A 115,343-nucleotide genomic window follows, 5' to 3' on the forward strand; every position below is an offset into this window, starting at 1 on the left:
AATTTGTATTTGGTGGAATGGTGAATAAAGGCAAATTTTCATTTTTCCTAGGTGTGTTAATGCCTCTTGTTTTTATGTCTGTGTTAATAGGAATCTTAAATTATATAAAAGTATTGCCATTCATTATCAAATATGTAGGTTTAATCTTAAGTAAGATTACAGGAATGGGTAAACTAGAAAGTTATTTTGCTGTTTCTACAGCTGCGCTTGGACAACCAGAAGTGTTCTTGACGATTATCAAACAAATTCCGCTTTTATCTCCTAATCGACTATATACCATATGTACTTCGGCAATGAGTGCCGTCAGTATGGCGATGGTTGGGTCTTATATGAAAATGTTAGAGCCCAAATTTGTTGTAACAGCTGTTGTATTAAATATTTTCAGTGCTCTTATCGTTGCTAATATTATTAATCCATATGATTTAGATGAAAATGAGGATTTAATACAAATTGAGAAGAATGAAAGAGTTCCTTTTTTCCAAATGGTTGGAGATAGCGTAATGGATGGTTTTAAAATTGCGATCATCGTTGCTGCTATGCTCGTGGGATTTATTTCCTTAATGGAATTGATTAATGTCATGTTTTTAGGTGTATTCCATGTTTCTTTCCAAACCGTTATTGGATATATTTTTGCACCAATCGCTTTCTTAATGGGTATTCCATGGGCAGAAACTGTAAAAGCTGGTGGAATTATGGCGACAAAACTGGTTACGAATGAATTTGTTGCCATGTTAAGCTTTAGTGATGTTGCAAAACATCTTTCCGATAAAACAATTGCCATTGTATCCGTTTATTTAGTTAGCTTTGCGAATTTTGGTACAGTTGGCATTGTTTCAGGTTCAATCAAATCAATCAGTGAAAAACAGGGTAGTTATGTTTCAAAAGTTGCTTTAAAACTCCTGTTAGGTGCAACACTTGCTTCTGTTATTTCAGGGACAATTATGGGAATTGTAATGTAGTAAGATATCGCAGGGAACCGTACCATAAGTGAATGATGTCTTTAAGTAAAAAAACTAGCATTAGGGTATTTCTCCCAATGCTAGTTTTTTCTTTTTAATAAAACAATTTAGCGCAAAATCATTAAAATAAAAGCATCCATTAACGCTACCCGTTAATATGCTTCCTAACTCTAAAAAGACTGCTGCCAAGTTCATTTAACACAATCGCTGCTAATATAATAGCCGTGCCTAACCATTGAAGCGGCGTTACCGCTTCTGACAAAATAAGACTGGCTGATAGGATGGCGATCGGTAATTCAATGGAGGTTAATATATTGGCGATGCCGCCTGAAACCAATGGTGCGCCCACAGCAAAAAACAGCGGGGGAAGGACTGCCCCAAATAGTGAAACACCGATGGAAGCCGTTATTAAGTTTGTCTCCAATGGCACAACAGATGGAATGTCACGCAAGAATAGGACCAGAACTAAAATAGTTGACCCAGTTGACATTAAAGAAGTTCGAGTCCATGGGTCTACATTTACAGCGACCTTCCCGCTGAAAAAAATAAATCCAGCATAAGTGAATGCAGATAGAATACCAAAAAGGAAACCTTTTAATGGTAGTCCCTGTATGTCGCCATTTACTATATTGGACGCAAAAAAAACACCAATCAAAATAAAAATGATGGACACAACGGTTATAGGTGCAGGTTTGATTTTGCTGAAAATCCATTCTAAAATAATCCCGATCCAAACGAATTGAAACATTAAAATGATGGCCAATGAGGCCGGAAGATATTGCATCGAACCATAATAAAAAATACTTGTTAAGCCGACAAAACAACCGGTTATCATAATGTGAGGAATATTCTTCTTATTAAGCCCTTTGAAGCTAGAGCGTTTAATTAGAGTGAACGACCATAATATAAATGAGGAAATCATCATTTGAACGATATTAATTTGGCCGAGTGAGTAGCCGTGGCTAAACCCCAATTTAGCAAATATCGGTGTAAAACCAAAGCATCCTGCTCCTAATAATACAAATAAAATCCCTTTATTTAATTGCATGATAAAACCTCCATGAAGCTAAAAACTACCAAACTATTATATCATAAGTAGGAAAATAAACTACCATAGGAGGAATACCTTGGGTTTTATTTACTTTATTTAGGCAAAAATATGATAGGAATGGAGTGGTTGTTTTGACTTGGGATGTACTTAACATAATTGGAACGATCGCTTTTGCGATAAGCGGTGCCATAATTGCAATGGAAGAAGATTATGATCTATTGGGGATTTGCGTCTTAGGATTGACTACCGCATTTGGCGGGGGAATGATCCGTAACTTAATGATTGGAATTCCCGTTGAAACCATTTGGACTCAAAATCATTTATTTGAAATTGCCTTATTTGCAATTATCGTTGTTTTTTTATTACCGAATATGATCATCAAATACTGGAACAAATGGGGGACTTTTTTTGATGCTATTGGATTAGCTGCCTTTTCCATTCAAGGTGCGAACTTTGCTGTTCAAAGTGGGGCTCCGTTAAGTGCCGTATTGATTGCATCGACGTTAACTGGAGTTGGCGGCGGGTTAGTAAGGGATATTTTAGCAGGAAGAAAACCAATGATTTTTCAATCCGACGTGTACGCTGCATGGGGAATATTAACAGGACTGGTATTAGGACTAGAATGGGTACATGGTACGTTTGAAATAATAGTACTTTTAATCATAATTGTCGCCTTAAGGATGTGTTCAGTCATTTTCAAATGGAGGCTGCCAAAGCATTTTAAAGGCCAAACAAAGCCTTAAGACATTATTATAATGGTGATTTTTAAGTTTTTTGCTACTTAGCCTTTATTATGAAAAGAGGTTTTCGCAAAATTTAGTGCTTTTCATTCGGTTTGAACACAAAAAACGGTAATCCACGATGTAAAATTACACTTTAAAAATGGATTTCGGAATTTATCGGCGAATTTTTGAAGGTTATCGGCGAATCTAAGATATTTATCGGCGAATTTCAAATGTTATCGGCGAATCGAGCCAATATAGACGGCGAATCAAAAAACTTCGCAAGTAGAAGGCATCTAGTTACCAGAACGGGATGAAAAATGGTGATTTCGCGTATTGTCGATAAGAATGTAAATGAGTGTACCTAAGCTAAGAAGTCTAGAAGGCTTTTATAAGGAGGTTGAAGAATATAAAATAGGAAGAAATATAAAAAGGGGAAGAAGAATGAAAAATAACTTATTTGCACTTTCTATTTTTAGTTTGGCAGTGTCTTTTGTTATTGGGTGTTGGTTAATTTCAAATAGTTTAAGTGGTATCAAAAACTATAATAAAAAAGAGACTCAACACCAGTTGTTAACAAAATCAGAAGTAGCCAATTATTTAGGTATAAGTTCAGAGGAAGTTCAAAAGTTGACAGAAATAACTAATGGTGAAAACAGTTTTACAAGTGAAATCCCGCATATAAAAATTGATAAAATTGATTATTACCCTAAAAAAGCAATAGACAAATGGCTTCTAAACACACAACTCATTGTTGTTCAATAATGGAATTAAACATACAAAAACAATGGATTTATTATTCCCTATTCAACGGGTCCGTAAGTTTAACGCGTGAAAGCAGATTACATCAATAGGGGGATACCTGCATTATATAGTCTGTATATTTATAATGAGATGATGAAATAAAAGATAATGGTCAGCATCCCTATTTAAGTAATCAGGGGGCCAGAATAGAAAATTCCCTTTTAAATATTAAAATAAATAACTATCTTCACCAATAGGAGCGTTTATTTAGGAACGTATTTAAAAGGACAGAATATTGTAAAAAACCGGAACATAGGAGGTATGATATGAAGATCCATAGAATAGATCATGTGGGTATAATCGTAAATGATCTTCCTGCCGCTAAAGCATTTTTTCTTGACCTTGGACTTAATGTACTAGGGGAAGCAGAAGTGAAAGGGGAGTGGGTAGAACGGATCATTGGGCTTAATGATGTTAGAGAGACGGTTGTAATGTTAGGGATGCCGGACGGCCAGGCAACTTTGGAGCTGGTCAAATTCCATACGCCGTCAGATGAAAAAGGTATTCAGCAATCTTTTGCAAATACCTTGGGTATCCAGCATATTGCATTTGCTGTTGAAGATATTGAATCCATTGTTGCCAAATTGAAAAAGAAAGGCACGGAACTTTTTGGTGAGATACAAAACTACGAAAACACTTATAAATTATGTTACGTTCGTGGGCCAGAAGGGGTTATTTTAGAGTTGGCGGAGAAAATCAAATAAATATTGGATTTAAAAGCCATTATAGAGTTTAGCAATCGGGCGCTATCCTTGAACAAGGATAAGCGCTCATTTCTGTTTAAGGGGAATATTCTCGAATAACCAATTGTGGGAATAATAGGAATTTGAGATAATTGTTATTGATTTAAGGCAAGGTATTTTAATATCAATAAAAAAATATTTGGCGAGAGAAACAATTCTAAATCACTAAAGGGAGGAAGAATTATGTCCAATAGCGTAAGACCCAGAAGAATAATTTTAGATTTAGCAGTTACTTTAGATGGTTTTATAGAAGGAAAAAATGGGGAAGTTGATTGGTGCATTATGGATTCTGAGATGGGGTTTAGTAATTTCTTAAATGAAATTGATACTATTTTGTATGGAAGAAAAAGCTACGATTTATGGGGACAATTCACTCCAGAAATTGAAGATACTGATATTGAAAAAGAATTATGGAAATCAGTTCATTGCAAAGAAAAGTATGTGTTTTCCAGAACGCAAAAAGGGACTGATAATAAAGCAATATTCATAAATGATCATATTCTTGAAGAAGTAAATAAATTGAAGAATAAGCCTGGTAAAGACATCTGGTTATATGGTGGAGCAAGTCTTATTACAACTTTTATCAATTTAGGGCTAGTTGATGAATTTAGATTATCTGTTCACCCTGTTATTTTAGGAGAAGGAAAACCATTGTTTATTGATATAAAACAGAGATTGAATTTAAAAATAGTTAATACAAGAACATTCTCCTCTGGCGTTGTGCAACTAATCTATCGTTTAAGTAGGAATTAATAATTTTGCACATTCAAAGATAAAATATCATTACAAAATACTCGATAGTAATTTTCGATTTTCAACAAAAGGGCGCTATCTAGAACAAGGATAAGCGCACATTTTTCATTTAAGGCCATTTTGTTCACAAAATTTTTAAGAAAAAAAGCAATCTTCTTCCTTTAGGAATTACAACATGGGTAAATCCAATAGGATCATGAAACTTACTAGGATTACTAATCACTCTGAATTTACTTTGAATAAAAAATCTCCTACAAATAAATTTACTAGCCCTTTAGAAACTAATAGTAAGAGATGAATTAAGGCGAGGTCTTTTTCCACGATTAAATGTCCAACTTTATAATTAAGTGTTATTTCGCAAAATGGCCTTAAATGAAAAGGATTATAAGTGTTAAAAAAGGGGAACTAAGCTAACAAGATGATTGTCAGGAGGTTCTTGTTATGTATGGAATGATCGCCCTAAAGCTTATAATCGGATTAATTACTCTTGTTGTGATTGTACGTTTAATTGGTAAAAAAGAATTGGCCCAGATAACACCGCTTGATTTTGTTTACGCCGTTATTCTCGGCGGTATTTTAGAAGAATCTATTTTTGATGATAAAGTAACAGTTGGTCATTTTATCTTTGCCCTTGCCATTTGGGCGCTGGCCATCTTTTTATTTGAAAGGATCATGCAAAGATTTGAGAAATTCCGTGTCTTAATTATGGGAGAACCCTGTCTAGTAATAAGAGATGGTGAGTTAGATGTAAAAGCATTTGAAAAGTCAAAGCTTGAGCCTGAACAGCTGCGCACCTTGCTTCGCCAGCAAGGAATCTTCTCACTAAAGGAAGTCAAATATGCCTACCTTGAAACAAGCGGAAATTTAAGCGTGATGAAATATCCTGAATTCGATCCAGTGACACCTGCACAGCTAAAAGTGGAGGCTGACAGTAACGAGCCTTCTATATTATTAGTGGATGAAGGAAGAATAGAGGAAAAAGGACTCCGAATGATTGATAAGGATGTGGATTGGCTAAGAGAAAGTTTAAAGAAAGAGGGATATGGATCCATCGAAGAGATTTACTGTGCCGAGTGGACAGAAAGAGAAGGATTCTTTATTCAAAAATACATTTAAAAATAGAAATAAAAAAAGCGAAACTGACTAGACAAGTCTCAGGCTCTTCCACACTCTGTTGTAAAAATGGGATTTCGACACATAAAGAGCAGCCTTTAATATACAAACTGTCACTAAAGGAAAATAAATGTGAAGGAGACATTTCATATCAATAAAATAAATTTATAACTAAAGGTATCTCAATATCTATCGTATTGATCGTATTACTCTTTATTGCTTTTTTTGAAGTGTTCTTTTCAAAATTTTATTCAACAATCGGGCGCTATTCTTGAAAAAGGATAAGCGCTCATTTTTCATTTTTAGGGCCGAATTATCGAAGAAGGAATAATTTAACCTTTATCGAATATGAACAAACAAGGAGTTCAAAAAAGGAAGGCTGTGAGGATTGAATGTTTGATGAAAAAAAAGAGAGTTCAATTTTAGGAACAGTCATAGCGGTTAGTTTAAGTAAGAAGCATACGTTTAGTAAAGAAAATCAAGAGATTATAAAATTAGTGAAGGGTTTTGGGGTCGAAGGCGATGCACACTTTGGTTCAACGGTTAAGCATCGATCGAGAGTGGCACAAAATCCAAACCAACCGAACCTTAGACAAGTGCATTTAATTCAAAATGAGTTATTCGAAGAGTTAGCAGACCACTTTAATATTACACCTGGACAAATGGGTGAAAATATAACAACTGTAGGAATAAATCTTCTTGAATTACCTACTGACACGATATTATTTATAGGTGAGTCCGCAATTATTAAAGTAACAGGCTTACGCAATCCTTGTGCTCAAATTGATAATTTTAAACAGGGGCTTTTAAAGGCTGTTTTGGATAAGGATTCAGACGGAAATCTAATAAGAAAAGCAGGAATAATGGGAGTTATATTGGAGAGTGGAGAAGCGAAACCAGGTGATACCATCCGTGTTGAATTACCTCCTAGACCATTTAAAAAGCTGGAACGTGTTTAACCAGCTTGGTGTACTTTTATGAATTAACTAAAGCCTAATTTCTCAGTTAAAAGCGTTGATCTGACCCAATAAAGTTAGACAAATATTTTAGGCTACTTTGAGGACCTGAGCTCGGTATTCTACCGGACTTAGGTCTTTTAATTTTGCCTTTATTCGTTTGTGATTGTAATAGTGAATATAGTCTTCTAATTCTTTTTCAAAATGCTCAATACTATCAAACTCCTGTAGATAAAGAAGTTCAGACTTTAATAAGCCAAAGAAATTTTCAATAACTGCATTGTCCAAACAATTACCCTTACGAGACATACTTTGTGTAATCTGGTACTGTTCTAATGTTTTTTGATACTGCTTCATTTGATAATGCCATCCTTGATCTGAATGGAGGATTACTTGGTCCCCAGGTTGAAGACGCTCAATCGCTTGATTTAACATATCGCCGACTAATTTATAAACTGGACGTTTCATCAAAGTATAAGCGATTATTTCTCCATTACATAAATCAAGTACTGGTGAGAGGTAACGTTTCTCACCGAATAAGTGGAATTCTGTAACATCAGTTACCCATTTTTCATTCAGCTTCTCGGCAGAAAAGTCGCGGTTTAGTAGGTTTGGAGCGGTTTTTCCTACATTTCCTTTATAAGAACGATACTTTTTCATTCGAACTAGGCATTTTAGGCCGATTTCATTCATTAAACGATTGATAGTTTTCGGATCGTGATGAAATCCTTTTTTCTCTAGTTCTTTCGCTATACGACGGTACCCATAACGACCTTTATGTTCATGAAAAATCTCTTTGATAGCTTCTTTTACTTCGGCATATTTATCAGCTTGATTTAATCGTTTTTCCCAATAATAATACGTACTACGTGGAATGTCAGCGACTTCAACTAAATCCACGACTTCATAATGATCCTTTAGTTCAAAAATTACTTGCGCTTTGATTTTGTTTGTAATTTTTCCTGCATTTGAACTAAAGCATTCAACTTTTTTAGGTAAGCATTTTCCATTTCTAATCTAGCGATTTTTTCTTGCAGTGCTTCGACTGACCCTTCTGCAGGTATTGATTTTTTTGAATCGATTTTCTTTGCTTTCTTTTTCATTGGTGGACGCCCCTTTTTCTTCTTTTCTAGGGCACCAATTCCACCTTGTTCAAATTTACTTCTCCAATTACGAATCAGTCTAGGAGATGAAATATTGAATATGGCCGCTGCATCGTAAGATGATGTACCCGTTTCGTTCATATAATTCAGTACATCCATTTTAAACTGTAGGGAGTAGCTTGTATATTTTTTTTGAAAAGCTTCTATACCTTGTTGTTCGTAAAGTCGTATCCATCCACTCACAATATTAAGGGATACCTTTGCCTCCTGCGCAATCGCCTTGATAGATTCACTCCCATATACATACCGTAAAACAATTTGTATTCTTTCTTCAGCTGTAAATTTGGCCATAAAAAAAACCCCCTAAACGATAGAATGGTGTCTAACATTTAGGGGGCATTTCAGTGAAATTAGGCTTTTTTATTTTCTTGGCAGGAAGTGTGAGAAATTTCCTTCTTAATAAATAATAACAGGATCGTATTTACTAAGATTATCATACACGATTTTCATTATACTAGGTGGAGTGTTGACACAGCCGGCGGAACCAGCCGTAAGATAGGCACTACTCGACCAGTTCCTCCGCCAACTGGCATCGTGGAATCCTTGGCCATCATTCGTAAAGGGAGCCCAATAAGATACTTTAACAGAATAATTAGGATTACCAGCTGCGCTGCCCCTAAGGGTATGTGGTGATTGTTTAAAAAGAATATACCAAACTCCGGGATGTGTACCTTCATTTGTACTATGTTTGCCTGTAACCACATTCGTTGTAACAGCTAATTTTCCATTTTTGTAAATCCAAATACGCTGCTGGGCAATTGACACTTCCGCATACGTATCACCAATGCCATTATTTGTTGTAGTTTCATAGCCAATGGGTTCATAGTCCCAGCCGTTGCCGTAAATATTAGAAGCTGGAATAGATTGTTCCCCTTTTTCAAAAGCCTCCTGAATTCTCGCCGTTTCTTTCTCAATATTTAATGCCCAGCCATAGCCTTGTCCTTTGACCGAAATGACCGAGCCTGAATGGGTTTTAAATGAAAAGTTTTTATTTAATGTAGACTGAGAACGATTAATTTCATCGATTTTGTTCTTTATGTCACTCGCAGAGATTGTAATCTTCTTATCTTTTGACAAAGAGGCATCTTTAATTAATTCACTGGCATTTAAAGTATACACTTGATCTTGTACCTTATAATCAACTGTTCTTTGAAGGAGATCCTGAAATAGATTCTCCTCTTCTTTTATAATCGGGCTGTCCGCTTTTATTGGCTGTAACAATACTGGGTTCAGATGGATATCACTGTTATATTTCTGTTTCTGGTAATCCTCTAATATTCTCGCGATATCATACTGTTCTCCATTAATACTTTTTGAGATGACAATTTTACCTTGTTCCAATTTCGCTTCAGCATCTTGAGGTGCTTTTAGTTCCTTATTCATGGATAAAAGTTTTTCTTCTACTTGCTTCTTTAACGTTTGGCCTCGGAACTGCTCCATCTTATCTGGTATCAACAAATAATTTTGTACCTTTGAGGAAGGAAAAAATGTCCACTGGCTTTTTAATATTTTCTTGATTTCAGGCAAATCTTGTTCCGTAAAACCCATCTCTGTTTCTTTTTCATCTAAAATTTTTTGTTGTCCAACATAGACTTTATTTGTTAATACAGATGTTTTTAATTTTTTTATTGCCTGATCTGCAGTCAGCCCACCGACTATTGTGTCATTAATCGTAATTTGCGAATTGAACCGGGTTGCTTGATAATAGCTCATTCCCGCAAATAGGAGTGTAATAATAGTGATAATGCCAATTACAATAAAATTCCTTTTTGCACGTGGTTTGAATCGATTAACCCGTTCTTGAACCACTTCTTCAATTGTTTCATTTAGTGTACTCATAAACATTCCCTCCGCATACCTGATACTCCTTATATCAAAGTCCCCTAATATTAACCTTGTGAAATTTGTATCCAAAAAATTCCGATTTAATTACAATACTATTAAATTATTACTACAATTATATTATAATAATCGCGATAAAATTGTCGTAATTTGTATAAAAGAGAAAATATTAGAGTGGTATCTAATACAGCATACGAAGAAGAACTATTTATAAAAAGGTCAATTATATTCTCTTGCTAATAAAGGTTCCGCCCGATTAATGTATTTCAGAAACAAATTTAGTAAAATTCTTTGTTCACTAAACCGGCGCAACGGTCTGGCCCTCGAGTTTTATCGAATAATTGCAATAAATTAGTTAATAAGTATTTTGGGCTATTTATATCTATGTCTAAATTCTCATGTAAAATACTGGAATAATTGTTACGATTCAAGTAATTACTAGAAAGGGGTTGAAATAATTGAATGGGAAAATGAGAAAAAACAAACGGAAATGGTTGGTGGGGATTGTCGGTGCAGCGCTGCTTGCGTCTCCTGTATTAGGTCAGTCGGCAAATGCCAATTCCTCAAGCAAATTGTATGGATTTACCGATACCAAGTCTAAATGGCAGACTCAGATTGAAAGCGCCCTCATGGGGAGTGTTAAGGAAAGTTCGCTTCAATACTATTCTGAAGGATTAGCGAAAAGACCAGCTTTAGCAGGTTCGGCAGGGAATGAAGAGGCATTAAAGTTCGCTGTAGATCAACTCCGTAAAGCTGGATTAAAACCTCAAGTAAAGACATATGATACGTATCTCTCCTCTCCTAAAAGCATCTCTGTCACTCAAACTGCTCCTATTAAAAAGGAATTGAAAGTAATAGAAGACTTAGATCCGCAGACGCCATATATAAACGACGTTATTCCTGGCTTTAATGCATATTCCCCATCAGGCACCGTTGAAGGCGAGGTCGTGTATGCCAACTATGGGACACCTGAGGATTTTGAAAAATTAAAGGAATTGGGCATCTCTTTAAAAGATAAGATTGTACTTACTCGATATGGTAAAAACTTCCGTGGTGTCAAACCTGACCTAGCCGCTCAGTATGGGGCAGCTGGTGTGCTCATTTATTCAGATCCCGCAGATTATGTAAGGGGTGATGTGTACCCTAAAGGTCCATGGCTTCCTAGTGACGGTATACAGAGAGGGAGTATTCTATCAATCTATAAATATCCTGGTGACCCGCTGACACCTGGTGAACCAGCGATAAAAGGTGTAAAGAGAATTGACCCTGCTAAAGCGGCTTCCCTGCCTAAAATTCCAACCACTCCGATTTCCTATGGGGAAGCAAAAGAGATCTTGAAAACCATGACCGGCCAGGAAGCCCCTGCAGCTTGGCAAGGAGGCCTGGATTTTACATATCACCTCGGTTCAGAGAATACAAAGGTCAAATTATCACTAGATATCGAATACGGCCAAAAACCTGTTAATGATGTGATTGTTACGATTCCGGGCTCCAAATATCCAAAAGAAAAAATTGTGATTGGCGCCCACAGAGATACATGGGCTTACGGTGCAAGTGATAATGTTTCTGGATGGGCTGCGACAATGGAAATTGCCAAGTCACTTGCAGAGCTGAGTAAAAAAGGGTGGCAGCCTGAGCGCACTATTGTTCTTGCTGGCTGGGATGGAGAAGAGCATGGACTAATCGGTTCAACAGAGTGGGTGGAAGAGGAACGCAAGGATTTAACGGAAAATGCCGTAGCCTATATCAATCTTGACGGAGTAGCCGGTCAAAACTTTTCGGCCTCTGCGGTTCCGTCATTAAATCAATTAATGTATGACATTACAAAAGCGGTCCCCAAACCAGGAACGGACGGTTCGGTCTTTGACCATTGGGTGAGCCGATCAGGCACTGATAAACCAAGATTAGGACAACTTGGCAGCGGCTCTGACTATACAGCGTTTATTCAGCATATAGGGGTTCCGTCGATTGGATTTGGTTTTAGTTCTCCAAATGGACTCAACCATAGTGCCTATGATAATTTGGATGCATTGCAGCGCTTTGATGATCCCGGTTATAAGCATCAAACCGCTGCAGCTGAAATGGCCGGCATCATGGCTTTACGATTAGCAAATGCAGAAGCACTTCCGTTTAAATACTCCGATTACGCAGACAATGTCCTGGCTCTCATTCAAGAAATTAAGAAAAATGACACATTCGGTGTAGACCTTCGCCGCTTTGAAGAAAATACACTAAAATGGAGAAACGCAGCTCTATCTCTTGAACAGGCTAGCGCCAAGATATTAGCAGATAACAAAGTCACAAAAACGGAGGAAAAACAATTAAAAGAAATCAACAGAGCCTTGCTTCAGCAGGAGCGTGATTTCATTAATAAAAAAGGTCTTGCAAGCCGAGAATGGTTTAAACACCAAATTTGGGCACCAGGCTTAACGACAGGCTATGCTGCCCTTCCATTACCAGCATTAGCAGAAGCTCAAATGGCAGGAGATAAAAATGCATTTAAGAAAGCAGTTAAAAATTTAGAAAAGGCCCTGCAAGAAGCAGCCAAGACGGCTGATAAAGCTATAAAGTAAATGCCTCTTGAACCAATAAAAGCATGGCGTCCCTGCCATGCTTTTTCAGCATCTCTTTATTAAATAAATTGTATCCTTTGTAAAACTAGGTTTTGGCCTCTCCTGAGTAAAGGCTTTTTTCAACATGACATAATTATAAAATATTAAATTAGTTCTTTACAAAAAAATGTTCTTTTAATAATGTCTTTCTATTTTTAAATAGAGGGCATTTTTCAGGCCGTTCAGACCGAGCAATTATGAGCGCTTCCTTGCCGGTACAGGCGGTCAATACCCGAAACCCTTTACGTTGCAAATAGGTCTGCATCTCCTCCAGCATGCCCGGTTCGTCCTCCACAAGCAACAATCTCGGTTCCATTCTCATCACATCTTCCTTTTAGAGAATGTTCAAAAAGGAGACTCCAGAGATCGGAGGCCATTTTGAACATTCACTTGTAGTCCGTTTTCATTCAGGAAGTTATCACTTACCAAAATTATAACGTGATTTAATAGGTTTCTGAGATAATCCATGCAAATAGTGGAAGATCTGCATAAGTTCTCGATATTTGTTTTGTAAAATAGCAGTGGAAGGAGGGAAATCGTCATGAATAGAAAACTCGTTTCATTCGTAATACTTTGTACACTTCTACTTGTACCAACGATTGTCTTTGCTGAAGGGACTGGTGTTGGTTATGGTAGTATCACCCCCGGGCGGCTCTTGACTTTCGCAGCTGGCGTGATTGGGCTAAGCAGCGCGGTTGTTGCTGGGATTGCTCTTGCCCGTCAAGCCAGTCGTTTTTCCACTGGTCAATGGCCTGTTTTGTCCATCGTGTTGAGTCTGTTTTGTGTGCTTCTCTCTGTTTTTCATCTATACGTTACCCCTAGTGGTTTTGGTACCGGAAAAGGGCGTGCTGGAGCGATCATAGCGATCGTGATTGGGCTGATCGGTTTGGTGCTTGGTGGCATGGCTTGGACCCGTTCTCTTCGTAACAAATAATTTGACTATTTTTTCTGTCCCTCTTGAGAACGTGCTTTAAAGGGCGCAGGATCTGATAATGGAAAGAGAAAATTTTGTAAACTGGCAGTGAAAGGAGAAAAATTGTCATGAATAAAAAACTTATTTCATTCGTAATCTTTTGTGCATTTTTACTTGTGCCAACGATTGCCTCAGCTGAACAGGTCTACGGTTTTACTCCCGCACGACTCAAGATCCTTGTGACCGTAGGGATGGGGTTGGGAAGTGTAGTCATCAGTTGGTTGTCTTTGACCCGTGCCTCTGGTAGTTTCGGCAAAGGCAATTGGAAAATTGGGACCATCGTGGCCGTCGTGTTGGCATTGATTGCCTATTTCATCGCTGCCCCGCATTTTGGTCACACTCCCGGCGATATTGGTTCTGGTAACGGGCGTGGTGGTGCCGCCTTTGCCATGATACTGTCGTTCATCACGATAATCCTCTCTGGAATGGCTTGGTTCGCCTCCCGATATCGCACCGGCTGACCCGACCATGGTGCTTTAAATAAGAACAGGAATGTATATAGCCCTGTTCTTATTACCAATGTTCAATAATTACAATCACATTTTAGGAGCTTCCATACCCATCTCTGCCCATTCCTCTTTTGATGGACCATAAAAAGACACGGAACCGATAAACCAGCTTGACGCATAAGAATAGTCATTTGTCCTCGATGATGAATTTGGTGTGGTATTAAAAAAATAATTTCTTAAAACGGTTCTTTGTTTTATTAATAATGTTCAACAATCGGGCGCGATTCTGGAACAAGGTTTGCGCTCATTTTTCATTTTAAGGCCATTTAACTGAGTAGGAAATATTAGATAATCTGTAAAAAAAGACATCTTTTAACGAATAGATGTCCTTTTTAACACGTGGCTAAGTTTTAACCCTAAGATCAAACTTAACTAGTTTTTTGTTTTGGATTTTTCGTGGAACTACTCTGGATTTTAGATAGGGAAGTAAATAAGTAAAATAATCCTGGAAGAATGATTCCCATTCCAACAATTAAATATATTTGACGTGTGGATAAATCTAATAAGCTAGTTGAAGCAAATAAAATACCTAAAGGCATAGTAATACGAAGAAATAATAATCGAACTGCACTTAATTGGGATAATCGATCTCTTGGAGCATCTCGTTGGAAAATTGCCGCACTTTGAGAATTAAAAAGAGGAAACAGAAATCCTCCAGTTAATTCACAAATCCATGCAATAGGAACCGCATGAACAAAAAACAGGAGTACGAACGAAAGACCTCCTCCAACCAAACCGAAGTACATTGTTTTATACGTTTTAGGCAACTTCGAAAGTAAGGCTGTTCCAATGGCATAACCGACTGGGAAAGCGCCTGAAAAAATTGCATATTCCCAATAATCCCCCCCTAAATCACCTCTTATAAAAGGAATATTAATTACCATCGTAGCTCCAACCGCAAATTGTACGATTGAAGAGAGAAACGTGAGACGTAAAAGATGTCGATACTTGAAAAATACCTTATAGCCCTCTTTTATTTCTGCCCACCAAAACTTCTTTGTCCAAGTTGCCACTTTTTCCTTACTTGACTGTGAAATACGTGAGAGAGCAATATAGCTAACAATGAACATAGCAGAAGAAAAACCATAGATAAAATGCATGGGACTGACTAACAAAAGTAAGGAAGTAGCTCCGGGCGCGATAAAACTCATAAGCCGAATGGTTCCATCCAATAAACCATTTGCTTCGACAAGCTCTTCCCTTTTACAGATTTCAGGTAGAAGTGAAAAAGATAGACTTGCGTAAATCGGCTGCATCAATCCTAGAAGGCATTGTAGAACGACTAATCCGAAAATAGTTCCCACGTCTGTACCAATTAAATAACCAGCTAGTGGAAGAATGTAGGCTCCCCCACGAATTAACTGTATGTTTCGAAGCACTTTTTCTTTTACAACATGGTTTAAGAAGGGAGCACTTATACCTTGCAAAATTAAAGAAGGAATAAAATAAATAAGCCAAAGTGCACCCATCCATTCCTTTGATCCTGTTAGTTCATACAGCAACAATCCATTAATGATCCCTCCGGCTGATCCACCAAATTCTGATACGATTTTACCTATCCAAAGTGCTTTAAATGACTTAGAGAACTTCTTCATATATGAACTCCAAGGTACTGAGTGAGCTGTCCAGAAAAAGCATTGATCTGCGTTAGATTTACCGAATAGATCCCCTTATCAACACGAATAAACTTTGCTGCTTTTAATATAGAAAGCTGGTGGTGTAGTGTTGTTTTAGAAGTATTAAACTGAACGCTCAATTCTTGAAGCGATAACGGTCCCTTAAGAAGCTGGTAAAGCAATTTCAATCGAAGTTCATCCCCTAATGCCTTGTGACCACGAATTAATTCATTCGATGGAACACCTGGTTCCATCAAATATTCTTCCTTCAAAGGATAAAAGAAGAGTTTAGTATCAGGTGTACGTTTTTCTAAGACCCACGGACGATAAGATACATGTGGAATTAGTTTAACAGTCCAGACAGAGGGTTCAGGATGATACTTGATTCCACCAGTAATTTGTTCGATTTGATCAATAGGATTCGTGATATCTAGTGACCTGTATTGTTTCTGCTCAAAAGCAAGTGCCTGGGTCCACTTCTCCCACTCTTCTTGTTGGCTTACCCACTTATACCACTCAACCAATGTATTGTTGAGTAGATCGTAAATTTCTTGATGCGAATAATGACCAAGAACACGAACATATTCAGCTAAGTAGTCATGAGTATCAAAATATGTAGCATACTTCTCAAATAATTCACTTCGATGATGTTCAATGGCTGTCGCTTTTCTAATTGGCTCAGTATTTCGATTCTTGTAAGGTAAAAGTGTTTCATAAAAACAATCAATTGGAATTTCTAAGAGACGATTCAAAAAATCTTGAACAGATGAAGAGGATAGTTTGTTTTGAAGCATGATCAACGCATACCAAAAGTTGGTTTCCTCAATCACTTTTAAATGCTTTATTAGTGATGTAGGCATTGAGTCTTGCTCAGATATCCACTTTTCATCTAAATCGAATGTATGTCGAAGTTTTGTATGTGTATAGCCTGCAATACCTAAAATAACTTCCCAAACTAATGACGATTCAACTTTAAGAGAGATTGTTTCAACAGGTTGAGGTAAATAATACTTCATACATTTTCCCCCCCTTATAGAATATTTAAATATATTCTAAGTTAATCGAATTCGAAATTCAATAATTTTTGAATCGTTTTGAGTTATTCCATAATAGGGCGTGTTTCTGTAACAAGAACAGGAAGAAGGAAATAGAACAATTATGAAAGAATATTAGATGTATATGCGGTGCTGAATATTGGTTTTATATAGAAGTATAGGGGGAGCAGAAATATGCAAAAAGTAGTTGAGGGAATTAATCATTGGATAAAAAGATTACCAGAAGAGTATAACTCTATGTCTAAAAAAGAAATTTCTAATCGACCATTACCAAATAAATGGTCTAAAAAAGAGATTCCTGGGACATCTATGTGACTCTGCGATAAATAATATTGAAAGGTTTATAAAAATTCAATATGAAGAACCCGTGTATGTTATTCAATCGTATAATCAAGACCAATGGGTAATGGTTCAGAATTATCAAGATAGACCACTTGATGAAATAGTAAACCTTTTTCAGACATTAAATAAGCAAATTGTTAATCTTGTTAAGAACATTCCTAACGAAAAGCTATCCAACCTTTGTAACATAGGAAATAATCAATATAAGACACTAGAGTGGCTTATACAAGATTATCTTGAGCATATGGAACACCATATTCACAATCAAATCTTAATTAAAAATTACGATCTATAATTAAGTACTTATTCAAGTAAAGGGCGCCATTCTTTAATCAGTGGCGTCTTTTTATATTGGGAGATATTGTGTGAGGTAAAGGGTATTTGGTCCATTCTCTTACTAAAGCTCATTTCCGATATAAAGTCATTCTAGTGATACCGAATTTTCCCTTGTACAGTATGGTATACCGTTTTGCTTGTGACATACGCCGTGCGTTAAATGATAGGTTTTTTGTATTTTCAAGTCGCCAATGGTCCCCGTAAAAAACAATTTAATTATGCTAATAGGCTCGCTAACGACAGTATTCATACGAACTAAAGAACCATTTACATAAAATTTTGTCTCCAATAAAATAAAAAACAGTTACATATGAGTTAAATATTGGAAAACTATTAACCTATGTAACCTAAAAATGAACCAGATGAATACGCAAACCCAAAAAAGGAGATGAAATGGTTGAAAAAGAAACTCTGTATCATTGGCAGTGGTGTTGCGGGGCTGCACCTGGCTTATGCCCTAAATGACGAATTTGATGTCACCGTCATTGAACGAAAATCACCAGAGCAAATGAAAAAAGGGCAAATCACGTCTACCCAGGTACATTTTGGACCAACTAGGACCCGTGAAAGACGCTTTCAAATGTTGTCATGGCAAGAACAGCCTCTTATAGAAAGTATTCATCTAACGATTGGAAATCAAAAGTTATTTGTAGGAAAGCTGGATGAACCAGCCTTATCGGTAGATCAACGATTATATTACTCCTATTCTATAAAAGATCTTGAAGAAAAAGGAATTTTCTTCCGTTTGGAAAAAATAGATAAAGAGGGTGCGGAATTACTGCTGGATAAGTTTGACTTAGTGATTGATTGCACAGGGAAAAATGGCCCTCTTTTTCCGTTCCCTATTGATGAGGACTTGTCACCTTTTCAAACTCCTCAGCGAAAATGTATCGTAGGTTATTTTACAGGTATCAAACCAACTACGCCACTGGGAGTAAGTGTAACAGTTCTTCCCAAGTTAGGTGAAATGTTTGAAATACCCGCAATGACCCAACACGGTCCAGTTACGATCTTGTTCCTTATGGCAGTACCGTACAGTGAACTAGACGTATTTAAAGGAATCAAAAATGCAGAAGCGTTTACTACTAAAATGAAAAGTACGATACAACAATTTTTCCCGGAAATTTATTCCCGTATGAATGAGCAAAATCTTGCTTTAAGCGATGAACATGGTTTTCTTCAAACTGCCGTAACACCTGTTATTCGAAAGCCCTATCTCATGGTTAAAAATAAGCTGGTCGTGGGCTGCGGTGATAGTGTATTTCTTAATGATCCTATTACCGGTCAAGGCTGTAATCTCTCTTCATACTGTGCTGAACAATTGTATGAAACCCTGATGGAATATAAACATTCGAAGTGGGATCTTAAAACAGGGGAGTCCTATTGGAATCGAACGAAAAAGTATGTCAAGGAAGTAACTGAATGGACGAATGCCATGACCCAGCCATTACCTGAGCATGTTGTTCAAATGCTGCTTAAGGGTGCACAGGATCAAACAATTGCAAACGAAGTTGCTGAATGGTTTGCCCAACCGACAAAAGCGTATGAAGTGTTTTTTTCACATTCAATAAAATAATAGTCTTTCTTTTCTATTCGATGAAGCTAGAAACTAATCCGTTATTCTATTAAAGGTCGTATTTCGAGAATAAAGATTAGTCTAATAACATTCTCAAAACGATGCTATTTACTAAAAAATTATTATGAATCAGTCATATTAAGTAGATCCTGTATGAAAGATCTATAAAAGAGAAAGGGGAATAGATGTAAATGAAGTTTAGAATGGCGAAGAAAAGTGATTTAAAAGAAATTGTGCGCTTACTAGCAGATGATGAACTGGGATCCAAACGAGAGAAATATGAAGACCCTTTACCAAAGGCTTATTATAATGCCTTCTCAGCAATTGAAAATCAAGGTGGTAATCAAATCTTATTAGTTATTAAAGATGAAATCATAATAGGGTGTTTGCAATTAACGATTATCCCCGGATTAGCTAGGTTAGGAATGAAACGGGCTCAAATTGAGGGAGTACGTGTTGATCAAAATTACAGAGGGCAAAAGATTGGTGAAGCTTTATTTCGGGAAGCAATTACAATAGCAAAATCCGAAGGTTGTGGTCTTGTACAGTTAACTACCGATAAAGAGCGTAAAGATGCCTTCCGCTTTTATGAAAAATTAGGCTTTACCTCCACACATGAAGGCATGAAGTTAATTCTAAATTAAAATAAATCATCTATTCCACAATCGGGGCCATTGCAGAAAATTACAACCTAATTCATCGCAATAATACGAAGGGATAGCCGCCAAAATAAATCGATAACAACAAGCTGACCCAAAACAGTCATCATTCAACGACCATTTGAGTCAGCCTCTTTTTAGAATACCTTTGCCCCAGCGTTATTTAATCGGAATCCAAATTTCTGAGTAGTAATCAGGGCTCCCAGCATCACCACTGAAATACACTTCCATTTCAGGTGTGCCGGCATGCTCATAAGGATTGGATGGAAACCATTCAGTGAAGATTTGTTTCCACACCTTTTGGATAGCATCGGGCATGGCCCCATGTACTTCAAATACTGCCCATTTCGAGGCTGGGATCTCAAGCGCTGATAAACCATCCGGCACGTCCCCAGCAGAATCAGCAGCAATCCAATAATCGATTAATCCTGGATGCTGACAGCGTTTATCCACGCATATACCGAGCAATGCCTTTAATTCCCCAGTATTTAATTTAATTAATTGATTGTCAGTTCCATCTGCATTGACGTTCTCCCACATTTTAGGAATCCCTCGCAGATTCTCTCCATTGACACAGGAAAACTCTCTTTTGACACCAACCGCTTGAAAACTTTCTTTCTCAATGATTTTGTAATTCATCGGTTCCGCTCCTTTTAGACTCACCTGAATCATCAGGCGGTTATAAGATCTCAGCATTCCGCTGTGTGTTCGGACTTGACTTGGCGTCATCCCATGCTGCCGGCGAAATGCCTTAGTAAAAGCCTCCGGAGTTTCGTAGCCATATTTAAGGGCGATATCAATGACTTTGCTGTTCGTATTCAATAATTCTTGGGCAGCGAGTGTCAATCGTCTCCGGCGGATATATTCTCCTGTTGAGATGTCTGTTAGGATAGAGAAAATCCGCTGGAAATGAAATTCTGACACATTCGCTTGTTTTGCGATATTTTCAATCGATAATGAGGAATCAGTTAAATGTTCTTCCATATAATCAATTGCCTTTTGTAATGATTCGACCCATCCCATAGCTCTCACTCCTTGATACAATCTTAAACGACAGATGAAGGCGAATCCTGTTCATTCCTGCTCTCATCGGACAGATTTTGATTCCTTCCTATTTAGGATAGGCGATTCCCTCACCGCTTCAACATTTATGGGGAAATGTGGAATTATTTTAGTGAAAAGAGACCAAGGTATTTTCCTTGGTTTTATTTTTGTGTTTGGTGCCTGACCCCCAGTGTATTGAAGTATCAACGTAGCGGGCACAGGTACCATTTAAATAGGGGATTGAATTACCTATTAAAAAAATAAGTGCTTGCTGCCACCAAAAATTAGAGGAACTTATGAAAGTTCCTTCACCAATAGCTGTCATTGGAAACACTTAAGTTGATTATCCGGATAGAAATGTCGCCAATAGCTGTTATTGGAAACACTTATGTTGGTTTTTTGAATAGAAATGTCACCAATAGCTGCCATTGGAAACACTTATGTTGACTTTTTGGATAGAAATGTCGCCAATAGCTGCGATTGGAAACACTTATGTTGACTTTTCGAATAGAAATGTCGCCAATAGCTGCGATTGGAAACACTTATGTTGACTTTTCGAATAGAAATGTCGCCAAAAGCCGCCATTGGAAACACTCATGTTGGTTTTTTGAATAGAAATGTCGCCAAAAGCCACCATTGGGAACACTTATGTTAGTTTTTTGAATAGAAATGTTGCCAATAGCAGCCATTGAATAAACATGGTGCCTGACCCCCAGTGTATTAAAGCATTAACGCAGCGGGGGGACAGGCACCATTTCATATTATTTTACCGGTAGCCGCCTTTGTGGGAATAGACCTGCGTCTATAAGCGGAAGAAGATCGGGATCATCCTCAGCCATTTCGAGAAAAATTGTATCCTCGTCCAAATCAAACACTTCTTCCAGCTGCCGGGCTGCTTCTTCCAATCTGCCTAGTAATGAGAGAAAAGCGGCCCTATTATATTTTAAGTATAAATCATCGGGGTGCAGCTCCAATGCATATTCAATACATTCCAGTGCTTCGCCAAGGCGTTCTTGCAATCGATAGGTAATCCCCAGTTCGTTGAGGACCTCAGGATCCTCAGGTTGAAGCTGTAAGGCTTTTCTTAAGACTATCTCAGCATTTTGATAGTCCTCCAACCCGGCGTACACTTTACCAAGGTATAAATACCCCCTGTCAGCATCAGGCTCCATGTCGAGGTATTTTATATAAACAGCCTTAGCTTCCTCCAGCCTTTCCTGTAAAAATAAGATCAAGCCAAGCAAATTTAAAAATTCCGGCTCATTTTGTTCCTCGACAAGCGTTTCCATTAAGCTTTGGGCTTTGAATAAATACTCCGCCTGTTTCTTCTCGCTCATATCATCCCTTTCATTCACGTAAAGGGAGGCAAGCTTATAAGCTAGATCAGGATTCCAATGTAATTGCAGCGCTTGTTCCAACACCTTAATGGCATCCTCCGAAATAGACATCTGCAGGTAAAAATCAGAAAACCAAGCAGCCGCCATACTATTATCTGGATCAAGCTTCATGGCTGATTCGTAGAGGTTGATGGCGATACCTAGGTGGAAACTGATTTTCGTCAAACTTGTTATCCTTTTTAACAAGCCTTTCTGTTCGTTTCTGTCTCTTTCCTCCAGCAAAGCTGCGACAACTTTTTCATAGGCTGCTGCACTATTCATAAAGATGATGCTTTTTTCCTCATTTTTCAGCTCTAATTTTTTCAAATCAGCGCTGAGTTGATTAATAGACTTTGTCTTCGAATAGATTTCTATCAGTGTTTCAAACCAATCCCTTGAATCGAAGTATTTCTGTATGGCTTGAAGACATTCTTTTTTCGCTTTTTTCCGTTCACCTTTCTTTAAAAGGAGTTTAACCTGATGGTGCAAAAGCTGAGGCGATTCAGGTGAATGCTTCAGTGCCTTCGTTAAATACTCCTCTTCCTTTTTTAGATTCCCTAGCTTTCCGTAAATATAGGCGATTGAATCATTTAAAAAGGCCAGATCATATTTTTTTCTATCCAGCTTCTTGACCTTTTGCAAAAAGTCCTCAACCATGGAAGGAGCGTCCATCAGAGAAAGGATGTCTTCAATGGAGACAGAGTAAGGGTCGAGAGCGAATGCTTCCAATAAGTAATGAAGTTCGACTATTCTATTTTCTTCAAGGCTTGCGATGCTGGCCAAGTCCAACATTGCCTGTCCATGGGCTGGATCAAGCGTAAGTACTTTTTGGTAAAAGCCTTTGGCCTTCTCATATTCTTCTGATTTAGCATGGATTTCTCCAAGCCTGTAGAGAGGAAGAATATCGACTTTCATGGTCAGCGCATGCTCTTGATAGCTTTTCGCTTTGTTCAAATACCCGTTTTGCTCATACAAGCAGCCAATATAACAGACGAGAAGAAAATCATCGTCTCTATGGGCACGCTCTTCTTCTATAAACTCAATGCCTCTCCTGTAAAAGGGTGTGTCCTCAATAAGACTAGTGTACCATTCAAGTGCCATTTCTAGAGCTGTATACGGGTTTCTTGCATTTTTTTAGCTTCCATTTCATCACCCTATATTTTTTCATTCTTGCCTTTTTAGTATAGGGATATGGTATTTCAAATAATCCAGTTACATATTTCCTGCAAACTTGAACAAAGGAGAAACCGGGTATTTTTATTAATCCTGTTTATTTAATGAATTTTAGTGCTATAATTTTATGATCTGGTAAAACATATAAAATAAAGATTTCGGTGTTTTTGCCATTTAGTTTTACCAACGAAACAGCGCGTTCAATATGCCTTACAGCCCATAAGAACGGACCAAAGCTTTGAGAGGTTAAGCCTCCATTATGAACCATAACAATCATTTAAAGAGGAAGTGAGCTTAGTGATCAATATAACAATTCCAAAAGCTGATGTGACAATTACCAAAAAGGATCATCCTGAACTAAGTAATATTTATGGATTTACCGATTTTCACCTTATCCCAAGAGATAAAGGTGGAATATTTATGTTTTACAATGATAAAAAGGAATTATTGTTCGTAGGTAAAGCTAGGAAGTTAAGACAGAGAATTAAGAAACATTTTGAGGATAATGTGTCCCCGATGAAAGAGCACAGGGATGAAGTGACTAAGATTGCGGTTTGTATTGTTGAAGAACCAGTTCATAGAGAAATTTATGAAACCTATGTCATTAATGAATTAAAGGCAAAGTACAATGTAGATAAAGTTTTTTTCGAGTAATCTTGATTAATGGGTGATGAATAATCCTCATTTAGAATCATAACGGAGAGATCCGGATCAAATGTGTAAATTTTATCGTAAAAAAGATAAATAATAATTTAGGTCTTCTATTTTCAAAATTAATAGAGGAGCTTTTTTATTTCTAACATTTGGTGCCTAAACTCTGTTGTTCTATTTTAATTATGTAATCTGAAAATAAATAAGACCGCATAAGATGCGGTCTTATTTATTTTCAGATTGCCTTTCGGTACACGTAAGAGGAATACCCGCTGTATATCTTTTTCCCGCTTACCGTCTTATAGGCTCTTACTTTGTAATAATAGGTTTTCCCTTTGGTCAACCGTTTGTTCGTATAGCTTAAGGTCGAACTAGAGACCGTCGCCATTTTTGTGTAGGACCCTTTGGAAGAAGTGGCCCGAAGGACTTCATAACCGCTTGCTTCTGTTACCTTTCCCCAGGATACCTTTGTCGAGGTCGTACTTACTCTCGAAGCTTTTACGCCCGTAGGTGCTGCAAGGACTGGTTTGGCTGAAACAACTGCGGAATAAGGGCTGTACACTCTTGTGCTATTAACGTTACGGTAAGCTCGGACTTTATAATAATACGTCCTTCCTGTTGTCAGCCTCGTGTTGGTATACGAGGAAGCACTTCCGCTCGCGGTAGCCACATAGCTGTATGTGCCTGTTTTTGATGTAGCTCTGTATACCTGATAATATTGTGCCCCGCTTACTTTCCCCCAGCTCACTTTGGCCGCCGTGTATCCTGCGGATGTGGCTTTAACTGATGTTGGGACAGCTGTGTTTTTGGCAAATCGGGCATATAACACTTTATTTTCCGTAATCGCATTTTTGACCTGGAACGGTAAATTGTCAGTTGAGTATTGGAACCAGCCGATAAAGGAATACCCTGTTTTTACAGGAGCCTTTGGAAGGACGGCGTATTTCCCATGGTCTATCTTTTGGGAAGAAATCGTCTTCCCGGAGTCAGACTTGAAGGTAACTGAATACTGCTTCAGGGCAAATTTCGCGTTCACGGTCATGTCGCTTTTTACAGAGCTAGTATCTTGATCCCATCCTGTAAACCTAAAGCCTGTCTTGCCTGTCATGTTGACCGAAGGAGGGGTGGCTGATTTTCCGTGCTCCACGGTTTGGGTCTCGATTTTTTTCCCATCCTGCAAAAACGTGACCTGATAGGTCTTCAGCTGGTATTGCGCCGTTAGTGTCCCGTGATAGTACACCCTCTCCAATAAGTAGGCCGGATCCCATTCTATGAACTCATAGCCTTCTCTCACAGGAAGTGTCACAGGTGCTATTGCCGGGGAGCCGTACTTTACAATTTCTGTTCCAAGAATAGTGCCGTCATAGTCCTGATAGGTAATGGTGAATTCTTGACGCTCGAATTTCGGGTAGACAATCATATTCGATGAAACATTCGAAATGTCTTGATCCCATCCGTCAAGATAATACCCTGCAGGTACCGTGATATTATTCGTGGGCGGTGTGGCAGCTTCCCCATGCTGCACGTATTGCTTGGATATGATTCCCCATGTTTTGTCTTTGAACACCACTTCATAGGTCTTTTTCCAATAGCTAGCTATCACAACCATGTCAGAATGTATAGGATTATAAAAATCAGCCCACTCGGCGTCATACCCTTCTTTCTGCGGCAGCGGCGGCGGGGTAATGCTCTCCCCATCCTTCACAACCCTGGTGTCGATGATCGCTCCGTCCTCCGCCTTGAAGACGACCGTATGGATTCTGTCATATTGGGCATATATCGTTAGATCGTCAACAGGGTTCGCATAATCGCCGGACCATCCTGTAAATCGATATCCTTGCCTCTCAGCAACAGCTGGCGGGGTGACCGTTTTGCCGAACGTTGCCCGCTCCGTTTTCAGTTCCGTCCCGTCATAATCGACAAAGGTAATCAGGAACCACTCTTTTACGTCAACGCTCACATCCACCTTCCAGTCATTATAGGTGATGATCGCCACCTGTTGCCCCGATTTACTCGAATCAAACGTTGTCACCATCTCGTTTGTAATCGGAACGGATATCTCCGTTCCATCTGCGTGCTTGACATTCAGCGTGCCATAGGCAGGGTCGAACGGAGCCCCTTGCACATAGGTCGTTCTCGGGTGATTGCCAATCGTGACTGATTGAATCTCTCCACTGTCCACTACAGGGTTTGATCGCAGTTCTGGATACGGATAAGATGGATTGCCTCCCATCGTCCAGGCGTAATCAAAGGAAAAGTCCTGGAAGCTTTCAGCTTTCTTCATCGCATCTGCATCAAGGTATCTCACATTTTCATTGCCATTCCACTTGCCTTCCCCGACGACGGAAGTGGCGTTATTGTGGTAGCAGTTTTGGATGGTGACTGGATACTGTGCATTCGCTACCAGTCCATGCTTGCTTTTTCCTGCATTATAGGAAGCTTCGATCGTCGTACGATATCCTGTCGTGTGTACAAGCCCGCCGCCGGAACTCCCGTCATTCACATCGCCTGTGTTAAAGGAACTGTAAAGCGAGGCTGGTTTAATTGTATCCCCGCCAAAGTACCCCAATAAGCCGCCGGCCAGATCTGACACAATGCTACCCGTGTTGTAGCTTTGTTCTATAGAAGCGTTGTTTGCAACAAACGCCCCGATCCCTCCTGTATAACTGGTTCCGCTGACAGAAGCTGCATTAAAACTATAGCGGACCGACGTTTGTGTCACAAATCCCACTAACCCGCCTGCATATTCCGAAGACATAATGTTCCCGAAATTCCCATTCTTACTGATGGACGTATTTTCCGCGGATGCCGTAATCCCAGCTGCTTCGCCGTGAGGGTTGCCTGCAGTGCCATTGTACTGTGCCGTGACGTTGCCTTTGTTTACATTTTGGTAGGCTTCAACCAAGTTCAAGCTTGCAGATATTCCTCCGGCTATTGGTGAGTCGGCTTCTGCAACAACTGTCGCCACGTTTCGGGAATCCCCCACATAGCCGCCTTTTCCATCCATTGATCCAACGATTCCGCCTGCATGAGCGGCAAACGGGGACACCGCCTTTACGCTTCCGCTGTAAACCACATGATGGATTCGGGTACTTACAGCATGCCCCGCCAGGCCACCAGCCCGCACATCTGCTTCAGAACCCGTGGTTATCGCTTCAACGGAACTTTCAACGATGCGGACATTTTGCAATTCTGCTTTTACTGTGTATCCAAACAATCCGGTATAGATGGTATTTTCCGACTTTACATGGATTTTCATGCCAGTAATCGTATGTCCATTCCCGTCAAATACCCCAGTGAACGGAATGCGTTCATTCCCGATCGGCCTCCATCCTCCGGCAGCTGTACTTTCCCCAGCAAGGTCGATATCCTTCATCAAGAGGTACTTCCCGTCTGGATTGACCCTCATTTTTTCCATATCTGCTGCGGAGTAAATGCCCGTATATCCTGCAGGTAAACTCTGATTCTCGCTTCCTTGTACAATGAGGGGTAATGCGCTCATCATGGCAAAAAATACAAGAAACATAGATAATAGGGGGGATAAACCGAATTTAATTTGACCTAATCTCGTATACATCAAGCTCTCCTTTTTCGTTAAAAAATTAATTAGAATATAACAGGTAAAGTGTAATACAATTAAATCCCATCTACAATAGACACTTGGTAGAAATAAAGTATGACAGGATTAAAGTCTGATAGCGTTCTTTGTCAAAAACTATAAAGATATTTCTAAAACAATTTTTCGTCATAAATTTCTATATAATTAAACATAAATAGTTCTGTAAATAGAATCGACGTTTTATTATAGTTTCATTAACATATTCTGGTATAGACTATATACAAAAAGCTATAAGAGGATTTAGTAGTGATTATAAAAAATTGTTAGATGATAAATAGATAGAGAAGTAGGGGAGTGGTTTAAATGAATCAATTTCTTCAGATGGGAGCAAATACAGTTTTAAGTTCCCCAAAAGGTAACGTTACTGTTAGCTACGAAATTTCTAATTCGATAGATGTTTCCTTAACAGCTTTCCTTTTAACTGATTCTGACAAGGTACAAGGAGATAGTGGGATTATTTTTTATAATCAACCAAAGAGCCCTTCTGGCGCTGCTGCCCTTTTACCGTCAGAGAAAGTAGGTAATACAAAAGTACATAGAATTAATTTTGACATGAGCAAAGTCCCTGAAGGTATTAATAAAATAGCGATAACTCTTACGGAGGATAATAGCACGGGGTTTTCAAATGTAAAGAATTTAAAGGCTGAGATATGTACCGATAATACTATTATCCAGTTAACCCCATCTGGTTTCACAAATGAAAATGGAATCGTAGTATTAGAATTATATCTAAGAAATGGTCAGACAAAAGCAAAAGCAATTTGGAGTGGGTTTAATTCTGGGCTTGAAGGGTTATGTAAAAATTATGGAGTTGAGGTTGAATCTGATGAGCAAAACAAGCCTTCTGAACCTAAAACTATTCAAAAACTACCCCCAAAAGAATCTGATAAGACTCTAACTGTTTCTGAAAATATAAATAGACAAAACACGTTGTCACCGATAAGCCTTGAAAAGGTAAAGGGTAAGATAAGTCTCGAAAAGGGCCAAAAGCCAGTTATCATTGAAAAAACACCAGAAATTACTGCTACGGTATCTTGGAAGACTGGGACAGATTACGATATATATGCTTTGGTCTATACAAAGAATGGCAGACAGATAGATGTAGCTATGTTTGGGGCAGAAGAAATTCCTCCCCTCAGAAGTTTTAGCAACGGAGCAGTAGAACATAAGGGTGATGTTGGGAGAAATAGCGGATCAACTAAGACAGAAGTAATTAAATTAAGGTTAAATAATGATATTCTCGCAGTTGTTCCCGTAGTTTATTCTGCTCAGTCTAATGGGACAGGCTCATTCTATAGATACAAGGTGTCAATGAGTATAGATAATCATAATGGAACCTCCGTTACCATATCCGCCAAACATGCAAATAATAATGATAGAATTTATTCCTGTGTGCCTGGAATACTTCATAATACGCCAGACGGAGTTATTATAAGCCCATTGGAGCTTTATAGTACACCGAACTCGGAGCACAGACCTATACTTAGGATGGGGTCTTCAAATATGGTAGAAGTTATAATGGATAAAGGACCAATAAATGATTATAAGTAGCCAAGAATTATTTAAAATTTGAAAACAAAATAGCTAGACAGATAAACCTTTAATCTTTATTTGTCATGTCTAGCTTCTTTTTCCGTCTTGATGTATTCCAATATGTCTTTCTTCATTTCTCTATCTCCTTTGTGGGGAGGGATTTTCCACAATCCCTCGCTTATCCATTTTATGTAAATTGCTCTTTCGGCTACTACTTGATATCCTCGTTATCAAGACCCTCGTAAGAAAAATAATACCCTAGCAAATCTACATACTATAACAATCCACCTTTGTCTTACTGATTTTATAAATCAATGATGTTCTTGAGCGTTTCGGGAATAGAATACTTTCCATCATGCTTTTTTCTCCTTTAGTTAAGCACCAGCCTCTCCTAAAAATACATTCATGGAGAAATATGGGTGTATTTTGAGTCTTTCATTGCCAAAAGGGGGCCCTTTGTCTCATGGAAAAAGTATCTTTTCTTTGAACCTTATAAGAAATTCTTATTGAAAACTATAATTATTAACAAATATATTTATTGCCGAAATAAGATTACACTTGATGTAGATGGAAAGGGGTGGAAATATTAATGGAATATATAATTCTTTTTATCGTTGGAATTTGTGCCACAACATTGGGGACGCTGGCTGGCGGCGGGGGATTAATCAACCTTCCCATCATGCTGATTATGGGGATACCTGTCCACTCGGCAATCGGAGCCAATAAAGTATCAAATACGGTTAGCTCATTCTCAAGCTTTTTCTATCTGCTTAAAAAGAAGGAAATCTCCTTAAAGGAATCATTTTGGATTATCCCTGTCAGTATTTGTGGAGGCATTAGCGGGGGCTTTATTGCATCGCGGATTTCAGGGGAAAGTATGTATATCATCGCCATCGTCCTGCTCATCTTTGCATTTTGCGTTTCCTTTATTGGAAAAGGGGATTTTTCCGGGATGGAGCCTTTGAAGTTCAATAAAATTAGTGCGACAGGACTTTATAGTATTGGGATTTATGACGGTCTATTTGGTCCTGGCCAAGGGACATTGCTGCTTTATTTATTTGGCTATTTAAATCTCGCTTACATTCGGGCTGTTGCTTTAGTACGGCTTGCTACTTTTTCAAGCTGCTTTGGGGCAGCCGTTACCTACATCGCTACAGGTAAAATTATCTGGCCGATTGCATTGTCGCTGCTACTGGGGTCTCTCACAGGGGCACAAATTGGAGTAAGGATTGCCCAAAACTTAAAACCGCAATATATAAAACCAATATTAAGAATTGTCACTGCCGCACTCATTGTTCAAATATTTGCTGAAAATGTTCTTTAATCTAAGTCGTTCTTAGGGTGCATGTTCTCCAGTGTATTAAAGAATTAACGTAGTGGGGGACAGGCACCAATTTTAGGGGATTATTTATGAAAATCAAAATCAAAAGACTGCTATTAGCTCCATGATAAATAGTACGTGTTCTATCATATTATTTTAATATTAAGCATTTTTATTTGAACTGTAACAATATAGTTAATATATCATTTCATTAATAACATGCCTGATACTAAGTGCGGTGTTAGACACCAATATCGAAGGTATCTCATTTACTTAAAATAAGGTGAACCTTACCATAAATAAATGTGGTTTGTTTATTGATAAGGGTAATTTAGAGATTAAAGTCATTCTCCATAAAAAAAGTAATTTCACTTTTTTTAATCCAAATTGGATGGTTGTTTTTGCTCTTGCGATGAATTTAGTTTTTTTGTTTATCAGGATTTTCATATCCAAATGAAAAAAAGAGCTTTTTATTAAGCTCTTTTACAATATTAATCCATCTTTCATTGTAATAATATGATCGGCATAGGAAAGCATTTCTTCATCATGGGTTACCATTAAAGTTGTAATGTTTAACGTCTTGGTCAAATCTCTGATTAGCTTCATGACATCTTTTGATCTTTTTGAATCTAAGCTTGCTGTAGGCTCATCTGCGAATAGCATTTTAGGTTTGTGAATAATAGCACGGGCAATAGCTATCCGCTGCTTTTCCCCTCCGGAAAGAGAAGCGGGGTAAGCATCTTTTCGATGGTCCATTTCGACCAATTGCAGAATCTTTTTCACTTCCTCTTTTTGTTCACGTTTTTTCATTTTTGTCTCTGCTACGTCTAACATCAGCAGTAACTGCTCTTCTACGGTGAGAAAAGGAACTAGATGAGAGAATTGGAAGACAAATCCAAACTGTCTTGCTCGAATTTTTCGAATTTCCTCTTGATTCATTTCAGTCATGTTTTCCCCGTCAAGAAGGACTTGTCCGTCAGATGCCCGTTGAAGTCCTGCTGCAATGGTTAGGATTGTACTTTTACCTGAACCAGAAGCACCGACTAAGGCAGTAATTTCACCTTCTTTAAGTGAAAGATTAATTCCTTTTAATACTTGCTCTTCTACCTCACCATTTGTAAACGATTTTTTAACTTCATTAATTGTAAAGGTTGTCATCTTACATCTCTCCTTGTTGAATGGCTTGTAGCGGTTCGATTTTTTTAATTTGCATGCCTGAAAGTGTAGCGCCGATGAATCCAATGACAAAGAAAATGATGGATAATTGAACAGTTGTTCCAAGGGTTAGACTAAAAGGCATTCCGTTAGGTGCAATTAAATTAAAGCCGTGACTTAAAGCAACCGATAAAACAAGAGCAACTGTAGTGATAAATAACATTTGCGACCACATCATCCCGAAAAGAGCACTAGTTTTCACACCGATTGCTTTTAAGATACCGTACAATCCAATTTTTTGAACGTTCATCATGTAGAAGAAAATGGCAAACAGCATGCCGCTAATGGCAACTAAAAACCAAATAATCATATTGAGCGACATTTGCTCTGCGCTATAGCTCGGAATGGTGTTAAGGAATTCTTTATTTGTAAAGGACTGTAATCCTGCGATAGAATCGGCTTTATCTTTTCCAGGTACGAATACCAATTGCATCTCACTCACACGGTATATTTCCTTGTAATTTTCCATATTGATATAGGCAACAGGGGTATGGCTATATTTCTTCTGATCAACAAAACCTTTCACTTTAAATTCACCATTGAACTGATTATTGGTTAAGATATCTCCTACTTTAATTCCGTCCTTTTCCATTGAACGATCTAGGACAATTTCTCCTTTACCGACGTTTTCAAATAATGTGGAGTCAGTTGAGGTAACAAAAGCTACACTATGCTGTTGGTCATCTGCATCGTTCACAAAACCCATTTGAATAGAAAATGCTGCTGCATCTTTTTGTTTAGATAGAATCTTTTTCTGCAAACCTTCGTCGATTTTTGAAAGATTATAGGTCTCCTTCGCATTGGAATTCATATAAAAATGCCCTTCTGGCAGGTCTTTTATTAAAGCTGCATTATCTTGGGATAACCCATTTGATAATCCAGAAATGATAAATGTTAAAAAACTTACTAGAAAAATAATGGAACCTAAGATCAAAAACTTTATTTTACTCTTCTTCATTTCTTTCCATGCAATATTCATGTTCTCGCCTCCATCTCTTTAGTACTTCTTGAGTATATGCTTGCAATATGAACGGAGTATGAATGTATAATTACAGATTCTTGCTATCGCGATATATTGATTTCAGGATAAAAACAATTGACCGGTAATATGGAATCAGGGATTTAACAACAATAGCGTTTATACAGCTGATCTGAAAACAATTAACTTAGATTATGCGGGTTCTTGCAGTCATTGAAAAACTGGTGGGGAATATATCCCAGTAAATAACAGAGGCTGTAAAGGTTGTTTATATATAGAAAAAAACCCCCACTTTGAAAAGATTGACCAAAGTGGGGGTTGTTATTTCGATTGGATAAAATTTTTATAAAAGAGTTTGATAAAAACCAAATGTCGAGAGTCCATTTAATTGTATCTGTTCAAATGCTTATCTCAGTATCTTGTTAATCAATTCGAGTTCTCTGTCAACGACATTTTGGTCTGTTGTATCTATTACAAAAAGGACATCGATTTGTTTATTCACTTGCTTTACCAGCTGGGAGAACTTATGATCATCCTCGGCTTCTACGATTACAGACACTTTTGAAACTACTTTCGCCTCTTTGTATAATACTAATTCTGGTGCTGGGGCGAAAGCATTTCCACGGTATAGTTATACCAATAAGGATAATTTTTTTTGTTGTTTTCTAAATGGTTTAACCAGAGTTTTGAATTTGGTCCATTAACTGTTTGACTCATAACCATCTGTAAGACTGCTTTTGCGGATATGCCGTATCATCGGTTAAAGTTTTATCTGATTAAAAGTTATAAAAAAATAAGGTTAATCGACAAAATTCTTAGGTTTTTATATAGATTTAAATAGACTGAAAACCGCCACTTTAACAGGTACGGAGAACCGTAAGCATAAGTAATTGGGGTTTTTTAAAAGGACGCAATGTCATTAAAATAATTGATCTATGGCCAAAAGGTGGTGCATATCCCACGGTGTATTTAGGTTTGAACACCGGAGGGAGGACAGGCACTATTTTCAATCTAAAAAGGAAGATCATCATCATTAATTTTTATCGGCTGCTTCGGCCACATTACTTCTGTTTCCACTGTCTCATCATTATTGATAATTTCTCCACATTTTTCACAGCTGATAAACGTATTATTTAAATGAAATCCTACATATCCGTGCGTACACTCCTGTATGTCCCATATTGTTTCCCAATCGATTTCAAATGTGTAATCACATTTTTTGCAATAAAACTCCACACTTCCGAAATCTTCTTTTTGTCTCTTTTTTGATTTTTTCTTCTTTTTTTTGCCCATTATTCAAACTCCATAAAATTAGTGAATTAGGTGAGAAGATATTTATGTTATCCCTATTATAGTTCTACCAATCTTCTTTTTGCAGGTGCTTTTAATTCTTGTGTTATCCGCGGTGAATTAATTATAGATTATACGTGCCTTTCACCGCCCTAATTATGCGAAACTTTGACATTATTAGGGAAATGACAATTTTTTTTTAATATCTATATTTTGCATGGTCAATGCTCCTATGGTCAGCATTTCTTTCTCCGATTAATATCATTAATCCGTGCCTTTTTCACCCCCCAACCGTATATAAGCTGATATGATACTGTATAGTTGTTATTTCTCATATTACATAATTTTGTTGGGATAATATTCAACTTTTTTTACTGATTTTTAGTGTCATTATTAGAATGTATGTTCCTATTATGGTATAATTTCAATAGATTAATGTTCGGTGGAAAGTATTCAAAAGGATTATTATATAATAACCATAACATGTAATTTAACATGGTCTGAGGGATGTATAAAAATAACCTTATTACATTTGGAAAGTAATAAATAACAAGATGATAATTTAGTTTTTCACCGCAATTACCAATGACATATGAATCTAATTATGATAACATGTAAATTTCGATAATTATTTTGCTTAAATATTGTGATCTGTGGCTTAATGTAATATGCTGCATATATAAGGTATCAATTAGGAGCGGGAGTAAATGAAAGGGAAAGAGGAAAAGTATAATTTAATAGATTTATTTGCAGGTGCAGGTGGTTTAAGCAACGGATTTAAGCAAACAGGGAAATTTGAAATAGTTGGTGCTGTCGAAATTAATAAAGCAGCTGTTGAGACATATATATATAATCATCAAAGTGATGAATCAATAATAATTAAACCTTCTAATAGCGAAGTAAGTAATATTAGTAATATTGATTTTAAGGGTTTTATGGACAAGAAAGGATTAAAACCTTTAAAAACAGTTGTAATTGGCGGGCCGCCGTGCCAAGGTTTTTCAAATGCCAATAGACAAAAAAATTATTTAATATCAGGAAATAATCAACTCGTAAAAGAGTATGCGCGGGCAATAGACGAAGTACGACCTGTAGCTTTTCTTATGGAAAATGTTAAAACAATGAATTCAACCACCCACAAGTTTTTTGTAACAGAGCACAAGAATCATTCTATTTATGCTTATAGCTCTGAGCAACATTTACAGGAAATAAATAATTCTGAGGAGCCGTTTTGGAAACCAGATGAATTAACTTTACTTGAAACAGATAACGTGGAATATAAAGATTTAATCAATCAAATTGTAAGGATGGAAGAAGTTAAACCGTTGATCACAAGTGAAAATGAACTTTCGAGAATAAGAAGTGTAGTCCGTAAGTTGAAGAAAAAAAATCTGTATAATCCAACCACAGTAAAAGAAAAAAAAGAACTATTAGAGATTAAACACGTAATTAATTCATTAAAAATATATGATTATGGCCAATTAAATACTGTGGAAACAATGAAAGATATAGTGAATACAGCTATTCTAACATTAGAAAAGATAGCGAACGGAGAGAATACTGACAACAAAAAAATGTTAAATAATCTCCAAGGGTTTATCGAAATTAATCAATTGTTAAGATTCTTAAAAGAAATTGAAGATGAGAAGATATTAAAAATAGCTGGCCCGGAAGTTCTTGTGGATACAAGGTTAAAAGTGAAAGTTGCGGTTAAATCTTATAATATTGTTGTTTATTTAGAAAAGTTTTTTAAGTCTTTAGGTTACAAAATAACATCAGGAACAGTCTATTCTAACCATTACTATGTTCCCCAGAAACGGCAAAGATTTATGATTATGGGCGTGAAATCTAGCTCAACAGAACACAAAGAAATTAAGTTTCCAAATAAATATACTGAAAAAGACCTTACTGTTAGAGCGGCCATAAGTGATCTTGAAAATATTAGTCCAACCAAAAGTGTTGAAGACAATGAGTTATTGTATAATGTTAAAAATAAAACAATAATGCAAAATTATTATCGCTCAGATATGAAAGGGAATTTAATTTTTAACCATATTAATACAGATAGCGAACCGCTTAGTAGACAAAGATTTGAAGAAATTAAACAAATTGGAGGGAAAAATTTCCATAGCCTGTCCGCTGAGTTGCAAGAAGTTTCTTACACTGACGCTTCTAGAACTCAAAATACTATATATCTGAGGTTAGACTATGATGCCCCTTCACCAACAGTTATTAATGTACGAAAGTCAATGTGGCAGCATCCGACAAAAGCAGTTGCCTTAAGTATACGAGAAGCAGCTAGATTGCAATCCTTTAAAGATAATTATATTTTTAGAGGTTCTAAAGACAAGCAATATCAACAAATTGGTAATGCGGTACCGCCGCTAATGGCTAGAGCAATGGCTGAGCAGATTTTGTATTATTTGGGGGAAAAACCTAATAAATTTTTAAAAGATGAATTTAAAGACCACTAGTAACAGCGATCCATTTGAAATGGTTTGCTGTTTTTTCTTTTTCAATTTGTTAGAATAATATAAAGTAGAAAAAGTAAAAATTTAGGTGGGAAAATGAATACAATAAACACACAACCCTCTGCAGCTCCTGTGATTCAAGCTCTTAGGAGTATTGGTTATAATTCACAAACGGCAATCGCAGATATTGTTGATAATAGTATTGATGCAAAAACAAGCTATGTCCATATACAATTTGAATATGATATGGGAAATGGTTTTATAAGAATAGAAGATAACGGAATAGGAATGACTGAAACAGAGTTACAAAAAGCAATGACAATTGGCTCGAAGGACCCTAGAGATCAAAGAGATAAGGAAGAACTAGGACGATTTGGAATGGGGTTAAAAACTGCGTCATTTTCTATGGGAAAACGATTATGTGTTATTACAAAAAAGGATGGAAAACTTTCTGAACGATGCTGGGATTTAGATTATGTTAGTGGTAAAAATGAATGGCTCTTGTATAAATCAATTCCTATTGAAATAAGAGATAAAATCGGACAACCAGAGGGAAAGAGTGGAACAATTGTTTTAATAGATAAACTGGACCGATTTTGTGGTTTTGGTACTCATAAAGTTTTGAAGCAAGAAAGTTATTATTCCAAAGTAAGGCGTATACAAAGATATTTAGAGATGGTCTTTCATGTGAAACTTGAGAACGGTTTGATAATTACAATTAACGGCAACACTTTATATCCTTGGAATCCATTTTTAGAAGGAAATCCAAGACGTATTGAAGGAGAAGAGCAACTAATAAAAGTAAACAAAAAGCTAGTTAGAATTACCCCATACGTATTACCACACCCATCTACTTTTAATCAAGTGGATTATAAATACGCAGGTGGGGTAAAAGGATGGAATGATCAACAAGGCTTTTATATTTATAGGGCAAATCGCATGGTAAGTTTTGGCGATTGGTTTGGTATGTTTCCTAAGGATGCAGCGTCGCAGCTCGTTAGAATTAAAATTGAATTTACAAACGATGCAGATGATGACTGGAAAATTGATGTCAAGAAATCTACAATTACCATTCCAGAAGATGCAAAGCAAGATTTATATGGAGTGGCAAAATATTACAGGAAAGTATCACAGGAAATAATGTTATATCGAACAAAAGCAACCCGAACTGGTGGGAGAATAAAAGGTTCATTAAATACCTGGGAGCTTGCGACCGATGATGTAAATAGTTCTTACGTTTTAAACAGGACACATCCCATATTAAATGAAATTCTTAAAGATGTTGATACAGATATACGAAGAAAAATTAACTTATACCTTAAATTAGTTGAGTTAGGTTCACCAAATAACCTTTTAAAAACTTCCAATATGGCCAAAAAAGCCGAGCAGCAAATAGATGAAAAATCTAAGAAATTGGTAATCGATTATGCGGAAATTTTATTTAGTACCGGGTTTGAATTGGATATTGAAAAAGTTGCCGAAACAATCTCTATAATGGCCGGATTTGAAGGCATAGAGATTTCTACAATTAAAACTATCCTTGAGAAAGAAGTGAATTTTAATGTATCAAGTAATACGTGAGGAATATCTAGGTACAGTAGATAATTTATATACAGCCTTTAAGAATTCTGGTTTTGATAATCCGTTAGATGCAGCAATGGAAAAAGCTCAGGAAAAGATAATTAAAGATTATGGTGATATTGATTCAAAAGTATGGGAAAGCCTATCTTTAGAGGCTTTTTCAAAATATGGTTCGATAAATGTGCGAAAAGCTGGTTCAATTAGAAGTCATGATAATATACCCTGGTTTGACGATAGGCATCCGACTTACTCATATTTCTGGCCCAGATATGAAAAGTATCTAATAGAGATAAAGAAATGGTCACGTAATACAGTAGGGACTATTGATGAAACTACAAATGAAATTTTAAAAAGTATCGGAAATCCTAAAAGTGGTCAAGAATTTGATAAAAGAGGTTTAGTTTTAGGGCATGTACAATCGGGTAAGACAGCAAATTTTACAGGGTTAATCAACAAGGCCTTTGATGTCGGCTACAAATTAATAATTGTTTTAGCTGGTATGCATAATGATTTACGTTCTCAAACGCAATTACGTTTGGAAAGAGAAGTTATTGGTACTGTTGACAACATAACTGGCGAAAAACAGGGTGTTGCGCTCGTTAAAACAGGCGGCACTCAAATTGAGACATGGACAACGGTACAGGATGACATTTCTACTAGTAATGCTATCGGGATAAAAAATTTAGATAAGCCAATTTTGCTAGTTGTAAAAAAGCAAAAAGATGTACTTCCTGCATTAATTGATCTATTGAGAAACAGTATTAAGCATTCAGAGATAAGTCCGCCGGTTTTAATCGTAGATGATGAGGCAGACCAAGCTAGTGTTGACGCTTCAGGGAAAAATACTGATAATCCTACTACAATTAATAAGTTTATTAGAGATCTGTTGAGTCTTTTTAATAAAAAATCATATGTTGGGTATACAGCTACACCGTTTGCCAATTTACTAATTAAAGCTGATGCAAATCATGAAGAGGTAGGAAAGGATTTATATCCAAAAGATTTTGTTATTGCATTACCTAAACCAGACGGTTATTGTGGGCCTGATGAATATTTTAATACTACGGGTTATACAGATGACAATAAACCGATGTTCATTAGGTACTTAAGTTTAGATGATATTACTATACTAGATAAATTGAGAACCAAAGATGATGCTGGCCTATTTACAGAAGTTCCCGAGTCCATGCAGGAAGCCATACTTGCATTTTTACTTTCGGTTGCAATTAGGAATTTAAGAGGTCAGATTGGTGAACATAATTCAATGTTGATCCATACATCAAGGCTTACAGATGTTCAGGACTCCATGTGTATTGTAATAAAAGAGTTCTATAAGAAATTATCAAACGATTTACTGTACAATTCAAAAAGTGAATATATACCCCAACTTAAAAGTCTATATGAAGAAGATTTTATTGAAGTACAAAAAAGCTTCGAACCTTCAAAACAATTAGGTGAATTTGCATGGGAAGAAGTCTATAAACAAATTAAATTAATAGTAGGTAAGATTGAAGTAATGGAGATAAACGGGGAGAGTGAAGATGCCCTTGAGTATGATAAATTCAAAGAAAGCGGATTAAATGTTATTGCAATTGGAGGGAATAAATTATCGCGTGGGTTAACTTTAGAGGGTTTAACGATTTCATATTATTATCGTGGTAGTTCAATGTATGACACACTAATGCAAATGGGACGTTGGTTCGGTTTCAGAAACGGGTATATGGATCTATGTCGAATATATACAAGTGAAGATATTGCTGAAAACTTCGAATATCTTGCTGTTGTCATGAGTGAATTAAGAATGGAGTTTGAAAAAATTGCAAAAGAGGGTTTAACACCAGAAGAATACGCAGTTAAAATGAAAACACATAACACTATGACAGTTACAAGTCCAGCAAAAATGGGTAATGCGGAGTCGCCTATTTCTTATACAGGCACAATGCAGCAAACACGTAGCTTTGAAAAAAATAAGGAATTCTTTATAAATAATATGGAGGCTACGATTCAATTTATTAATAGTATTGAACAACAATTTAAAACAAGTTTAATTGGTACGAAATACCATATTGCCAAAAATATCCCTAGTCAGATTATTATTGGTTTTTTAAAAAAGTATAGAACTATTTCTTCAGCACGAATTGTTAATAGCAAAAAAATTGCAGATTATATTTTTAATATGAATAAAAAAAACTTGTTAGAAAAATTTAATGTTGCTGTTGTAGATGTGACTAAAAGTACACTAAAAAGCCAGAAGGCAATTGATAATGGGATTACTCAATGGAAAGTAAATTTTGGTAAGATACAGATTGAAAGCGCGGTAATTCGTAGTATTGATCAGGATAAAAGTAAAGGAATTGGTGTTGTAGACATAGGTGCTATAGTAGCAGCAAATCAAGAATTTATTGATATAGAAAATCGAACGGCCGATAAAAAAGCAAATATAGAGCTGAGAGCGAACGATAACCCGCTGCTATTGGTTTATCCATTACATCCGCAAGTCAAATCTTTTAAGAAGTTAAATATAGATTTTAATGAGGATCTTGTTCCGGTTGGTTTAGCATTCTCATTTCCAGATATTGTAGAAGTGCCAGTTATTGATTCTAAGGGGAGAGTAAAGAAAGAAGAAGGTTATATATATAACAATACGGTTGGAAAGGGTGGCTCTAATGATTAATATCACAGAAAGATTTAGGTTACTGATTGAACAATCAAAAAATGAAGAATCAGAAGATATTTACCGCTTAGAGCCTATCTACTTTCAAGAGCCATTTTTATTAATTGGTATTGATTTAATCAATTTACAGCGGCGAATTTATATAGATATTACAAGCGAAAATTGGGAGGAAGAACAATTAAAGTCTTTCCCAAAATGGCGGGGAATTGACATTGGCCAAGAATATTTTTCACAAATAGGTCCTTTAAAAGAAAAAAATTTCTTAGTAATCTCTCAAATAGTAGAGGATAGCGAAGAGATTTTTGAAAGAGTACTGCAAAATTTAGTAGATCATATTTTAATGAAAGAAGAGTTGTCACTATATACAGTAGTATATAAAGTTTTAGACCGATGGCATAACTTTTTCAAGAAAAAATGGGATACTAAATTAACAATTGAAGAGGAAATGGGATTATTTGGTGAACTTTATTATATTAATAAATGGCTTGAATTTTTTCCGCAAGAGCCACCATTGATTGTTAAGGATTGGAAAGGTCCATTAAAAAACCGGATTGATTTTGTATCTAAAAAAGGTGGAGTAGAAATTAAGACTGTAACGCCAAAAATAAGAGATGAAATAAAAATTTCAAATGAAAAACAGCTAGAAATTAATCCAGTTATAGATACATTGTTTTTATACGTATTAAAGGTTGAGGTAAATGATTCCACGGGTAACTCTCTTCAAAATATGATAGAAACAATAGAAGAACAGCTCGTTAATAGGGCACCGTCTCTGGCAGTGAAATTTAAGGATTTGCTATTGGAGGCTGGTGTAATAAGTGATGATTATGATAAAAACTATTTCTTTGTACATGAGGAATTAGGTTATATTGCTACTGAGGAATTTCCTAAACTAACTTCGAAAAACTTGCCAACTGGTATTAACAATGTTTCATACTCTATTGATTTATCACATTGTAAAAGTTTTAAAGTTCCAATAGATGATGTATTTAATTTGAATAAACAAGGATGATTCTTAATGAATGAAACCAAAAGAAAGCTGGATTTTTTTTATGAATTTATTGATAGTGTTGAACAAAAGGGGCGATTATCGGGTAGTCGGCAAACGCCTTTTATGCAAGAAGTTTTACCTTATATAAACGCTGAAGATGAGCCAGCTATAATTTATTTCAGCAAGAAAGATTTGAAGATCCAACTTAATGGGTATCTATATCAAGATGATATTAATACTTTAAACTTGTACGTAGTAGAATATGAGCCGTTTTTAGTAGAAGATGAATTGCCGGTTGCTAATATGACATCATTAAAGGAGTTTGCGAATAAAGCGAAACGTTTCTTTACGAATGCTGATACAATTCTGCAATTAGCGAATCGTTCAATGGAATATTTTGATTTAGCTAAAATGATCGTAGAAAAAAAAGATGAAATAGAAGAAGTAAATATTTATGTTATTACAAGTAAGTTCTATCTATCAAATAAGCCCATTGATTTAAATATACCTGGTGTAGAAACAGTAAATGTACATGTTTGGGATATGGACCGTATTTTTAAACTATCAGAAGCTGAGCAGGGGATTCGAGAATTTGATATTAATTTTGAATCGGTTTATGGTGAGGCTTTGCAAATGATGCATGTCCCTAATAATAGTGAAAAAGGATTAATTGATTGCTATATCGGTGTAATACCAGCTAAACTTTTAGCAAAACTATATGATGATTGGGGACCAAAATTAGTTGAACGGAATGTACGTTCTTTTTTACAAGCTCGTGGAGGAACTAATAAAGGGATTCGAGATACACTAAAAGATGAAAGACAACGAGAATTATTTGTTGCATATAATAATGGCATTTCAAGTGTTGCCAAAGCTGGTGATATTAAACAGATTGGAGAATCTAGTCTTTATACTATAAATACTTTAACAAGTTGGCAAATTGTTAATGGTGGTCAAACAACGGCCTCCATACATCAAGCTTATAAGAAAAAAGTTGATCTAGATGGAGTTTATGTACAAGCAAAATTGACTATTTTAAATATTCAAGAAGAATTAGAGATTGACCATGTTCAGAAGGATCGTCATGTTCTTGAAGATGAAATGATAGCAAAAATATCTGAGTATGCTAATACCCAAAATAAAATCAATAAATCAGATTTGCTTGCAAATACACGTTTTATGTCCAACATAGAGAATTTTTCTCGTAATGTCTGGATTCCAACACAAGATAATCGTAAAGAAGAGTCAAAGTGGTATTTTGAACGTGCGCGTGGACAATATATGGTTGATATTAGTAGACGATCAAAAGGGAAAGAACAAAATGCTTTTAAAAAAATGTATCCAAAAGAAAATGTCATAACAAAAGTAGAGATGGCTAAATATTTTATGTCATGGGAAGGCTATCCTCATGTATCTAGTAAAGGCGGAGAAGAAGCATTCAAACGTTTTATGGATTTGAATAGCGAATATTGGAAACAAAGTACTGTTAAAAATGATGAAGGTGAAGTAACAAAAAGTATCCTTGATATTGATAGCGACTATTATAAGGGACTTATTGCAAGAAGAATCATTAATGCATATGTAACTAATATAGTTGAAAGTATGAATTTAAAAGGTTATAAAGCAAATGTTATTTATTATACTGTATCTATGCTAAATCATTTATATGGAAAAGAAATAAATTTGATGGAAGTATGGCAGCAACAAGCACTTTCTGATAATTGGGAAGATGTTATAAAAGTTATCGCTGTAAATGCTTTAAATTATTTAAGAGAATCCGCTGGTGATCAAAACGTTACACAATGGGCAAAAAAAGAAGACTGTTGGAAAGGTTTTATTAAAGAATCAGCAGTTGTACTAAGCGGGATGATTTAGGTCATACCAAAGAGAATTGTATCTCAAATTTTTAGATTTAATTGTCTTTTAATAGTACGAAGTATATTTGTGAAAGAACATTTTGGGGAACTGTAAGGAAGCCTTGCAAGTTCCTTCTTTTTATAATACAATCTAAAATCAATCGCTTTTGAAAATGCTTTATAGTTAAATTAGGAATTTTTTAACTTACTAATAGTAATAAAATTTGCAATTTGTTTTGTTGCCTCATCAAAATTTTCTTTGAATTCATGTTCCCATACCCTTAAAATATTCCATCCCATATCACGATAATATTTGGTCACCTCAATATCCCTTTTTTTGTTCCTCTCAAGTTTCTTTTCCCAGTATTCTCTATTGGATTTTGGCATATTACCATGAAGAGGGCAGTTATGCCAAAAGCAAGAGTCAATAAAAATAACAATTTTGTCCTTCTTTATAGCAATATCAGGCTTCCCGATTAATCGGGCATTTTTACGAAAGCGGAACCCCATTTTCCAGAGTGCTTTTGTAACTCTATTTTCTAAAGCAGATTGTGATTTTATTGCTTTCATATTTTTAGTTCTTTGTTCTTTTGTTAAGTTATCAGCCATTTTTATATGCCGCCCAGAAAAGTATTTAACATAATTATATTTACCCAAAAGTGGAAAATATAAAACAGAGTAAAGGAAAATAATTACACTCGGCTGTTTGTGTTTCTCGGTACAGCTCATTACCTTAGGCGTTCAGGCAGCAAACAAAAAATTATTGTTTGTTTAAAGCATCTTACTAATAATCTCTAAAATAATTAGTTCATAAACTATTAATTAAAAAAGGCGGTACATCTCTTCCTTAAGGCCTATCAACCTACATAGTCAGCGCAAAATGATATGAAAAATGAATGAAATTGCAAAAAACGGCTTCAAAATACCATTTTGAAGCGAAAAAAATGCATTTTCATATCAAAATTGGCTCCAAAATAGATTTTTCGTCATTCGCTTACTAACTCTAAACCCGCTATCTTAGAGGTGCAGGAAATGGACTTTGCAATAGTCAGAATTGGTCTCCTGCTTCCTAAAAAACGAGATTGGAAACACGTTACTGTGTTTCGAAAGGGTGGCTCATAATGAAGAATTTGAAATCAGGCTCTATTGAACAATTTGAGAAGTTTTCACAGTTTGAAAGTCTAAAAGAATTCAATCATCATGTCGAACAATGGATGTTAGAGTATAAAGCTGAATTTTCAAAAGGAGAATTAATGGGATTAAAGCGCCTAGTCCGCTTTGCGGTTAAAATCCCTGGAATTTGTAATGCTAAAATTGGAACCGTTCTAGCAGCGGTTCACAAAGAATATAATAACAACGGAATATCCCGATCTACTTTCAAGCGGATGATCATTAAAGCGAAAAATTTAGGCATTTTCACAGTCTATGAAACGGAAAGAAAAAATGGCTCACAATCCAGCAATTTATACATATTTAATCGTTTTCCTTCATATGAACCACCTAAGCAGGAAATAATGGACCAGCCAAAAGAAACTAATAATCTTTTAAAAACTGAAAAAGAACAAAAGAATAATAAACGTAAAGAACAACCGTCAGCATCCGAAATCAAAATAGATCACAATTTTGTTAGCAGCCGTGTTCCAAAACCTTTTGTAGACCTGGTAAAGTACTTTTTTACTGATGCAAAGACAATAGAAGAGTATTGGCACATGACTAAGATTGCTGCATACGGTTTCGATTTAGCACATGCAACAGAATTAATGCTGGATGTGGCAATCGATTCTTTTAGGCAGCTAATTCGAAAGCTCAAGTTAACTGGGACCGTTAATAATCCAATTGCTTACTACTATGGTATTTTGAAAAATAAGTTCTTCCAGCATTACGAACAGGCGATCCAAGTTGAAACCGATGTGGATGAGGAAGAAAACGACTATACAAGTCTGCTTTATTCAGCAATAAGTCGTGTTTTATAAGACGGTACATTTATTTGAATCCTATCACTTGATTGCGGTTCTAAATCAGCTTTTATTTTTTATATTAATGAATAGGACCGATGACGGATTTCAAAATGATACCAAATTGATTTCCAATTCTTTTTGTTAGATTGGGTGCATATTTACTTATTTCATATGAAAGAGCAATGTTCTTAATTGCGAAAAATAAAATCTGTAATTACGAAAAACAAATATACAAATACTGTAAAAAATGGTACGATTGTGTATGGGCAGGTATTTTAAAAATGGGGGAGATCAGGGTTGAAAAAGAAATGGCTTTACGCAGGAATGGCGGCTGCTTTATTAATGACTGGATTTCAGTCATCCACATTTGCGGCAAATCCAACTTTGGATGTTCAAAAGACCGTCAAGGAAATCAGTAAGATTAATAGTTTAGAAGAAAAAGATTCTAAGTTTGATCACATTAATGTTGGTAAAATTTTTAATCCAAACTCTAAAAACAAACAGGGATACGGCAAACTTTCTACAGAAAGTGACTTTATTCAAGAAAATGAACCTAATGATTTTTTCGATTGGGCAGACGAAGTAACAATGGGTAAAGGTATTATCGGTGATTTTAGCTATAATAGGTTTAGAGAAGGGGACTTTGATACCTTCAAACTTGATATCACGGAATCAGGATATTTATTCTTGGCTGGTGTTCTAAATCGAGTAGATTATTATACTGATTTAGGATTTGCATTATTTGATGAAAATGAAAAAGTTGTTTATCCCGAAGATAGTGGCTATGAAGATGGGATTGACTATATGATTATTCCAGTTACTCCTGGAACTTATTATATCGCTGCGGCCAATCTAAACGATCTAGCATCCTATGATCAATATATGCTTTATGCAAATATGCTGGATATCACTGCTCCGGCTGCACCAAAGGTGAACCCTGTTGATGATAATGATAAGGTTATTTCTGGAAAAGCAGAAGCCAATTCAACCGTTACCATTAAAAATAGTTCGACTTTATTTAAAAAAGCGACCGTTGATAGTAAAGGAAACTTTAGAGTTAGTCTCGCGAAACCATTTAAAGCAGGAACCAAATTAAATTTTACAGCTGAAGATGCTTCCGGCAATGTAAGCGATGTTACTTCTATAACGGTATTGGATAAGACTCCTCCTGCAGCACCAAAAGTGAATCAAATTGGCGATAATCATAAATCCATTTCTGGTAAAGCAGAAGCCTATTCTAAGATTACGATCAAAAATGGAAGCAAATCATTTGCGACAGCAAATGCAGATAAAAACGGCAACTTTAAATTAGCTATTAAACCGTTAAAAGCTGGAACAAAGTTGTATTTTACAGCAGCTGATAAAAGCAAGAATATGAGTAAAACAACAACGGTTACTGTTGTAGATAAAACCCCGCCTGCTTTAAAAGTTAATAATGTTTATAAAACAAGTAAATATGTTAGCGGAAAAACGGAAGCTAATGTTGAGATAACAGTCAAGGTTGTAAGCAAAATTTTGGCAAAAGGAAAAGCTAATTCTAAAGGTAATTTCAAACTTAAAATTAAATCTCAAAAGAAGAATACAACCTTAACTGTTACAGCTAAGGATCGTGCTGGTAATACCAAGCAAGTTAAAGTAAAAGTGAAATAAGTGTAAAAGAAAGAAGACTCTGTTTTAATGAATAATGTTAATAAGTAAGAAAAACTAATCGGAAATTTTCCGATTAGTTTTTTTGCATTAAAAGAGCAATGACAAGCTAGAAGAGGAATCGAAAAGAAGTTCAAGAGCAAGATAATTGACAATGATTAATAAAAAGCTTAAATTTATACTGAATTCAAGATGTTTTATTTAGAGATTATTGAATGGAGGAATACTTTTATGACAAATGCGTTGAAAACAGATTTTTACACTGCCATTAAAGAAAGACGTTCTATTTACGGAATTAATAAAGATGTACAGGTATCGGATGAAAGAATTAAAGAAATTGTAGAATTTGCTGTGAAATATACTCCATCAGCTTTCAATTCTCAAACTGCTCGTCTTGTTGTATTATCGGGTGAAGCACATAATAAATTATGGGATATTACAACGGAAACATTAAAAAAAGTGGTTGGGGATGGAGATTTTTCAGGAACTCAACAAAAAATGGATTCCTTTAAAGCAGGCTATGGAACAGTATTATTCTTTGAAGATGAAGCGATCGTGAAATCACTTCAAGAACAATTTGCTTCATATGCTGATAACTTCCCAATTTGGTCAAACCAAGCATCAGGTATGCACCAATTAGTTGTATGGACTGCATTGGAAGCAGAGGGATTAGGAGCATCATTACAACACTATAATCCACTAATTGATGATGAAGTGAAAAAAGAATGGAATATCCCTGATAATTGGAAACTTATGGCGCAAATGCCGTTTGGTAATCCAACAGCTACACCAGGAGAAAAAGAATTCCAACCACTTGAAAATCGTGTGAAATTTTACAAATAATAGTGTCAGTCTCTTTTAGTTTTAAGAACCAGTTTCCTTAATTGAAACTGGTTCTTTTAAGATTTAAAAGTAGAGGGCAATTACTCTACATCATAATCTATGGTTTCCTTAAATTGTTCTTCTGTCGGCTCCCCATATAGCTGGTTAATTTCTTTAACTAGCTCATCCAAAAATTCATCCGATACGATGGGATTCTTTTCTTTGTGCATGTCATTCTCCTTAGGATTCGAACGAAATGATTATTTAAAAGTAAACAAATTTAAGAAACAAAATATCTACTTTAGGGAAACCTCTTACTAAGATTAATTATTATCTAATGAGGTTTGAAATGAGAAGGAAACGAATAATTAGAAATAGGCATTGTGTTTTGGTACTAAGCGTTATCTTAATAACGATCTTGAAAGGTTCTTGGCGTGAGATTCCTAAGTATTATAAAAATATGGTTTACGTTAGTTTAATTAATGCCTTATATTATTTACTGTGCAGAAGACATCTCGTTTGGGAGTTTATTCCTAACGGTGTAAACTGGTTGGCTATTAGAATAGTCCATACAGTGATCGTTACTCCGTTAATTGTTCTCGTATTCTTAAGCAAGATGCCAAATACACTTTTTAAGCAATTTATTTACTTTGTACGTTGGTTTACAATAAGTTCTGCAGTTGAATATTTCATTCACAAAAAACATTTAATTCTTTATGCTCATGGTTGGAATGTTTTTTGGTCAGGAATATTATACGTTAAGATGTTTTTGTACAGTCATTTATTTACTAAACGACCTATACTTTCATTATTCCTATCTTTGTGTTCAACTGTTTATTTTATTTTTAAATTCAAGGTTCCATTAAAAATAATGCACTTTTCCAGGTTTTTTCAACCATTAGTTGATTTATACTACCATACATTTTTGGATGAATTATTTACAAGGAAAAAATTCTTATAATTAAATTCCTCTATATTTGCCCCTTATTTCATTAAAATAAAGAGCCAAAAATATGCAAGAAGATTTACTTGCGTATTTTTGGCTTACTTACATTTATAAGTTGTTTATAATTTAATTCGAAATCGGGATTTGTCTAAAAACTTTATAAGTGATGGGAGAGAAAATTTTAAAATGATTGATAAGAAATTTAAATGTACAACCAAATAAGCACCTATTCATAGGAAAACATTGTCGATACCCGTAAAAGATTTCCCGGAAAATAACCTATCCTTCAACAAAAATAGATTAATTTTTCAGAAAATACAAACCCGCATACTTATTATGAAATGTTCTTGGACATATGAGGTTTTTATAACAGGTAGTGTAACTTCATTTAATCATTTTCATCCTCCATGATTTGTTCTTCCGTTGGCCCACCGTACAGCTGGTTGATTTCTTTCACTATCTCATCCAAAAATTCATCCGATATGATGGGATTCTTTTCTTTGTGCATGTCATCCTCCTTAGGCTTCGAACGGAATGATTATTTAAAAGCTATCCACTTTACTAACCTTTCCTTTTCCATCCACTTTAATCATTTGAAAAAATTTATTTACAATTGCTAAGCATAGGAGTAATATATTCACAGTTTCAAATTTCTAAATCGCTGAAACCATTAGGTACGGGGGAACCATTTTTGTGGGTTGTTACTGACCCAAGGGGTGAATCCTTTCATGGTAGGGCTACTCAAAGGTCCGAATCCGACAGCTAACCTCGTAAGCGTTATATTGAGAAGGAAGGTGGAGCTTGTGACATTCGTAAAGTGATGTGTCTACAGGTCTATTTTATGTGACTTGCAGGCACTTTTTTTTATTCGTGTAAATTTTTCTTCCTTATGAGAATTTATCTTTGATAAGGGAACAACTAATGTATTGATACACTTTCTTGGCGGTGAGTAATTAATGTTTTCATCTATAAAAAGGCTCTTAATTGGACGGCCTTTAAAATCCCATGAATTGGGAGAACAAAAACTTAACAAAACGAAAGCATTAGCCATCCTTTCTTCTGATGCTCTATCATCTGTTGCATATGGACCTGAGCAAATTTTGATCGTCTTATTTACGATCAGCTCAGCAGCATTTTGGTACTCGATTCCTATAGCAGTTGGTATACTCATTCTTTTAACAGCCCTTATATTGTCTTATCGACAAATCATCTATGCTTATCCTCATGGGGGCGGGGCTTATGTCGTTTCAAAAAGTAATTTAGGTGAAAACGCAGGTTTAATAGCTGGTGGTTCACTATTGGTGGATTACATACTGACTGTTGCCGTGAGTGTGTCTTCCGGGACTGATGCGATTACATCTGCTTTTCCTGCTTTACATGGCTATAATGTGGAAATTGCGATTACATTTGTCATCTTTATCACCATTTTGAATTTAAGAGGAGTAACCGAGTCTGCTTCCGTTTTATCTTATCCCGTTTACTTATTCGTTTTAGCTTTATTTATATTAATTGCTGTGGGTATATATAAAATTGTAACGGGAGGGGTTTCTCCGCAATTACACACCCCAATCGGTACACCAGTGGCTGGAATCAGTTTGTTTATCCTTTTAAGGGCATTTGCTTCAGGAAGTTCCGCTTTAACTGGGGTTGAAGCGATATCAAATGCGATCCCGAACTTTAAAGACCCTGCTCCAAAAAATGCAGCGAAAACATTAATGGCAATGGGGGCGCTGCTTGCCATTCTGTTTTCAGGAATTGTATTTTTAGCCTATTATTACGGGATTTCTCCAAGTGAAAAGGTGACCGTTGTTTCGCAAATTGCCGAAGAAACCTTCGGGCGAAATTTTGTTTATTTCTTTATTCAAGGAACGACAGCATTGATTTTAATCCTTGCTGCGAACACTGGATATTCCGCTTTCCCGCTGCTGGCAGTGAATCTTGCGAAGGATAAGTTTATTCCAAGAATGTTTCTGATTAGAGGGGACAGATTAGGATATTCAAATGGCATCATCATCCTAGGAATTGCTTCTATCCTGCTAATCATTGTGTTTAATGCAACAACAGAGCATTTGATCCCGCTGTACGCAATTGGCGTCTTTCTGCCATTTACTTTGTCTCAGTCAGGCATGATGGTGAAATGGCTGCGGGAAAAGCCCAAAGGGTGGGTTCCCAAATTTATTGCTAATACAACGGGTGCCGCTATTAGCTTTACCGTTACATTCATTTTCTTGATAACAAAATTCTCACAGGTATGGCCAATCTTAATCTTTCTACCGATCATTGTCTACCTCTTTCATCGAATTAGAAAGCATTATAAAGCTGTTGGAGACCAGCTTAGCCTTAAAACGTGTGAATCGCCTGTCACGATCAAGGGCAATGTCATGATCGTGCCTGTTGCGGGTATGACTCATGTCGTCGAGAATACCTTAAATTATGTTAAATCTCTTTCACCTGACCAAATTATTGCGGTATATGTAGCATTTGATCGAGAAGCTGAGAAGCAGTTTGAAGAGAAATGGAAGACGTGGCAGCCTGACGTAAGACTGGTGACACTGTACTCTTATTACAGAAGTATCATCAACCCGCTGAGGAAATTTGTAGATATTGTCGAGCATAAAGCCAGCGAAGGGAATTATCGGGTAACGGTTGTTATTCCACAATTTATCCCCAAAAAAGGCTGGCACAATTTTCTTCACAACCAATCAAGTTTGCTCATTCGAACCTTCTTACTTTATAGAAGAAATGTAGTGGTAGCAACAGTTCCTTACCATTTGAAAAAATAAGAAGAGGGGCAATAAAGCAGCCCCCTTCTTTGAAATTGTGGCGATTGTTCCAGTGGAGCAGTCGCTTTCTTTTTAATGGAGCTTAGTAAAAATTAGGGATTAATTACTAAAGGCTAAAAACCGCAAATATCCTTTATGTATTTGAACCTTCTTGCTATAATAAATACTACAGTTGTAAAAGTTAGGGGGGGTATCATGAAGGAGATTCCACAAATATCAGAAGCAGAATATGAAGTGATGAAGGTTATCTGGTACTATGAGCCGATTTCGACACCTGAGGTAGTGGAGAAATTTTCGAATAAGAGTGATTGGAAACCAAATACCATTCACACCATGCTGGCGCGCCTAGTTAAGAAAAAAGCCTTGCATGCAAGAAAAGATGGGCGAGTGTATATTTATACTTCACTGGTAGAAAAGCACGAATTTGTTGAGCAAAAAAGTAAATCCTTTCTGAAGCAGTTTTTCGGTGGCACGATAAATTCAATGGTATTAAATTTTATTGAAAATGATCAGTTATCGAATGAAGATATTTCGGAATTACAGAAAATATTATCCATGAGAGATAAGAAAGGGGAAAAATAATGGATACCATGCTGCTGCAGATTTTAGTCAGTACAATCGTGGTATCCCTCCTTATTTTCATCATTCTGTTAATCAAAAAGCTATTAAACCATCATATGACAGTGAAAGCACATTATCATATATGGTATTTTCTTTGCATTCCAACACTAGCTGCCCTTTTACCATGGAATCATTTTCGTCTTGGAGAAGGAACTCACTATTTAAAAAGCTTACTTACTTTTCATAGAGAAGCGCCATCTAGTAGTGAAAGGATGAATGGAGTAGATGCCTCTCAGGCGTCAAACAGCGATATATTACATGATTTCGCTGTATCGGTAAACAAGGCAGCGCCTGATTTCGTCTACCATACATTTTTTACAGTTTGGGTCATTGGAGTGGTTCTTTTTGTTGGGGCTGCTGTTTATTCAAACTACCAAATCTATCAAATCAAAAAGTCGGCTTCGGCAGTTGAAAACCAAGAACTGAATAAACTATTAGAAGCGTGCAAAGAGATGGTTGGGGTGAAAAGAAACATCCGGCTGCGGGAGAGCTCTCTTATTTCTTCTCCGATCACGTTCGGGATTCTTCAGCCCTTAATTATTTTACCAAGCAAAACGAGGGAAGCCTTCTCGTTAAATGAATTAAAATACGTGTTTTTGCACGAATTGCACCATCATAAAAGCAAAGATCTGTTCGTGAATTACGTCATGTGGATGGTTCATATTATTTATTGGTTTAACCCATGCGTCTGGTATGCGCTTAAAAGGATACGAATGGATCGAGAATTGGCCTGTGATGCATCTGTTCTAAATCTCTTGGATGAGAGCGGATATATCGAATATGGGCATACCATCATTCGTTTTGCTGAAAAAAAATATAATCGTACCCTTGAACAGTTTACTCCAGGCATAGGTGGGACAAAAAAACAAATCAAACAAAGAATTCTGTACATTGCAGGCTACTCTAGAGATTCTCTATTATTGAAATGGAAAAGCAAGGTCATCTGTGCTGTTTTAGGAATTGTTGTGCTATTCCTTGCGCCAATTACAACTGTTATTGCCAGCCCAGATGATGTGTATCAGTTTAGCGGGAAGAATGCGGTCTATGAAGATCTAAGCTCCTATTTTAAGGGCTACAAGGGCAGCTTTGTTTTATATAATCCCTCTAAAAATCAATATCAAATTTTTAATCGAGAGATGAGTGAACAGAGGATTTCTCCTGATAGTACCTATAAAATATATTCGGCCTTATTTGCATTGGAATCCAATGTGATTTCCCTGAATAGCAATAAACAGGAATGGGATGGGAAAATTTATCCCTTTCCGGAATGGAACCAAAATCAAAATTTAGCGACTGCCTTAAGCCAATCCGTGAATTGGTATTTCCAGAATACGGATCGAGAGGTAGGGAGAAAGCCGCTGCAAGATTATTTTCACAGGATAAAATACGGGAATGAAGATCTTTCTGGGAATTTGGATAGTTACTGGATGGAATCTTCCTTAAAAATATCACCCATTGAACAAGTCCAATTATTATACCAATTAGAAGAAAATCAATGGGGGTTTAAAGCGGAAAATATCAAAACGGTAAAGAAGGCACTTTTAGTAGATGTGCAAAAGAACGGGCGGTTGTATGGTAAAACGGGAACCGGAACGATTAATGGAAAGAATGTAAATGGCTGGTTTATTGGCTTTGTCGATAAAGGTGATGATCGTTTTTATTTTGCCATTAATATTCAAAATAAGGATGGTCAAGCCCAAGGAAGTAAGGCAGTGGAAATTGCCAAGCAGATCCTGCACCATAAAAAGATCTATTAATAATTATCCCTAGAAAGGTTTACTCTTCCTTTTTGGGGCTTTCTTGGTTATAAATACTACAATTGTAGTATTTATAACTATCTTGTACACAAATTACCCAGTATGAAAGGGCCGATGTGTTTTGAAGAAGAAAAAGCAGAAGGAAAATATAGTAAAAAACCAAATCCGATGGAGACTGAATGGTCTCTTTTTCATGGTCTTTGTTCTTTTTTCTATCCTGATTCTTCGCCTTGGCGTTATCCAAATTATTAAAGGAGAAGCCTACGCTGCTCAAGCAAAGAAGACAGATGTGACACCCGTCAGCTATTCCGTCCCACGTGGAAAAATATTTGATACGAATAATAAGTTAGTAGTCTACAATATTTCAGAAAAGGCGATTATCTATACACCGCCGAAAAATCCGCAGCCGGGTGAATTGCTGGAACTGGCCAAAAAGTTAAATGCCTTTCTGGTCATGACTGATAAAGAGATCAATAAAGTGACTGATCGGGATTTGAAGGATATCTGGCTATTAGTACATAACAATGGCACGGATTTAATCACAAAAAAAGAGGAGAAATTATACAAACAGGAAAAGCTGAATGACAAGGATTTATATAAATTAAAATTGAACCGCATTAAAGAGAGCGATCTCATGGCAATGGACAAAAACCTGGCGGCTATCTATCGGAAACTTTCGTCCGCCATCGCTTTAACTCCGACAATTATCAAAAATGAAAATGTAACAGATGAAGAATATGCGAAGGTCAATGAAAATCTGGAAAACCTGTCGGGTGTGGATGTTTCGACCGATTGGAAAAGGGGACGCACCTATGGGGAAACGTTTTGGAATATGCTCGGGGAAGTAACGAGTGCAGATGAAGGTCTCCCGGCAGAAAAGGTAGATTACTATAAGGCTAAAGGGTACGAACTGAATGACCGTGTCGGGAAAAGTTATATTGAAGAACTGTACGATGGCGTGTTGCAAGGGCAAAAGGAAATAGTGAAAACAGTGACAGATTCAAATGGAAATGTGGTGAGTACAGAGACTGTATCGGAAGGGAAGAATGGCAAGGATATTGTTCTGACCATTGATATGGAGTTTCAAGACCAAGTGGAAAAAATTATGCAGGAAGAGTTAGTCCGTGCAATCCAAAAGCCGAATACGGATACGCTTGACACTGCCTTTGTTGTAGCAATGGAACCGAAAACCGGCCGAATTCTTGCCATGGCAGGAAAGGTGTATAACAGGGAGTCCCGGGAGTTTACAGATTTTACACCGGGAACCTTCACTTATGCGTTTGAACAGGGATCCGTTGTAAAAGGAGCCACCGTATTAACTGGATACCAAACGGGTGTAAGGGATTTCGGGGAAATCGAGCTGGATGAAATCATGCGATTTAAGGGGTCGGGAACCTTTTCCTCTTACCAAGTCATGAACAGAATTAACGAATTAGAGGCATTAGAGCGTTCATCAAACGTTTATATGTGGAAAACCGCCATTGAAATTATGGGAGGCAAATATGTCCCCAATGGCACATTGAATATCAATCCGAAAAAAATTGAAACCATCCGCTATTATTTTAACCAATTTGGCTTGGGCATCCCGACCGGTATTGGCTTTGGTAATGAAACAGCGGGAATTAAAGGTACCAATCCAAGCACCTACTTTCAAATTGCCATCGGACAATTAGATACCTATACGCCAATGCAAATTGCCCAGTATATTACAACGATTGCCAATGGAGGATTCCGGATGAAGCCCCAATTGGTGAAGGAGATTCGTGAACCCAATATGAATGGCAATGAACCGGGCAACGTAATCGATGAAATTGAACCAGTGATGTTGAATCGGGTGGATATGAGTGAGAAGATGCTTAAGAGGGTTCAACAAGGTTTTTGGCTGGTTACCCATGGTTCCAAAGGAACAGCGAGAGGATATTTTAAAGACGAACCGTACAATGCCGCTGGTAAAACTGGGACCTCGGAATCTTATAAAAATGGGGTGAAGACTTGGAATCTTTCTTTTGCTGGTTATGCCCCATTCAATGATCCCGAGATTGCCATTGCTGTTATTGTGCCAAATGCCTACCGTGATGGTTATGCTCAGCCGCACAGTGCAGCTAATATCATCAGCCAACGGGTTTTTCGGGCATATTTTGATCTTAATGAAAAAGGACGACCAACTACAAAATGAGGTTGACATCTATCTACTACAAATGTAGTATTATTTGTGTATCCTAATACTACATTTGTAGTATTTTTCGCAATCGAATATTACACATGTAATCAAAATTGATGAAAGGAGGAAATTATCCCTCAGCATTAGGGGCAGCTTAGAGTTATGAAAAAGTAAGATTGAATAGGCTTAAATAAGATGCAAACAGAATAAGTTTTTTGTTGCATAAATAATGAAATTGAGTTCGAAAGTAATACACAATTTTTTGACTCTGTTGGTTATTAGCAGATCAGTGTTAATCAAAAGATAATGATTAAACCCGTTTTAAGGACATCAATTATTAATGGAAAGAGGTTAAAATCATGAGGAAAACACATAATTTTTTCAGTATGAATAGTTTTATAATTGCCCTGCTTGTGCTAATGGTTGCAATTGTACCCCTCGCCGGCTGGTCAATGACCACCAATAACCTTTCTGACAAGGACGAAAAGACAGTCAAGAAAACACCAGCCCCCCAAATACACCGTAAGTTTGCAGATCTTGAGCACAAATTTGACGCTAGGCTCGGAGTCTACGCTATCGATACAGGTACAAATCGGACCGTTTCCTATCGGCCTAATGAGAGGTTCGCTTACGCATCTACGTTCAAAGCACTAGCCGCAGGTGCATTGCTGCAGCATTACTCCCTTGACCAACTGGACGAATTAGTCAAATACAGCAGGGAGGACATAGTTACATATTCACCCGTCACAGAGCTTCACGTAGATACTGGGATGACTCTCCGGGAAGTTATTGAGGCAGCTGTTCGATATAGCGACAACACCGCAGGGAACCTATTATTAAAAAAACTAGGAGGCCCTAAAGGATTTGAAACAGCACTAAGGCAGATTGGTGATAACGTTACCCAAGCTGATCGCTACGAGACGGAGTTGAACTCAGCTGTTCCTGGAGATCCACGTGACACCAGCACACCAAAAGCACTTGCTGCCAGTCTCCGGGCTTTTGCAGTCAGCGACTTGCTCCCTTCCGAAAAGCGTACGATTCTGATAGATTGGATGAGGGGAAATGCCACTGGAGATGCATTAATCCGTGCTGGTGCACCAAAAGGCTGGGAAGTCGATGATAAGAGCGGGGCAGGAAGCTATGGAACGCGGAATGACATCGCGATTGTTTGGCCGCCGAATAGAGCTCCTATTGTCATCGCAATTCTATCCAGCCGTGATACACAGAATGCCACCTATGACAATGCGCTTATCGCAGAAGCTGCCAAGGTCGCACTTAACGCTCTGAATGTGAACAGATAAATAAACTTTCTCATCACTATTCTCAATTACCATCGTGAAAAAGCTTATGATTCAGCCATCATACACAATCATTTGAAAGATATAGTATGTGATGGCTGGATTTTTTTCTCTATAATAATAGGAATGAACAACATCTAGGTAATCGCAGATTAGGTAATCGGATATTCGCTAATAGGCATAAAATCAAAACAAGGATTATAATTGTTTTATAAACCTGTACAATCATAAAATTGTGTGAAAAAGGATGCTTATTATGCCGATTAATTCTTTTGAGAACTATCCGATGAGCTGGAAGCCATCCATTGATAAAACTAAAAAACCTTTGTATCAAGAACTCGCAAGGCAATTGGAAAAGGATATATTGAACGGAGTTTTATTACCAGGAACAAAACTTCCTCCACAGCGAGAACTGGCTGATTATTTAGATTTAAATTTGAGTACCATTTCAAAAGCGTTTAAAGTGTGTGGGTTAAAGGGCTTGTTAAGTTCATCTGTTGGAAGTGGCACATTTGTTTCATATGACGCCTTATCGAATGCGTATTTGCTTGATGATACAAAGCCAAAGCATTTAATTGAAATGGGAGCAACTCTGCCAGATAATGCTTCCTATGAGCCACTGCTGCTCCAACTGAAAAATATGCTGCAAGAGCCAGATTATGAAAAATGGTTTGGTTATGGTCGGGCAGGTGAAAGCCTTTGGCAAAAGGATGCCGCTGTAAAGTTAATCGGTAGGGGTGGATTTGAAACAACAGTTGATCACATTTTATTTGCAAATGGGGGCCAAAACGCGATTGCTGCTACATTGGCGAGTCTTTGTCGGCCAGGAGATCGCATTGGTGCTCATGATCATACGTACCCGGGCTTAAAAACGGTTGCAGCGATGCTTAGTTTGCAAATAGTTCCAATAAAATCAGATAACTATGAAATGAGTCCAGATGCCTTTGAAAATGCGTGTAAAAATGAAAATATTAAAGGCATTTACTTAATCCCAAATTATCATAATCCAACAGCTTCCTGTTTGTCTGTCGAGAATCGAAAAGCGATTGCAGCAATTGCCAAAAAGCATAATCAGTTCATTATTGAAGATGCGACGTATCATCTCCATAACAAGGAACCACTGCCAGCGGTCGCATCATATGTACCAGAACAGGTCATCTATATTGCAAGTCTATCAAAATCAATAGCACCTGGGTTACGACTAGCTTATGTAGCGGTGCCGAGTCAATTTAAAGAACTAATTTCAAAGGCACTTTATAACTTAAATATAACAGTGTCCCCGTTATTAGCAGAATTGACAGCACGTACAATTGTATCGAATCAATTTGAAGTCTTAATTGAAAGCCATCGAGAACAAACCATTCGCAGAAACCAAGTCGTAAATCAATATTTGGCTGATTTTACTTGCTTAGGTGGTGAAACAGGCATCTTTCGTTGGCTGCTGCTACCAGGCAAGATTACAGGTGCTGAATTTGAAAGGTTAGTTGCACAGCAGGGTGTACAAGTGTATGCTGCTGAACGTTTTGTAGTTGGAAATAGTTGTCCAGAGCGGGCTGTAAGGGTTGCTGTCTGTGCACCAGAAACTCACGAAGAGCTTGAGCGAGGATTGATGATTCTTAAACGTTTACTAAACGACCTAACCTAATATGATTTGCCATACTTTTATTATATTGATTGCCATACAATTATAATATTGTATGGCTTTTTTGTGCGTGTTAAGATGTTTGAAAACTACGGAAAATTATATGAAATAGTATGAGTCTTCTAGAAAGGTGGGTTTAGTATGTTACAAGACAGCGTAAAAGAGTCAGACGCTCAATCAGCTTGGTTACAAGTCTACATTAGTTCTCCAGAAAAACAAAAACAACTATATAAAAGAACGTTAATGGTAGTTGTCATATCCCAAATTTTTGGAGGAGCGGGACTTGCAGCAGGAATAACAGTAGGCGCACTCCTAGCTCAAGACATGTTAGGGACAGATAGTGTAACAGGATTACCTTCGGCGTTATTTACTTTAGGGTCAGCGGGGGCTGCACTGCTTGTGGGACGACTTTCTCAAGCGTTTGGACGTCGTTCTGGACTTGCGGCGGGATTTTTGGCTGGAGGAATCGGTGCCATCGGAGTCGTTATTTCAGCATTAACCAATAGCATTCTACTTTTATTTGGTTCACTGCTAATCTATGGTGCTGGCTCGGCTACAAACTTACAAGCACGCTACGCAGGAACGGACTTAGCGAGTTCAACACAAAGAGCAAAGGCTATTAGTATGGCCATGGTTTCTACCACATTCGGTGCTGTTGCTGGCCCAAACCTGGTGGATGTAATGGGTGAGTTTGCGATATCTATAGGAATTCCTGCTTTAGCTGGTCCATTTATATTAGCTGCTGCAGCTTATATACTTGCTGGTTTGGTTCTTTTAATTTCACTTCGCCCAGATCCCTTTATTGTGGCAAAAGCAATATCCAATGCGCAAAGAACAAGCAGTAATTTACGTTTAGAGGAAAATTCTAATTTGTTATCGATAAACAGACGAGGAATTTTTGCGGGAGCTTCAGTCATGGTTCTGACTCAATTTGTTATGACTGCCATTATGACGATGACACCCATACATATGAGACACAATGGACATGGTTTAAATGAAGTAGGACTTGTCATTGGATTTCATATAGGGGCTATGTTTTTGCCTTCTTTAGTAACAGGTTACCTTGTTGATAAAATTGGCCGTGCTGCTATGGCCATTGCGTCTGCCATTACACTGCTTGCTACTGGCATTCTAGCCGCTATGGGGCCTGCTGATTCAATGGTAGTACTCATTATTGCACTTGCTTTACTTGGACTTGGCTGGAATTTTGGTTTAATTAGCGGTACAGCCATCCTTGTAGATTCAACCCCGCCATCTACTCGGGCTAAGACGCAGGGGTCTGTAGATGTTTGGATTGCTTTGTCAGGAGCGTTAGGAGGAGGCTTATCTGGACTAGTTGTAGCACATTCAAGTTATGCTGCCCTTTCAATTGCTGGTGCTGTGCTTTCATTACTGCTTATTCCCATTGTTATTTGGGCTGGTATCGGCAAACAGAGTAAGATTACTAAAGTAAAAACAACTCAAAATTAAGCTTGCTATTAGAGTAAAGGCAGCTATAAATTTATAAAATAACTGTTAAACGTTAATAATGGGGAATAGCGGAGGGGATTCCTAAATACGGAAAATAAATTTGCTAAGAGAACTCGTTTATTAACAAATTAGAAAGTATACACACGGTCGAAAAGAGGAAGGAATATGAAAAATCCTATAGTCATTGTTGGGAATTTAAATAACAAGCCTTTATGAAAACGAGCTTTTAGATACAATACCTTCGATAATTAAATAAGTTGATGAGTGGAGGGAGTATAGGATAAAAATGATGAAAGCTATGCAAATCCCGTCTAAGGGAGAAAAGATGAAACTAGTAGAGATCCCCGTCCCCCAGCCGGGAGACGGACAAGCTGATGCTGTTCTGAATATTTCTGTGTGAAAAAACAGTCTCATAGAAAGGTTCCATGGGACAGAATCAGCTAAGAAATCGAAAAAACAATAGAAAGGTTCTATTGGTCAAAACCAGCTAAGGAATCGAAAAAAGTGTCTCATAGAAAGGTTCTATGGGACAGTAACAGCTAAGAAATCGAAAAACCTGTCCCATAGGAAGAGTCTATGGGACAGAATCAGCTAAGAAATTGCAAAAACAGTCTCATAGAAAGGTTCTATAGACAGAACCAGCTAAGGAATCGCAAAAACAGTCTCATAGAAAGGTTCCAAGGAACAAGTTTAATAGAAACTCTTAATATGATGGATTTTTAAATCACCCCAGATTGATTTCCAATTCTTTTTTCTAAGGCGGTCTTCATAAATTTTGATCCTTTCTTTGGTCTCGGCAAAAAAAGGAGTCGGTTTTACCACAAAATTAACAACATCATGAATTCCGCACGGGGCTGTAAGTATGACATTGTCTTCTGCATCTAATTTAACCCCTAAAGCTGTTGCGGTTTCCGGAAATTTAGATATAGCGTCAACAGAGGATGAATAAGGGTGAATATTATTTTTAACATGCATTCGTGCTTCGTTTTTAACCGACCAGGGAATATGAGGATTGAGGGTTCTGAGTTTTTCCTCAAGTTTCTTTTCTTCTGATTCATCCGTATTTACCGGGTCAAAATAGATGACATCAATATCTTGGAGAGGGGTTCTTTTACTGAAATTGTGTAAAGTATCCCATATTTTTGATCGAACAAAACCAGCGCAAACCCACCAATCTGGCAAATTCAATAATTTTGCTGCTTTTAATATATCCATCATCCATTTATCTTCTTTTATAAGCGTTATAATTTTATCCTCATTCAATTCCATTTGAAAATTGCTCCTTATAGCATTCATTAAATAACTATTCATCCAAAATTTTTTCGAACATAACCATATCTAATGCTCTTATTCCATTTTCAAAAATAGGCTCAGGATAATCTTTAAAAAAGTCTTTTTTGATTTCAAACATTCTAAATCCGAGCTTTTGATAAAAGGCTAGATTTCCAATACTCGAATTGGCTGTTCCAACGATTATTTTCTTAATACCTTTTCTTTTGTAAAAACTAAAGGCTTTAGTAACAACTAACTTTCCTAATCCCTTACCACGATGCTTAGGGTCTAGTGCGATATTTTTTAATTCAACCACTTGCTCCGAATGATAAGTAAACAAGGCAACTCCAATCATTTCGTCTTCAAAGCGAATAGAAAACAGATCGCCATCATTTATGTACGTATTAACGGCTATTTCGCTTTCGTCAGCTAGAAGGAGATAATCTAAATATTGTAATCTATTCTGTTGATCAACTGGTTCTAATTTTATTTGGTGCAAAATTGTCATAAGATACTCCTTTTTATTTATTAAATAACAGTTTGTTAGAAAAAGACTAAGAAAATTTAACCTACTTACTAAGTCTTTTTTTAGGATTTGTAAATCTCCACTTCGTAAAAGTATTATGCCTTACCTAATTTTATACTAAATTTGGAATTTTGAGTGATAAACATAATACTGGATTGTTTGCTAAAAGACGGGAAATATTAAATAAAAAACACCCGTTGCTGAAGATCAAGAAAATATCATGGTTGCTGCCTTTAGCTTGTTGAACGAATGAACCCGTTAGCTTCGGGGAAGAATGATCCCTCAAGGTTTTGATTGTTGTTAAAATGGCCACAATGCAGCTATAATTTTTAATAAATAGGGGAGTGGAATATGGAAAATAACATTTTTGAACAGATTGCAAAAAGATATGATACAGAAGAAAGAATTGAATTAGCTAAAGTGATAGTTAAGGAAGTAAGGTCAGAACTACGAAATAGTAAATCAAAATCTTTAATAGACTATGGGAGTGGTACTGGTCTGGTTAGTTTAGAATTGTCAGATTTAGTAGGTTCTATTTTGTTGGTAGATTCATCAAAACAAATGCTGGAAGTTGCGGAAGTGAAAATTTCTTACAAAGGAATTACCAATTCAAAGGTGCTTTATTCAGATTTTACCCAAGAAACTCCTGAACTTAAGGCGGACATCGTTCTAATGTCACTAGTCCTTCTACATATTCCGGATACTAAAAAAATTTTACAAGAATTGTTCAACATTTTAAATAATGGCGGCAAGCTCATTATTATTGATTTTGACAAAAACGATAAAATACATCATCCGAAAGTTCATAACGGTTTTTCACATGAAGAACTGAAAAAAGGATTATCCGAAGTTGGATTTAAATCAGTTGAAATTAAAACATTCTATCATGGTAATCGTATTTTTATGAATCAAGATGCCTCAATGTTTATATCCAGTAGTATAAAGTGATTTCTTGTTTTTTATTTCTTAGTTCAGGCTAGCCTGACCATTGCTTCCTAATAAACTTAATTGAATCTGCACAAAGGGTTTACAAGGCTTTAACATTCGGATGATATGATTGGTTTATCAACGAATGAGGAGGCAGTTTAAATGAACGTGCGTGCAATATTTATTGATATGGATGGTACACTGCTAAAAGCCTCTAACACTATTTCAAGCCGAAACATGGAAGCTATTTATAGGCTCATTCATCAGGGAGTCAAGGTTTTTCTGGCTACTGGCCGTCACTATGAAGTGACAGCTCCCTACCATAAAGAACTTGGATTGCAAACTCCAATGATCTGTTTAAATGGCGCCTCTATTCACGATGCAGTAACTGGAAGAGCCATGGAAATGACAACTGTTCAACTGAATCAAGAACGATTTCACCAACTGACCGATGATATTCCGTGCAATGTGATGATCCATACAGCAAATGGACTATATTGTAAGGAATTAAATGAGGAAATTAATTATTGGACAAATGTTGGGCAAATTCCGCCTCGGTATATTGGCGATTTAAGACAGGCAAATTACCAAGATGTTCTTAAATATAGTGTCAGAACAGGTGCGCCAAGTCATGAACTTTCCACTTTGTTTGTAAAGGAAGCAGAAGTCATCAATTGGAATGATGGGTTTGAACTGGTTGCTCCTAATGTCTCCAAATGGTCTGCGATAAAAAGCTTACTTCGTGAATATCGAATTAGCGCAAATGAAGTCGCAGCCATTGGAGACGGCCCCAATGATATACAGATGCTTCGTCATGCCGGTACCGGTGTGGCAATGGGGAACGCGAGCGAAGTGGTTAAAGCAGCAGCTGATTTTGTTACGGAACACCACGAAAGTGATGGATTGGCTGAGTTTATTGAACGTTATCTTCTTAAATCATATGAATCAATTGTGATTTAGTGTTATTTTATATACTCAATTGGTGGTATCAGCATGTAGTACAGCCGACAGTTTCAATCGAAGAGGCAGAAAATCTTCGTGTATTATTTCTTATAAAAACAATATGAACTAATATTAAAGAAGCTTGTTGATATAGTCTAAACTGTATTTATAAGCTAAAAAAGGGCCTAGAGCTCTTTATTTTTTTATACTGCATCAGCTTATATCAGCAAATACTTAACTGTGCCAGGCATTCTGGCTCTAGGTAACTGATAGCCTGCACTATTCTAACTATATTTTTAAAAAAGGGCAATAATCTGCCCTTTCTGACATTAATGCAAACGTCTAAAGGAATTCATGATCGAATAAAAGAAGAAATGGCAAAAAACAAGCTAGGTATTACGGAATTTTCTGTTTTAGAGGTGCTTTATCAAAAAGGAAAACAAACAATTCAACAAATTGGAAATTGCATCTTAATCTCGAGTGGTTCAATGACCTATTGTTTAGACAAGCTAGAAAAAAAAGGATTATTAAGTCGAATTGCATGCCCAGATGACCGCCGAGCGATTCATGTGATATTAACTGATGAAGGAAATAAATTGATGGATGAAATCATGCCTAAATATCTAGAGTTAGTCGATCATTTGTTTGATTCATTAAATTCTGATGCGGCGGAGACATTGGTGCATCTGTTGAAAAAAGTAAGGAATGAAGTTTAAACGAGGATTTTTTTACAAACAATATCTCAAATTTGAGATATTGGAATTTAGGGGGAATTTAAGATGATAAAGATTGGAAAAAGTTTTTGCAATCAAATGGATATGGCGTTACCTCGTACAAGATTGAAATTACTTTAATGCTATTTACTTTAAAGAACATGGAAAAATACTATTTGAAATTGCAACTGATCCTCCTGGATTTGCTCATGATGAATCCGTGGCAACAATGGGGAAAAAATAAATGTTACCTAGACAGTACGAAAAATATAGAGGGCAGATTGAACGAGGGATGCTGCATTTTGAAGTAAGAGGACTAGATTGATTTCGGGGTCAGTTCCTTGGTATTAAATGTTGACAACCAAAGTCGATATATGCTAAATTTATCTCGAAACAGAGATAACGTAATTCGAGATAACATTTTTAACTTCATTAATTATTTTTTTGAAATTATATCTCAGATTCGAGGCTTTTAAGGAGGTGGAATAATCAAATGGGATTTTTTAATAAATTATTTGGATCAAAACAAGAGGAGGATGATAATATGACACAATTAAACATTGGAATTATTTTAGGTTCAACACGTGAAGGGCGTGTAAGTCCACAAGTGGGAGAATGGGTAAAAGAAATCGCAGATAAACGTGGGGATGCAAACTACACAATTATCGATATCGCTGATTATAAATTACCATTACTAGGTGAAGCAGGAGGAGATGCCTCGGGTGCGGCTGCATGGTCTGAAATTATTGCGGCTCAAGACGGCTTCATTTTCATCGTACAAGAATACAACCACTCCATCACAGGAGCTCTTAAAAATGCTTTAGATTATCTTCGTGAAGAATGGAACAACAAAGCTGCAGGTATCGTCTCTTACGGTTCAGTTGGCGGCGCACGGGCAGCGGAACATTTACGTGGCATTTTAGGTGAATTGTTAGTAGCAGATGTTCGTGTTCACCCTGCGTTATCATTATTTACAGACTTTGAAAACGGCACGGATTTCAAACCAAAAGCCGTTCAAGAAGATTCAGTCAATCAAATGTTAGATCAATTAATCCCTTGGTCAAAGGCATTATTCACTATCAGATAATGTAAAGAATCAAATTACAACATGTGCATTTGTATAATGCACATGTTGTCCCTTAATAAATCAATATGAAAGTTGAGCGAATCGTTATCAAGCAAATTGAAGGATACGCTCAGAAGTCATATTAAGGAAAAATAATAAAGAGAGTAAGTAGTGGCAAAATAAAATTAGCAGAAGATCAAAGGGTGTTTCTTAATAGCAGATTGATACCGTTTATAGTAAGAAAACTAGACTAATTTTACGAAAAGAAGTGATTTCTTTGCTGTCAATTGATCCAGCCTCATTGTCTGAACGAGAAAATTATAAATTTCTAATAGGCAGCATCATAACTAGGCCAATTGCTTTCGGTCACAACGATTTCGAAAGATGGAGTTTTGAATGGTGCACCATTTAGCTATTTTAATATCGTATCATCCAATCCTCCGATGATTTCTTTATCTTTCAAGCGTTCATCGGGGAGACAAAAGGATACAGCAAGAAACATCTTCGAATCCAGGCAATTTGTGGTTCATATCGTAGACGAACAAAATATTAAAAAGATAAATAAAACAGCTGCAAGCCTTCCTCCTGACGAGAGTGAGATTGAAATAGCTAACTTAACTCCAGTAGAAAGTGTGAAAATTTCAGTTCCTGGAGTTAATGAAGCAAAAATCAGAATGGAGTGTTCATCAGAGCATTCCTTAGAATTGGGAAACTCGGATACTCCAGGGTGTGACCTGATTATAGGAAAAGTTGATCAGTTTTATATTGAAAGCGACATTTATGAAAATGGAAGAATCAATCCAAGGGGTTAGCTGCTGTATCCCGATTGGCCGGAAATAATTACGCTAAAATTGGTGAGATTTTTGAAGTAAATAGACCTAAATAGTTTCATAATCACACATTTATGGAGGAGAAAAATAATGAAACACATATTCAATAAAGGGCAAGATCCAACAAAACCAACATTATTATTGCTTCATGGTACTGGTGGCAATGAATTAGATCTGTTGCCACTTGCGGGGAGAATTGACGATAAAGCTTCTGTCTTAAGTGTTCGAGGGAATGTATTAGAAAATGGTATGCCACGATTCTTTCGAAGATTAGCTGAAGGAGTATTCGATGAAGAGGACCTTGTTTTCCGAACAAAAGAATTAAATGGGTTTCTTGATGAAGCGGCAGAAAAGTATGGTTTAGACCGGGATAATATTGTTGCTATTGGTTATTCAAATGGAGCCAATATAGCTGCGAGTTTATTATTTCACTATCAAAATGCATTAAAAGGCGCGATTCTTCATCATCCATTGGTACCTAGAAAAGGAATTGAACTTCCTGACTTATCAGGTAAGTCTGTGTTTATTGCTGCTGGGACAAATGATCCGATCTGCTCTCCAATGGAATCATCTGAATTACAATCGTTACTAGAAAAGGCTCATGCAAATGTAGAGCTTCATTGGGAGAATAGAGGTCATCAATTAACACTGCAAGAAGTAGAAGCAGCAGGAATTTGGTATCGCAAAGTAATAAGTAAATAATGGATCAAACCAAATAGGAAAAGACAAAAGAGGCTGTACCAAAAGGGCGTTGAAAATGACCTTTTTGGGTCCAGCTTCTTTTTTTAACTATTAAATCTTCAACAGTCAGGACTTTTTCGAATTCTTTATAAGTGTATGGAATGGCTAACGGGATGCCATTTTCAATCTTATAACATAATTTCTCCAGCTAGAAACATACTTCAACCATTTTATCCCGGAAGATTGGTTTAAGTTTTTACTATTTTGAATTCCTTATCGGGATATCAATTTAAAGTGAAGGAAATAATAAGCAGGGAAAAAATGAAAATTTAACAAGTAAGGAGAAAAACGAAACAATGACTCAACAACCCTTATTTACATCATCTGCAACAGCTGTTGGAGGAAGACAAGGCAGAGTTGAATCGAGTGATGGCAATATAAAATTTGATCTAGCAATGCCGGGATCTCCCCGAGCGAAAGAGTTACCAAACGCTACAAATCCTGAACAATTATTCGCGGCTGGATACTCTGCTTGTTTTGATGGAGCTTTACAGCATATGGCTAGGAAAGCACATATAAAATTCGAATCACAAGTAACAGCAAATGTTAGTTTCTTAAAAGATGAAGATGATCAAGGATATAAAATTGCTGTAACATTGCAAATAAAAGGAACTGGTATTGAAAAAGAAAAATTAGAAGACCTTGTACATAAGGCGCACGAATTCTGCCCATATTCAAAGGCAACAAGAGGGAATATTGAAGTAACTCTAGAGGTTATTGAATAATACTGATTCGATAGTTTAGATCTTTTTTACAAAAAAGAAAAGGAGAATGAGAACTATGTCAAATGTAAAGCTTGCTATCATCTACTATAGTTCGACAGGTACAAATTATCAATTAGCTCAATGGGCTGCAGATGGGGCACAGGAGGCTAAAGCGGAGGTCAAAGTATTAAAAGTACCAGAATTAGCTCCTCAATCTGTTATTGATTCCAATCCCGCATGGAAAAACTATGTTGAGGAAGTTGCAGTATGTGTTCCAACTGTATCACTTAGTGATTTAGAATGGGCAGATGCCATAATTTTTAGTGTACCAACCCGATTTGGTAATATGCCATCTCAAATGAAACAGTTCTTAGATACAACCGGTGGTCTTTGGTTTAATGGAAAACTGGTGAACAAAGTGGTCAGTGCTATGGCCTCTGCACAAAACCCCCATGGTGGCCAGGAAGCTACAATTTTATCATTATATACAACGTTGCATCATTGGGGAGCTATTGTTGCAGCTCCAGGGTATACAAACCAAGTCATTTTCGGGGCTGGTGGAAATCCGTATGGAACAAGTGTAACGGTGGATCAGTCGGGTAAGATGGTTGAAGATGTTCGTGCCATCCAAGATGCTGTCAAACATCAGGCAAAACGCACTGTTACAATTGCAGAATGGGTAAAAAAACCAAATCAATAATTTTTTAATAAAAAACTAATTGGAACTCCAATTAGTTTTTCTATTTATAGCCAAAGAATTTTTTTAATACAAAACTAATAATGGTCTTAAGCAAAATCATTAATCCCTTTTCTTCCGTATTGAAACCCAAACATCTCATTAGTATAAATAACTCCCAATCCGTAAGCACCTCCGTGCTGCCTAATAGTAACATACCGGCGATGACAATTTTTCCTTTTCCATATGCATTGATTCGACTTACTACTCTTGGATCATCCCATGCGTTCATCGTTGTTCGATCAATAGGATTTTGATCAGGAAAGACTGATTGGATTTCCAATAAAGTTTTACCGCTGAAAGTTGCCGCGGTTCTTGACGTCAATATAGTAGGGATACCGCATAATTTCGCGGTTTTTGCAAACAGTTAATAATAGGTATAAATAATTTTTTGGAGGTAATTTTAAAAATATTAATCAAAAAAGGATGATACCTAATGGAGAAAAAGTTGTTAAATTTACTTACTGGTTTATGTGTGGTTGCCCTGCCATTCTTATTTAAAGGTTCAAAAATGAGAGAAAATCTTCTTATTTTCTTCTCGAAAGGTGTTCTTGCGACACTGGTTGATGCTTATGTTGTCGGAACCAAAAGAATTGAATATCCAGTTCGTCCTTTTGGTAAAATTTTTAAAACCAACATTATTTATGACATTCTTTTTTTTCCTATTTTAAGTGTCATTTGGGTGAAAATGTCCTATAACGATAATTTTTGGAAAATCCTATTGAAAAGTTTAGTATTTAGTGTTCCGATGAGTTTCGGTCAGTGGTATTTTGAAAAGAATTCAAGATTATTTAAATGGAAAAAATGGTCACCATTCCATACATTCGGAAGTGTGAATTTTACTTTATTTATGATTAGAGGTTTGGTGGGATTAATAAAAAAATTAGATAAAATAAAGGGTAACCAAAATATAACCGAATAATAAAGGTTGATATTATGAATAAAACGTATAAGTTAGAAGCAATTCTTTGGAGCATTGCTTTTCCTGGCTTTGGCCAACTATTAAATGGTCATCTTTTAAAAGGGGTTATGTTTATCCTTTTAGAATTTATTATTAATGTAAACAGTTTATTTAACCAGGCTATCATGTTTAGTTTTCTTGGGAAAATAAATGACGCTGCCAGAGTCGTGGATTACCAATGGCTTATGTTTTATCCATGTGTTTATATGTTTGCAATGTATGATGCTTATAAATATGCAGAAGGTGAGAATCCTCGGTTATCGTTTGTCCCATTTGCTTTTGGAGCCTATTTTGTCACAGTGGGTCTTATGTACTCACCAAAGTTCGGTATATTAATCGGTCCTATCTGGCTTCCAATGCTGTCTTTGATACCTGGGTTAGGAATTGGATTTATAATACGTTATTTTTTAATAAAAATTACTTTGAAAAAACGATTATAGTGGGAGACCTTCTTAATTTCAAAGAGCCTATCTGCATGGGCTTTTTTTTGAGGTACATTAGCTGAGTTATTTGTTTTTGATAATCATTCAAACGAGAAATGGCAGCTTATTAATGAAATGGAGAATGAGGCTCATTGTTCTAGTCAATAGCTTTAAAAGGATAAAACAATAGTAGGAGGGAAACAGATGGACAGTCAAAATTGTGGTTTTTCACCTATGAAACAAAATTTAGAAGATGGAATTCAACACTTAATTCATCTACTCCAATCAAATTTGAAAGTACTCGGAAACGAAAACTATTGTGTTTTGGGAAGTCTAGAGGATGTGAAAGAACAGCTGAATTCAATTGAATCTATGGCGGCCTCCTTTTATTTAAATTGTTATTTGTCATCGTTTACTGACACATATGAGGATTTAACCGCTACTGCTCAGCATTTATCGAAACGTAAACATGGTGCGTTGATTGTAATCGAACGAAGTGACTCTCTTGATAACATTATCCAAAAAGGTACAACTATAGGTGCAATGGTAACACCAAAACTATTGGAATCCATTTTTTATCCGGGTAACCCGTTGCATGATGGGGCGGTATTAATCAGAGGAAACGTAGTTTTTTCAGCAGCCAATATACTTCCATTAACGAAGATGATTACAGAAAAAAAGCTTGGAACACGTCATCGTGCTGCTATAGGAGTATCGGAACAAAGTGATGCACTTGCACTGGTTGTTTCTGAAGAAACAGGAAAAATTTCATTTGCCTTAAACGGAAAATTATATCCGATTAACACGACACAACAAATTGTGTTCTAAAGTCATTCAAGAAAGGACCAATTTGTTAATCGTGTTTAACATATGAAGGACTTGCACTATTTAATTGGAGGAAAAAACCTTGAATGATAAAAAAGTGGTTGGGGAAAAGGCTGTAGATTACGTGAAAGATGGTATGGTAGTTGGGCTTGGAACGGGATCTACCGTATTTTATACCATTACTAAGCTTGGGAAATTAGTTGAAGAGGGACTGTCTATTAAAGGGATTCCAACTTCAAACCAAACGGAGAAATTGGCAAAAGAAGTAGGAATCCCACTTGTAACATTTAATGAAATCGAACAAATTGATTTTGCAATTGATGGTGCAGATGAAGTTGATGATGATTTTAATCTCATTAAAGGAGGAGGAGGTGCCCTTTTAAGAGAGAAAATTATCGCAAAAGCAGCTAAATCTTTTATAGTTATAGCTGATCCCCACAAAAGGGTGAATAAATTAGGATCATTCCCACTTCCAGTAGAAGTGGTGCCTTTTGGATATAAAATGACTATGAAACATATCCAAAATCTTGGATGCAGCCCGCTGCTAAGGCAAAACAATGGGATCCCGTTTTTAACGGATAATGGTAACTATATTTTTGATTGCAATTTCCCCATAATAGACCAACCTGATGAACTCGAGAAAAACTTGAATCTGATTCCTGGGGTTGTCGAAAATGGACTCTTTGTTGGAATGGCTGATAAAGTCATTACCTTAAATAAGGAAAAGAGCATTATCATTAATGGAAGATTATAAATTTGACATAAAACTAAAATAGCATTACAATTATCTCATATTCGAGATATTTGAATATGAGATATTGTTGTTTTTACTCTTTAGGTTACTTTTTATACACTGTTGCATTTTGTCCTGAAAAATTAATGAGGAAGAATATGATCAATAGGCAGGGCGTTTAAAAGAGTACCGATTACAGAATTCAGGGAAAGTGGAAAGGTATTACTTCAAGGCTTTATATTTCAGAGAATCCAATGGGAAATTGAATTGTCAACGGATACACCAGGATTTACGACAGATGAACCAATGGAAACAATGGGAGAAAAACTGGCACTTCCACCATTTTTGGAACCAAATCGAAAAAAGATCGAGGCCTAATTACGATCACTAATCTTAAATTAAATCTCATTTTCTTGGAGGAATATATAATGAACCATTTAAAAGGAATACACCATGTAACAGCTATTACAAGTAGTGCAGAAAAGAACTATGAATTTTTCACTTATGTTTTAGGAATGCGTTTAGTAAAAAAAACAGTCAATCAAGATGATATTCAAACCTATCATTTATTCTTTGCAGATGATAAAGGCAGCGCAGGCACAGATATGACTTTCTTTGACTTCCCCGGCATTCTGAAAGGTGTACATGGTACAAACGAGATTTCAAAAACATCGTTCCGTGTACCAAGTGATGCTGCATTAGATTATTGGGTCAGTCGTTTTGATCGTCTAGAAGTTAAACATACTGGAATCAAAGAACAATTTGGCAAGAATACTCTCTCCTTCGTTGATTTTGATGATCAGCAATATCAATTGATTTCAGATGAATTCAATAAAGGGGTGGAATCCGGTACACCTTGGCAAAAGGGTCCAATTCCATTGGAATATGCAATTACTGGTTTAGGACCTGTTTTTGTTCGAATTGCAAATTTTGATTACTTTAAAGAAATGATGGAAAAAGTTCTATTATTTAAAGAGACTGATCAAGAAGGGTCATTCCATTTATTTGAAGTGGGTGAAGGTGGAAATGGTGCCTCAGTCATAGTAGAATTTAACGCGATTCTTCCTGAAGCCCGACAAGGTTTTGGTACGGTACACCATGCGGCATTCCGAGTAGAGAATCGCTCAGTATTAGAGGAATGGATTGAGCGTATGAGCAGTTTTGGATATCATACATCCGGTTATGTAAATCGTCACTTTTTTGAGTCATTGTACGCAAGGGTTGCACCACAAATCTTATTTGAGTTTGCTACCGATGGTCCTGGTTTTATGGGGGATGAACCATATGAAACGCTTGGGGAAAAGTTATCATTACCTCCATTCTTAGAGCCTAAACGTGCAGAAATAGAAAAATTAGTTCGCCCAATTGATACAGTGAGAAGTACAAAGGAATTTATCAAAGAATAAAACGAAAATCATTAGAAAAAAGATGAAAGTAAATTTTGACTTAAAAAAGACGGTGTTTCCTACGCTAAGGAATCATCGTCTTTATTAGTGTATATATTTTTCAAATATAACCATATCTAATGCTCTAATGCCATTTTCAGAATTTTGAGTGTAAAAACTATCGTGCTTCGCAGCTAAAAAAAGACTGCCACAGCAACCTATTAAATCGTATTCTTATTTTAGGAATTTTGTTTCTATAGGACTTTTTAGAATTCATGAACGTTTAATAGACAAAACTCGCATCGTCATTATTCATTTTATTTTTTTTATACGCTAAAGGAGTCATGTTCATAGAATCTCTGAATTTATTAATAAAATAGCTTGTACTATTAAAACCAACTTGATAGGCAACTTCAGTAATATTAGAATCACTTTGCTGCAGTAGATATAAGCTCTTTTGTATACGATAATCTATAACATAATTTAATGGTGTACTTTTTAAAAACCTCTTGAAATATCGGCAGCATTCAGAACGGCTCAGCTGACCAGCTCTTGCAATATCCTCTAACATAATTTTTTCTGCATAGTTCTGATGAATCCAACTTAACATTTGCTTCATTCTTTGACTCTTTACTATTTCCGTCTGAACATATTCCAGTTTAAAACCATTATCGATTAAGTTTTTCCAAATTAAATGTTAATTGTATAGAATAGAGTCGCTTTTTTTATTCAGGTAACGTGAGTTTAAGAGCAGTATCTAACAAGTGTTTAACAAACGGGTCAGATTGATGAGTAACTCATTTTTAAAATAAATGGATATTTTAAGAGATTGTGAGAAATGTATTTAAACGAAGGGGCAGTTAAGTGACAGAAGGAATCTTATAAGAGAGCACAGAATACCTATAATAATTATGGGAATGGATTATTAAAAGGGGGGAATATGGGTGCTTGAAAAAACTGTCTTAGAAAAACTTAATCGTGAAAGAGATGACTTAAACCCTTTAGTTGTAATGATGTGTGGAATGGCAGGTTCTGGAAAAACTACCTTCTCACAAAAGTTAGAAAAGGCTGGGTTTGTACGTCTTTCTATAGATGAAGAAGTCTGGTCTACTAATGGTCGATACGGAATAGATTATCCGATTGAAAAATATAGAGAGTATTTGGATAAAGCACATTTAAGATTGCTTGATAAACTAGTAAAGTTAATTCTTAATAAGCAACAAGTAGTGGTTGACTCTAGTTTTTGGAGACAGTCTGAAAGGATTAAATATAAGCAGCTAATTGAAACTGCTGGTGGTAAATGGCGTCTTATTTATTTGAAAGTTAATCCTGATGATTTGCGTGAACGTCTAAAGATAAGAAGTAACCGGTTTGATGCAAATGCTGCTTTTCCAATAACAGAGGAAATATTCACTTCCTTCCTTAATGGATTTGAGGTTCCAAAAGGAGAAGGAGAAATTGTAATTGAATAAAATGTAGAGCCAAAATAAAAAGTGATGGAAAAAGACCATCACTTTTTTGTTATCTAGTAAGATTACTTATTTACCAGCTACAGCATCCTTTAATTGCTTTCCAGGCTTAAATGCAGGTACTTTTCCGCCTTGGATTTCAATTTCTTCTCCAGTTTGTGGGTTACGTCCCTTACGAGCAGCACGTTCACGAACCTCAAAGTTACCGAAACCAATTAATTGAACTTTATCCCCATTTTTTAATGCTTCCGATATAGAATTCAAAACCGCATCTACAGCTTTACCAGCATCTTTTTGTGAAAGTTCGGAAGTTTGAGCCACTTGACTCACAAGTTCTGTTTTATTCATTACACTACACTCCTTAAAAATAACATTGAACCCTTATGGGTGTACCTAAGTTTTACTATATCATACCTAAGTTCGCAACTTTTAAATGAAGGTGAATGGTATTTTTAGTGAGTAAACGGACCCAAACACATATTGATTATGAAAGGTTCAAGTGACTTTATAAAAAAGTCTGGGGTCAGTTATCGAATAAAATAACGGCCTAAAAGATTGCCAACTAGGAAAACCGGGATCAAGATCAAACTAACCGGAAGACTGGTGAAAACCAAATGCCAGTCCATCTGTCCATATTCGACTAAAAAATAATATGTAACGAGGCAGTAAGGGATAAGGAGGAGCAGTGACGTTATGATGCCAGGGGTGTAGCCCCTGAACATAATGCTTTGAACAATATGCATGAATGCCTGCAAAACAAATAAATTAAGAATGGCTGTAAATAAAAGAAAACCCCCTCCGTTAGATGAAAAATGAGCGGTCATCACTGCAGTGATTGAGATAATCAGTAAAATCCATGTAGCTGAAACAGCAAGCTGGGCAGCGGTCGAACCTAGTTTTTCCCTCATTCTTAATGTTAGTTCGACGAAGCTAGTTTTTGGATAGTTGTCTTTGTTTGCAGCCATGGAAGATTCAATGGTTATGATCTCTTCTAAGTCATGGAAAATAAAAATGATGGGAAACAACCAAATTAATGTTTTAAGATCCAGAAATTGGTGGATAGCCCCTAACATCTTTTGTCTACCCCCTTTTAGTTGGTAAGATTTTTTTCTCCAAGACTACCGTCAGTTGTGGTTTGTTCATTTTATGGGACAGGATATAAAAATATGCCAAAGGGCATTCAAGGGATCTTTTGAATACACAAATCCTTAACTAAAATCCTGGTGTGACTTACCCGTTAAAAGCTGTCCACCAACTAATTTTTGATAATGGGCAAGGGAAATCAATGGAAAAACATATTCATAACAATGATAATTGATATAAAAGGACCCTGCCATTCCCCTTCCTTTTGGGTAGGTCGTCGTCCATTTCTTTTCTTTTTTCTCCACTAAAAAAGCTGCACCGTTTTCAATTTCAGGTGTTACGCTACTTGCGGCTGAAATGAGTGTGTCAAGGGCCCAAGCGGTATGAGTGCGGGTACTTTCACCCAACGGGACATAACAATTTTTGATATCACTTTTACAGGATTCTCCCCATCCTCCGTCGGGATTTTGAATTTTCCGCAACCAAGTTAGAGCCTTTTGAATAGCTGGATGATTCGTAGAAACTCCAACCGCAATCAGTCCCGTTACAGCCGCCCATGTACCATAAATATACACTCCCCATCGCCCCACCCAGGAGCCATCTGAATTTTGATGCCGCAACAGCCAACGAATCCCACGTTTCACCTTGGGATGGTGATGATCCAAATGGGTATAGTTTCCAAAGAACTCTAAAGTCCTTCCCGTTAAATCAACTGTCGACGGATCAATCAATAAATCTTTTCCACCCTCTATCGGTAACAAATTCAACACTTTCTTATCCACATTCTTTTCGAATGCCGCCCAACCGCCGTCATTGTTTTGCATAGAAATCAGCCAGTTTACTCCACGATCCCATGCCTGACGGTAATCCGCTTGCTCTGTGGCCAAAGTACGGATTGCCCTCAGTGCAGCTGTTGTGTCGTCAATATCTGGGTGGATTGTGTTCATGTCTGCAAACCCCCAACCTCCCGGTAACAGGTTCGGTTCATGAATGACCCAATCCCCGTATTTGAGATGCTGACGGGAGAGAATGTAATGATTTGCCTTTTGAATATTGTTGGATGAATAGGGAACTCCGGATTCTTGCAGAGCATAATTAATTAAAGTTGTATTCCAGACCGAAGCCGTCGTGTACTGGCAGTGAAGTTCTCCGTCAATTCGGCATGACATCGCTTTTAAACCGTGCACAGCACGAGTAATCACCGGATGTGTAGTCGAATACCCCCTCGCCAGTAAGGCAAAAATCATTAGTAAAGTCGAGCTGAAATAATTAACAAAGGTGCCGTCCGGTTCGATTCGGTCCAGCATATATTTTTCGGCACGATATAATGACAATTCGCGAAGATTTACATGGGATTTCAGACCCTGAATCCCCTGTTTAATCCATTTGATCACTGAGCGGGCCTCTTCTGCTTGATCCTCTGTAAAAAAACGAACCTCTTTTTTTTGAAACAAATCGGAGAGATTGGGCGATCGAGGCGTTCTCTTACGGAAATTCGTATTGGCGAGAATCAAAAAAGGAATAAGGTTCGCTCTTCCGTACACGGAGAGGTCAAAAAGGTTGATTGGAAAGGAGTCTGGTAAAAGCATCACTTCAATATTAATGGGGAAGTGCGGCCACGCACATTGCCCTGTCATGGCCAGCATGATTTTCAAAAACATATGGACTTCCGCGGCCCCTCCTTTGGCCAGAATAAACCTTCTTGCTGCCTGGATTTCCTGGTCTTTTGGATCTCGATAACCAGAATAAAGAAGAGCATAATACGCTTCCACAGTAGATGTTAGATTCCCTTTTTCCTCATCATGAAACAGCTTCCAAGACCCATCTTCCTGCTGTTTCCCGGCGATACGCTGCACCAATTCTTGTATGAACTCCTCATCATTTATCTCCAATGTCCGTAATAAGATAATCATACTGCAGTCTGTTGCGATCCCGGTCTCGAAAGGGTAATGCCAGGCCCCGTCCTCTGATTGGTCCTGGATTAACTGATTAGCGATTCTATTAATTTCCTTATATACCCGATGCCTCATATTCCCTATCCTCTCCCAAAAATTCATCTTTTTAAAATTCATATTCTGTGAGCAATATGAATATGCTCCTTTGATGGGGAGGATTGAAACAGTCAAAATGAACTTTGAAAAGGATGATGCCGTTTTGCTGGACTCTTTATCAGATGTAAAAAAAGAATTGAAAAAAAAGATGAAAAAGAAATCTTCCGGCCATCTGCCCTTTTTATCAGAAAATGATAAACAATGTATTCACCTTATAAGAGAACAGACGAGAAAACATAACCAAAACAATGTAACACGGACGCAAGCTTATTTTGAGTTTTACCTTCAGTATCCTGAAATACATTGGGCCCTTCTTGGACATATGATATCGCGAAACGTCGGTTGGAACATGACGGATTTAAAAGGGGAATTGCTGACGAAACTTCTACCTGAAAGAGATCAGAAAGCTTTTTTTTCCTTTTTGGAACAAGGCAGTTGGTTGATTTTTCAAGATGTATATCCCCAATTTTCTGTTTATGATCTGAGTGTGAGGGGGAGACGAGAAATGTTTCACCTTTTACCTTTCTTTTACACTTCTACCTTCATGGAGACGATTTGGCGTTATTTTTGGCGCAGCGGGGATAGCTATACGTTGGCAATTGCGATGGTGATAAATGAACAAAGCTATTTGGAAAAAGAGTTGATTCAAAATAATCATTTCAAAAAAACCGTAACAGGTACGGTCAGTTTCAAAATGTATGAATTTTTGCGACTCAATAACATTATTTTTCCCTACTGTGCAGGGGAAAAAAGGGAGAAAGCTTCACTTGCCGGCGCCACCTCACGGCATTTCACTTCGCTCCACGAAAGGATTTTATTCGGAAAAAAATTGTATTCTCTTCTTTTTCAGCGTGACGAGATTCTGGCACGGGTCTTGAAATGGGCACATGAACACCCTCACACGGGCTCACGGAAAGATTATTGGCCAGATTTGTTTAATGATATAAATGAATCTTTTCCCCGATCCCTTTATAAGCGACGGGTGAAGAATTGCGTGTTGAGAAAGGGTGCCGAACGGCTGTACAGCCCGCCTTTAAAATACGCCTGGCCAAATACCCCTCATGAAGAGGCAAAGAGCGGAGATTGGTTTGAGGATTGGCATGTTCTAGATTATATTCATAAAGAAGTCAGTTTGGATGGAGAGATTTTAAATAATTATTGCAAAACCCTTGAAACAATTGAACTTGCAGTTATGGCGAAGGAAGCCCTTCTGTTACGAGAAGAAGAATAATCAATAACGAGCGGTGGTCCTGACACTGTTCAAATGATGCCAGTGTAATGTTGAATGATTAATGTTTAAATGCCATAAAAAATTGACCTAATATCTATTATAAGTTTTTTTGCCACTATGGTATGTCCCTTTGTAATAGGATAACAGATACAAAATAAGTTTATGAAATATTGTAACAAAATTAAATGATTTTAGGGCTAAAACCATATTTTTGTTATTCCATAAAAGGGCGTATTTCTAGAGCATGAAATGCGTTCTTCTTAATGAATTAGGCAGGATTGTGGAATAAGGTTACGGATAAAGGAATTTTAGACACGATAAAAGATTATTTAGTTTAATTGCATTTATCGAGGAGGAAACCATTTGAATTTAACTATGAAGTAAAGGGAGCACCACCTTATTTTACTTTTACAAACAAAATGCACCGCTTTTTACGGTGCAAATTTTTTTGACATACATTTTAGGTGTGGATTTAGGTTGCGATAAGAAGGACCTGCTACCTTTTTAAACCTATTTTTTTACATACTGCATCAGCGTCTCAGGGTCGAAGCCGAGAATCCAGTGGCCATTTACCTTTGTCTGTGGCACGCCCATCTGTCCGGTTTCTTGAACCAGCTTTTGGGCAGCAGCAGGATCTGTCTGTACATTTACTTCTTTGTAGTTTAATCCTTGAGACTCAAGGAATTGTTTCATCATTGTGCAGTAAGGTCAGGTATTGGTTGAATAAACCGTAATATCGTTCATTCCGTATGCCTCCTAATAATTTCATACCATTATAGGTATATTATATAATCCCAGTAATGTAGCCAATTAACCAAGCCTGTTTTTGACAATTGACGGGATATAATATTGTTTTACCCTAAAAGTTATAAAAAATGTACCATACTGCTTATCATATTCTTCGTATACCATTTTAAATGAACAAACTGGGCAGTTTACTATATGAAAAATCAAACAAAAAAATCTTCCAAGACGGAAGATTTTTTATTTTAAATTAGGAAATCCTTGCTGGCGCAAAGCCTCATACACCAATATAGCGGCTGTATTGGAAAGGTTCAATGAACGAACGTGTAAATTCATTGGTATTCTCAAAAAGTGGTCTTGATTATTTTCTAGTAAATCTTTCGGAAGCCCCGTTGATTCTCTTCCAAACATAAAATAATGTTCCTTAGCTGTATCACTGAAATCATAGGCTGAATGTGCTTTTTCGCCAAACGTTTCAATATAGTAAAACTCACCTTGATTTTTTGAAAAAAAGTCATCCAATGAGTCATAATACGTTATGTTTACAAGATGCCAAAAATCTAAACCAGCTTGTTTTAACATTTTTTCATCTGTTGAAAAGCCAAGAGGTCGGATTAAGTGTAGGGCCGTATCCGTTGCGGCGCAAGTACGCGCAATATTTCCAGTGTTAGCCGGAATTTCTGGTTGATATAGTACAACATGTATTGCCAAGAATGGTCACCTCTAACTGTATATTACCCTCTAAATTTTAGCACAAGATGGGGAAGATATATACTTGCGAACAATTTTATCTGTGGAACATAGGGCAACAAATCTACTATATCGATTAATATCTATAGAAAAAAAGTATAGAAGGCTTTTGAAAGAATTGGTAAAATAGATTTTGTGATTTCACGAATTTTTCCAAAAGAGGTATCTATATGGGTAGGGAACCGCTTGTTTTAGGTCCGTTTGAGCTTCGATTGTACATAGAAAATTTAAGGGAAGAACTAATCGATATTGGGCAGAAAAAAGGTTTAAGTCATCAATTAACGATTCAAGTTAGTGAGCAATTGGATTTCTTCCTTAATGAATATAAGAAGGCTACCGATAAAAGAACTAACTTGCAATAGACTGACGCTTATTTGAAAAAATGAAGCTTATTCTTTAATGTCATAAACCAAAATATCGAATAATTTACCATCCGTGTAAAGCAATATAGCCCATTCTCCTGGTTTTGGGATATGCACCGTGGATGGTGAATGGGCATCTGCACCGTTATTGGGACCGCCGGCATGTATAGTCCATTGACCGGAAATAATTTGATCAACAGTTTGGGTATCTTTGTGGAATCCAACGATCGTTAAGTCTGCGTCATCAACACCCCAAAGATGCCACATCCACTTTTGCTGGTCCAGACTTGGCATATCTGCACCAATCACACCGGATTTATTTTCATTTCCAATAATTCCTCTATCTCCAAACTTCACAGCTTTTCTATCCCAATCAATTTTTGCAAAATCACTTGTTTTTACAAAGTCAGGAATACCTTCAGGCAATAGGATTTTCTGATCATTTTCATTCGTTGTTTCCTTTGATGAACAGGCTGCAGCAACGAATAACAGGCTGAATAACATCATGAACAGCAGAATTTTTTTCAAAAAAATCTCCTCCTTTAAATGAATCCAGTTTTTACCTATTATACCATGGATATTAATTAATATCTTTTTCAGAAAACTTTCCCATAGGGGATGTTTATGGGACAGAACAAAGCAACAGAACCGGAAAACCATCTTATAGGCGAGGTCTATGGGACAGAACAAAGCAACAGAACCGGAAAACCGTCTTATAGGCGAGGTCTATGGGACAGAACAAAGCAACAGAACCGGAAAACCGTCTTATAGAAGAGTTCTATAGGACAGAACGGGGCATTAGAACAAGAAAACTGTCTCATAGAAGGGTTCTATGGGACAAAACCGAGCGACATAAGCCGAAAACTGTCCCATAGATGTGGCCAATGGGACAAGACCGAGCACCAGAAGCAAAGAATTGTCCCATAGCCCCGCTTGTTTATGCTGGGGTTTAAACACTTAATAAATTACTTATTGAATTCTTCCCCATCTTCGCTATTTCATCGTATCCAACGGTTTGTGACCAAAATAACAATTTCAAACCATTTAGTACAAGTCCGCAGGTAGTCCTTTTTCACACGTAAAACCCCCGATTGCAATGTTGAAAAAATAGCCATATTTTTAAAGATTGTATCCAATGTAAAATAAATTGGATACAAAACTTGAAAAATACCATTGAAAACAGTTAAAATGGCTGTTATATTGAATGTATTGTATCCAATCTGAAAAGAGGTGGATGATATTTGAAGAAAAATAGTGAAGATAAATCAACGGTTGTTAAATATGTGACGAAAAGTCTTAGGAAAGCCATTTTAGATGGAACCTTAAAAAATGGGGATCGTCTGATTCAGGAGGAATGGGCGGACCGGCTGGAGGTAAGCCGGATGCCGATTCGAGAGGCATTAACTCAGCTTCAAATGGAAGGGCTGGTGGAGATGGTTCCACATAAAGGAGCTGTCGTCACCCCGATTACTCGGGATAACATTGAGGAAATCTACCATACCCGTGCAATGCTGGAGGGATTGGCCGTTGAGAAATCGCTGCCATTCTTAACGGATGAGGACAAAAACCTCTTACAACAGATCCTTATTCAAATGGAGGAATTGGAAATTTCGGATGAAACCAATGATCAATATATTCAGCTAAATAACACTTTTCATGAAACATTGAGAAAGGGCTGCCCTTGGCCAAGGGTTCAAAAAATGGTCGAAACACTTGGGATTTCACCTATTGCCCCGAATTTGCTAGTCGACTATTACTCTGAAACACAGCGGGAGCATCGGATGATTTATCAAGCAGTATTAAGGGGTGACCCTTCAGAACTGCGGGCAGTTGTTGAATATCATATTTTGCGGACAAAGAATAATTTGATTAAGTACATGGAAGAGCTGAACCAAAAAAATAAAGGGGGAAATTCAAGTGTTTGATTTTGCAATCGTTGGGGGAGGAATTGTCGGTCTTTCGACAGGAATGGCTATTTATGAACGGTTTCCAAATGCAAAGGTAGTGGTCATCGAAAAGGAGCCAGCAGTGGCGCAGCATCAAACAGGTCACAATAGCGGGGTCATCCACTCGGGCATCTATTATAAGCCGGGCAGCTTTAAAGCCCGATTTGCCCGGCAAGGAAGTCAATCGATGAGAGACTTCTGCCAAAAATACGGAATTGAACATGATATTTGCGGGAAAGTCATTGTGGCAACCAAACAGGAAGAACTACCGCTGCTTGATAATTTGTATCAAAGAGGACTGCAAAACGAGTTAAACATTCACAAAATTGGACAGGATGAATTAAAGGAAATTGAGCCGCATGTCAATGGTCTTGGAGCCATCCGTGTTCCAATGGCGGGAATTGTGAATTATCTTCAAGTAAGTGAGAAATTTGCAGAACTTATTAAAGAAAAGGGCGGGGAGGTTCGCTTAAATACAAAGGTTGAGAAGATTCATGAGGAATCGAATCAAGTAACCATTGAAACCTCTCAGGGAACGATAAAAGCAAATATGGTCATCAACTGTGCCGGCTTACATAGTGACCGTGTGGCCGCAGCAGCAGGATACCAAACTGACATGAAGATTGTTCCGTTCCGTGGCGAATACTTTAAATTAAAGCCTGAAAAACGATATCTTGTTAAAAATCTAATTTATCCTGTGCCGAATCCTAAATTTCCATTCCTCGGGGTTCATTTTACGAGGATGATTAGCGGCGAAGTTGACGCTGGTCCGAACGCAGTCTTAAGCTTTAAGCGGGAAGGGTACAAAAAGACAGATTTTAATGCAAAAGATTTGGCAGAAGTGTTAACGTATAAAGGATTCTGGAAGCTGGCAAGTAAATTCATGAAGGAGGGAATGGAGGAGTACGTTCGTTCTTTTAGTAAAAAGCAATTTACCAAAAGCCTTCAGGAATTAATTCCTGAAATTCAAGAAGATGATCTGATTCCAGCACCAGCAGGAGTTCGAGCTCAGGCATTGAAGTATGATGGAAATATGGTAGACGATTTCCATATTATTATGGGGAAACAATCGATTCATGTTTGTAATGCCCCATCGCCTGCGGCCACAGCGTCCATCGAAATCGGCAAAGAAGTGGTACGGCGTATTCCTGTGCAAACAAATTTAATAGAATCAAAGTTAATTATTTAAATAGTTGAATGGAAGAGGTAGATTCATATGTTTACTGGGAAAACTCTTTTTATTGCCGGACATGCACGTCTGCCACAAGGAATGGCGGCCAAAAGTGTGTTTGATACATTAACGATTACAGCTGAAATCGATAGGAAATATGGAGTCATCCTCGAGGCATCCTGTACATTGGCTACCGAACATGGGCGGCGGTTTATTAATGAACTGCTAAAGGGACATAGTTTAAATGATGGCATAGATGACGCGGTAAATGCCATCCAACTGTATTATCACGGGAAGGGAACCAACGCGCTGATTGCCGCGTTAAAGGATCTTCATTTTCATTATGAACAAATGAAAACGAGTGAAATGTAACGAAATCATCAAAAGAGTTTTTGGAACATTAAAAATGGTTTGACAACAACTCTGCGAAGTGTTAAAGTACAAATAAGCACTATTTACAACATGTTTACCTTTTGAAAAAAGCCATTTCAAAACCGTAAACAGTTTAAATAGGTAAACGGGAAAGTAAATGAACAGAAGACTGTAATATTCGCTGTGACTCTATTCTCCAATAGGGCAGTGAAGTGAGTATAAGCCAGTTGTATAAAGTAGTCCTGTATTAACTAGGGATACTTTTTACGGCTGGCTTTTTATATTTCCTGTTAACAAAAAATAATATTTTACTGAAAACAGGAGGAATGGAACATGAGTATTGCAGAAAAGACTAAAGGGAAATTTGAAAAGAAAACGGAACGATATGAAGTGAAGGCCCACCCACAAACCAGCCGTTTGTACCACATTGATTTGTCAAAAGACAGCATTGCAAAATTCCTTGATAAAGTAGGGATGGAAGGCATTTCTGTACAGCATTTGGAATACACACCTTATGCACGCTTTCTAGTTGCTTCGTATTTATTAGATCAGGTTGGGGAAGAGTTTGGCGAGCTGCTTAGAAACATTGTTAATGACCGGGAGTCCGGCGGTTTTACTCTAGGCCTGCAGGGTGTGAGCGAGAACACGGACGAATATGTCATATTCTCAACCGCCATTTCTTATTTGGTTGGTACGCCAAACTTTGACGCGATGTCCGGCAAGTATTATGCACGATTCACTGTAAAAGACACGGATAGCAGCGATTCATATTTGCGTCAGGCTTACCGTCGATTCACACTTCATACAGATGGAACGTTTGTAGATGAACCGACTGATTGGCTGTTAATGATGAAAATGGTGGAACAAAATGCTTGCGGCGGTGAATCAAGACTGCTGCACCTAGATGATTGGAAGGAATTAGACGTTTATGCCAACCACTCGTTAGCAGGCCATAAATTCTCTTATAAAGCACCAAGCAGTAAAAATGTAAGCCAGGAAGTAGAACGGCCGACATTCTTTAACTACAATAATAAGCCAGGCATTTGCTTCATCGACCAGTTCGCCTATCCTGAAACGATTGACCAGGCAAAATATTTAAATGATCTGTCCAATTCCATGGAAAATGATGAAAATGTCATCGAATTGGAACTTCCTGTAGGAGACCTTGTAGTTTTGAATAATATTTTCTGGCTGCACGGACGCGCTGCTTTTGAAAAGAATCCAAACTTAAACCGTGAATTACTTCGCCAGCGTGGGTGCTTCCATAAATAATAAAAAACAAACACAAAGCCATTTTCCAGCTGTGGAAAATGGCTTTGTACTTTAATGGGCAAGTGCACGTCATTTTATATCTAGGGAATCTTTATATTTTTTGAGCTTACGAATAACAGAAGGCTGGCTGATGCCAAGATGTTTGGCCATTTCATACGTTGATTTACATTCTTTATAAGCTTTCGCTATCATCCATTTTTCCACACGTTCCATGACAGTTTTTAAATCCTGTTCCTCGATCATGAAATGTTCAATCAGAGCGGTATCATCTTCAGTGGCTTCTGCTGCATGAAGGGTGTAAGTAGGTAATGAATTCTGGCGGATGATGGTGTCTTCGGTGGTTAAGATGAGCCTTTCTATTAAATTTTCTAATTCACGTACGTTACCAGGCCATTTATAGGTAAGCAGGATCTCGTATACGGAAGGGTGTAATTTTTTTTGTGTTTCATATTTCCTGTTCAATAACTTCATGTAGTGATTGATTAATAAAGAAATATCTTCCTTTCGTTCCCGTAAAGGAGGAATATGAAGCGGGATGACATTTAATCGGTAATATAAATCCAGACGGAATTCACCTTTTGCGACCATTTCTTCTAAATTTTTATTGGTAGCTGTGACCAGCCTAAAATCAACATGCCGCTCTTTGTGACCGCCGATTCTGATAAACTTTTTTTCTTGTAAAACCTTTAACAGCTTTGCCTGGATGGATAAAGGAAGTTCTCCGATTTCATCTAAAAATAAAGTACCATTACGGGCTTGTTCAATCAATCCTTGTTTCCCTTGTTTTTGAGCCCCTGTAAAGGACCCGGATTCGTAGCCAAACATTTCAGATTCAAATAGACTTTGAGGAATGGTGCTGCAATTTACTTCAATAAATGGTTCATTTTCACGGTGGCTTAGAGTGTGGAGTTTCCGAGCGAACATACTTTTACCAACACCCGATTCTCCCAGCATTAAGACTGTGGCATCCGTGTTGGCCAGCCTTTGAATGGTTTTTGCGATATGTTCCATTTCCTTGCTTCGGTAGAGGGTTTCTTCCTTGCCTCTCAGTTCCTCTACCTCAGTTTGGTATCCTTTTAATTTTTTTTCTAATTGTTCATATTGATCTTGAAGGTTGCTAATTTCCGTTTGATCAATGGCGTAGCTAATGACGCGAATAATGTCCCCCTTCTCATTGAAAATGGGAAAGGCATTCGACATGATTACTTTTCCTTTCTGGGTATGCTGCATTATTTGAATCGGCTTTTTCTCTTTCAGCACAAGCGCAGTAATGGAAGGGGAAAGAATTCCTTGTTCTTCAAGATCGTAAATGGACTTTCCGATGTAGGATTGAGGGTCATCCCCGTATACAGTCCAGTGATCAAGGTTGGTATACAAAATAATGCCCTCTCCATCCGTGATGGTGATATTGTTATTGGATGTTTCAATAATTTTTTCTAATATCATTTCTGTGACGGACATCGCAATCTCCTTTTTTGCTACTTTTCTTATTGAATAATAATTTTTCTATTCGTAATTATAACATAATTCAGAAATGTATCAATGATCAACAAATGAATCATAAAATTCCGCTATTAATTCAGATATGAATTATTTTATTTCCTATTCAGTGCGTAAATATTGAAAATAACGGCATCTTTATCTTGGTACGAATCTTGCATCGATATAAAACAACATGTTCATGTTGTTTTTTCAACAGGGAAGTCAGAAGGCCGGAATATTTCGAAAGGGCTTTCAAGCTATTAGGTCCAATTATTTTAAATCATACAGCAAAGGGGAAGGTAATGATGAAACAAACTCGACTTGCAATTGATGTAGGCGGCACATTTACAGATGTTTTTGTTTTTGATGAAACCACTGGTAAAGTTTCGGTAACGAAAACTTCATCCACACCATCCAATCCTGAACTTGGAATTTTAGATGGAATCGAAAAGGCTCAGTTAAATGGTCAAGAAATTAAAGTATTTTCCCACGGTACAACTGTTGGCACCAATGCATTAATTGAGAGAAAGCTTCCGAAAACAGCGTTAATTACGACAAAAGGATTTCGGGATGTTCCGGAAATCCGGCGCGGGACAAAAGCTGATTTATGGGATACGTATAAAGATACGGCTAAACCTTATATTCAAAGAAGAGACCGTTTTGAGATCACGGAGAGGACCGATTATCAGGGAAATGTAATGACGGAAATTAATGAGGAAGAAGTCCGCCAGCTTGCAAGGAAATTGAAGAAGCGGGGAACGGAATCGATTGCGATTTGCTTGATTAATTCTTACGTGAACGGCGGTAATGAAGCGAAGGTCAAAGCGATCATCCAAGAAGAATTGCCAGAAGTCTATGTTTGTACATCGAGTGAAGTTTTGCCGGAAATGTTTGAGCATGAACGGATGAGTACAACTGTTGTAAATGCTGTATTAGGGCCGATTATTAGTAACTATATTCATAAGCTTGAAAAGGAAATGGTTAAAAAAGGATATGAAGATGACATCCTTGTGCTGCACTCGGGCGGAGGGGTTATGACTTCCAGTACCGTACCGCGGTACGCTGCAAGACTGGCAAGCTCAGGGATAGCTGCCGGCGCCATTGCAAGTAAGCATATTGCCAAGTTATGCGGCTTTAACAATGCTATTGGGCTTGATATGGGAGGAACAAGTACCGATATTTCTCTCATGTATGATGGCGATATTCGCATTACAAAAGATTGGTTTATTGAGTATGGGTATCCAATTGGCTTCCCTAGCATTGAAATCCTTACTATTGGCGCGGGCGGCGGCAGCTTAGCCTGGGTTGATGAGGGAGGTTCATTAAGAAATGGACCGCAAAGTGCCGGAGCGGTTCCAGGACCAGCCTGCTACCAAAGAGGGGGAGTCGAGCCGACCAACTCCGATGCCAATCTGGTTCTCGGCCGTCTCGGTGTTGATCTCTTAAACGGGTCGATGATCCTGGATAAAGAAAAGGCAAAACAGGCAGTTGCAAAGATTGCCCAACGTTTCAATTATTCTTTGGAAGAAGCGGCCGATGCGATTATTAAAGTGGCCAATGCTAATATGTGTGATGCCTTGAGGCTGATTTCGGTAAGACGGGGTTATGACCCACGCGATTTTGCCCTGGTTGCCTTCGGCGGGGCAGGTCCGCTGCATGGTGCCCATGTGGCAAAGGAAATGGATATTCCAACCGTTATCATTCCGCCTCACCCTGGAGTAGCAGCAGCAATGGGCTGCCTATTGGTCGATGTCCGCCATGATATTTCCAAAACATATGTTAAGAACTTTGATGAAGTGTCGGCCGATGAATTAGAAGCTGAATTTGCCAAAATGGAGCATGAGGCTGAAGAATTGTTGGAAGAAGAAGGGGTTGGGAGCGACCATTCTACACTTATGCGCTATGTTGACATGAGATACAAAGGGCAATGGCGTTCATTGGCGATTCCGGTGAGCGACGGATATCCTTCATTAGCACATATCGTTGAAGGGTTTCATCAGGAGCATGAACGTGAATTTGCCTATTCAAACCGCAGGCAAATCGTTGAGATTTATGGATTGCGCGTAACGGCTATTGGGACGGTGCCGAAACCTGAGTTTCCTAAATATGGACCATCCGGATCTCTTGAAGATGCTGAAAAAGAAGTCAGGGCTGTTTATTTTGATGGCGAATTTGTGGCCGCGAAAGTTTATGATCGCGAGAAAATACCTGTTCTTAGTACGATTCAGGGCCCGGCCATTGTGGACCAGCTTGATACCACGACAGTAATCCCACCGGAGTTTTCGGCAACGGTTGATGTCTATAAAAACTTAATCATAACGGCTAATAAATAAGGAAAGAGGTGTAGGAAATGAATCGTCATATCGAGTCTGTAGAAAAAGAAAACCGTTTAGATCCTGTTACATTCGAAGTATTAAAAAATGGCTTTGTAAATCTTGTGGACCAAATGGCAGAACAAATCTTGAGGACTTGTTATTCATTTGTTATTTATAACCGCGATTTTAGCTGCGCACTTTGTGATGCAGAGGGGAATACGGTCATGCAGGGGACGCAGGATATTTCGGTGCATGTGGGAACATTGCATTTAACGGCCAAAGCTGTGTTGGAAGATTTTATGGACGATATTCACCCTGGAGATGTCTTTTTAGTAAATGATCCTTACCGGGGAGGCACTCATTTTAACGATACACGGGTGGTCATGCCTGTGTTCCATGAAAACAGATTGATTGCGCTGATGCAGACCAATGGACACTGGGCAGATATGGGCGGCTCAACACCGGGGTCTTTTGATGTAACAGCAAAAGAACATTTTGGCGAAGGGGTTAGAATCCCGCCTGTCCGAATTTACAGCAGAGGCACCTATTTAAAGGATGTCGTTAATGTAATCGTTACCAATATGCGGCTTCCCGAAGAAAGGGTCGGAGATTTAAAGGCGCAGGTGGAGGCAGCTGCAGTGGGGGCGAAACAGCTTGGTGAAATTGTTGATAAATATGGACTGGAAACAACATTAACGGCCTTCGAGGAAGTCCAGAATTATGTAGAACGTCTTGCAAAGGCGAAGATTAAAACATTGCCGAAAGGGACATGGGAGACAGTAGATTATATTGATATGGACCCAGAGGCGGGGGACGGCCTGATTCCGATTAAGGTCAAAATGACGATTACCGATGAGGAAATTTTATATGATTTAAACGGCTCTCATCCCTATATTGGCTGTTTTCTAAATTCCGGCTTTGGGGCATCCTTATCTGCAGCCTATGCCGGGACGAAAACATTTTTCCCGGAAATCCCTTTAAATTCAGGCTTTTACCGGGTAGTAAAGGTCGAATTGCCGGAGAATTCTGTCGTGAATGCGCCAAGCCCTATTTCTGTCACCGGATTTTGCTCGGGAGCATACGAAAAGATAATGAATGCCTGCTTCGAGCTGTGGTCAAATATCATGCCGGAAAGAGCCATTGCCTGTTCCTTCAATTTAGAATATTTGCTTATAGGCGGTACGGATACAAGGAACGGCGACAGTCAATATTTCATGTGGTATGACTGGATGGCGGGTGGCCACGGCGGCCGAATTGATCGCGACGGCGTGAATGCTACTTCTCCGGTGTTTGGGGTTGGCCTAAGCGTACAATCATGCGAAGGCCAGGAGCGATTATCCCCGGTTATTACAACTAAGCACGAGATTACTACTGATTCAGCTGGTCCTGGTAAATATCGCGGGGGCTGCGGCGTTGAAAAAGGCGGGGTATTAACCAATCTTACCAATACCGTAATGTCTTATTGCTGCGACCGTTCCCGTTCCGTGACATGGGGAATTTTTGGCGGCCTGCCATCATCACCGCATGGCGCATGGCTGAATTCTGGCAAAGAGGAAGAACAGTTCTTAGGAACAATTTTTTCAAACGTAGAAGTAACAAGCGGCGACACTTTTGCCAGACCTTCTGCTGGCGGCGGCGGGTTGGGAGATCCGCTTGAGCGGGATGTAAATGCGGTATTGGAAGATGTCATTGATGAATATGTCTCTGTCGAGCGGGCAAGGAAAGATTATGGAGTAGTCATCAGGGAGATTGATAGAGACCTAGATTTATTTGAAATTGATTATGAAGCAACGGAAATCGAGAGACAGTTTATTAGGAAGAATCGTAAGAGCTGGCTTGAGACCGACCCAATACTAGTGGAAAAACTATTCCAAAACGGCGAGATTGACAAGCTCGATGTGATTCGGCGCTATGGTGTCGTGATGGATTATGCTGCAAACAAGGCCTTGCACAAGTCAACAGAGCAGTTAAGAGAAACCCTGAGAAAACGTTCAGCGGCTTATTGGAATTAAAAATTTCATTTGGAAAAAATCCTGTATCGTTAGTTTTTTTAGACAGGATTTTTTCCACTTGCTAATACCCCCGTTTTTAAAAGGAGATGAGAACATGATTTTAGATCATTTACTAGAAGAAGTGGAAAACCAACTAGTGAAATACTATTGTATCGTTTCTGAGGATTGCAGATACGATATTGTCGTGATTCATTCGGAAAGGTTTTTTGGCAAAGCAATGGTAGTATCGATTCAAAATAGCAGAATGGTTTTGTTAAGCCATCATGATATTGCTGATGAGGAATATTGGGCGGAAAAACTAGATATTAATTCATCGGACGTGACCGAATTCCGTAACTTCTTACACTTGGTGCTAGACAAATATCAATTAACAGAGCAGTTTTAATAAGAGATGATAAGGAGAATTTTATGGAAATCTATCAGGCAGTTGCCGGTGATGTGAAAGATATTTATAAATTAATTAAATTTTACGCTGACAAAGAAGTGGTTTTGCCTCGGACCTATTTATCGCTCTATCAACATTTGCAATGTTTGCATGTCATGAAAGAGAAGGATGAAATTCTTGGGGTTGCTGGATTACACGTTTTAGGCCAGGACTTGGCCGAGGTTCGTTCGTTAGTGGTCGCTCCGCATCATTCAGGTAAAGGGATAGGCCGCCAATTAGTCGAGCAAATGATGAAGGAAGCCGAGAAACTGCAAATTAGCAGAGTCATCTCTTTAACGTACGAAACGGAATTTTTCAAAAAATGCGGCTTTGAAATAGTCTCAAGAGATAGTCTGCCAGAAAAAGTTTGGATTGATTGTATGACCTGTCCAAAGTTTGATTGTTGTGATGAAGTGGCGATGATGAAGTATGTTGAATCACTCTGATTAAGTAGTTTCCCCATTATCATGGGGAGCTATTTTTTTTATTAACCCTCATTAATGGATAATTCAGAAGTGTATCAATAATCAATAAATGAATCGGTGAATTTACTTTTTGATTCGAAAATGAATTAATTTCTCGCCTGTATTAGTTTGCGGGTACCGAATTTAAAGCAAATCTTTTTTGGCATGAATCTTGCAAAAATATATAACAACATGGGCATGTTGTTTATTCAATAGAAAAGGAGGAAAGATGGAAAAAATCGAAAGGGCTTACAAGGTAACGGCGAAGGTTTTCTTTGGAAAGTGAATGAAAGAAAGGGGGGAATTAGACACTTTATAAAAGAGGATCTAGAAAACTCTTAAAGCAGGTGATGAAAATTGGATGATCAAAATAATGAACTAAAACATGGTTTGAAAACCAGGCATGTAACTATGATTTCCATTGGCGGCGTGATTGGTGCGGGTCTGTTTATCGGAAGCGGTACCATGATTATGTCTACAGGGCCGGGAGCGCTGCTTTCTTATATTATGGCAGGGCTGCTCATCGTTCTAATTATGCGGATGCTTGGCGAAATGGCAGTCGTAAACCCGGACAGCGGCTCCTTTTCAACCTATGCACATCAAGCCATCGGTCCTTGGGCGGGGTATACCATCGGCTGGTTATACTGGTTCAATTGGGTGATTATCGTGACGATTGAAGCCACTTTATTAGGAGAGATGGTGAATACCTTTCTACCTTCGATCCCTGCATGGTCGGCAAGCTTAGTATTTCCAATTGTAATGATGATTACCAATATTTATTCCGTTAAAACTTACGGGGAAATTGAGTACTGGCTGGCTTTTATAAAAGTAGCAGCCATCGTCATTTTCCTTGGACTTGGGACAGCCATCATGCTTGGTCTTGTTCCCGGTATTGAAGCACAAAGCCTGTCAAGTGTTACAGCGGCCAGCACCTTCCTGCCGCATGGCTGGATTCCTATGATTTTAGGGGTAATCTTTATTACTTTCTCGTTGTCAGGGAGTGAAGTAGCAGCCATTGCCGCTGGTGAATCGGAAAATCCGGAAAAAAATATCATAAGAGCTATAAATGCTGTAGTGTGGCGGCTGTTGCTTTTCTTTGTCGGCTCTGTAGCAGTTTTAGTCATGGTGATTCCTCCAGGAGCAAAAGACTTACTGAAAAGCCCGTTTGCCAGTGTGTTCGCTATGGCAGGCCTTCCAGCTGCAGCACAGATTATGAATGCGGTCATTTTTATCTCACTGCTTTCCGTATTGAATTCGGGACTTTATACAAGTTCCCGTATGCTGTACTCTCTTGCGAAAAAGGGATCTGCACCGACATTTCTAGCGAATGTAAACAAAAGAGGGGTACCGATTTGGGCGTTAGCGGCCAGTGTATTTTTTGCTTATGTATTCACCCTGTTTAAATTTATATCACCTGATACCTTATTTTCCTTTTTGGCGAATAGCTCAGGCGGAGTGACCATCGTGATGTACATATTCATCGCAATATCGCATTTTCTTTTGCGAAGAAAAAGGGAAAAGGAAAATCCAAGTATGCTGAAGGTAAAAATGTGGCTGTTCCCCTACTTAACCTATGCCACAATTCTAATCTTATTTTCTATCTTTATTGCCCAAGCATTTATTGATTCCATGCGCTTGCAATTCTATCTTACCTCCATCCTGACTATCTTGGTGATCGGTTCTTACTTTGTTTTTTATCATAAAAGAGAATTGGCTGATCATTTAACGGAGATCAAGTCGGAAGGGGTTAAGACAAAAAAAGTAAGACAAACAGTCAATTAAACAACTTATGAATGAAAGGGAGATTTATCATGAATTACGCAAATATTGTAACAAGCTTACCTGGAAAAAAGTCTGAGAGACTAGTAGAAAGAAGAGAGAATATTGTCCCAAAAGGAGTCAGCTACGGTGTTCCTGCTTTTGCCGAGACTGCCGAGGGAGCGCTGATCAAGGATGTTGACGGCAATACGTTTATTGATTTTGTTGGAGCGATTGGCGTAATGAACGTCGGGCATGGCCACCCAAAAGTAAAACAAGCCCTGCATCAGCAAGTGGATCAGTTTATCCATACCGGATTTAACGTGATGATGTATGAATCCTATATTGAACTGGCAGAAAGGCTGGCACGTCTTGCTCCAGGAGAGCATGATAAGAAGGTTCTGCTGCAAAACAGCGGCGCGGAAGCAGTAGAAAACGCCGTGAAAATTGCGAGAAAGTATACAAAAAGGCAAGGGATCATTTCATTTTCCAGAGGGTATCATGGGCGGACATTAATGACGATGACTATGACAAGCAAAGTGAAGCCTTATAAATTTGAATTTGGCCCGTTTGCTCCTGAGGTTTACAGAGCGCCGTTCCCATATATGTACCGCCGTCCGGAGGGGTTAACGGAAGAGCAGTATGAGGATTTCGTGCTTCAGGAATTTCGCAATTTCTTTATCAGTGAAGTGGCTCCGGAAACGATCGCCGCTGTTGTCATGGAACCGGTTCAGGGTGAAGGAGGATTTATTGTCCCAGGCAAACGTTTTGTCCAAGGCGTCTATCAATTGTGTAAGGAGCACGGCATCTTATTTATCGCTGATGAAATTCAAACAGGATTTGCAAGAACCGGCCGTTATTTTGCGATTGAGCACTTTGACGTTGTTCCTGATTTGATGACGATATCCAAATCAATGGGAGCTGGAGTGCCAATCAGCGGTGTGATTGGGCGAAAAGAGATCATGGACGCAGCAGAACCGGGCGAACTTGGCGGAACCTATAGCGGAAGTCCATTAGGATGCAGAGCGGCTTTGGCAGTATTGGATGTCATTGAAGAAGAAGGATTAAATGCGCGTGGAGAAGAGATTGGCACTATCGTTATGAATAAATTTCAAGAGTTTTATCAGAAGTTTGATTGCATTGGCGACATAAGAGGCCTTGGTGCGATGTGTGCCATGGAAATTGTAAAGGACAGGGGAACAAAGGAACCGTCCAAGGAATTGACCAATCTGATTATCAAGGAAGCAAACAAAAGAGGACTGTTGATCTTTAGTGCTGGTGTTTATGGAAATGTTATTCGGCTTCTTATGCCGTTAGTGATTACCGATGAGCAATTACAGGAAGGGTTAACCATTTTAGAAAAAGCAATTGAAGCAGCCGTAGTTTCTTTTAAAAAGGATTGTTTAGTAAACGCATAAGCGGTCAAATATCGTTTCGAAATAATATTTGAAGAGGGGAAATGGAATGAGTACACAATTGATGCACATCAATGGGGAAAGTGTGGACTGTGAAAGCAAGGAACTAATTAAGGTAATCAACCCTGCAACGAATCAGGTGATGGCAGCTGTTCCGAAAGGTGGAAAAGCAGAAGCGGAAAAAGCTGTCGATGCCGCTTATACAGCTTTTAAGGAATGGTCAGTGAAAACGGCAGAAGAGCGCGCCAAATTATTGATGAAATGGTTCTATTTAATTGAAGAAAATATAGAAGAAATAGCCCGCATTATGACGCAGGAGCAAGGAAAGCCATTAAAGGAAGCAATTGGTGAACTCAATAATGCAAACAGTTATATTTCTTGGTATGCGGAAGAAGGGAAAAGGATTTATGGCGAGACCATTCCTTCCTCTCATCCGAATAAAAGAATTCTTGTCCTAAAGCAGCCAGTAGGCGTTGTTGCAGCAATTACACCGTGGAATTTTCCTGCCGCGATGATTACCCGGAAAGTGGCTCCGGCACTTGCAGCCGGCTGTACTGCGGTCATCAAACCAGCTTCGCAAACACCGCTGACAGCGATTAAGCTTGTGGAGCTTGCCCATTTGGCAGGTATTCCGAAAGGCGTATTAAATGTCGTCACGGGGGATGCAAGGGCGATCGGTGATACATGGCTCCAGGATGACCGAGTACGGAAACTCACGTTTACTGGTTCAACTGAGATTGGCAAGCAGCTGATGAAAGGGGCGGCAGAAACGGTCAAGAAAATTTCTTTAGAATTGGGCGGCCATGCTCCGTTTATTGTCATGGATGATGCTGATATTGATAAGGCGGTAGAGGGAGTCATTGGTTCGAAGTTCCGAAATGCAGGCCAGACGTGCATTTGTACAAATCGTATTTATGTACATGAGTCGATTGAGGCTGTGTTTAATGAAAAGTTCAGCCAAGCTGCTAAACAATTAAGAATAGGGAATGGATTGGATCAAGGAACAGACGTCGGGCCGATGATTGACTTACATGCGATTGAAAAGGTAAAAGAACATATTGATGATGCCATCAGCAAGGGCGGTGAAGTCCTTCAGGGAGGCAGCAGAGTCAATCTTGCAGATGGGTATTATTTTGAACCGACCATTATTTCAAATGCTGGAGATGATATGCTCTGTATGACAGAGGAGACATTTGGCCCTCTTGCACCAGTGGCAACGTTTAAAACGGAAGAAGAAGTGATTGAACGGGCAAACAATTCAAAATACGGGTTAGCTGCCTATGTCTATACTCAAAACTTAAGCCGAGCCATTCGGATCAGTGAAAAACTTGAATATGGTATTGTCGGGCTAAATGATGGACTCCCTACCGTTGCCCAAGCACCATTTGGCGGGATGAAGGAAAGTGGTTTAGGAAGAGAAGGCGGACATTATGGTATAGACGAATATCTAGAAGTAAAATATGTATCGATCTCTATTTAATGGCGGGCTGTAAACGGGCTCCGAGCCTATTATAAACGTTGAAATGAGTGTTAAATTGTATATTAATTTGACACTCATTTTTTTGTTGTGTAGAAATTTCTACTGATTACGAAGATTAATGGGATGCCGTCTTATCTGTGAATTTTTTTTAGAGCGCATTAAAGAAAAAATAGCGAGAAATCGCTCACTATGAGACTTTCATAAAGCGCATAAGAGTTGAAAAGTCGGGGATTCGCGTACCATGAACCTTTCATAGAGCGCATCGGAGTAAAAAAATCGAGCCCCCACGTACTATGAACCTTTCATAGAGCGCGTCGGAGTAAAAAAATCGAGCTCCCGCGTACTATGAACCTTTCATAGGGCGCGTCGGAGTAAAAAAATCGAGCCCCCACGTACTATGAACCTTTCATAGAGCGCGTCGGAGTAAAAAAATCGAGCTCCCGCGTACCATGAACCTTTCATAGAGCGCGTCGGAGTAAAAAAATCGAGCTCCCGCGTACTATGAACCTTTCATAGAGCGTATCGGAGTAAAAAAATCGAGCTCCCGCGTACTATGAACCTTTCATAGAGCGCGTCGGAGTAAAAAAATCGAGCTCCCGCGTACTATGAACCTTTCATAGAGCGCGTCGGAGTAAAAAAATCGAGCTCCCGCGTACTATGAACCTTTCATAGAGCGCGTAGGAGTAAAAAAATCGAGCTCCCGCGTACTATGAACCTTTCATAGAGCGCGTAGGAGTTAAAAAAACAGAGCCCCCGCGCACTATGAAGATTCCATAGAGCGTATTGGAGTTAAAAAGATTTTATAATTATGTTAAAATCACCCCAATTTTCACCGTGCCATCATTGTATCCTTTAAAAAGTTAATAAAAATGGATACTTCATCCGTTTCTACTTTTGTTAAAACATAGGTACAGGAGGCAGAAGGGGAGATTTTGTCTGATTTAATCTCTACCAGCTTATTCATAGCTAGTTCATCTTTAATCACAGTAAAAGGCAAATAGGAAACGCCAAGTCCTTCCTCGATGAAACGCTTTGTTACTTCTACTTGATTCACCTTCATGGTACGGACAGTGGGATAATGTGTTTTCACATTTTTCAAAAGCTGATCCCAATAAACAGGGTGGTTATGAGTGATAAGCCGATAATTTTGTAATACCATTTGTTCATCAAACGTACAAGCCTCGGTTGGTCCGACTAATTTGACTAACTCCTCATGTACAACATCGCACTTAATATTGGTTTGAATAGGAACAATTCTTGTCAGTCCTAAATCAGCCCTGCCTGCACTCATTTCCTCGCCTATATCGAAAGATTTCAAAACGTTAATGATGACTTCTATATCAGGATTATTATCCATAAATTTTCGAAGGATTGAAGGTAGAAATGAAGAGGCAATTTGTGGAGCAGCTGCAATAATTAATTTGCGTTTATATCCTTGTTTCCATGATTCAAAGTCATTTAACCCCTGGTCATATTTTGCTATCATCTCCCTTGCAAATGGAAGAAAATGATGGCCAGCTGGTGTAAGAGCAATTTTTTTACCATCCCTCTCAAACAATTGAATATTAAGGCTTTCTTCAAGTCGTTTAATATGTTTTGTAATTGCCGGCTGAGTTAGAAAAAGTTCTTCTGATGTTTTGCGGAAATTTTCATATTTGGCGGCAACAATAAATGTTTTAATCCATTTAATATCCATAAAGTATCACCTTCGTAATAACACTTGGTTATTAAAAATCAATTTTTTTGTTAATATCTATTATTTCGCCTTTCCATTATAATTCAATTAACAGAATAGTACATCATTTTTAAGCTAAAAAGGGGAGGGAAAAAATATGGAATCCATTCATATTAAGAAGAATATCTGGGATGCGAATTTATACGATACGAACTATTCTTTTGTTTCGAAATACGGAAATAGTTTAGTTGAATTATTGGCTCCAAAACAAGGGGAGAAAATTCTTGATCTTGGCTGCGGAACTGGAGATTTAGCTAATACCATATATGAGGTTGGCGGGGATATTGTTGGAGTAGACAAATCTGAAACGATGGTGGAACAAGCAATTCGTAAATACCCGCATATACAGTTTATGGTGCAGGATGCCACAGACTTAGACTTTCACAGCCAATTTGATGCCGTATTCTCAAATGCAGCACTTCACTGGGTACAAGCCAGCTGACAAAGCGTTATATGGTATTAATCAAAGTTTAAAACAAGGTGGGAGGTTTGTGGCAGAATTTGGAGGGAAAGGTAATGTTCAAATGTTCATAAGCGAAATCATTCAGCAAATCAAAGAAACAGGGTTAGAATTTTCAAAGGAAAATTTCCTTTGGTTTTTCCCAAGTATTGCCGAGTATTCGACTTTAATGGAAGAGGCAGGATTTAAAGTGACTTTTGCTTATCATTTTGATATACCAACTCAATTGGATGGAGAGAATGGATTAAAAAACTGGATTCATATGTTTGCTAATCATTTATTTAAAGGGATTCCCGAAGATACAAAAAACGAAATCATAACGAAGGTGGAAAAAAATCTAAAAGAACGATTATATAAGGATGGTAATTGGATTGCGGATTATAAAAGAATTCGTGTAGTTGGGATTAAAGAATAATGGGTAAGGGAGGAGTCAAATGGGCCCTTCCTTTACCCAGTGTTTTATCATACAGAATGTATTTAATATGCTTAACAAGGGGGCCTTCTTTTTAAAATATGTGAAAGCTTTGATATCTTTCAGAAATATTTGTTAAAAATATCGGCCTTTTAAAAGGCTGTCAACCCCTAGATTTATATAAAATTTTGGTAAATTGGTAGAATGTTGGAGTTTGAGAGGGTATTAAAATTAATGGGAATTTCCCGATTTAAGTAGAGTTTTATGAGTATTAGAAAATAGAAAGAGTCAAGCCTTACAAATCCTTCCTGAAATATGACAAAAAACCTGTGTTAAGATGAAACTGCATTTGCAATAACTTGCTTTTATAGGGAGGATGTTAAAAATGGCAAAAAAGAAAGTAATGTTAACTGTGGCAGCGGCAGCCGCATTAATGATGGGAAGCCCTGCTATTAACAAAGCAGAAGCAGCAACCACAACAACTAGTAAAGTTTATGTCTATCAATATTCGAATATGGATGAGTTTAATAGATTTCTAGAACAAATATATGCACGCTATGGTCTGGCGGTACCGAAGATGACTGGTGCTGAGCAGGGAGCATCGCAAACGCATCAGCCTGTTCAGAAGGAAACGGTACAGCCATCACAGCAGCCTACTGCTAAACAAGAGCCTGCACCATCACCCCAAAAGCCTGCACCAACACAAACAACTAACAGCTTAAGCGCTTATGAGCAAAAGGTAGTTGATCTTACAAATCAAGAGCGTGCGAAAAATGGGCTGCCTGGCCTTAAGGTAGATGTGGAGTTAAGTAAGATGGCGCATGAGAAATCTCGTGATATGTCTACTAATAGCTACTTCGACCATACCAGCCCGACTTATGGGTCTCCTTTCGATATGATGAAGCAATATGGAATCAGTTATCGTTATGCGGGTGAAAATATCGCGATGGGCCAAAAAACTCCAGAGGAAGTGGTCAAGGCTTGGATGAATAGCGAAGGGCACCGCAAGAACATTTTAAGCCCTAATTTCACGCATATTGGTGTTGGTTACGTTTCACAAGGAAACTACTGGACACAGGAGTTTATTGGGAAATAAACCAAAAAACACGCATGGATTATGTTTATATCCATGCGTGTTTTAGTTAACTTATAATAGTGATGGTTCAGTATTTCTAGGCTGTGACAGGCACTTAATTTTCTTATTCGTCCAAATCGCCAAAGGAGCCGAAAAATTCGTAGTGGATCCGTTCTTTTGGGATTTCCCATTGGTTTAGAGCTTGATTTACGGCTTTCATAAATGGTGTTGGACCGCAGAAGTAAAAATCATTGTCTTTAGAAGGGAGTATTCCCTTGAGGAAATCTAGCGTAATGTACCCTTCCTTATCATATAACTTTGATTCTTTGTCTGCTTCTATTGGTTTTTCATAAATGATAAATGGCTTCAGGTTTTTATGACTGGCGGCTAGGTCATCGACATGTTTTTTAAAGGCATGATAATTGCTGTTGACCGCTGCATGAATCCAGTAGATTTCCTTTTGCGGTTCTTCTTCGCTTACCGTATTTAACATGCTCATTAACGGTGTTAAGCCGACGCCTCCGCTAATAAGCACCAGAGGAAGTTTACTCTCCCGGTCTAAATAAAAGTCGCCTGCCGGAGCGGAAACTGGGATGATATCACCTTCGTTAATGTGGTTATGCAAATAGTTAGAAACAACCCCTGGAGGCAGACCTTCCTCCCTGGGATCTTCACGTCGAACACTGATGCGGTAATAATCCAGATCTGGACGGTCGGATAAGCTGTATTGCCGAAGAGCTGTGTATTCATGGTCTGGGATTTCAATTTTGACCGTAATATATTGTCCTGGTGTAAATACAGCCAGTTTTGCTCCATCTTTTGGTTTCAAATAAAACGATGTAATCACGTCGCTCTCCTGCACTTTACGGTCGACAACAAAATCCTTAAACCCAGCCCATCCGCCAGGCTGCGCCTCCGTTGTCTTGTACAGCTCATTTTCCATTCGGATGAAAACATCGGAAATCACTTCATAGGCATCGGCCCATGCATCCATAATTTCATCCGTGGCAGCATCACCTAATACTTCCTTAATAGCCCCTAATAAATTTTCACCGACAATCGGATAATGTTCCGGCTTGATCTGTAAGCTTCGATGCTTTTCACCAATCCGCTCTAAAACGGGCATGATTTGGGTCATATCCTCTATATTAGCGGCAGCGCCGTAAACAGCGTCCGCCAGGGCCTTTGGCTGATGACCCGTTATTTGATGCGTCATGTTAAAAATATTTTTTAATTCGGGATGGTTGGCGAACATTCGTTTATAAAAACGCTTGGTAATGGCCTCACCGTGCTCCTTGACCACCGGCAATGTGGCCTTAACAATTTCCAATTTCTTTGGGTCTAACTGCTTTACAATTTTAACGGCCTCTTTCCAAGACTCCTTCTCGGATATCTGCTTTTCAGAAATACTCAAAAAAATATCCCTCCTTCTTACATTGAAAGTTTGCGCTTGATGATTTTTCTTATGTATGGGAATAGGTGGGGAGAAATTATGACATTATCAATACTGATTTTAAATTACCCGCTGATTGAAGGTAACTTTTCGAAGGTTAGCATGCCACAGTTGCTCCTTTTATATAAGTGTTTTATTATATAAGAGGTTTCTTATATGCTTATTTATGGGAGGTGTCGTAATGAAGAAGAGATCTAATGAGGAAACAGCAAAAATACTCAAGCTTTTAGGTGATAAAACAAGACTTTCCATGATGGGGTTGCTCATGAATCATGACTGTTGTGTTTGCGAATTTGTTGAGCTCTTTAAGATGTCTCAGCCGGCCATCAGTCAGCATTTACGGAAGCTAAAAGATGCTGGACTAGTGAATGAGCAGAAAAGGGGACAATGGGTTTTTTATTCTTTAAACCGTCAAAATACCTTTTTCCCTTTGGTTGATGACGTTTTAAAGCATGTTCCAGACCAGGAAGAGAAAATTAACTTGTTAGCGCAAAAAGGACTGAGAATAACGTGTAATTAATTGGGGAGTTGAGTTCTTTGTTACAAACTGTTTTAGCGGTTGTCATCTTTGTGGTGACACTTATTCTTGTCATTTGGCAGCCTAGAAATTTATCAATTGGCTGGTCGGCATGCGGCGGGGCAATCGTAGCGCTTTTAGCTGGGGTTGTGAATCTGCATGACGTATGGACAGTAACCGGGATTGTGTGGAACGCCACTTTTGTGTTTATTGCTATTATTATTATTTCTTTAATTCTTGATGAAATTGGTTTCTTCGAATGGGCAGCCTTACATATGGCCAGGGCAGCCAAGGGGAACGGAGTGAAAATGTTTGTCTATGTCTCTATTTTAGGAGCGATTGTGGCGGCATTTTTTGCCAATGACGGGGCAGCGCTTATTTTGACTCCTATCGTTCTGGCAATGGTACGAGCATTGAAATTTGATGAAAAAATGGTTTTTCCGTTTATTATCGCAAGTGGTTTCATTGCTGATACCACATCCTTGCCCTTAGTAGTGAGTAACCTTGTTAATATTGTCTCTGCAGATTTTTTCAAGATTGGCTTTAGTGAATATGCTTCGAGAATGATAATTCCTAACCTATTCTCTTTAGCAGCCAGCATTTTAGTACTCTATCTGTATTTCAGAAAAAGAATTCCAAAACAATATGATCTAAACCATTTAAAATCACCAGTTGAAGCCATTCGAGATGGGAAAATGTTTCGATTGTCCTGGCTGGTGCTTGCCGTCTTATTAATAGGGTATTTCGCCAGCAAGCTGTTAAATGTACCGGTTTCGGTCATCGCTGGAATCATTGCGATATTCTTCATACTAATGGCAAGAAAAAGCCCGGCGGTAAATACGAAGCAAGTTTTGAAAGGGGCTCCTTGGGCGATTGTGTTCTTCTCAATCGGTATGTATGTGGTGGTCTATGGACTTCGTAATGCAGGGATTACCACACTGCTTGCTGATGTTATCCAATTTGGTGTCGATCAAGGATTGTTTGCTGGAACCATGATCATGGGTTTCCTTGCCGCCATTCTATCTTCCATTATGAATAACATGCCTACAGTGATGATCGATGCTTTGGCTATTTCCGATACATCTGCAACAGGAGTAATGAAAGAAGCTCTTATCTACGCCAATGTTATTGGCTCCGATTTAGGTCCTAAGATTACCCCAATAGGGTCGCTTGCCACCTTATTATGGCTGCATGTCCTTTCGCAAAAAGGTGTAAAAATATCATGGGGTACCTATTTTAAAACGGGAATCGTCATTACTATCCCGGTTCTATTTATTACTCTGTTAGGATTATTCCTGCGGTTACTATTTGTTTAAAGGGGCGAAGCAAAATGGCTAAAAAAACAATCTACTTTTTATGTACAGGCAATTCCTGCCGCAGTCAAATGGCGGAAGGTTGGGCGAAAAAATATTTAGGGGATGATTGGGAAGTTCGAAGTGCCGGTATTGAAGCACATGGACTTAACCCAAATGCCGTCATAGCGATGAAAGAAGCAGGGATTGATATTTCGAAGCAAACGTCAGATATCATTGATCCCGAAATTCTGAATAACGCTGATTTAGTTGTTACTTTATGCGGCGATGCAGCAGATAAGTGTCCTGTTACACCGCCTCAAGTAAAACGGGAGCACTGGGGATTTGATGACCCAGCAAAAGCCCAAGGGACAGAAGAAGAAAAATGGGCGTTCTTTAGCCGTGTCCGTGATGAAATCAGCGAACGAATCAAACGTTTTGCCGACACGGGGGAATGAGTAGGAAGATAAGCCAGGAGTTAAAAATAAAGCTTGCACCGATTCCAAAAAAATTTTATTGCTGCAGAATTAGATTAAACTAAAAAAGGTATGACAAACAACAGGAGGAAATGAACATGAAAATCACTGATGCTGCACGTGAGGAGCTAAAAAAAATGTTCAAAGAAGAGAATGCTAACAACATTCGAATCTTTTTTGATGGCTTTGGCTGAGGACAGCCAAGAATTGGACTAGCTCTGGATGAGCCGGAAGAAGATGATATTATTGTTACTTTAAATGAAATTAAAGTAGCAATTGACCCAATCATTGACCCAAATACAGAAGACCTCGTACTTGAAAGCGGTGGAGTTGGTAAAGGAATTTTGATGATTGGTAATACAGGCAGATGCTGCTAAGTTATAATGGGCTCAATTCATTTGAGCCCATTTTTTACTAATTTTAAGTGGAAATGATTACTTGCAACAGCTGCTTTTTTGTCTTTCATAATGGTTCTTGGGGACAAAATTGTCTGCGAAAAATATAAAATTGTCCTTAAGTGGTCTATGGGACAAAACAAAGCGGCAAGTATATGAAACAGTCCAAAAGCCCCAAAAGTTTGCTAGTGTGAGAACATCACCCTATGCTAATTACGAATGCTTCCCTGTCTTCGCCACTTTCATTGCTTCTTTAATATATTCCGCAGATTGATGCAGCCATTCCAGTTCTTGAGGATCAAGCTCGATTTCTAATTGTTTTTCAATGCCATTTTTTCCGACGATACATGGCATACTTAAGGCAACGTCTCCATCATATCCATATTGTCCGTGGAGAGTTGTGCACACAGGATACACACTGCGTTCATCCAGCATTACCGCCTTTGCCAAGGTAACAGCAGCTTGGGCAACACCAGCATTGGTCCAGCCTTTTCCATTTAATACATCAAAAGCAGCCTTCACCACTTGTTTTTTAATACCTTCGCGGCTTAATGGTTCTTTCCCTTGAAATACTTGGTCTAATTCTTTTTCGCCAAATCCCTGCACATTTAAGCGGCTTAATACCGGAAAGGCAGTATGCCCGTGTTCGCCCATCATATAACCAGTTACACTTTTTGGATCGATATCATAATTATCGGCAATTATTTTTCGAAGACGAGCGGAATCTAGCATTGTTCCGGTTCCAAACACTCGACCTTTTGGGTAACTAAATTCATTTTCTGCTATGTACACCATGGAATCTAACGGATTCGTGATTAGAATAATGATGGCGTCTTTCGTATATTTCGTAATTCCCGCCATCACTTCGCGAATAACCTCCGCATTGACAGCCGCTAATTGTGCTCTGTCCGGCATCGCATCGTCCTCGCTCTTGAGCATGCTTGGACCAGCCGCACAGATAATCACGTCCGCATCGGTACACTCGGAATAATCTCCGGAACGGACCGCTGTATTGGACATATAGGTAAGGGCGGTCGCATGTGCTTGGTCAAGCGCTTCTCCAAAAGCAATATCCTGTTCTACATCGATGACCGCAATTTCTGAAAAAAGACCTAATTTCATCGCATCCGCGAGAACATAAGAGCCAACATGTCCCACTCCTACAACAACTAACTTATTTCTTTTCACTAGTGATTCCCCCTATTCAATTAACGTATATATTTTATCATAATAAAGAAAATTCAATCCTTTTTTTATATTTTGACTAAAGATAAATTGCTATGTCGTAAAGGTTGATTTCTAAGCTATTATTAAGAAAAGCACTCCCAATTTGTGCAGGAGGGGGAAGAGTGTTGACAAAAGAGAGGCTAATTAGAACTTTTGATAGACAGGCATCCCAATATGAAAAACGAAGAATGGACAATAACCAAAAACGGTGGCGACAAAATCTTTTAGGTGAAGCAAAGGGGGAGGTTCTTGAACTTGCAGTAGGGGCGGGAGCCAATTTCCCGTTTTATGCTTCTGATGTAAAAGTGACAGCTACAGACTTTAGCAAAGCAATGCTGGAAAAGGCGAAGCAGGCAGCGAGTTTACATCAGGTAGATGCAGAGTTTATTTGTGGGGATATTGAAGGTTTGAATTTTTCCGATCAATCATTCGACACCATTATCTCTACTTTATCTCTTTGCTGCTATGATCAGCCATTGATCGTGTTAGACAATATGAAACGATGGTGCAAACCAAATGGGACCATCCTTCTAATGGAACACGGGGTAAGTACAAATTCATTCATTTCCTTGATTCAAAAAGCAATTAATCCGCTTCATTATCGAATAGTTGGCTGCCACCAAACAAGGAATATCCCGGAAATGATTCAACAGTCCGGAATTATTATTGAGAAGACGGAAAGTCATTGGTTTAATATGGTTCATCTCATTTGGGCAAAACCAGGTAGAATTGCAGATTAAAACGTAGTATGGGAGGTTTGAAAAGCGTAACCAGATGTTATAAGGTTAAAAGCGAACAGTGCCAGTCACTGTTCGCTGATGCTTTGCCCAAATCCAAGTGAATATCGAAATTAGGTCAATGGGAGCTGGTTTCATTGCCCGAATCCAGGTGATTTATCGAAACTAGGTCAATGGGAGCTGGTTTCATTGCCCGAATCCAGGTGATTTATCGAAACTAGGTCAATGGGAGCTGGTTTCATTGCCCGAATCCAGGTGATTTATCGAAACTTAGTCAAAGGAAGCCTGTTGCATTGCCCAAATTCATATGATTTACCAGAATTTGGTCAAAGGAAGCGGAGTGCATTGCCCAAAAACAGGTGTCTTATCGAATTTTTGTCAATGGAAGTAGGGCGTTTGCTTTCCGAGCCCACGTAATATTAAGTGTAAATATATTTTTAAAAATGGGAATGAAATAATGTTAAAGATTAAGACATATATAATCGAATGGCAGCAGGCCCTTCAAAATGAAATTAATTACTTAAAGAAGTTTGGCGGCAGCCGCTATGCGGTCTCAAATGGCAGATTATTATCAAACGATGGTCCTTATAGCTATTATTTTGACACAGCGATTCCATTAAAAATACCGGTCGGATCGGCGATTAAACTAGAATGGGGCACGATGAAGACCAGCGGCAAAGTGCTCTCCTCTGAAGGACGGGGAGTAATTTTGTCGTTAGAGCAAAGCTTTGGCGACCTCATCCCAGAAGCATTCTTATTGCACGACCCGTGGGAACTGCTAGAACAATTGATTGAGCGCCTTGATGAAATCAAAAAAACCAAGCAAAAGCGCGCAAGGGTAAAAAGATTGATGAATCCCTCCATGGAGACGAAACATCCTGTGGAAAAAATAAAAAGCAATGTCCACGAATTGGTCCTCAGGTCAAAATATAATCCGGTCACGTTCGTTTGGGGACCACCTGGAACTGGGAAAACCTACACCCTGGCAAGAACAGCTGCCAACAAATATTTTCAGCAGAAAAAAGTATTGATTTTGTCGCATAGTAATCAAGCGGTCGATGTTGCCCTGAGTGAAGTCACTCATTTTATCAAAAAGAAAAATCGCTTTCGAGAAGGAGATGTGCTTCGCTATGGAGGAAACACAGGGGATGTTCTGTCTGCCCATAGCGACATTACTACAGGCCAGCTGATTGAGAAACAGGATCCGCTCCTAGCAAAGGATCGAGAGAGGCTGGTTGTAGAAAGGCGCAACTTAAAACAGGATTTGGCCAGTTCTTTTAGCAAAAGAGATTCTGATCAATTACTGGAGATTGAAACACAAATTACAAGAGTGTTGGAAAAGGTTCGGAAAAAAGAAGTTCAATTGGTAAGAGAAGCGTGGATTGTCGGAACAACACTTGCAAAGGCTGCCAGTGACAGCGCCATTTATGAACGAGAATATGATGTTGTTATCTTAGACGAAGCGAGCATGGCCTATGTTCCACAAGCCGCGTTTGCCGCTTCATTGGGAAAACGTGTGATTATTTGCGGGGACTTCAAACAGCTGCCCTCAATCGCATCAAGCCGGGACCCGCTCGTAGCCAAATGGCTAAAAGAAGATATTTTTCATCGGGCTGGGGTAGTAGACTGGCTGAATGAGGGCAAGCTTCATCCCCAGCTTTTTCTATTAAAAGAACAGCGGCGGATGCATCCGGATATCTCCGCCTTTACGAATGAATATATCTATCACTCGCTGGTTGACGATCACGACAGTGTTTATAAAAGCAGAAACCTGCTTGTCGACCAAGCTCCTTTCAAAGGGCGTGCCGCTTTGCTCTTGGATACAAGTTTCACGGGTTATCATTGTTTGAGTGATAAAGTGACAAATTCTAGATTCAATCTATGGCAGCTGCTGTTATCGTTTCAATTGATTCACGAAGCCTATCTTGACGGGGCAAAATCGATTGGGTATGTGACACCGTACCGGGCCCAGGCAGCATTAATGGAGATGCTGCTGGAAGAGGTCTATGCGAATGAGCGAATAGAAGCAGATATCATTGCTGCCACCGTTCACCGATTCCAAGGGAGCGAACGGGATGTGATGATTTTTGATACGGTGGATGGTGAACCCCAGGAACGGGCTGGTATGTTGTTAACTGGAAAAGACAGCGAGCGACTGATTAATGTGGCGATTACTAGAACCAAAGGTAAATTCCTTCACGTCAGCAACAGGAATTTTATCCAAAGGCATGTTTTTCAAGGGAAAACGCTACGGCAGCTTGTTGATTACCAGGTTCGTAAAGAGCACAGAATTACAACCAAACAAATTGGATCTTGGATTTTGAATCAGCATCCAAAATTAAGATGGATGCATGCTTTGAAGTTGGATGCTGTTTTTCGGGATATTAGTGCGGCAAAGTCCTCGATTTTCATTTCTGTACCAGAGGGATTAGTTTTATCTGAAGAATGGAAAGAGCAGTTGAGAATTAGAGGGACACATGTAAAATTAACGGTTTTACCGGGTGAAGCTAATGAGGGTTTTCCGTTTCCCTTTGCGATGATTGATGAGAAGGTTTTATGGCTGGGACTTCCGCATGAAGGGGCAAGAGGAGTTCAACCACCTTATGTGGCTGCTAGATTGAATTCCGGGAAAGTTTGTGAATATCTTTTGAGACAGCTTTCTTCTTCATATTAGAGTTATGAGAGCAAAAACGGTGAAAGTCAGATTGGAATCTGTTCTCATAAGAGGCTCATGAGGACAAGTTCGGAGGAAACCCCCAGGAATCTGTCCTCATGAAAGGTTCATGAGGACAAAATCGGAGGAAACCCCCAGGAATCTGTCCTCATGAAAAGCTTATGAGGACAAAGTCGGAGGAAAACCCCAGGAATCTGTTCTCATGAAAGGCTCATGAGGACAAAATCGGAGGAAACCCCCAGGAATCTGTCCTCATGAAAGGGTCATGAGGACAAGTTCGGGGGAAAAGCCCAGGAATCTGTTCTCATGAAAGGGTCATGAGGACAAAATCGGAGGAAAACCCCAGGAATCTGTCCTCATGAAAGGCTCATGAGGACAAGTTCGGAGGAAACCCCCAGGAATCTGTCCTCATGAAAGGGTCATGAGGACAAAATCGGAGGAAACCCCGAGGAATCTGTCCTCATGAAAAGCTTATGAGGACAAAATCGGAGGAAACCCCGAGGAATCTGTCCTCATGAAAAGCTTATGAGGACAAAATCGGAGGAAACCCCGAGGAATCTGTCCTCATGAAAAGGCATTTCAACCTTAATGTTTCGTTCCCTTCAAAAATATGTATAGGATGCTAGTTTTTTTCGAAAGTATAGTCTATGTTATGGTAAAATTTAACTAGCAAAGAGTAAATTATTTTATTGATTTTCGGGAGGGATATTGAAATGGATCAAACGGAATTCTGGAGCCTGGTAGAACAGTCGAAAGTCCATGAGGAAAGCCGAGTCGAATGGCTGACAGAGGTGCTGAGCAGTAAAGAGGAGAATGAAATAATAGATTATGAGTTTATCTTCCAAAGTTATATGAATGAAAGCTATCAATCACGCCTTTGGGGAGCTGCTTATGTAATTATGGGCGGCTGTTCGGACGATTCTTTTGATTACTTCCGCGGCTGGCTTATCTCACAAGGAAGAAAAATTTTTGAACAAACATTAAAAAACCCCGAATTCTTAGCCGAATATATTACCGATGAAAACTTGGGTGAAGAGGGAGTACCTGAATTTGAAGACTTTCTGAATATTGGTTTTGATGCCTTTACGTTGAAACGAGATGGTGATTTAGAGGAATGGGACGGAGATTTATATGATGAAATGCTAGACTTATTGGCCGACAAAGGATTAGAGTCTAACACTGATATCGAATTTGACTGGGAAGACGAGGATGATTTGGCAGAGATGTTCCCGGCATTATGGGAACGGTTTGGGGAAGAGCCCCTGGGGTAATAAGGTTGGCGATAAAAAATATAAGAATGTAAAAGTATTGACCGCCATCTATTATGGAGTTGGTAGATTGTTTGGAAGCTTTATTGATGATAAGAAGTCTTAAAAACTGCCCGCGTTTGAGCAGTTTTTTAATTGATAAAAAATCTTTTATTTGTTTTGATCTTAGAAAGGGGTGTGCAGAATGTTAGCTTTATTTACTTGTTATATGAGGGCAAAAAAACAAGGGACCCCTATCTGTCCTCATGAAAAAAACAGAGGAAGGATCACAACGAAATCCTTCCTCTGTTTTTACCAAAATGGCATCTTCTTATCAGCCATTAAACATACTTATTTCGGCCGGCTAACATCCCAAATATCATCACAATTACGGTGATCATGATGAGTGTGAGCAGCGGGATGGACCATGAATGGGTATGGTCAAACAAGTACCCAATAAATAGAGGGCCAACTGCTGCGAGGATATAACCGGTTGATTGAGCCATACCGGATAAGGCCGCTGCTTGACTGGCATTTCTTGTGCGGAATCCGATGTAGCTGAGTGCTAATGGAAAAGTACCGCCCAATCCAATTCCTATTAGAATGATGCTTATTATTAGAATAGGATAGGAAGAGCCCCACAATAATCCCGCAAAACCCAACATGGAAGACAAATTCAATATGAAGGCGAGCCATATTTGTGAACGAAGACGTCCAGCCCACACTGGGACGAAGAAACTGGCAGGCAAGCCCATTAATTGGCTAAAGGAAAGCATCCAGCCGGCAGTCTCCATACTCATTCCACGGCTGTGCAAGATCTCCGGCAGCCAAGAGATGGTAACGTAGAATAATAAGGATTGGAAACCCATAAATATAGCGATTTGCCAAGAAAGGACCGAACCCCAGATTGATTTAGCGCTAATATAAACTTTTTTTATTTCATTGTGATTCTGTTGATTAAATTTTTGAAGGTAGAACCAGACCAAGACCGCAATTGCTGCAGGAATTGCCCAAACCACCTGGGCTCCCTTCCATCCAAGGTCTAAACCAACTGCTAAAGGTACACTGACTCCTGACGCTAAGGAGGCAATTAATGCCATAGAAGTAGAGTAAACACTTGTCATTAGACCGAATTTCTCGGGGAACTTTTCCTTTACAATCGCGGGTAAAAGTACATTTCCAATGGCAATACCCATTCCTGCAAGAACGGTTCCGATGAATAGTAAAAACGTCAACGGAAATGACCGAATACCGATTCCAATGAAAAGCAAGCTCAATCCCAGTAATAACGTCTGCTCATTTGATATACGATTAGCTATTTTTGGAACAATAGGTGACATGAAGGCAAAGACAACTAACGGCAAACTCATTAAAAGTCCCGCACTCCAATGAGCCAGACCCACATCTTCCTGAATCATTCCAATTAACGGTCCCAGCGAAGTGATCGCAGGCCGTAAATTAAACGCTGTAAGGACAATCGCCGTAATAAGCAAATAGATATATGTCGATTTTGTATTCGCGTACGTATTATGTAATTCCACAGTAGAACTCCCCTCTAAAAAACAACCATGTTCAAGTATAGCATATGTTTGTTTGAAGGTTTTATCAGATTGTTTTAAGGTGCGTGTTTGTTCGAATTTTAAGAAAATAGTCAGATTGTGATGATCAGCGGTCTTGTTTTAGAAAACAGTAGACTGATATAATGAAAATACAGGGAAAGGCTGGATAATTGACTCTTTTTGCCTTAATTTAAGGAATATATTCGGAATATGCACCTAAGTGGAATATGCACCTAAGAATTTTTCTTCTATGTTTCAGAAAAAATGCGGAGGATTTCATGGGGGAATGAAAATGTTAAACCAGATATCAAAATTGTCGGAAGAAATTAGTCAATCGTTAATTGAATGGCGTCGCGACTTTCATACATATGCGGAGTCAGGGTGGGTTGAATTTCGCACTGCCTCAATCGTAGCATCTAAGCTCTCCTCCTGGGGGTATGATGTGAGCGTGGGACGGGATGTTGTGGATGAACATTCACGGATGGGAGTGCCAGATTGCGCAATCTTAGAGCAGCAAAAGAGAAGAGCCTTAAGCCAAGGCGGACATCCTGAATGGATTGAGCAATTGGCAGGTGGTTTTACAGGAGTGGTTGGTGTTCTAGACACCGGTCGACCGGGACCGACAATTGGGTTGCGTTTTGACATGGATGCTCTAGACATTCAAGAATCGTCAGATCAAAACCATCGGCCAATAAAAGAAGGATTTGTCTCCATAAATAAGAATATGATGCATGCATGCGGACATGATGCTCATACGGCAATTGGTTTAGGTGTTGCATCTGTATTGGCTGACATAAAAGAGCAGCTATCAGGACGTTTTAAACTTATTTTCCAGCCTTCAGAGGAAGGGGTACGCGGAGCTAAGTCGATGGTTAATGCAGGGGTTGTGGATGATGTAAATATTTTTATTGCCATGCATATTGGGCTTGGGGCTGAGCTTGGTGAGTTTATTTGCAGCGATCTTGGCTTTTTAGCAACGACAAAGTTTGATGTGACATTCACAGGGAAAGCAGCGCATGCGGGTGCCAATCCTGAACAAGGAAATAATGCTCTGCTGGCTGCTGCAACGGCAACGTTAAATTTGCATGCCATATCCGCGCATAGTAAGGGAAGCACTCGTATGAATGTTGGCGTGTTACAGGCTGGAAATGCTAGGAACATTATCCCAAATAAAGCTGTTTTAAAAGTGGAGGCGCGCGGAGAAACAACTGAAATTAATGAATATATGTGTCGACGTGCATTTACCATCATTCGAGCGGCAAGTGATATGTATGATGTCACTTCTTGTATCGATATTGTCGGTGAGGCTAAGACCGTTAAACCCAGCAATGAACTGCTGGCCTTTCTCCGCGATCAAGCACGTCATGTGAAGGAAATACATACAATTAAAGATGTCTTTCAATCAGGCGGCTCCGAAGATGCAACCTATATGATGTCCCGTGTTCAAGAAAAAGGCGGACAAGCTGCCTATGTGGTTTTTGGAACGCCGCTTGCAGCTGGCCATCATAATGAGATGTTTGACATTGATGAAAAAGTCATGCCAATTGCCATTAAAACACTAGTAAGTTGTATTACAAAGATAAAAGGGCAGTTTCTTTAGATAAGGGATTTAGCAAATTGGAGGGAAGTAGTTGAAAACAAGAGTTGGTATTGTAGGGCCAAAGGATACTGTTCAGTTAATGAGTGAAGTCGCAGTAGATTATAAGGAGCAATTAGAACTTATTCCGTTTGTCTATCAGCATGCAGAAGAAACAACAAATATTGTAGAAACAAATCAAGCATTAGTTGACCTATGGATTTTTTCGGGGCTTACACCTTATTCATTGGCAAAAAAAAGCACATCAAAGCAGCCTTTCTTTTATCTTAAGCTAAATGAATCAAGTTTAATGAAAGCATTAATTAAAATCAGTTATCAAGATAAACTGGATATCGATAAGGTTAGTATTGATCTGCTTGAAGAGCATGACATTTTTGAGACGTATGGAGATTTAAAGATATCTTCTGAAAACATTCATTGGTATAAATATTTGGGGTTCACTCCGATACAGGAGATACGTGATTTTCATCTAAACCTGTATCAAAAAGGTAAAGTCTCTGTTTGCATCACATGTTTAAGCGATGTTTATGAACAGCTTCGTACTAAGGGAGTGCCTGTATACCGTATTACCCCCGTGCGTGCGAATATTCGGTTAACGATAAATGCTGCACTCCAATATTGGCAAACCGCCCATTTAAAATATTCACAAATTGCGGTTATGTTAATCAAAATTGAAAATACAGAGAGCATTGAAAGTCCGCACGTTTTATCGTATGACTTACATCGTTTAAATCTAGAACTGCAATCGGCCATATTATCTTTTAGTGAAACAATCTCTGGGTCATTTATTTCGTTAGGGATCGGTACGTATATGATTTTTTCCACAAGAGGCTCTTTACAGGAAGATGGAGAAAAAAGTATTCGTCTTTTAGACCAACTGTCGCTTATAACCGATTTACCTTCCAATATCGGAATCGGATATGGGGATACCTCTTTGGCGGCGGAGGAAAATGCTCGTCTGGCACTGCACCACGCACAAAATCATGCAGCATACTGTGCCTTTTCTATAGATAATAATGGAATCGTAAAAGGTCCATTAACGGAAAATGAAAGCATCTCTTTTGGATTTAGAAATGAAAATAAAGAGATGGGGGAAAAACTGAAAGAAAGCGGGGTATCAATTACCACGTTTAATAAAATTATGGCTGTCCAAAAGAATCTTGGGAAAAACACGGTGACGGCTTCGGAAATTTCAGAATGGCTAAAAATGACCCAAAGAAATGCCCGGCGAATCTTAACC

97 protein-coding genes, 6 pseudogenes and 1 riboswitch (2 of these 104 running past the window's edge) are annotated in these 115,343 nt (G+C 38.1%); of the genes and pseudogenes, 71 read left to right on the forward strand and 32 right to left on the reverse strand.

What is annotated here, in order from left to right:
* A protein-coding gene (locus A6749_RS16515) for a NupC/NupG family nucleoside CNT transporter (protein WP_066392008.1) crosses the window boundary here: on the forward strand, positions 1 to 959 show its 3' portion. The gene continues 223 nt to the left of window position 1, outside the view; 959 of the gene's 1,182 nt are visible here — the last part of the coding sequence; its start codon lies beyond the left edge, outside the window; the stop codon is at positions 957 to 959.
* A gap of 145 nt (positions 960 to 1,104) precedes the next feature.
* Here the strand turns inward: A6749_RS16515 and A6749_RS16520 are convergent, their stop codons facing one another.
* Positions 1,105 to 2,007 (reverse strand): EamA family transporter, encoded by a 903-nt coding sequence (locus A6749_RS16520; protein WP_066392016.1) that lies wholly within the window; start codon positions 2,005 to 2,007, stop codon positions 1,105 to 1,107.
* Between the two features lie 134 nt (positions 2,008 to 2,141).
* Between A6749_RS16520 and A6749_RS16525 the strand changes: the two genes are divergently transcribed.
* The 6 genes from A6749_RS16525 to A6749_RS16550 all read left to right on the forward strand — a co-directional run bounded on the left by A6749_RS16525 (position 2,142) and on the right by A6749_RS16550 (position 7,104).
* A complete protein-coding gene (locus tag A6749_RS16525) occupies positions 2,142 to 2,753 on the forward strand; it encodes a trimeric intracellular cation channel family protein (protein WP_066392019.1) in 612 nt (203 codons plus the stop codon).
* 333 nt (positions 2,754 to 3,086) lie between these two features.
* Entirely contained in the window at positions 3,087 to 3,497 is a 411-nt protein-coding gene (locus A6749_RS16530) for a helix-turn-helix domain-containing protein (RefSeq protein WP_236719686.1), read from the forward strand.
* Positions 3,498 to 3,802: 305 nt separating this feature from the next.
* Positions 3,803 to 4,240 carry a VOC family protein gene (locus tag A6749_RS16535; RefSeq protein ID WP_066392040.1) on the forward strand — a complete coding sequence of 146 codons (438 nt, stop codon included), beginning with the start codon at positions 3,803 to 3,805 and terminating at the stop codon, positions 4,238 to 4,240.
* Positions 4,241 to 4,462: 222 nt separating this feature from the next.
* Positions 4,463 to 5,032 carry a dihydrofolate reductase family protein gene (locus A6749_RS16540; RefSeq protein WP_066392050.1) on the forward strand — a complete coding sequence of 190 codons (570 nt, stop codon included), beginning with the start codon at positions 4,463 to 4,465 and terminating at the stop codon, positions 5,030 to 5,032.
* A 441-nt stretch (positions 5,033 to 5,473) separates the two neighbouring features.
* Entirely contained in the window at positions 5,474 to 6,148 is a 675-nt protein-coding gene (locus tag A6749_RS16545; protein ID WP_066392059.1) for a DUF421 domain-containing protein, read from the forward strand.
* Positions 6,149 to 6,537: 389 nt separating this feature from the next.
* Positions 6,538 to 7,104: an MOSC domain-containing protein gene (locus tag A6749_RS16550; RefSeq protein ID WP_066392071.1), complete on the forward strand. Its 567-nt coding sequence runs from the start codon at positions 6,538 to 6,540 to the stop codon at positions 7,102 to 7,104.
* An 87-nt stretch (positions 7,105 to 7,191) separates the two neighbouring features.
* Here A6749_RS16550 and A6749_RS27740 read toward each other — a convergent pair.
* Together A6749_RS27740 and A6749_RS16565 are read right to left on the reverse strand one after the other, a co-directional pair.
* Positions 7,192 to 8,555, reverse strand: a protein-coding gene (locus tag A6749_RS27740; protein WP_153043032.1) for an IS3 family transposase whose coding sequence is annotated in 2 segments (ribosomal slippage) — positions 7,192 to 8,096 and positions 8,096 to 8,555 — 1,365 coding nt in all. Because the reading frame shifts where the segments join, the coding sequence is not laid out codon by codon here.
* A gap of 105 nt (positions 8,556 to 8,660) precedes the next feature.
* Positions 8,661 to 10,103, reverse strand: coding sequence for a L,D-transpeptidase family protein (locus A6749_RS16565; RefSeq protein WP_407937514.1), 1,443 nt, complete (start codon positions 10,101 to 10,103; stop codon positions 8,661 to 8,663).
* Between the two features lie 461 nt (positions 10,104 to 10,564).
* Between A6749_RS16565 and A6749_RS16570 the strand changes: the two genes are divergently transcribed.
* Complete coding sequence (locus A6749_RS16570; RefSeq protein ID WP_153043033.1) at positions 10,565 to 12,679, forward strand: M28 family peptidase; 2,115 nt, start codon at positions 10,565 to 10,567, stop codon at positions 12,677 to 12,679.
* Positions 12,680 to 12,827: 148 nt separating this feature from the next.
* Here the strand turns inward: A6749_RS16570 and A6749_RS16575 are convergent, their stop codons facing one another.
* A complete protein-coding gene (locus tag A6749_RS16575) occupies positions 12,828 to 13,034 on the reverse strand; it encodes a response regulator transcription factor (protein WP_236719687.1) in 207 nt (68 codons plus the stop codon).
* Between the two features lie 225 nt (positions 13,035 to 13,259).
* On the opposite strand from A6749_RS16575, the gene A6749_RS16580 reads away from it, so the two are divergent.
* Positions 13,260 to 13,652 (forward strand): DUF6223 family protein, encoded by a 393-nt coding sequence (locus A6749_RS16580; RefSeq protein ID WP_066392119.1) that lies wholly within the window; start codon positions 13,260 to 13,262, stop codon positions 13,650 to 13,652.
* Positions 13,653 to 13,759: 107 nt separating this feature from the next.
* A complete protein-coding gene (locus A6749_RS16585; RefSeq protein WP_066392129.1) occupies positions 13,760 to 14,152 on the forward strand; it encodes a DUF6223 family protein in 393 nt (130 codons plus the stop codon).
* Between the two features lie 75 nt (positions 14,153 to 14,227).
* On the opposite strand, the pseudogene A6749_RS27745 reads toward A6749_RS16585, so the two are convergent.
* From A6749_RS27745 to A6749_RS16595, 3 genes and pseudogenes are all read right to left on the reverse strand, one after another.
* A pseudogene (locus tag A6749_RS27745) lies at positions 14,228 to 14,373 on the reverse strand (DinB family protein); the annotation flags it as partial.
* Between the two features lie 195 nt (positions 14,374 to 14,568).
* Positions 14,569 to 15,795: an MFS transporter gene (locus A6749_RS16590; RefSeq protein ID WP_066392146.1), complete on the reverse strand. Its 1,227-nt coding sequence runs from the start codon at positions 15,793 to 15,795 to the stop codon at positions 14,569 to 14,571.
* Positions 15,792 to 16,832 (reverse strand): ArsR/SmtB family transcription factor, encoded by a 1,041-nt coding sequence (locus A6749_RS16595; protein ID WP_066392159.1) that lies wholly within the window; start codon positions 16,830 to 16,832, stop codon positions 15,792 to 15,794. The genes A6749_RS16590 and A6749_RS16595 overlap by 4 nt, the downstream gene beginning before the upstream one ends.
* A gap of 213 nt (positions 16,833 to 17,045) precedes the next feature.
* Between A6749_RS16595 and A6749_RS28970 the strand changes: the two genes are divergently transcribed.
* The 3 genes from A6749_RS28970 (at position 17,046) to A6749_RS16610 (ending at position 19,769) form a co-directional block, all read left to right on the forward strand.
* Complete coding sequence (locus A6749_RS28970; protein ID WP_236719688.1) at positions 17,046 to 17,186, forward strand: hypothetical protein; 141 nt, start codon at positions 17,046 to 17,048, stop codon at positions 17,184 to 17,186.
* A gap of 760 nt (positions 17,187 to 17,946) precedes the next feature.
* A complete protein-coding gene (locus A6749_RS16605) occupies positions 17,947 to 19,125 on the forward strand; it encodes a styrene monooxygenase/indole monooxygenase family protein (RefSeq protein ID WP_066392164.1) in 1,179 nt (392 codons plus the stop codon).
* A gap of 191 nt (positions 19,126 to 19,316) precedes the next feature.
* On the forward strand, positions 19,317 to 19,769 hold the full coding sequence (locus A6749_RS16610; RefSeq protein WP_066392177.1) for a GNAT family N-acetyltransferase: 453 nt from the start codon (positions 19,317 to 19,319) through the stop codon (positions 19,767 to 19,769).
* A 174-nt stretch (positions 19,770 to 19,943) separates the two neighbouring features.
* On the opposite strand, the gene A6749_RS16615 is transcribed toward A6749_RS16610, so the two are convergent.
* Together A6749_RS16615 and A6749_RS16620 are read right to left on the reverse strand one after the other, a co-directional pair.
* Complete coding sequence (locus A6749_RS16615) at positions 19,944 to 20,807, reverse strand: AraC family transcriptional regulator (RefSeq protein WP_066392186.1); 864 nt, start codon at positions 20,805 to 20,807, stop codon at positions 19,944 to 19,946.
* Positions 20,808 to 21,589: 782 nt separating this feature from the next.
* Entirely contained in the window at positions 21,590 to 23,305 is a 1,716-nt protein-coding gene (locus tag A6749_RS16620; protein WP_084797876.1) for a tetratricopeptide repeat protein, read from the reverse strand.
* Between the two features lie 369 nt (positions 23,306 to 23,674).
* Between A6749_RS16620 and A6749_RS16625 the strand changes: the two genes are divergently transcribed.
* Positions 23,675 to 24,031 (forward strand): nucleotide excision repair endonuclease, encoded by a 357-nt coding sequence (locus A6749_RS16625; RefSeq protein ID WP_066392190.1) that lies wholly within the window; start codon positions 23,675 to 23,677, stop codon positions 24,029 to 24,031.
* Between the two features lie 232 nt (positions 24,032 to 24,263).
* Here A6749_RS16625 and A6749_RS16630 read toward each other — a convergent pair whose 3' ends face one another.
* The gene (locus A6749_RS16630) at positions 24,264 to 27,605 is read right to left on the reverse strand and encodes a fibronectin type III domain-containing protein (protein WP_066392192.1); all 3,342 of its coding nucleotides are present in this window, start codon (positions 27,603 to 27,605) and stop codon (positions 24,264 to 24,266) included.
* Positions 27,606 to 27,950: 345 nt separating this feature from the next.
* On the opposite strand from A6749_RS16630, the gene A6749_RS16635 reads away from it, so the two are divergent.
* Positions 27,951 to 29,198: a TerD family protein gene (locus tag A6749_RS16635; protein ID WP_066392201.1), complete on the forward strand. Its 1,248-nt coding sequence runs from the start codon at positions 27,951 to 27,953 to the stop codon at positions 29,196 to 29,198.
* Between the two features lie 571 nt (positions 29,199 to 29,769).
* Positions 29,770 to 30,504: a sulfite exporter TauE/SafE family protein gene (locus A6749_RS16640; protein WP_066392213.1), complete on the forward strand. Its 735-nt coding sequence runs from the start codon at positions 29,770 to 29,772 to the stop codon at positions 30,502 to 30,504.
* A gap of 480 nt (positions 30,505 to 30,984) precedes the next feature.
* Here the strand turns inward: A6749_RS16640 and A6749_RS16645 are convergent, their stop codons facing one another.
* The 4 genes from A6749_RS16645 to A6749_RS16655 form a co-directional block, all read right to left on the reverse strand.
* A complete protein-coding gene (locus tag A6749_RS16645) occupies positions 30,985 to 31,659 on the reverse strand; it encodes an ABC transporter ATP-binding protein (RefSeq protein WP_066392222.1) in 675 nt (224 codons plus the stop codon).
* A 1-nt stretch (position 31,660) separates the two neighbouring features.
* Positions 31,661 to 32,695: an ABC transporter permease gene (locus A6749_RS16650; RefSeq protein ID WP_066392229.1), complete on the reverse strand. Its 1,035-nt coding sequence runs from the start codon at positions 32,693 to 32,695 to the stop codon at positions 31,661 to 31,663.
* Between the two features lie 406 nt (positions 32,696 to 33,101).
* Positions 33,102 to 33,254, reverse strand: coding sequence for an acetolactate synthase small subunit (locus A6749_RS28440; RefSeq protein ID WP_161487154.1), 153 nt, complete (start codon positions 33,252 to 33,254; stop codon positions 33,102 to 33,104).
* Positions 33,255 to 33,706: 452 nt separating this feature from the next.
* Entirely contained in the window at positions 33,707 to 33,988 is a 282-nt protein-coding gene (locus A6749_RS16655; protein WP_066392238.1) for a hypothetical protein, read from the reverse strand.
* Positions 33,989 to 34,692: 704 nt separating this feature from the next.
* Here A6749_RS16655 and A6749_RS16660 point away from each other — a divergent pair.
* From A6749_RS16660 to A6749_RS16680, 5 genes are all read left to right on the forward strand, one after another.
* Positions 34,693 to 36,459: a DNA cytosine methyltransferase gene (locus tag A6749_RS16660; RefSeq protein WP_066392246.1), complete on the forward strand. Its 1,767-nt coding sequence runs from the start codon at positions 34,693 to 34,695 to the stop codon at positions 36,457 to 36,459.
* Between the two features lie 93 nt (positions 36,460 to 36,552).
* Positions 36,553 to 38,037: an ATP-binding protein gene (locus tag A6749_RS16665; RefSeq protein WP_066392249.1), complete on the forward strand. Its 1,485-nt coding sequence runs from the start codon at positions 36,553 to 36,555 to the stop codon at positions 38,035 to 38,037.
* A complete protein-coding gene (locus A6749_RS16670; protein WP_066392253.1) occupies positions 38,018 to 40,711 on the forward strand; it encodes a Z1 domain-containing protein in 2,694 nt (897 codons plus the stop codon). Before A6749_RS16665 ends, A6749_RS16670 begins: the two co-directional genes overlap by 20 nt.
* Positions 40,704 to 41,723 carry a PD-(D/E)XK motif protein gene (locus tag A6749_RS16675; protein WP_066392256.1) on the forward strand — a complete coding sequence of 340 codons (1,020 nt, stop codon included), beginning with the start codon at positions 40,704 to 40,706 and terminating at the stop codon, positions 41,721 to 41,723. Before A6749_RS16670 ends, A6749_RS16675 begins: the two co-directional genes overlap by 8 nt.
* 6 nt (positions 41,724 to 41,729) lie before the next feature.
* A complete protein-coding gene (locus A6749_RS16680) occupies positions 41,730 to 43,577 on the forward strand; it encodes an AIPR family protein (RefSeq protein ID WP_066392258.1) in 1,848 nt (615 codons plus the stop codon).
* Between the two features lie 170 nt (positions 43,578 to 43,747).
* On the opposite strand, the gene A6749_RS16685 is transcribed toward A6749_RS16680, so the two are convergent.
* Entirely contained in the window at positions 43,748 to 44,167 is a 420-nt protein-coding gene (locus A6749_RS16685; RefSeq protein ID WP_066392260.1) for a very short patch repair endonuclease, read from the reverse strand.
* Positions 44,168 to 44,679: 512 nt separating this feature from the next.
* On the opposite strand from A6749_RS16685, the gene A6749_RS16690 reads away from it, so the two are divergent.
* The 3 genes from A6749_RS16690 (at position 44,680) to A6749_RS16700 (ending at position 48,006) form a co-directional block, all read left to right on the forward strand.
* The gene (locus A6749_RS16690; protein WP_066392267.1) at positions 44,680 to 45,531 is read left to right on the forward strand and encodes a hypothetical protein; all 852 of its coding nucleotides are present in this window, start codon (positions 44,680 to 44,682) and stop codon (positions 45,529 to 45,531) included.
* Between the two features lie 282 nt (positions 45,532 to 45,813).
* Positions 45,814 to 47,166, forward strand: coding sequence for an Ig-like domain-containing protein (locus A6749_RS16695; protein WP_066392277.1), 1,353 nt, complete (start codon positions 45,814 to 45,816; stop codon positions 47,164 to 47,166).
* Between the two features lie 240 nt (positions 47,167 to 47,406).
* Positions 47,407 to 48,006 (forward strand): nitroreductase family protein, encoded by a 600-nt coding sequence (locus tag A6749_RS16700; protein WP_153043072.1) that lies wholly within the window; start codon positions 47,407 to 47,409, stop codon positions 48,004 to 48,006.
* Between the two features lie 80 nt (positions 48,007 to 48,086).
* Here the strand turns inward: A6749_RS16700 and A6749_RS16705 are convergent, their stop codons facing one another.
* Positions 48,087 to 48,215: a hypothetical protein gene (locus A6749_RS16705; RefSeq protein ID WP_066392290.1), complete on the reverse strand. Its 129-nt coding sequence runs from the start codon at positions 48,213 to 48,215 to the stop codon at positions 48,087 to 48,089.
* Between the two features lie 119 nt (positions 48,216 to 48,334).
* Between A6749_RS16705 and A6749_RS29415 the strand changes: the two genes are divergently transcribed.
* Positions 48,335 to 48,946: a CBO0543 family protein gene (locus A6749_RS29415; RefSeq protein ID WP_066392292.1), complete on the forward strand. Its 612-nt coding sequence runs from the start codon at positions 48,335 to 48,337 to the stop codon at positions 48,944 to 48,946.
* A gap of 373 nt (positions 48,947 to 49,319) precedes the next feature.
* On the opposite strand, the gene A6749_RS16715 is transcribed toward A6749_RS29415, so the two are convergent.
* Entirely contained in the window at positions 49,320 to 49,439 is a 120-nt protein-coding gene (locus tag A6749_RS16715; protein ID WP_066392296.1) for a hypothetical protein, read from the reverse strand.
* A gap of 141 nt (positions 49,440 to 49,580) precedes the next feature.
* Positions 49,581 to 49,723, forward strand: a riboswitch (cyclic di-AMP (ydaO/yuaA leader).
* Positions 49,724 to 49,887: 164 nt separating this feature from the next.
* Between A6749_RS16715 and A6749_RS16720 the strand changes: the two genes are divergently transcribed.
* From A6749_RS16720 to A6749_RS16750, 7 genes are all read left to right on the forward strand, one after another.
* Entirely contained in the window at positions 49,888 to 51,714 is a 1,827-nt protein-coding gene (locus A6749_RS16720) for an APC family permease (protein ID WP_066392300.1), read from the forward strand.
* A gap of 195 nt (positions 51,715 to 51,909) precedes the next feature.
* Positions 51,910 to 52,296 carry a BlaI/MecI/CopY family transcriptional regulator gene (locus A6749_RS16725; protein WP_066392304.1) on the forward strand — a complete coding sequence of 129 codons (387 nt, stop codon included), beginning with the start codon at positions 51,910 to 51,912 and terminating at the stop codon, positions 52,294 to 52,296.
* Entirely contained in the window at positions 52,296 to 54,092 is a 1,797-nt protein-coding gene (locus A6749_RS16730) for a BlaR1 family beta-lactam sensor/signal transducer (protein ID WP_066392310.1), read from the forward strand. Before A6749_RS16725 ends, A6749_RS16730 begins: the two co-directional genes overlap by 1 nt.
* A 121-nt stretch (positions 54,093 to 54,213) precedes the next feature.
* Positions 54,214 to 56,268, forward strand: coding sequence for a peptidoglycan D,D-transpeptidase FtsI family protein (locus A6749_RS16735; protein WP_066392314.1), 2,055 nt, complete (start codon positions 54,214 to 54,216; stop codon positions 56,266 to 56,268).
* 371 nt (positions 56,269 to 56,639) lie between these two features.
* Complete coding sequence (gene bla / locus A6749_RS16740; protein ID WP_066401018.1) at positions 56,640 to 57,554, forward strand: class A beta-lactamase; 915 nt, start codon at positions 56,640 to 56,642, stop codon at positions 57,552 to 57,554.
* A 253-nt stretch (positions 57,555 to 57,807) separates the two neighbouring features.
* Positions 57,808 to 59,196 (forward strand): aminotransferase-like domain-containing protein, encoded by a 1,389-nt coding sequence (locus tag A6749_RS16745; protein WP_066392326.1) that lies wholly within the window; start codon positions 57,808 to 57,810, stop codon positions 59,194 to 59,196.
* Between the two features lie 138 nt (positions 59,197 to 59,334).
* Entirely contained in the window at positions 59,335 to 60,663 is a 1,329-nt protein-coding gene (locus tag A6749_RS16750; protein WP_066392332.1) for an MFS transporter, read from the forward strand.
* A gap of 690 nt (positions 60,664 to 61,353) precedes the next feature.
* On the opposite strand, the gene A6749_RS16755 is transcribed toward A6749_RS16750, so the two are convergent.
* Together A6749_RS16755 and A6749_RS16760 are read right to left on the reverse strand one after the other, a co-directional pair.
* Positions 61,354 to 61,932 (reverse strand): nucleotidyltransferase family protein, encoded by a 579-nt coding sequence (locus A6749_RS16755; RefSeq protein WP_066392340.1) that lies wholly within the window; start codon positions 61,930 to 61,932, stop codon positions 61,354 to 61,356.
* Between the two features lie 34 nt (positions 61,933 to 61,966).
* Positions 61,967 to 62,443 carry a GNAT family N-acetyltransferase gene (locus A6749_RS16760; protein WP_066392345.1) on the reverse strand — a complete coding sequence of 159 codons (477 nt, stop codon included), beginning with the start codon at positions 62,441 to 62,443 and terminating at the stop codon, positions 61,967 to 61,969.
* Between the two features lie 369 nt (positions 62,444 to 62,812).
* Between A6749_RS16760 and A6749_RS16765 the strand changes: the two genes are divergently transcribed.
* The 9 genes and pseudogenes from A6749_RS16765 (at position 62,813) to wrbA (ending at position 69,084) form a co-directional block, all read left to right on the forward strand.
* The gene (locus A6749_RS16765; protein ID WP_066392351.1) at positions 62,813 to 63,409 is read left to right on the forward strand and encodes a class I SAM-dependent methyltransferase; all 597 of its coding nucleotides are present in this window, start codon (positions 62,813 to 62,815) and stop codon (positions 63,407 to 63,409) included.
* A gap of 141 nt (positions 63,410 to 63,550) precedes the next feature.
* A complete protein-coding gene (locus A6749_RS16770; protein WP_066392354.1) occupies positions 63,551 to 64,348 on the forward strand; it encodes a Cof-type HAD-IIB family hydrolase in 798 nt (265 codons plus the stop codon).
* 356 nt (positions 64,349 to 64,704) lie between these two features.
* A complete protein-coding gene (locus A6749_RS16775; protein ID WP_236719689.1) occupies positions 64,705 to 65,046 on the forward strand; it encodes a MarR family winged helix-turn-helix transcriptional regulator in 342 nt (113 codons plus the stop codon).
* A 62-nt stretch (positions 65,047 to 65,108) separates the two neighbouring features.
* A pseudogene (locus A6749_RS28975) lies at positions 65,109 to 65,368 on the forward strand (ring-cleaving dioxygenase); the annotation flags it as partial.
* Positions 65,369 to 65,536: 168 nt separating this feature from the next.
* Positions 65,537 to 66,130, forward strand: coding sequence for an NADPH-dependent FMN reductase (locus tag A6749_RS16785; protein WP_066392363.1), 594 nt, complete (start codon positions 65,537 to 65,539; stop codon positions 66,128 to 66,130).
* A gap of 256 nt (positions 66,131 to 66,386) precedes the next feature.
* Positions 66,387 to 66,995 (forward strand): annotated as a pseudogene (locus tag A6749_RS16790) (flavin reductase family protein).
* Between the two features lie 34 nt (positions 66,996 to 67,029).
* Positions 67,030 to 67,641: an alpha/beta hydrolase gene (locus tag A6749_RS16795; RefSeq protein ID WP_066392368.1), complete on the forward strand. Its 612-nt coding sequence runs from the start codon at positions 67,030 to 67,032 to the stop codon at positions 67,639 to 67,641.
* Between the two features lie 335 nt (positions 67,642 to 67,976).
* Positions 67,977 to 68,405, forward strand: a complete 429-nt coding sequence (locus tag A6749_RS16800; protein ID WP_066392369.1) for an organic hydroperoxide resistance protein — start codon at positions 67,977 to 67,979, stop codon at positions 68,403 to 68,405.
* 55 nt (positions 68,406 to 68,460) lie between these two features.
* Positions 68,461 to 69,084 carry an NAD(P)H:quinone oxidoreductase gene (gene wrbA / locus A6749_RS16805; protein ID WP_066392372.1) on the forward strand — a complete coding sequence of 208 codons (624 nt, stop codon included), beginning with the start codon at positions 68,461 to 68,463 and terminating at the stop codon, positions 69,082 to 69,084.
* Between the two features lie 40 nt (positions 69,085 to 69,124).
* On the opposite strand, the gene A6749_RS16810 is transcribed toward wrbA, so the two are convergent.
* On the reverse strand, positions 69,125 to 69,403 hold the full coding sequence (locus tag A6749_RS16810; RefSeq protein WP_066392376.1) for a cysteine hydrolase family protein: 279 nt from the start codon (positions 69,401 to 69,403) through the stop codon (positions 69,125 to 69,127).
* A gap of 153 nt (positions 69,404 to 69,556) precedes the next feature.
* On the opposite strand from A6749_RS16810, the gene A6749_RS16815 reads away from it, so the two are divergent.
* From A6749_RS16815 to A6749_RS16835, 6 genes and pseudogenes are all read left to right on the forward strand, one after another.
* Entirely contained in the window at positions 69,557 to 70,042 is a 486-nt protein-coding gene (locus A6749_RS16815) for a CBO0543 family protein (protein ID WP_066392379.1), read from the forward strand.
* A gap of 14 nt (positions 70,043 to 70,056) precedes the next feature.
* Entirely contained in the window at positions 70,057 to 70,521 is a 465-nt protein-coding gene (locus A6749_RS16820; protein WP_066392387.1) for a hypothetical protein, read from the forward strand.
* 186 nt (positions 70,522 to 70,707) lie between these two features.
* On the forward strand, positions 70,708 to 71,331 hold the full coding sequence (gene cdaS / locus A6749_RS16825) for a sporulation-specific diadenylate cyclase CdaS (protein ID WP_066392388.1): 624 nt from the start codon (positions 70,708 to 70,710) through the stop codon (positions 71,329 to 71,331).
* A gap of 79 nt (positions 71,332 to 71,410) precedes the next feature.
* A complete protein-coding gene (gene rpiA, locus A6749_RS16830; RefSeq protein ID WP_066392389.1) occupies positions 71,411 to 72,082 on the forward strand; it encodes a ribose-5-phosphate isomerase RpiA in 672 nt (223 codons plus the stop codon).
* 124 nt (positions 72,083 to 72,206) lie between these two features.
* Positions 72,207 to 72,439: pseudogene (locus A6749_RS27750) on the forward strand (ring-cleaving dioxygenase); the annotation flags it as partial.
* 50 nt (positions 72,440 to 72,489) lie between these two features.
* Complete coding sequence (locus A6749_RS16835) at positions 72,490 to 73,467, forward strand: ring-cleaving dioxygenase (RefSeq protein ID WP_066392404.1); 978 nt, start codon at positions 72,490 to 72,492, stop codon at positions 73,465 to 73,467.
* A gap of 262 nt (positions 73,468 to 73,729) precedes the next feature.
* Here the strand turns inward: A6749_RS16835 and A6749_RS16840 are convergent.
* Positions 73,730 to 74,140: pseudogene (locus tag A6749_RS16840) on the reverse strand (helix-turn-helix domain-containing protein); the annotation flags it as partial.
* A gap of 250 nt (positions 74,141 to 74,390) precedes the next feature.
* Between A6749_RS16840 and A6749_RS16845 the strand changes: the two are divergent.
* A complete protein-coding gene (locus A6749_RS16845; RefSeq protein ID WP_066392420.1) occupies positions 74,391 to 74,918 on the forward strand; it encodes a P-loop nucleotide/nucleoside kinase family protein in 528 nt (175 codons plus the stop codon).
* A 66-nt stretch (positions 74,919 to 74,984) separates the two neighbouring features.
* Here A6749_RS16845 and A6749_RS16850 read toward each other — a convergent pair whose 3' ends face one another.
* The 3 genes from A6749_RS16850 to shc form a co-directional block, all read right to left on the reverse strand.
* The gene (locus A6749_RS16850) at positions 74,985 to 75,263 is read right to left on the reverse strand and encodes an HU family DNA-binding protein (RefSeq protein ID WP_066392424.1); all 279 of its coding nucleotides are present in this window, start codon (positions 75,261 to 75,263) and stop codon (positions 74,985 to 74,987) included.
* 179 nt (positions 75,264 to 75,442) lie between these two features.
* Entirely contained in the window at positions 75,443 to 75,988 is a 546-nt protein-coding gene (locus tag A6749_RS16855; RefSeq protein WP_066392426.1) for an HXXEE domain-containing protein, read from the reverse strand.
* A 135-nt stretch (positions 75,989 to 76,123) separates the two neighbouring features.
* Positions 76,124 to 78,028, reverse strand: coding sequence for a squalene--hopene cyclase (gene shc, locus A6749_RS16860; protein ID WP_066392433.1), 1,905 nt, complete (start codon positions 78,026 to 78,028; stop codon positions 76,124 to 76,126).
* A 97-nt stretch (positions 78,029 to 78,125) separates the two neighbouring features.
* On the opposite strand from shc, the gene A6749_RS16865 reads away from it, so the two are divergent.
* Positions 78,126 to 79,280, forward strand: a complete 1,155-nt coding sequence (locus A6749_RS16865) for a DUF2515 family protein (protein ID WP_066392439.1) — start codon at positions 78,126 to 78,128, stop codon at positions 79,278 to 79,280.
* A 510-nt stretch (positions 79,281 to 79,790) separates the two neighbouring features.
* On the opposite strand, the gene A6749_RS16870 is transcribed toward A6749_RS16865, so the two are convergent.
* Complete coding sequence (locus A6749_RS16870) at positions 79,791 to 80,024, reverse strand: glutaredoxin family protein (protein WP_084797878.1); 234 nt, start codon at positions 80,022 to 80,024, stop codon at positions 79,791 to 79,793.
* A gap of 240 nt (positions 80,025 to 80,264) precedes the next feature.
* Entirely contained in the window at positions 80,265 to 80,735 is a 471-nt protein-coding gene (trmL, locus tag A6749_RS16875) for a tRNA (uridine(34)/cytosine(34)/5-carboxymethylaminomethyluridine(34)-2'-O)-methyltransferase TrmL (protein WP_066392452.1), read from the reverse strand.
* 209 nt (positions 80,736 to 80,944) lie between these two features.
* On the opposite strand from trmL, the gene A6749_RS16880 reads away from it, so the two are divergent.
* A complete protein-coding gene (locus A6749_RS16880; protein ID WP_066392456.1) occupies positions 80,945 to 81,136 on the forward strand; it encodes an aspartyl-phosphate phosphatase Spo0E family protein in 192 nt (63 codons plus the stop codon).
* Between the two features lie 27 nt (positions 81,137 to 81,163).
* Here the strand turns inward: A6749_RS16880 and A6749_RS16885 are convergent, their stop codons facing one another.
* Complete coding sequence (locus tag A6749_RS16885) at positions 81,164 to 81,664, reverse strand: hypothetical protein (protein ID WP_066392460.1); 501 nt, start codon at positions 81,662 to 81,664, stop codon at positions 81,164 to 81,166.
* A gap of 713 nt (positions 81,665 to 82,377) precedes the next feature.
* Between A6749_RS16885 and A6749_RS16890 the strand changes: the two genes are divergently transcribed.
* From A6749_RS16890 to glaH, 4 genes are all read left to right on the forward strand, one after another.
* Positions 82,378 to 83,061 carry a GntR family transcriptional regulator gene (locus tag A6749_RS16890; RefSeq protein WP_066392464.1) on the forward strand — a complete coding sequence of 228 codons (684 nt, stop codon included), beginning with the start codon at positions 82,378 to 82,380 and terminating at the stop codon, positions 83,059 to 83,061.
* Complete coding sequence (gene lhgO / locus A6749_RS16895; RefSeq protein ID WP_066392466.1) at positions 83,054 to 84,271, forward strand: L-2-hydroxyglutarate oxidase; 1,218 nt, start codon at positions 83,054 to 83,056, stop codon at positions 84,269 to 84,271. The genes A6749_RS16890 and lhgO overlap by 8 nt, the downstream gene beginning before the upstream one ends.
* Positions 84,272 to 84,298: 27 nt before the next feature.
* Entirely contained in the window at positions 84,299 to 84,625 is a 327-nt protein-coding gene (locus A6749_RS16900) for a DUF3870 domain-containing protein (RefSeq protein ID WP_066392474.1), read from the forward strand.
* 333 nt (positions 84,626 to 84,958) lie between these two features.
* Positions 84,959 to 85,897: a glutarate dioxygenase GlaH gene (glaH, locus tag A6749_RS16905; protein WP_066392479.1), complete on the forward strand. Its 939-nt coding sequence runs from the start codon at positions 84,959 to 84,961 to the stop codon at positions 85,895 to 85,897.
* A 69-nt stretch (positions 85,898 to 85,966) separates the two neighbouring features.
* Here the strand turns inward: glaH and A6749_RS16910 are convergent, their stop codons facing one another.
* Complete coding sequence (locus A6749_RS16910; RefSeq protein WP_066392482.1) at positions 85,967 to 87,358, reverse strand: sigma-54 interaction domain-containing protein; 1,392 nt, start codon at positions 87,356 to 87,358, stop codon at positions 85,967 to 85,969.
* 326 nt (positions 87,359 to 87,684) lie between these two features.
* On the opposite strand from A6749_RS16910, the gene A6749_RS16915 reads away from it, so the two are divergent.
* The 7 genes from A6749_RS16915 to A6749_RS16945 all read left to right on the forward strand — a co-directional run bounded on the left by A6749_RS16915 (position 87,685) and on the right by A6749_RS16945 (position 97,247).
* Complete coding sequence (locus A6749_RS16915; RefSeq protein WP_066392484.1) at positions 87,685 to 89,712, forward strand: hydantoinase/oxoprolinase family protein; 2,028 nt, start codon at positions 87,685 to 87,687, stop codon at positions 89,710 to 89,712.
* A gap of 17 nt (positions 89,713 to 89,729) precedes the next feature.
* Positions 89,730 to 91,706, forward strand: a complete 1,977-nt coding sequence (locus A6749_RS16920) for a hydantoinase B/oxoprolinase family protein (RefSeq protein ID WP_066392497.1) — start codon at positions 89,730 to 89,732, stop codon at positions 91,704 to 91,706.
* A 94-nt stretch (positions 91,707 to 91,800) separates the two neighbouring features.
* The gene (locus A6749_RS16925) at positions 91,801 to 92,091 is read left to right on the forward strand and encodes an SAV0927 family protein (protein ID WP_066392512.1); all 291 of its coding nucleotides are present in this window, start codon (positions 91,801 to 91,803) and stop codon (positions 92,089 to 92,091) included.
* A 23-nt stretch (positions 92,092 to 92,114) separates the two neighbouring features.
* The gene (locus A6749_RS16930; RefSeq protein ID WP_066392514.1) at positions 92,115 to 92,576 is read left to right on the forward strand and encodes an N-acetyltransferase; all 462 of its coding nucleotides are present in this window, start codon (positions 92,115 to 92,117) and stop codon (positions 92,574 to 92,576) included.
* A gap of 375 nt (positions 92,577 to 92,951) precedes the next feature.
* Positions 92,952 to 94,376, forward strand: coding sequence for an amino acid permease (locus A6749_RS16935; RefSeq protein ID WP_066392516.1), 1,425 nt, complete (start codon positions 92,952 to 92,954; stop codon positions 94,374 to 94,376).
* A gap of 29 nt (positions 94,377 to 94,405) precedes the next feature.
* Complete coding sequence (gene gabT, locus A6749_RS16940) at positions 94,406 to 95,770, forward strand: 4-aminobutyrate--2-oxoglutarate transaminase (protein ID WP_066392519.1); 1,365 nt, start codon at positions 94,406 to 94,408, stop codon at positions 95,768 to 95,770.
* A 61-nt stretch (positions 95,771 to 95,831) separates the two neighbouring features.
* Positions 95,832 to 97,247 carry an NAD-dependent succinate-semialdehyde dehydrogenase gene (locus tag A6749_RS16945; RefSeq protein ID WP_084798087.1) on the forward strand — a complete coding sequence of 472 codons (1,416 nt, stop codon included), beginning with the start codon at positions 95,832 to 95,834 and terminating at the stop codon, positions 97,245 to 97,247.
* Positions 97,248 to 98,076: 829 nt separating this feature from the next.
* Here A6749_RS16945 and A6749_RS16950 read toward each other — a convergent pair.
* Complete coding sequence (locus A6749_RS16950) at positions 98,077 to 98,943, reverse strand: LysR family transcriptional regulator (protein WP_066392525.1); 867 nt, start codon at positions 98,941 to 98,943, stop codon at positions 98,077 to 98,079.
* Between the two features lie 136 nt (positions 98,944 to 99,079).
* Between A6749_RS16950 and A6749_RS29420 the strand changes: the two are divergent.
* Together A6749_RS29420 and A6749_RS16960 are read left to right on the forward strand one after the other, a co-directional pair.
* A pseudogene (locus A6749_RS29420) lies at positions 99,080 to 99,857 on the forward strand (class I SAM-dependent methyltransferase).
* Between the two features lie 382 nt (positions 99,858 to 100,239).
* Entirely contained in the window at positions 100,240 to 100,950 is a 711-nt protein-coding gene (locus tag A6749_RS16960; RefSeq protein ID WP_066392528.1) for a CAP domain-containing protein, read from the forward strand.
* 103 nt (positions 100,951 to 101,053) lie between these two features.
* Here the strand turns inward: A6749_RS16960 and hmpA are convergent, their stop codons facing one another.
* Positions 101,054 to 102,343 carry an NO-inducible flavohemoprotein gene (hmpA, locus tag A6749_RS16965; protein ID WP_330220447.1) on the reverse strand — a complete coding sequence of 430 codons (1,290 nt, stop codon included), beginning with the start codon at positions 102,341 to 102,343 and terminating at the stop codon, positions 101,054 to 101,056.
* A 220-nt stretch (positions 102,344 to 102,563) separates the two neighbouring features.
* On the opposite strand from hmpA, the gene A6749_RS16970 reads away from it, so the two are divergent.
* The 3 genes from A6749_RS16970 to arsC are packed head-to-tail and all read left to right on the forward strand — an operon-like array spanning position 102,564 to position 104,649.
* Positions 102,564 to 102,902, forward strand: a complete 339-nt coding sequence (locus A6749_RS16970) for an ArsR/SmtB family transcription factor (protein WP_066392531.1) — start codon at positions 102,564 to 102,566, stop codon at positions 102,900 to 102,902.
* Positions 102,903 to 102,919: 17 nt separating this feature from the next.
* Positions 102,920 to 104,215 (forward strand): arsenic transporter, encoded by a 1,296-nt coding sequence (locus tag A6749_RS16975; RefSeq protein WP_066392534.1) that lies wholly within the window; start codon positions 102,920 to 102,922, stop codon positions 104,213 to 104,215.
* 14 nt (positions 104,216 to 104,229) lie between these two features.
* The gene (gene arsC / locus A6749_RS16980; RefSeq protein WP_066392537.1) at positions 104,230 to 104,649 is read left to right on the forward strand and encodes an arsenate reductase (thioredoxin); all 420 of its coding nucleotides are present in this window, start codon (positions 104,230 to 104,232) and stop codon (positions 104,647 to 104,649) included.
* 626 nt (positions 104,650 to 105,275) lie between these two features.
* Here arsC and A6749_RS16985 read toward each other — a convergent pair.
* On the reverse strand, positions 105,276 to 106,250 hold the full coding sequence (locus tag A6749_RS16985) for an L-lactate dehydrogenase (protein WP_066392543.1): 975 nt from the start codon (positions 106,248 to 106,250) through the stop codon (positions 105,276 to 105,278).
* 161 nt (positions 106,251 to 106,411) lie between these two features.
* Between A6749_RS16985 and A6749_RS16990 the strand changes: the two genes are divergently transcribed.
* The 3 genes from A6749_RS16990 (at position 106,412) to A6749_RS17000 (ending at position 110,971) form a co-directional block, all read left to right on the forward strand.
* Positions 106,412 to 107,029 carry a class I SAM-dependent methyltransferase gene (locus A6749_RS16990; protein ID WP_236719690.1) on the forward strand — a complete coding sequence of 206 codons (618 nt, stop codon included), beginning with the start codon at positions 106,412 to 106,414 and terminating at the stop codon, positions 107,027 to 107,029.
* 454 nt (positions 107,030 to 107,483) lie between these two features.
* Positions 107,484 to 109,700 (forward strand): DEAD/DEAH box helicase, encoded by a 2,217-nt coding sequence (locus A6749_RS16995; RefSeq protein ID WP_066392547.1) that lies wholly within the window; start codon positions 107,484 to 107,486, stop codon positions 109,698 to 109,700.
* Between the two features lie 713 nt (positions 109,701 to 110,413).
* The gene (locus A6749_RS17000; RefSeq protein WP_066392550.1) at positions 110,414 to 110,971 is read left to right on the forward strand and encodes a DUF4240 domain-containing protein; all 558 of its coding nucleotides are present in this window, start codon (positions 110,414 to 110,416) and stop codon (positions 110,969 to 110,971) included.
* Positions 110,972 to 111,288: 317 nt separating this feature from the next.
* On the opposite strand, the gene A6749_RS17005 is transcribed toward A6749_RS17000, so the two are convergent.
* A complete protein-coding gene (locus A6749_RS17005; protein WP_066392552.1) occupies positions 111,289 to 112,488 on the reverse strand; it encodes a CynX/NimT family MFS transporter in 1,200 nt (399 codons plus the stop codon).
* Between the two features lie 310 nt (positions 112,489 to 112,798).
* Here A6749_RS17005 and A6749_RS17010 point away from each other — a divergent pair, with 310 nt between their 5' ends.
* Together A6749_RS17010 and A6749_RS17015 are read left to right on the forward strand one after the other, a co-directional pair.
* The gene (locus tag A6749_RS17010) at positions 112,799 to 114,106 is read left to right on the forward strand and encodes an amidohydrolase (protein ID WP_066392560.1); all 1,308 of its coding nucleotides are present in this window, start codon (positions 112,799 to 112,801) and stop codon (positions 114,104 to 114,106) included.
* 31 nt (positions 114,107 to 114,137) lie between these two features.
* Positions 114,138 to 115,343: the 5' portion of a helix-turn-helix domain-containing protein gene (locus A6749_RS17015; protein ID WP_084797879.1), read on the forward strand. Its footprint extends 126 nt past the window's final position; 1,206 of the gene's 1,332 nt are visible here — the first part of the coding sequence; the start codon lies at positions 114,138 to 114,140; its stop codon lies off the right edge, out of view.

The sequence above is a fragment of the Neobacillus mesonae genome (assembly GCF_001636315.1).
GTDB lineage: Bacteria > Bacillota > Bacilli > Bacillales > Cytobacillaceae > Neobacillus > Neobacillus mesonae.

Bases quoted from the DNA above. Each gene is read 5' to 3' on its own strand.
- A6749_RS16670 (WP_066392253.1), top strand. From the start codon at position 38,018: ATGTATCAAGTAATACGTGAGGAATATCTAGGTACAGTAGATAATTTA.
- A6749_RS16550 (WP_066392071.1), top strand. From the start codon at position 6,538: ATGTTTGATGAAAAAAAAGAGAGTTCAATTTTAGGAACAGTCATAGCG.
- A6749_RS16930 (WP_066392514.1), top strand. From the start codon at position 92,115: ATGGAAATCTATCAGGCAGTTGCCGGTGATGTGAAAGATATTTATAAA.
- A6749_RS16775 (WP_236719689.1), top strand. From the start codon at position 64,705: ATGGCAAAAAACAAGCTAGGTATTACGGAATTTTCTGTTTTAGAGGTG.
- A6749_RS16610 (WP_066392177.1), top strand. From the start codon at position 19,317: ATGAAGTTTAGAATGGCGAAGAAAAGTGATTTAAAAGAAATTGTGCGC.
- A6749_RS16640 (WP_066392213.1), top strand. From the start codon at position 29,770: ATGGAATATATAATTCTTTTTATCGTTGGAATTTGTGCCACAACATTG.
- A6749_RS16835 (WP_066392404.1), top strand. From the start codon at position 72,490: ATGAACCATTTAAAAGGAATACACCATGTAACAGCTATTACAAGTAGT.
- A6749_RS16715 (WP_066392296.1), bottom strand. From the start codon at position 49,439: ATGCACAAAGAAAAGAATCCCATCATATCGGATGAATTTTTGGATGAG.
- A6749_RS16850 (WP_066392424.1), bottom strand. From the start codon at position 75,263: ATGAATAAAACAGAACTTGTGAGTCAAGTGGCTCAAACTTCCGAACTT.
- A6749_RS16645 (WP_066392222.1), bottom strand. From the start codon at position 31,659: ATGACAACCTTTACAATTAATGAAGTTAAAAAATCGTTTACAAATGGT.
- A6749_RS16820 (WP_066392387.1), top strand. From the start codon at position 70,057: ATGAATAAAACGTATAAGTTAGAAGCAATTCTTTGGAGCATTGCTTTT.
- wrbA (WP_066392372.1), top strand. From the start codon at position 68,461: ATGTCAAATGTAAAGCTTGCTATCATCTACTATAGTTCGACAGGTACA.
- A6749_RS16745 (WP_066392326.1), top strand. From the start codon at position 57,808: ATGCCGATTAATTCTTTTGAGAACTATCCGATGAGCTGGAAGCCATCC.
- A6749_RS16765 (WP_066392351.1), top strand. From the start codon at position 62,813: ATGGAAAATAACATTTTTGAACAGATTGCAAAAAGATATGATACAGAA.
- A6749_RS16795 (WP_066392368.1), top strand. From the start codon at position 67,030: ATGAAACACATATTCAATAAAGGGCAAGATCCAACAAAACCAACATTA.
- A6749_RS16855 (WP_066392426.1), bottom strand. From the start codon at position 75,988: ATGTTAGGGGCTATCCACCAATTTCTGGATCTTAAAACATTAATTTGG.
- A6749_RS16585 (WP_066392129.1), top strand. From the start codon at position 13,760: ATGAATAAAAAACTTATTTCATTCGTAATCTTTTGTGCATTTTTACTT.
- A6749_RS16880 (WP_066392456.1), top strand. From the start codon at position 80,945: ATGGGTAGGGAACCGCTTGTTTTAGGTCCGTTTGAGCTTCGATTGTAC.
- A6749_RS16535 (WP_066392040.1), top strand. From the start codon at position 3,803: ATGAAGATCCATAGAATAGATCATGTGGGTATAATCGTAAATGATCTT.
- A6749_RS16760 (WP_066392345.1), bottom strand. From the start codon at position 62,443: ATGACAATTTTGCACCAAATAAAATTAGAACCAGTTGATCAACAGAAT.
- A6749_RS16540 (WP_066392050.1), top strand. From the start codon at position 4,463: ATGTCCAATAGCGTAAGACCCAGAAGAATAATTTTAGATTTAGCAGTT.
- A6749_RS16590 (WP_066392146.1), bottom strand. From the start codon at position 15,795: ATGAAGAAGTTCTCTAAGTCATTTAAAGCACTTTGGATAGGTAAAATC.
- A6749_RS17000 (WP_066392550.1), top strand. From the start codon at position 110,414: ATGGATCAAACGGAATTCTGGAGCCTGGTAGAACAGTCGAAAGTCCAT.
- glaH (WP_066392479.1), top strand. From the start codon at position 84,959: ATGAGTATTGCAGAAAAGACTAAAGGGAAATTTGAAAAGAAAACGGAA.
- A6749_RS16675 (WP_066392256.1), top strand. From the start codon at position 40,704: ATGATTAATATCACAGAAAGATTTAGGTTACTGATTGAACAATCAAAA.
- A6749_RS16730 (WP_066392310.1), top strand. From the start codon at position 52,296: ATGGATACCATGCTGCTGCAGATTTTAGTCAGTACAATCGTGGTATCC.
- A6749_RS16950 (WP_066392525.1), bottom strand. From the start codon at position 98,943: ATGGATATTAAATGGATTAAAACATTTATTGTTGCCGCCAAATATGAA.
- arsC (WP_066392537.1), top strand. From the start codon at position 104,230: ATGGCTAAAAAAACAATCTACTTTTTATGTACAGGCAATTCCTGCCGC.
- A6749_RS17010 (WP_066392560.1), top strand. From the start codon at position 112,799: ATGTTAAACCAGATATCAAAATTGTCGGAAGAAATTAGTCAATCGTTA.
- A6749_RS16660 (WP_066392246.1), top strand. From the start codon at position 34,693: ATGAAAGGGAAAGAGGAAAAGTATAATTTAATAGATTTATTTGCAGGT.
- gabT (WP_066392519.1), top strand. From the start codon at position 94,406: ATGAATTACGCAAATATTGTAACAAGCTTACCTGGAAAAAAGTCTGAG.
- A6749_RS28970 (WP_236719688.1), top strand. From the start codon at position 17,046: ATGCAAAAAGTAGTTGAGGGAATTAATCATTGGATAAAAAGATTACCA.
- A6749_RS16720 (WP_066392300.1), top strand. From the start codon at position 49,888: ATGTTTTCATCTATAAAAAGGCTCTTAATTGGACGGCCTTTAAAATCC.
- A6749_RS16665 (WP_066392249.1), top strand. From the start codon at position 36,553: ATGAATACAATAAACACACAACCCTCTGCAGCTCCTGTGATTCAAGCT.
- A6749_RS16580 (WP_066392119.1), top strand. From the start codon at position 13,260: ATGAATAGAAAACTCGTTTCATTCGTAATACTTTGTACACTTCTACTT.
- A6749_RS29415 (WP_066392292.1), top strand. From the start codon at position 48,335: ATGAGAAGGAAACGAATAATTAGAAATAGGCATTGTGTTTTGGTACTA.
- A6749_RS16900 (WP_066392474.1), top strand. From the start codon at position 84,299: ATGTTTACTGGGAAAACTCTTTTTATTGCCGGACATGCACGTCTGCCA.
- A6749_RS16960 (WP_066392528.1), top strand. From the start codon at position 100,240: ATGGCAAAAAAGAAAGTAATGTTAACTGTGGCAGCGGCAGCCGCATTA.
- A6749_RS16800 (WP_066392369.1), top strand. From the start codon at position 67,977: ATGACTCAACAACCCTTATTTACATCATCTGCAACAGCTGTTGGAGGA.
- A6749_RS16925 (WP_066392512.1), top strand. From the start codon at position 91,801: ATGATTTTAGATCATTTACTAGAAGAAGTGGAAAACCAACTAGTGAAA.
- A6749_RS16750 (WP_066392332.1), top strand. From the start codon at position 59,335: ATGTTACAAGACAGCGTAAAAGAGTCAGACGCTCAATCAGCTTGGTTA.
- A6749_RS16690 (WP_066392267.1), top strand. From the start codon at position 44,680: ATGAAGAATTTGAAATCAGGCTCTATTGAACAATTTGAGAAGTTTTCA.
- A6749_RS16655 (WP_066392238.1), bottom strand. From the start codon at position 33,988: ATGGGCAAAAAAAAGAAGAAAAAATCAAAAAAGAGACAAAAAGAAGAT.
- bla (WP_066401018.1), top strand. From the start codon at position 56,640: ATGAATAGTTTTATAATTGCCCTGCTTGTGCTAATGGTTGCAATTGTA.
- A6749_RS16945 (WP_084798087.1), top strand. From the start codon at position 95,832: ATGCACATCAATGGGGAAAGTGTGGACTGTGAAAGCAAGGAACTAATT.
- A6749_RS16520 (WP_066392016.1), bottom strand. From the start codon at position 2,007: ATGCAATTAAATAAAGGGATTTTATTTGTATTATTAGGAGCAGGATGC.
- A6749_RS16785 (WP_066392363.1), top strand. From the start codon at position 65,537: ATGGGATTTTTTAATAAATTATTTGGATCAAAACAAGAGGAGGATGAT.
- A6749_RS16615 (WP_066392186.1), bottom strand. From the start codon at position 20,807: ATGGGATGGGTCGAATCATTACAAAAGGCAATTGATTATATGGAAGAA.
- A6749_RS16545 (WP_066392059.1), top strand. From the start codon at position 5,474: ATGTATGGAATGATCGCCCTAAAGCTTATAATCGGATTAATTACTCTT.
- A6749_RS16635 (WP_066392201.1), top strand. From the start codon at position 27,951: ATGAATCAATTTCTTCAGATGGGAGCAAATACAGTTTTAAGTTCCCCA.
- A6749_RS16915 (WP_066392484.1), top strand. From the start codon at position 87,685: ATGAAACAAACTCGACTTGCAATTGATGTAGGCGGCACATTTACAGAT.
- A6749_RS16595 (WP_066392159.1), bottom strand. From the start codon at position 16,832: ATGAAGTATTATTTACCTCAACCTGTTGAAACAATCTCTCTTAAAGTT.
- A6749_RS16575 (WP_236719687.1), bottom strand. From the start codon at position 13,034: ATGGAACCGAGATTGTTGCTTGTGGAGGACGAACCGGGCATGCTGGAG.
- A6749_RS16755 (WP_066392340.1), bottom strand. From the start codon at position 61,932: ATGGAATTGAATGAGGATAAAATTATAACGCTTATAAAAGAAGATAAA.
- A6749_RS16565 (WP_407937514.1), bottom strand. From the start codon at position 10,103: ATGAGTACACTAAATGAAACAATTGAAGAAGTGGTTCAAGAACGGGTT.
- A6749_RS16910 (WP_066392482.1), bottom strand. From the start codon at position 87,358: ATGTCCGTCACAGAAATGATATTAGAAAAAATTATTGAAACATCCAAT.
- A6749_RS16815 (WP_066392379.1), top strand. From the start codon at position 69,557: ATGGAGAAAAAGTTGTTAAATTTACTTACTGGTTTATGTGTGGTTGCC.
- A6749_RS16530 (WP_236719686.1), top strand. From the start codon at position 3,087: ATGAGTGTACCTAAGCTAAGAAGTCTAGAAGGCTTTTATAAGGAGGTT.
- shc (WP_066392433.1), bottom strand. From the start codon at position 78,028: ATGAGGCATCGGGTATATAAGGAAATTAATAGAATCGCTAATCAGTTA.
- A6749_RS16630 (WP_066392192.1), bottom strand. From the start codon at position 27,605: ATGTATACGAGATTAGGTCAAATTAAATTCGGTTTATCCCCCCTATTA.
- A6749_RS16865 (WP_066392439.1), top strand. From the start codon at position 78,126: ATGAACTTTGAAAAGGATGATGCCGTTTTGCTGGACTCTTTATCAGAT.
- cdaS (WP_066392388.1), top strand. From the start codon at position 70,708: ATGGACAGTCAAAATTGTGGTTTTTCACCTATGAAACAAAATTTAGAA.
- A6749_RS16685 (WP_066392260.1), bottom strand. From the start codon at position 44,167: ATGGCTGATAACTTAACAAAAGAACAAAGAACTAAAAATATGAAAGCA.
- A6749_RS16995 (WP_066392547.1), top strand. From the start codon at position 107,484: ATGTTAAAGATTAAGACATATATAATCGAATGGCAGCAGGCCCTTCAA.
- A6749_RS16770 (WP_066392354.1), top strand. From the start codon at position 63,551: ATGAACGTGCGTGCAATATTTATTGATATGGATGGTACACTGCTAAAA.
- A6749_RS16620 (WP_084797876.1), bottom strand. From the start codon at position 23,305: ATGGCACTTGAATGGTACACTAGTCTTATTGAGGACACACCCTTTTAC.
- A6749_RS16920 (WP_066392497.1), top strand. From the start codon at position 89,730: ATGAATCGTCATATCGAGTCTGTAGAAAAAGAAAACCGTTTAGATCCT.
- A6749_RS16725 (WP_066392304.1), top strand. From the start codon at position 51,910: ATGAAGGAGATTCCACAAATATCAGAAGCAGAATATGAAGTGATGAAG.
- A6749_RS16650 (WP_066392229.1), bottom strand. From the start codon at position 32,695: ATGAATATTGCATGGAAAGAAATGAAGAAGAGTAAAATAAAGTTTTTG.
- A6749_RS16970 (WP_066392531.1), top strand. From the start codon at position 102,564: ATGAAGAAGAGATCTAATGAGGAAACAGCAAAAATACTCAAGCTTTTA.
- A6749_RS16705 (WP_066392290.1), bottom strand. From the start codon at position 48,215: ATGCACAAAGAAAAGAATCCCATCGTATCGGATGAATTTTTGGATGAG.
- A6749_RS16680 (WP_066392258.1), top strand. From the start codon at position 41,730: ATGAATGAAACCAAAAGAAAGCTGGATTTTTTTTATGAATTTATTGAT.